The sequence below is a fragment of the Stenotrophomonas sp. ISL-67 genome (assembly GCF_018612915.1).
In the GTDB taxonomy this organism is placed as follows: Bacteria; Pseudomonadota; Gammaproteobacteria; order Xanthomonadales; family Xanthomonadaceae; genus Stenotrophomonas.
Map to the genome: position 1 here is coordinate 115,343 of NZ_JAGGRL010000002.1, position 113,583 is coordinate 228,925.

General features: G+C 66.7%; 100 protein-coding genes, 1 other RNA gene, 1 pseudogene and 1 riboswitch (2 of these 103 only partly in view). Of the genes and pseudogenes, 53 read left to right on the forward strand and 49 right to left on the reverse strand.

Annotated elements, in window-relative coordinates; translation table 11 throughout:
- From J7J08_RS04130 to pepQ, 3 genes are all read left to right on the forward strand, one after another.
- A protein-coding gene (locus J7J08_RS04130; protein ID WP_214901765.1) for a DUF1631 domain-containing protein crosses the window boundary here: on the forward strand, positions 1-2,166 show its 3' portion. It extends 252 nt beyond the left edge of the window; 2,166 of the gene's 2,418 nt are visible here — the last part of the coding sequence; its start codon lies off the left edge, out of view; it ends in the stop codon at positions 2,164-2,166.
- Positions 2,159-2,506, forward strand: a complete 348-nt coding sequence (locus tag J7J08_RS04135; protein WP_214901767.1) for a PilZ domain-containing protein — start codon at positions 2,159-2,161, stop codon at positions 2,504-2,506. Before J7J08_RS04130 ends, J7J08_RS04135 begins: the two co-directional genes overlap by 8 nt.
- A gap of 82 nt (positions 2,507-2,588) precedes the next feature.
- Positions 2,589-3,920 (forward strand): Xaa-Pro dipeptidase, encoded by a 1,332-nt coding sequence (pepQ, locus tag J7J08_RS04140; protein ID WP_214901769.1) that lies wholly within the window; start codon positions 2,589-2,591, stop codon positions 3,918-3,920.
- Between the two features lie 615 nt (positions 3,921-4,535).
- On the opposite strand, the gene J7J08_RS04145 is transcribed toward pepQ, so the two are convergent.
- Positions 4,536-5,864, reverse strand: a complete 1,329-nt coding sequence (locus tag J7J08_RS04145) for an aminopeptidase P N-terminal domain-containing protein (RefSeq protein WP_214902407.1) — start codon at positions 5,862-5,864, stop codon at positions 4,536-4,538.
- Positions 5,865-5,871: 7 nt separating this feature from the next.
- Positions 5,872-6,420, reverse strand: a complete 549-nt coding sequence (locus J7J08_RS04150; protein WP_214901771.1) for a UPF0149 family protein — start codon at positions 6,418-6,420, stop codon at positions 5,872-5,874.
- Positions 6,421-6,596: 176 nt separating this feature from the next.
- Here J7J08_RS04150 and J7J08_RS04155 point away from each other — a divergent pair, with 176 nt between their 5' ends.
- The 8 genes from J7J08_RS04155 (at position 6,597) to J7J08_RS04190 (ending at position 10,632) form a co-directional block, all read left to right on the forward strand.
- Positions 6,597-6,818, forward strand: a complete 222-nt coding sequence (locus tag J7J08_RS04155; RefSeq protein WP_214901773.1) for a TIGR02449 family protein — start codon at positions 6,597-6,599, stop codon at positions 6,816-6,818.
- Positions 6,815-7,108 (forward strand): cell division protein ZapA, encoded by a 294-nt coding sequence (locus J7J08_RS04160; RefSeq protein ID WP_214901775.1) that lies wholly within the window; start codon positions 6,815-6,817, stop codon positions 7,106-7,108. Before J7J08_RS04155 ends, J7J08_RS04160 begins: the two co-directional genes overlap by 4 nt.
- A 71-nt stretch (positions 7,109-7,179) precedes the next feature.
- A non-coding RNA gene (gene ssrS, locus J7J08_RS04165) (6S RNA) lies at positions 7,180-7,364 on the forward strand.
- Positions 7,365-7,434: 70 nt separating this feature from the next.
- Complete coding sequence (locus J7J08_RS04170; RefSeq protein WP_214901777.1) at positions 7,435-8,037, forward strand: 5-formyltetrahydrofolate cyclo-ligase; 603 nt, start codon at positions 7,435-7,437, stop codon at positions 8,035-8,037.
- Between the two features lie 8 nt (positions 8,038-8,045).
- On the forward strand, positions 8,046-8,522 hold the full coding sequence (locus J7J08_RS04175; protein WP_214901779.1) for an EVE domain-containing protein: 477 nt from the start codon (positions 8,046-8,048) through the stop codon (positions 8,520-8,522).
- 25 nt (positions 8,523-8,547) lie between these two features.
- Positions 8,548-9,195 (forward strand): ribose-5-phosphate isomerase RpiA, encoded by a 648-nt coding sequence (rpiA, locus tag J7J08_RS04180; protein WP_093533643.1) that lies wholly within the window; start codon positions 8,548-8,550, stop codon positions 9,193-9,195.
- Between the two features lie 47 nt (positions 9,196-9,242).
- Positions 9,243-9,698 (forward strand): DUF192 domain-containing protein, encoded by a 456-nt coding sequence (locus J7J08_RS04185; RefSeq protein WP_214901781.1) that lies wholly within the window; start codon positions 9,243-9,245, stop codon positions 9,696-9,698.
- Between the two features lie 88 nt (positions 9,699-9,786).
- Positions 9,787-10,632, forward strand: a complete 846-nt coding sequence (locus tag J7J08_RS04190; protein ID WP_214901783.1) for a SirB1 family protein — start codon at positions 9,787-9,789, stop codon at positions 10,630-10,632.
- A gap of 281 nt (positions 10,633-10,913) precedes the next feature.
- Here the strand turns inward: J7J08_RS04190 and J7J08_RS04195 are convergent, their stop codons facing one another.
- Positions 10,914-11,105: a rubredoxin gene (locus J7J08_RS04195; protein WP_214901785.1), complete on the reverse strand. Its 192-nt coding sequence runs from the start codon at positions 11,103-11,105 to the stop codon at positions 10,914-10,916.
- Between the two features lie 72 nt (positions 11,106-11,177).
- On the opposite strand from J7J08_RS04195, the gene thiE reads away from it, so the two are divergent.
- Together thiE and hemL are read left to right on the forward strand one after the other, a co-directional pair.
- A complete protein-coding gene (thiE, locus tag J7J08_RS04200) occupies positions 11,178-11,825 on the forward strand; it encodes a thiamine phosphate synthase (protein WP_214901787.1) in 648 nt (215 codons plus the stop codon).
- A complete protein-coding gene (gene hemL, locus J7J08_RS04205; protein WP_214901789.1) occupies positions 11,822-13,114 on the forward strand; it encodes a glutamate-1-semialdehyde 2,1-aminomutase in 1,293 nt (430 codons plus the stop codon). Before thiE ends, hemL begins: the two co-directional genes overlap by 4 nt.
- A gap of 349 nt (positions 13,115-13,463) precedes the next feature.
- Here the strand turns inward: hemL and azu are convergent, their stop codons facing one another.
- Complete coding sequence (azu, locus tag J7J08_RS04210) at positions 13,464-13,910, reverse strand: azurin (protein WP_214901791.1); 447 nt, start codon at positions 13,908-13,910, stop codon at positions 13,464-13,466.
- 126 nt (positions 13,911-14,036) lie between these two features.
- Between azu and J7J08_RS04215 the strand changes: the two genes are divergently transcribed.
- Positions 14,037-14,645, forward strand: a complete 609-nt coding sequence (locus J7J08_RS04215; protein ID WP_214901793.1) for an HAD-IA family hydrolase — start codon at positions 14,037-14,039, stop codon at positions 14,643-14,645.
- A 167-nt stretch (positions 14,646-14,812) separates the two neighbouring features.
- Here J7J08_RS04215 and J7J08_RS04220 read toward each other — a convergent pair whose 3' ends face one another.
- Positions 14,813-16,042 carry an acetylornithine transaminase gene (locus J7J08_RS04220; RefSeq protein ID WP_214901795.1) on the reverse strand — a complete coding sequence of 410 codons (1,230 nt, stop codon included), beginning with the start codon at positions 16,040-16,042 and terminating at the stop codon, positions 14,813-14,815.
- Positions 16,043-16,116: 74 nt separating this feature from the next.
- On the opposite strand from J7J08_RS04220, the gene J7J08_RS04225 reads away from it, so the two are divergent.
- On the forward strand, positions 16,117-16,989 hold the full coding sequence (locus J7J08_RS04225) for an ion transporter (RefSeq protein ID WP_214901797.1): 873 nt from the start codon (positions 16,117-16,119) through the stop codon (positions 16,987-16,989).
- A 279-nt stretch (positions 16,990-17,268) separates the two neighbouring features.
- Here the strand turns inward: J7J08_RS04225 and J7J08_RS04230 are convergent, their stop codons facing one another.
- Complete coding sequence (locus J7J08_RS04230) at positions 17,269-18,093, reverse strand: NAD(P)-dependent oxidoreductase (RefSeq protein ID WP_214901799.1); 825 nt, start codon at positions 18,091-18,093, stop codon at positions 17,269-17,271.
- A 101-nt stretch (positions 18,094-18,194) separates the two neighbouring features.
- Between J7J08_RS04230 and J7J08_RS04235 the strand changes: the two genes are divergently transcribed.
- Entirely contained in the window at positions 18,195-18,902 is a 708-nt protein-coding gene (locus tag J7J08_RS04235) for a hypothetical protein (RefSeq protein WP_214901801.1), read from the forward strand.
- Positions 18,903-18,935: 33 nt separating this feature from the next.
- Here J7J08_RS04235 and J7J08_RS04240 read toward each other — a convergent pair whose 3' ends face one another.
- Complete coding sequence (locus J7J08_RS04240) at positions 18,936-19,598, reverse strand: serine/threonine protein kinase (protein ID WP_214901803.1); 663 nt, start codon at positions 19,596-19,598, stop codon at positions 18,936-18,938.
- Between the two features lie 103 nt (positions 19,599-19,701).
- Here J7J08_RS04240 and J7J08_RS04245 point away from each other — a divergent pair, with 103 nt between their 5' ends.
- The gene (locus J7J08_RS04245; RefSeq protein ID WP_214901805.1) at positions 19,702-21,693 is read left to right on the forward strand and encodes a bifunctional DedA family/phosphatase PAP2 family protein; all 1,992 of its coding nucleotides are present in this window, start codon (positions 19,702-19,704) and stop codon (positions 21,691-21,693) included.
- Positions 21,694-21,716: 23 nt separating this feature from the next.
- Here J7J08_RS04245 and J7J08_RS04250 read toward each other — a convergent pair whose 3' ends face one another.
- From J7J08_RS04250 to J7J08_RS04285, 8 genes are all read right to left on the reverse strand, one after another.
- Entirely contained in the window at positions 21,717-22,325 is a 609-nt protein-coding gene (locus tag J7J08_RS04250) for an LON peptidase substrate-binding domain-containing protein (protein WP_214901806.1), read from the reverse strand.
- 98 nt (positions 22,326-22,423) lie between these two features.
- Positions 22,424-23,773: a DcaP family trimeric outer membrane transporter gene (locus J7J08_RS04255; RefSeq protein ID WP_214901807.1), complete on the reverse strand. Its 1,350-nt coding sequence runs from the start codon at positions 23,771-23,773 to the stop codon at positions 22,424-22,426.
- 90 nt (positions 23,774-23,863) lie between these two features.
- Positions 23,864-24,652 (reverse strand): 2-oxo-3-hexenedioate decarboxylase, encoded by a 789-nt coding sequence (gene dmpH, locus J7J08_RS04260; protein ID WP_214901808.1) that lies wholly within the window; start codon positions 24,650-24,652, stop codon positions 23,864-23,866.
- Complete coding sequence (gene dmpG, locus J7J08_RS04265) at positions 24,649-25,689, reverse strand: 4-hydroxy-2-oxovalerate aldolase (RefSeq protein ID WP_214901809.1); 1,041 nt, start codon at positions 25,687-25,689, stop codon at positions 24,649-24,651. The genes dmpH and dmpG overlap by 4 nt, the downstream gene beginning before the upstream one ends.
- A 10-nt stretch (positions 25,690-25,699) precedes the next feature.
- Positions 25,700-26,638 carry an acetaldehyde dehydrogenase (acetylating) gene (locus J7J08_RS04270; RefSeq protein WP_214901810.1) on the reverse strand — a complete coding sequence of 313 codons (939 nt, stop codon included), beginning with the start codon at positions 26,636-26,638 and terminating at the stop codon, positions 25,700-25,702.
- Between the two features lie 43 nt (positions 26,639-26,681).
- Positions 26,682-27,476, reverse strand: a complete 795-nt coding sequence (locus tag J7J08_RS04275) for a fumarylacetoacetate hydrolase family protein (RefSeq protein WP_214901812.1) — start codon at positions 27,474-27,476, stop codon at positions 26,682-26,684.
- Positions 27,473-27,676 (reverse strand): tautomerase family protein, encoded by a 204-nt coding sequence (locus J7J08_RS04280; protein WP_214901814.1) that lies wholly within the window; start codon positions 27,674-27,676, stop codon positions 27,473-27,475. Before J7J08_RS04280 ends, J7J08_RS04275 begins: the two co-directional genes overlap by 4 nt.
- A 17-nt stretch (positions 27,677-27,693) precedes the next feature.
- Complete coding sequence (locus J7J08_RS04285) at positions 27,694-28,956, reverse strand: MFS transporter (RefSeq protein ID WP_214901816.1); 1,263 nt, start codon at positions 28,954-28,956, stop codon at positions 27,694-27,696.
- Between the two features lie 150 nt (positions 28,957-29,106).
- Between J7J08_RS04285 and J7J08_RS04290 the strand changes: the two genes are divergently transcribed.
- The gene (locus J7J08_RS04290; RefSeq protein WP_214901818.1) at positions 29,107-29,778 is read left to right on the forward strand and encodes a hypothetical protein; all 672 of its coding nucleotides are present in this window, start codon (positions 29,107-29,109) and stop codon (positions 29,776-29,778) included.
- Between the two features lie 52 nt (positions 29,779-29,830).
- Entirely contained in the window at positions 29,831-30,658 is an 828-nt protein-coding gene (locus J7J08_RS04295; RefSeq protein ID WP_214901820.1) for an IclR family transcriptional regulator, read from the forward strand.
- 16 nt (positions 30,659-30,674) lie between these two features.
- On the opposite strand, the gene mpl is transcribed toward J7J08_RS04295, so the two are convergent.
- Both mpl and J7J08_RS04305 read right to left on the reverse strand, forming a co-directional pair.
- Complete coding sequence (mpl, locus tag J7J08_RS04300; RefSeq protein ID WP_214901822.1) at positions 30,675-32,039, reverse strand: UDP-N-acetylmuramate:L-alanyl-gamma-D-glutamyl-meso-diaminopimelate ligase; 1,365 nt, start codon at positions 32,037-32,039, stop codon at positions 30,675-30,677.
- 518 nt (positions 32,040-32,557) lie between these two features.
- Positions 32,558-33,121: an adenylate kinase gene (locus J7J08_RS04305; RefSeq protein ID WP_214901824.1), complete on the reverse strand. Its 564-nt coding sequence runs from the start codon at positions 33,119-33,121 to the stop codon at positions 32,558-32,560.
- Positions 33,122-33,260: 139 nt separating this feature from the next.
- Here J7J08_RS04305 and J7J08_RS04310 point away from each other — a divergent pair, with 139 nt between their 5' ends.
- Positions 33,261-34,517, forward strand: a complete 1,257-nt coding sequence (locus J7J08_RS04310; protein ID WP_214901826.1) for a 6-phosphofructokinase — start codon at positions 33,261-33,263, stop codon at positions 34,515-34,517.
- A 170-nt stretch (positions 34,518-34,687) separates the two neighbouring features.
- Here J7J08_RS04310 and J7J08_RS04315 read toward each other — a convergent pair whose 3' ends face one another.
- Positions 34,688-35,191, reverse strand: a complete 504-nt coding sequence (locus J7J08_RS04315; protein WP_214901827.1) for a hypothetical protein — start codon at positions 35,189-35,191, stop codon at positions 34,688-34,690.
- 353 nt (positions 35,192-35,544) lie between these two features.
- Here J7J08_RS04315 and J7J08_RS04320 point away from each other — a divergent pair, with 353 nt between their 5' ends.
- Positions 35,545-37,572 (forward strand): sodium-translocating pyrophosphatase, encoded by a 2,028-nt coding sequence (locus tag J7J08_RS04320; RefSeq protein ID WP_214901828.1) that lies wholly within the window; start codon positions 35,545-35,547, stop codon positions 37,570-37,572.
- Positions 37,573-37,645: 73 nt separating this feature from the next.
- Here J7J08_RS04320 and J7J08_RS04325 read toward each other — a convergent pair whose 3' ends face one another.
- Genes J7J08_RS04325 through J7J08_RS04340 form a run of 4 tightly spaced genes read right to left on the reverse strand, consistent with a single transcriptional unit; the run spans position 37,646 to position 40,655 of the window.
- Positions 37,646-38,314, reverse strand: a complete 669-nt coding sequence (locus tag J7J08_RS04325; RefSeq protein WP_214901829.1) for a glutamine cyclotransferase — start codon at positions 38,312-38,314, stop codon at positions 37,646-37,648.
- Between the two features lie 44 nt (positions 38,315-38,358).
- Positions 38,359-39,582, reverse strand: coding sequence for a helix-turn-helix domain-containing protein (locus J7J08_RS04330; RefSeq protein WP_214901830.1), 1,224 nt, complete (start codon positions 39,580-39,582; stop codon positions 38,359-38,361).
- A 9-nt stretch (positions 39,583-39,591) separates the two neighbouring features.
- The gene (locus J7J08_RS04335; protein ID WP_214901831.1) at positions 39,592-40,098 is read right to left on the reverse strand and encodes a hypothetical protein; all 507 of its coding nucleotides are present in this window, start codon (positions 40,096-40,098) and stop codon (positions 39,592-39,594) included.
- Between the two features lie 32 nt (positions 40,099-40,130).
- Positions 40,131-40,655 carry a hypothetical protein gene (locus J7J08_RS04340; protein WP_214901832.1) on the reverse strand — a complete coding sequence of 175 codons (525 nt, stop codon included), beginning with the start codon at positions 40,653-40,655 and terminating at the stop codon, positions 40,131-40,133.
- A 185-nt stretch (positions 40,656-40,840) separates the two neighbouring features.
- Between J7J08_RS04340 and ppa the strand changes: the two genes are divergently transcribed.
- Together ppa and J7J08_RS04350 are read left to right on the forward strand one after the other, a co-directional pair.
- A complete protein-coding gene (gene ppa, locus J7J08_RS04345; protein WP_068853925.1) occupies positions 40,841-41,377 on the forward strand; it encodes an inorganic diphosphatase in 537 nt (178 codons plus the stop codon).
- Between the two features lie 153 nt (positions 41,378-41,530).
- On the forward strand, positions 41,531-42,652 hold the full coding sequence (locus J7J08_RS04350) for an HDOD domain-containing protein (protein ID WP_214901834.1): 1,122 nt from the start codon (positions 41,531-41,533) through the stop codon (positions 42,650-42,652).
- A 153-nt stretch (positions 42,653-42,805) separates the two neighbouring features.
- Here the strand turns inward: J7J08_RS04350 and J7J08_RS04355 are convergent, their stop codons facing one another.
- From J7J08_RS04355 to thiC, 5 genes are all read right to left on the reverse strand, one after another.
- Positions 42,806-45,649 carry a TonB-dependent receptor gene (locus J7J08_RS04355; protein WP_214901836.1) on the reverse strand — a complete coding sequence of 948 codons (2,844 nt, stop codon included), beginning with the start codon at positions 45,647-45,649 and terminating at the stop codon, positions 42,806-42,808.
- A gap of 68 nt (positions 45,650-45,717) precedes the next feature.
- Positions 45,718-46,599, reverse strand: coding sequence for a helix-turn-helix transcriptional regulator (locus J7J08_RS04360; protein WP_214901838.1), 882 nt, complete (start codon positions 46,597-46,599; stop codon positions 45,718-45,720).
- 123 nt (positions 46,600-46,722) lie between these two features.
- Positions 46,723-49,029 carry a winged helix-turn-helix domain-containing protein gene (locus tag J7J08_RS04365; protein WP_214901840.1) on the reverse strand — a complete coding sequence of 769 codons (2,307 nt, stop codon included), beginning with the start codon at positions 49,027-49,029 and terminating at the stop codon, positions 46,723-46,725.
- 271 nt (positions 49,030-49,300) lie between these two features.
- Positions 49,301-49,978 carry an ion channel gene (locus J7J08_RS04370; RefSeq protein WP_214901842.1) on the reverse strand — a complete coding sequence of 226 codons (678 nt, stop codon included), beginning with the start codon at positions 49,976-49,978 and terminating at the stop codon, positions 49,301-49,303.
- Between the two features lie 86 nt (positions 49,979-50,064).
- Positions 50,065-51,942, reverse strand: coding sequence for a phosphomethylpyrimidine synthase ThiC (gene thiC / locus J7J08_RS04375; RefSeq protein ID WP_214901846.1), 1,878 nt, complete (start codon positions 51,940-51,942; stop codon positions 50,065-50,067).
- A gap of 115 nt (positions 51,943-52,057) precedes the next feature.
- A riboswitch (TPP riboswitch) is annotated at positions 52,058-52,159 on the reverse strand.
- Between the two features lie 122 nt (positions 52,160-52,281).
- On the opposite strand from thiC, the gene J7J08_RS04380 reads away from it, so the two are divergent.
- A complete protein-coding gene (locus J7J08_RS04380) occupies positions 52,282-53,853 on the forward strand; it encodes a BCCT family transporter (protein ID WP_214901849.1) in 1,572 nt (523 codons plus the stop codon).
- Between the two features lie 316 nt (positions 53,854-54,169).
- On the opposite strand, the gene ggt is transcribed toward J7J08_RS04380, so the two are convergent.
- On the reverse strand, positions 54,170-55,831 hold the full coding sequence (gene ggt, locus J7J08_RS04385; RefSeq protein ID WP_251006435.1) for a gamma-glutamyltransferase: 1,662 nt from the start codon (positions 55,829-55,831) through the stop codon (positions 54,170-54,172).
- 130 nt (positions 55,832-55,961) lie between these two features.
- Positions 55,962-56,306, reverse strand: coding sequence for a hypothetical protein (locus J7J08_RS04390; protein ID WP_214901853.1), 345 nt, complete (start codon positions 56,304-56,306; stop codon positions 55,962-55,964).
- Between the two features lie 74 nt (positions 56,307-56,380).
- Here J7J08_RS04390 and ilvC point away from each other — a divergent pair, with 74 nt between their 5' ends.
- The 9 genes from ilvC to leuB all read left to right on the forward strand — a co-directional run bounded on the left by ilvC (position 56,381) and on the right by leuB (position 66,133).
- Positions 56,381-57,355: a ketol-acid reductoisomerase gene (ilvC, locus tag J7J08_RS04395; protein WP_214901855.1), complete on the forward strand. Its 975-nt coding sequence runs from the start codon at positions 56,381-56,383 to the stop codon at positions 57,353-57,355.
- 38 nt (positions 57,356-57,393) lie between these two features.
- A complete protein-coding gene (ilvG, locus tag J7J08_RS04400) occupies positions 57,394-59,130 on the forward strand; it encodes an acetolactate synthase 2 catalytic subunit (protein ID WP_214901857.1) in 1,737 nt (578 codons plus the stop codon).
- Positions 59,114-59,374, forward strand: coding sequence for an ACT domain-containing protein (locus J7J08_RS04405; protein WP_214901859.1), 261 nt, complete (start codon positions 59,114-59,116; stop codon positions 59,372-59,374). Before ilvG ends, J7J08_RS04405 begins: the two co-directional genes overlap by 17 nt.
- Before the next feature lie 219 nt (positions 59,375-59,593).
- A complete protein-coding gene (locus J7J08_RS04410) occupies positions 59,594-60,691 on the forward strand; it encodes a threonine dehydratase (RefSeq protein WP_214901861.1) in 1,098 nt (365 codons plus the stop codon).
- Between the two features lie 2 nt (positions 60,692-60,693).
- A complete protein-coding gene (locus tag J7J08_RS04415) occupies positions 60,694-62,241 on the forward strand; it encodes a 2-isopropylmalate synthase (RefSeq protein ID WP_214901863.1) in 1,548 nt (515 codons plus the stop codon).
- A gap of 10 nt (positions 62,242-62,251) precedes the next feature.
- A complete protein-coding gene (locus tag J7J08_RS04420) occupies positions 62,252-63,034 on the forward strand; it encodes a class I SAM-dependent methyltransferase (protein WP_214901866.1) in 783 nt (260 codons plus the stop codon).
- A gap of 48 nt (positions 63,035-63,082) precedes the next feature.
- A complete protein-coding gene (leuC, locus tag J7J08_RS04425) occupies positions 63,083-64,504 on the forward strand; it encodes a 3-isopropylmalate dehydratase large subunit (protein WP_214901868.1) in 1,422 nt (473 codons plus the stop codon).
- Positions 64,504-65,082, forward strand: a complete 579-nt coding sequence (gene leuD, locus J7J08_RS04430) for a 3-isopropylmalate dehydratase small subunit (protein WP_214901870.1) — start codon at positions 64,504-64,506, stop codon at positions 65,080-65,082. Before leuC ends, leuD begins: the two co-directional genes overlap by 1 nt.
- Positions 65,072-66,133 (forward strand): 3-isopropylmalate dehydrogenase, encoded by a 1,062-nt coding sequence (gene leuB, locus J7J08_RS04435; RefSeq protein WP_214901873.1) that lies wholly within the window; start codon positions 65,072-65,074, stop codon positions 66,131-66,133. Before leuD ends, leuB begins: the two co-directional genes overlap by 11 nt.
- Positions 66,134-66,395: 262 nt before the next feature.
- Here leuB and J7J08_RS04440 read toward each other — a convergent pair whose 3' ends face one another.
- A complete protein-coding gene (locus tag J7J08_RS04440; protein ID WP_214901876.1) occupies positions 66,396-69,554 on the reverse strand; it encodes an efflux RND transporter permease subunit in 3,159 nt (1,052 codons plus the stop codon).
- Between the two features lie 4 nt (positions 69,555-69,558).
- Positions 69,559-70,677, reverse strand: a complete 1,119-nt coding sequence (locus J7J08_RS04445; RefSeq protein WP_214901879.1) for an efflux RND transporter periplasmic adaptor subunit — start codon at positions 70,675-70,677, stop codon at positions 69,559-69,561.
- Between the two features lie 96 nt (positions 70,678-70,773).
- Here J7J08_RS04445 and J7J08_RS04450 point away from each other — a divergent pair, with 96 nt between their 5' ends.
- The 3 genes from J7J08_RS04450 (at position 70,774) to J7J08_RS04460 (ending at position 73,612) form a co-directional block, all read left to right on the forward strand.
- Positions 70,774-71,445, forward strand: coding sequence for a TetR/AcrR family transcriptional regulator (locus J7J08_RS04450; protein WP_214901881.1), 672 nt, complete (start codon positions 70,774-70,776; stop codon positions 71,443-71,445).
- 135 nt (positions 71,446-71,580) lie between these two features.
- Positions 71,581-72,231: a protein-L-isoaspartate O-methyltransferase gene (locus tag J7J08_RS04455; protein ID WP_214901884.1), complete on the forward strand. Its 651-nt coding sequence runs from the start codon at positions 71,581-71,583 to the stop codon at positions 72,229-72,231.
- A gap of 16 nt (positions 72,232-72,247) precedes the next feature.
- Positions 72,248-73,612, forward strand: a complete 1,365-nt coding sequence (locus J7J08_RS04460) for a TolC family outer membrane protein (protein ID WP_214901887.1) — start codon at positions 72,248-72,250, stop codon at positions 73,610-73,612.
- A 156-nt stretch (positions 73,613-73,768) separates the two neighbouring features.
- Here the strand turns inward: J7J08_RS04460 and waaA are convergent, their stop codons facing one another.
- Complete coding sequence (gene waaA, locus J7J08_RS04465; RefSeq protein WP_214901891.1) at positions 73,769-75,067, reverse strand: lipid IV(A) 3-deoxy-D-manno-octulosonic acid transferase; 1,299 nt, start codon at positions 75,065-75,067, stop codon at positions 73,769-73,771.
- Positions 75,068-75,154: 87 nt separating this feature from the next.
- Between waaA and J7J08_RS04470 the strand changes: the two genes are divergently transcribed.
- Complete coding sequence (locus J7J08_RS04470; protein ID WP_214901894.1) at positions 75,155-76,075, forward strand: LpxL/LpxP family Kdo(2)-lipid IV(A) lauroyl/palmitoleoyl acyltransferase; 921 nt, start codon at positions 75,155-75,157, stop codon at positions 76,073-76,075.
- A 101-nt stretch (positions 76,076-76,176) separates the two neighbouring features.
- Here J7J08_RS04470 and J7J08_RS04475 read toward each other — a convergent pair whose 3' ends face one another.
- From J7J08_RS04475 to J7J08_RS04485, 3 genes are read right to left on the reverse strand one after another with little or no spacing between them, the layout of a single operon-like run.
- Positions 76,177-77,487 carry an O-antigen ligase family protein gene (locus J7J08_RS04475; RefSeq protein ID WP_251006437.1) on the reverse strand — a complete coding sequence of 437 codons (1,311 nt, stop codon included), beginning with the start codon at positions 77,485-77,487 and terminating at the stop codon, positions 76,177-76,179.
- Positions 77,480-78,592: a glycosyltransferase gene (locus J7J08_RS04480; protein WP_214901901.1), complete on the reverse strand. Its 1,113-nt coding sequence runs from the start codon at positions 78,590-78,592 to the stop codon at positions 77,480-77,482. Before J7J08_RS04480 ends, J7J08_RS04475 begins: the two co-directional genes overlap by 8 nt.
- Before the next feature lie 16 nt (positions 78,593-78,608).
- Complete coding sequence (locus tag J7J08_RS04485; RefSeq protein WP_214901920.1) at positions 78,609-78,806, reverse strand: zinc-finger domain-containing protein; 198 nt, start codon at positions 78,804-78,806, stop codon at positions 78,609-78,611.
- Between the two features lie 327 nt (positions 78,807-79,133).
- Between J7J08_RS04485 and J7J08_RS04490 the strand changes: the two genes are divergently transcribed.
- Positions 79,134-82,484, forward strand: a complete 3,351-nt coding sequence (locus J7J08_RS04490) for a GH92 family glycosyl hydrolase (RefSeq protein ID WP_214901923.1) — start codon at positions 79,134-79,136, stop codon at positions 82,482-82,484.
- A gap of 483 nt (positions 82,485-82,967) precedes the next feature.
- On the opposite strand, the gene J7J08_RS04495 is transcribed toward J7J08_RS04490, so the two are convergent.
- The gene (locus tag J7J08_RS04495; RefSeq protein ID WP_214901925.1) at positions 82,968-85,256 is read right to left on the reverse strand and encodes an NADP-dependent malic enzyme; all 2,289 of its coding nucleotides are present in this window, start codon (positions 85,254-85,256) and stop codon (positions 82,968-82,970) included.
- A gap of 252 nt (positions 85,257-85,508) precedes the next feature.
- Complete coding sequence (locus J7J08_RS04500; RefSeq protein WP_214901927.1) at positions 85,509-86,858, reverse strand: dicarboxylate/amino acid:cation symporter; 1,350 nt, start codon at positions 86,856-86,858, stop codon at positions 85,509-85,511.
- A gap of 261 nt (positions 86,859-87,119) precedes the next feature.
- Between J7J08_RS04500 and J7J08_RS04505 the strand changes: the two genes are divergently transcribed.
- From J7J08_RS04505 to J7J08_RS04515, 3 genes are all read left to right on the forward strand, one after another.
- A complete protein-coding gene (locus J7J08_RS04505; protein WP_214901929.1) occupies positions 87,120-88,286 on the forward strand; it encodes a porin in 1,167 nt (388 codons plus the stop codon).
- A 348-nt stretch (positions 88,287-88,634) separates the two neighbouring features.
- Entirely contained in the window at positions 88,635-89,618 is a 984-nt protein-coding gene (locus J7J08_RS04510; RefSeq protein WP_214901931.1) for a hypothetical protein, read from the forward strand.
- 85 nt (positions 89,619-89,703) lie between these two features.
- Entirely contained in the window at positions 89,704-92,352 is a 2,649-nt protein-coding gene (locus J7J08_RS04515; RefSeq protein WP_214901932.1) for a PAS-domain containing protein, read from the forward strand.
- Between the two features lie 406 nt (positions 92,353-92,758).
- Here J7J08_RS04515 and J7J08_RS04520 read toward each other — a convergent pair whose 3' ends face one another.
- The gene (locus J7J08_RS04520) at positions 92,759-93,094 is read right to left on the reverse strand and encodes a type I toxin-antitoxin system SymE family toxin (protein WP_214901934.1); all 336 of its coding nucleotides are present in this window, start codon (positions 93,092-93,094) and stop codon (positions 92,759-92,761) included.
- A gap of 652 nt (positions 93,095-93,746) precedes the next feature.
- Between J7J08_RS04520 and J7J08_RS04525 the strand changes: the two genes are divergently transcribed.
- The gene (locus J7J08_RS04525) at positions 93,747-94,007 is read left to right on the forward strand and encodes a type II toxin-antitoxin system Phd/YefM family antitoxin (RefSeq protein WP_214901935.1); all 261 of its coding nucleotides are present in this window, start codon (positions 93,747-93,749) and stop codon (positions 94,005-94,007) included.
- A gap of 2 nt (positions 94,008-94,009) precedes the next feature.
- Positions 94,010-94,336: a type II toxin-antitoxin system RelE/ParE family toxin gene (locus J7J08_RS04530; RefSeq protein ID WP_214901937.1), complete on the forward strand. Its 327-nt coding sequence runs from the start codon at positions 94,010-94,012 to the stop codon at positions 94,334-94,336.
- A 115-nt stretch (positions 94,337-94,451) separates the two neighbouring features.
- On the opposite strand, the gene J7J08_RS04535 is transcribed toward J7J08_RS04530, so the two are convergent.
- The 6 genes from J7J08_RS04535 to J7J08_RS04560 all read right to left on the reverse strand — a co-directional run bounded on the left by J7J08_RS04535 (position 94,452) and on the right by J7J08_RS04560 (position 100,651).
- Positions 94,452-95,336 carry a ribosome-inactivating family protein gene (locus J7J08_RS04535; RefSeq protein ID WP_214901939.1) on the reverse strand — a complete coding sequence of 295 codons (885 nt, stop codon included), beginning with the start codon at positions 95,334-95,336 and terminating at the stop codon, positions 94,452-94,454.
- 32 nt (positions 95,337-95,368) lie between these two features.
- A complete protein-coding gene (locus tag J7J08_RS04540; protein WP_214901942.1) occupies positions 95,369-95,719 on the reverse strand; it encodes a hypothetical protein in 351 nt (116 codons plus the stop codon).
- 944 nt (positions 95,720-96,663) lie between these two features.
- Positions 96,664-97,317: a response regulator transcription factor gene (locus J7J08_RS04545; protein ID WP_214901945.1), complete on the reverse strand. Its 654-nt coding sequence runs from the start codon at positions 97,315-97,317 to the stop codon at positions 96,664-96,666.
- A 235-nt stretch (positions 97,318-97,552) separates the two neighbouring features.
- A complete protein-coding gene (locus J7J08_RS04550) occupies positions 97,553-98,593 on the reverse strand; it encodes an ABC transporter substrate-binding protein (RefSeq protein WP_214901948.1) in 1,041 nt (346 codons plus the stop codon).
- A complete protein-coding gene (locus J7J08_RS04555; RefSeq protein WP_214901951.1) occupies positions 98,590-99,975 on the reverse strand; it encodes a sensor histidine kinase in 1,386 nt (461 codons plus the stop codon). The genes J7J08_RS04550 and J7J08_RS04555 overlap by 4 nt, the downstream gene beginning before the upstream one ends.
- Positions 99,962-100,651: a response regulator transcription factor gene (locus J7J08_RS04560; protein ID WP_214901953.1), complete on the reverse strand. Its 690-nt coding sequence runs from the start codon at positions 100,649-100,651 to the stop codon at positions 99,962-99,964. Before J7J08_RS04560 ends, J7J08_RS04555 begins: the two co-directional genes overlap by 14 nt.
- 214 nt (positions 100,652-100,865) lie before the next feature.
- Here J7J08_RS04560 and J7J08_RS04565 point away from each other — a divergent pair, with 214 nt between their 5' ends.
- From J7J08_RS04565 to phbB, 3 genes are read left to right on the forward strand one after another with little or no spacing between them, the layout of a single operon-like run.
- Positions 100,866-102,047 (forward strand): porin, encoded by a 1,182-nt coding sequence (locus tag J7J08_RS04565; RefSeq protein WP_251006416.1) that lies wholly within the window; start codon positions 100,866-100,868, stop codon positions 102,045-102,047.
- 28 nt (positions 102,048-102,075) lie between these two features.
- Complete coding sequence (locus tag J7J08_RS04570) at positions 102,076-103,401, forward strand: CitMHS family transporter (RefSeq protein WP_214902409.1); 1,326 nt, start codon at positions 102,076-102,078, stop codon at positions 103,399-103,401.
- Between the two features lie 21 nt (positions 103,402-103,422).
- Positions 103,423-104,163, forward strand: coding sequence for an acetoacetyl-CoA reductase (gene phbB, locus J7J08_RS04575; protein ID WP_214901957.1), 741 nt, complete (start codon positions 103,423-103,425; stop codon positions 104,161-104,163).
- Between the two features lie 65 nt (positions 104,164-104,228).
- Here phbB and J7J08_RS04580 read toward each other — a convergent pair whose 3' ends face one another.
- Positions 104,229-105,470, reverse strand: coding sequence for a flavohemoglobin expression-modulating QEGLA motif protein (locus J7J08_RS04580; RefSeq protein WP_214902412.1), 1,242 nt, complete (start codon positions 105,468-105,470; stop codon positions 104,229-104,231).
- Positions 105,471-105,598: 128 nt separating this feature from the next.
- Here J7J08_RS04580 and J7J08_RS04585 point away from each other — a divergent pair, with 128 nt between their 5' ends.
- Together J7J08_RS04585 and J7J08_RS04590 are read left to right on the forward strand one after the other, a co-directional pair.
- Entirely contained in the window at positions 105,599-106,171 is a 573-nt protein-coding gene (locus J7J08_RS04585) for an antitoxin Xre/MbcA/ParS toxin-binding domain-containing protein (RefSeq protein ID WP_214901960.1), read from the forward strand.
- Entirely contained in the window at positions 106,168-106,644 is a 477-nt protein-coding gene (locus tag J7J08_RS04590) for an RES family NAD+ phosphorylase (RefSeq protein WP_214901963.1), read from the forward strand. Before J7J08_RS04585 ends, J7J08_RS04590 begins: the two co-directional genes overlap by 4 nt.
- Before the next feature lie 8 nt (positions 106,645-106,652).
- Here J7J08_RS04590 and rsgA read toward each other — a convergent pair whose 3' ends face one another.
- Positions 106,653-107,741 (reverse strand): ribosome small subunit-dependent GTPase A, encoded by a 1,089-nt coding sequence (gene rsgA, locus J7J08_RS04595; RefSeq protein ID WP_214901966.1) that lies wholly within the window; start codon positions 107,739-107,741, stop codon positions 106,653-106,655.
- A gap of 148 nt (positions 107,742-107,889) precedes the next feature.
- Here rsgA and J7J08_RS04600 point away from each other — a divergent pair, with 148 nt between their 5' ends.
- From J7J08_RS04600 to J7J08_RS04615, 4 genes are read left to right on the forward strand one after another with little or no spacing between them, the layout of a single operon-like run.
- Positions 107,890-109,164 (forward strand): pyridoxal phosphate-dependent aminotransferase, encoded by a 1,275-nt coding sequence (locus J7J08_RS04600; RefSeq protein WP_214901969.1) that lies wholly within the window; start codon positions 107,890-107,892, stop codon positions 109,162-109,164.
- Between the two features lies 1 nt (position 109,165).
- Positions 109,166-109,789, forward strand: a complete 624-nt coding sequence (locus J7J08_RS04605) for an SGNH/GDSL hydrolase family protein (protein ID WP_343237701.1) — start codon at positions 109,166-109,168, stop codon at positions 109,787-109,789.
- Between the two features lie 17 nt (positions 109,790-109,806).
- Entirely contained in the window at positions 109,807-110,487 is a 681-nt protein-coding gene (locus tag J7J08_RS04610; RefSeq protein WP_214902415.1) for a class I SAM-dependent methyltransferase, read from the forward strand.
- The gene (locus tag J7J08_RS04615; RefSeq protein WP_214901975.1) at positions 110,484-110,831 is read left to right on the forward strand and encodes a hypothetical protein; all 348 of its coding nucleotides are present in this window, start codon (positions 110,484-110,486) and stop codon (positions 110,829-110,831) included. Before J7J08_RS04610 ends, J7J08_RS04615 begins: the two co-directional genes overlap by 4 nt.
- A gap of 210 nt (positions 110,832-111,041) precedes the next feature.
- Here J7J08_RS04615 and J7J08_RS04620 read toward each other — a convergent pair whose 3' ends face one another.
- Entirely contained in the window at positions 111,042-111,821 is a 780-nt protein-coding gene (locus J7J08_RS04620) for a polysaccharide deacetylase family protein (protein ID WP_214901977.1), read from the reverse strand.
- Positions 111,822-111,881: 60 nt separating this feature from the next.
- On the opposite strand from J7J08_RS04620, the gene grxD reads away from it, so the two are divergent.
- Entirely contained in the window at positions 111,882-112,808 is a 927-nt protein-coding gene (grxD, locus tag J7J08_RS04625) for a Grx4 family monothiol glutaredoxin (protein ID WP_214901979.1), read from the forward strand.
- Between the two features lie 176 nt (positions 112,809-112,984).
- Here grxD and J7J08_RS04630 read toward each other — a convergent pair whose 3' ends face one another.
- Both J7J08_RS04630 and J7J08_RS04635 read right to left on the reverse strand, forming a co-directional pair.
- On the reverse strand, positions 112,985-113,524 hold the full coding sequence (locus J7J08_RS04630; RefSeq protein ID WP_214901981.1) for a DUF924 family protein: 540 nt from the start codon (positions 113,522-113,524) through the stop codon (positions 112,985-112,987).
- A 54-nt stretch (positions 113,525-113,578) separates the two neighbouring features.
- A pseudogene (locus J7J08_RS04635) lies at positions 113,579-113,583 on the reverse strand (AMP nucleosidase) (its annotated part continues 130 nt past the right edge of the window); the annotation flags it as partial.

The window sequence follows — 113,583 nt, forward strand, 5'->3', positions numbered from 1 at the left end:
GCGCCATGCTTCCTGGATGCGCTGGCGACGGCCCTGGCCAATGTGCCCGAACCGCGGGTGCGGCACGTGCCCGCCCCGAGCACGCCGGTGTCGGCCACCACGCTGACCCTGGTCACCGACACCGATATCGACCGCGACATCGTGCTCGCCGACGTCACCCGGCGCGAGGCACAGCGCTCGGCCAGTGCGCTGCAGCTGCTCGGGCAGCGCTTCGGGGTGCTCGCCGCCGGTCCTGCGTTCGACGTGGAGGACCTGCCGTTTGGTCCCTACGTGCTGTGCCGGATCACCCGGGAGCTGGGTGAAGCATTCGCGCTGGGCCTGGAAACCCAGCTGGCGCTGTACCGCGTGTTCGACCGCCAGCTGCTTGAGCGCCTGGGCGAGCTGCTGGAACGCGCCAACATCCTGCTCACCCACGAGGGCGTGCTGCCCGGGCTGGTCTATACCCCGTACCTGGCACGCTCGGCCACCACGCGGCGGATCGTGACCGGGCCCGGGCGCGGCCCTGGCACCGCGCCCACGCCCGCGCGCGACGCCGGCGGCGCGGGCGGGCGTCCGCTCACCGGCTGGAGCGGTTCGGCCAGCAGCGGCAGCTGGGCAGCCATGACCAGCGAGGCGATCGGCCCGATGGCACCGACCGCTGCGATGGCTGGGCAACCGTCGTCCGCCGCTGCAGCGCCTGCGGACAGTGCGCCGGCCGACATGAATGCCCCGGCGCTGTCGGCCCTGCACCATCTGCTGGATGCCGCCCGCCACACCCAGGGTCCCGCGGGGCTCGGCCACGGCATCCCGGTCGCGTCGGGTCAACCCGGTACCCCGCCAGGCCCTGACGCCGGTGAACACCCGGAACCGGTGGCGATCTCCAGCGGCAACCTGCACGCCACCCTGGCCAAGCTGCAGGCGCAGTCGGCCGGCGTGCGCCGCAGCATGGCCGACCTGCACAACGCGCTGCTGGCGCAGATGCGCGCAGACCACGGGCCGCAGGCTTCGCTGACCGTCAAGGACACCGACACCTTCGACCTGCTGGACATGCTGTACGGGCAGATCCACCGCGAGGTCCGCCCCGATGCGGCCGCCGTGGACCTGCTCACCCGCCTGCAGGTGCCGGTGGCACGGGCGGCGCTGTCCGACCCGGCCTTCTTCGTGCGCGACCAGCACCCGGCCCGCGAGCTGCTCAATGCCGTCGCCGAAGCGGGTGCCAACTGGCTGGGCGAAGAGGATGTCGACCCGCAACTGGTGCAGAAGCTGGACCGTGCCGTCGACAAGGTGGTCACCGACTACGAAGGCGATGCAGCCGTCTTCGAGGTGGCCAACGACGAGATCCAGCAGCACTTCCGCGCGCTGGCGCACAAGGCCGAGCTGGCCGAGCGCCGCCATGTGGAAGCCGCACGCGGCAAGGAGCGGCTGGAGTCGGCCAAACAGCAGGCCGGCGCCAGCATCGACCACCTGTGCGCGCAGGCTGCCCCGCCGCGGTTCGTGCAGTCGCTGCTCAAGCAGGCCTGGGCGGACGTGCTGACCCTGACCCTGCTGCGCAGCGGTGAAGACTCCGACCAGTGGAAGGCGCGCGAACAGGAGACCGCGCGCATCGCCGAGGTCACCTGCAAGCCGCCCGGAAGCGCCGACAGCGATGCCCCGCTCGGCCAGCAGGTCGAAGCGGCACTGCTGCAGGTCGGCTACCACCAGGACGAAGCGGCGGCGATCGCGCGGCGCCTGTCCACCCCGGGCGGCGAAGACGACAGCAGTTCGCGCACCGAACTGACCGCACGCATCCGCGCGCGCACCCGGCTGGGCGAGCAGGCAGAAGGCGCCGAGGCACGCCGCGAGGCGCCGCTGGCGCGCAGCCCTGCCGAGGAAGACTGGTACCGGCAGCTGCGCACGCTGCCCTTCGGCACCTGGTTCGAATTCACCACCAACCAGCAGGGTGACCTGCGCCGCCAGCGGCTGTCCTGGTACAGCCTGATCACCGACAACGCGCTGTTCGTCAATCCGCGCGGACAGAAGGTGGCCGAGCATTCGCTGGACGGCCTGTCCCGGCTGATGGCGCATGGCCAGGCGCGCCTGGTCAGCGAGGGCAAGAGCCGCCTGATCGATCGCGCCTGGCAGGCCACCCTGCGCACCCTGCGCTCGCTGGCCGGCACCCCGGACACTGCGGAGACCGCGAATGAATGACGACACCCGCCGCGCGCCCCGCCGCGAAGTGGCCGACCAGGTGCCGGTCACCGACGTGATGGCCGAGGCCGTGATCGGCCGGCTGGGCAATGTGTCGGAAACCGGCATGCTGATGATCTGCTCGGTACCGATGACGCCGGAAGCGCTCTACCAGTTCCGCTTTGCCATCCAGGGCACCCACGGCCAACCGGTGCAGGTGGATGTGGGCGCGCACCTGCTGTGGAACGAACAGAGCAGCGCCCCGGGCCAGTCCTGGGCGGGTTTCCGCTTCCTTACCCTGAGCCGCGAGCACCGCGAACAGCTGCGTGCCTGGATCGCAGAGGAATCTTCGGCGGTGTGAGTGCCGGTTCCGGCACAGCGCACGCGGGCCGATTCCGGCAGAATCAGGGGCTGCATTCTGCCCTGCCCTGTGAGCCTCCGCGATGAACCAGCCTGACCTCGGCGCCCTGTATTCCCATCATGTGCGCGTGCTGTGCCAGCGCGCCGACGAGGCGCTGGCGCGCGGCGGCTTCGATCACCTGGTGATTCCCAGCGGCACGCTGCACTACCAGGCCTTCGACGACCGCGACTACCCCTATGCGGTGAACCCCAACTTCAAGGCGTGGCTGCCACTGACCAAGGTGCCCAACAGCTGGCTGGTCTACACCCCGGGCCAGCGCCCGAAGGTGATCTTCCACCAGCCGTTCGACTACTGGCACGTGGTGCCCGATGCGCCCAACGGCTGGTGGGTGGAACATTTCGACGTCGAGATCATCCGTACCCCGGACCAGGCGCTGGCGCTGCTGCCGGCCAACACCGCACGCTGCGCGATCCTGGGCGAGCCGCAGAGCGCGCTGGGCGCGTTCACCCCGAACAACCCCGAGCCGGTCATCCATTACCTGGACTGGCACCGCGCCTGCAAGACCCCGTATGAAATCGCGCTGATGCGCCAGGCCCAGCAGCTGGGCGTGCGCGGCCACCGCGCCGCCGAGGCGGCGTTCCGCGCCGGTGCCAGCGAGTTCGAGATCCACATGGCCTACTGCCGCGCGGTCGGCCAGGATGCCAACGAGCTTCCCTACGGCAACATCATTGGCCTGAACGAACACGCCGCCGTACTGCATTACACCGATCTGGGCCGCAGCGCGCCGCAGCCGCTGCGCAGCTTCCTGATCGACGCCGGCGCCAGCGCCTTCGGCTATGCCAGCGACATCACCCGCACCTACGCGGCCGCCGGCCACGACGAGTTCCAGGCGATGATCGATGCGGTCGACGCAGCCCAGCAGAAGATGGGCGCCGGGGTACGCGCGGGCGGGGACTACAAGCAGCTGCACATCGATGCGCACCTGTCGCTGATGGGCATCCTGAAGGACTTCGGCGTGCTGAAGGTTTCGCCGGAAGCCGCGCTGGCCACGGGCGTGAGCGCCGCCTTCTTCCCGCACGGCCTGGGTCACCTGATCGGCCTGCAGGTCCACGACGTGGCCGGCTTCGCCGCCAGCGATCGTGGCGGCCGGGTCGAGCGCCCGCAGGGCCACCCGTACCTGCGCCTGACCCGTGTGCTGGAGCCGGGCATGGTGGTCACCATTGAGCCCGGCGTGTACTTCATCGACATGCTGCTGGACGAAGTGAAGCAGCGCGGCCAGGGCGACAGCATCGACTGGGCTCGCGTGGATTTCTTCCGTCCTTACGGCGGTATCCGCATTGAAGACGAAGTGCTTTGCACCGAGGGCGATGCGGACAACCTGACCCGGCCGGAATTCGCCAAGGCGTTACGTTGATCGACGCCTTCCCATGCAGCCGGGCTTTGCCCGGCAGCTTCATGCATTTGGGCGAACAGCCGATGCGCATCGCATGGCCTGAGCTGGGCCGGCGGGTGCGGGTTTGCGGGACACGCCGTGAACCCATCCATGGGGGCTTGTAGAAAACATCCATGTTTTCTACAGTCCCGCAAACCCGCCCCCGCCGACCCTCGACGGTGTGCTGGTGGCCACGGAAGATCAACGGCGGTGTCGATCATTTTCATGCGTTACCGGGTGCGGTGGCGTTTCGTGCCGTCGTTAGGGAACCGACGCTACCGGCAGGACCATTCGGCGTATCCGCCGCGTAACCGGCCCCAGCCCCAAGCTGCTCTTCGTTTCCGCACGCGACCATCTGTCGGGGGAGGCCGGCGGGCAGCCCCTGTAGGGACTGTCAAAAACATGGGTCCGGCGCATGCGCCGGACGGGTTGGGCAGGACGCCCAACCCCGGCCTTGCCGTGTACGCAGGATTGCGTACACGCGCAAGTTTTTGCCAAGCCTACAGGGACGTACTTGCGGCGTGTCCCGTAAGGGGCTGCCCGTCGGCCTCCCCATCACGTCGCAACTGAAACGCAGCTCTTCGCGCAACGCTTGAATCAGCGCGCAGCGCCCATCTCCGCTTCAATCTCATCAGCACTTCGCGCCAATGCAGCCGTCAGCACGTGATGCCCGCTGTCGGTGATCACCACGTCATCCTCGGTACGAATACCGATCCCGCGCCAGCGCGCTTCCACGCTGTGATCGTCGGCACTGATGTACAGGCCCGGCTCGATGGTGAACACCATGCCCGGCTCCAGCAATCGTGAGTCACCGGCCAGGCGGTAATCGCCCACATCGTGCACGTCCAGCCCCAGCCAATGCCCGGTCTTGTGCCGGTAGAAACGCTGGTAATGGGCGTCGGCGATGTTCTCTTCCAGCGTGCCGGTGAGCAGGCCCAACCGCAGCAACCCCTCGGTGAGCGTCTGTACCGCTGCCAGGTGGCCTGCCTCGTACGGCACGCCCGGCTTCGCCTGCGCCAGCGCCGCCGCCTGCGCCGCACCGACCAGATCGTGCAGCGCGCGCTGCTCCGCAGTGAAACGACCATTCACCGGGAACGTACGCGTGATGTCACTGGCGTAACCGCGGTACTCGGCACCCGCATCGATCAGCACCAGCTCGCCGTCGCGGCTGCGCGCGTTGTTGGCGCGGTAATGCAGGATGCAACCATTGGCGCCGGTACCGACGATGCTGCCGTAGGCCGCCCACGCATCATGGGCGCGGAACTCACGTTCCAGGTCCGCCTGCAGTTCGTACTCATGGATGCCCGGCCGCGCCGCACGCATCGCCGCCCGGTGCGCCTGCACCGTGATGTCCGCCGCGCGCTGCATCAGCGCGATTTCCGCACTGGACTTGAACAACCGCTGCTCGTGCAGCAGGTGACCCAGTTCAAGGAACTCGTGCGGCGGCTGCGCACCATGCCTCACCTGCGAACGTACCCGGTTCACCCAGCCGATCAGCTTCAGGTCGAACTCGGCATCGCGGCCGAAGTGGTAGTACACCCGCGAACGCCCTTCCAGCAGCCCCGGCAGGATGTCGTCCAGATCGTCGATCGGGTACGCATCATCCATGCCGTACTGCGCCACTGCCCCCTCTTGGCCGGCGCGCGCGCCGTCCCAGGCTTCGCGGTCGGCATCGCGTTCGCGGCAGAACAGGATCACCTCGCCGTGGCGGCGGCCAGGAATCAGCACCAGCACCGCGTCCGGCTCCGGGAACCCGCTCAGGTACCAGAAGTCCGAATCCTGCCGGAACGGATAATGCGTATCCAGGCTGCGCACCCGCTCGGACGCGGCCGGCAGCACCAGGATGGCGTCGTCGCCGGCCATTTCCATCAACTGCTGCCGGCGCTCCGCATACTCGGCCGCGGAAATGCCGGTCAAGGCGCGGATATCCATCTCAGTTCAGGCGTTGCCGATGGCGCACGGCCATCACGCAGTCGCCGTGCAGGATCAGCACCGCCACGCGGATGAATTCTTCGATTTCGGCCAGCGCGTCTTCATCATCGTCGTTGCCGCTCTCGAAATCCCCGCTCGAGGCCTGGGCAAGCTTGGCCAGGTCGTTGAGGGCTTCATCGCCCTCTTCGGACAACGCCGGGCGCTGCTGGCCCGCACCTAGACCGAAACCGCCCAGGAACGCCCGCGCCCAGGTGAACAGGGCATCGGCCTGCGCAGCGGTGTCGCCGACATCGGTCAGCAGCAGTTCGAAGGCGAAATCGCGGTCTTCCAGCTGCAACACGCTGGCCCCCAGCAGCTGGTCCAGCGCATCCCCCTCCACCGGAGTGGGCAGGTTGTCGTCGGCCAGTACCCTGGCCGGCCATTCACGCACCGGCGCGCCGCCAGCCGACAGCCAGCCGCACAGGCCGCCGTGGAGCTCGGCAGCGGTGGCACCCAGGCCTGCGGCCTGGCTGGCCTGGTTTACGTCGTTGACACTCGGAAGTTCGGTCATCTTGGGGCTCGATCAGGGGTGGCACCGGAGCGACCGGCCACCACGGGTTGGCAGCGTGACAGTGTAGCAATCCAGTGGCGGCAGCCGGATGGCAGCGCCGCCGCCGCACGCCCTGCGACAGCGCCCCGTCATTATTCGCTTGACCACCTCTACTGCCCTTGCCTATGGTGCGAAACATGGAACCCGCCGACGCCATCGCCCAATTGCAGGCCTTTGCCGCCCGGGTGGAGGCGTTGCTGGAACGCAACCAGCGGCTGGCCGAGGAAAACCGCAGCCTGCGCCACCAGCAGGAACAGCTGGTCAACGAGCGCTCGCAGCTGCTGGCCAAGAACGAGCAGGCCCGCTCGCGGGTGGAAGCGATGATCACCCGGCTCAAATCGCTGGAGCAGCACACATGAGCCAGACCGAACCGGTCAGTGTCCGCATCCTGGATCGCGACTACACCGTGGGCGTGGGCGCCGAAGAGCGCGAAAGCCTCACCGCCGCCGCGCGCCTGCTGGATGCCAAGATGCGCGAAATCCGTGGCAGCAACCGCATGGCCGCCGTGGACCGGGTGGCGGTGCTGGCCGCGCTGAACCTGGCGCACGAACTGCAGCAGCTGCGCGACGACCACGCCCGCCAGGCGGTGGCCCTGCAGCAGACGCTGGCCGATCTGAACAGGCGGTTGGACAGGGCGATCGACGGCTGAGGGCTTCGGCGGCCGTAATCGGGCCGACGAACGGGGTGTCCGATCCAGTGCGGTTGGCTATAATGGCCATGCGTTCTCTGCTGTGAACGACGGCGTGTGCAAACATTCGCCTTGTCCCTTAATTACGACCACGGGTGCGCGACGTCGCCGGGAGTGCAGGTCCGCCTTGTAGCGGGAAGCCCAATGGAGGCCCAGCGTACCCACTTGAACCCCGGGTTCAAGGTCGTTTCGCACGCATCGTCACCGCGGAGAATGCAGTATTCCTGCAAGAGCGACGTTCCACTGGAACGTCGCTCTTGTTTTATCCGGCCCCAACGGACCCAGGCATGACCGACCCGCGCTCCGCACTGCGCCAGCAGCTGCGCCAACGCCGCCGAGACATTCCCGCCGCGCAGCGCCTGGCCGCCGCCGAACAACTTGCCGATGCCCTGCTTGCGCTGCCCTTCGCGCCGACGCACGGACACGTTGCCGGGTACTGGGCGCTGGACGGCGAGATCGCGCTGCACCGTTGGCAGATGCGCCTGGCCGATAGCGTCAGCTACTGCCTGCCCGTGCTGGCCGGCGACACGCTGCGCTTCGCGCCGTGGCGCCCGGGCCAGCCGTTGACCGCCAACCGCTTCGGCATTCCCGAGCCCGACATCGCCGTGGACGAGACGCTTGCCCCGGAACAGATGGCGTTGGTGGTCGCGCCGCTGGTGGGCTTCGACGCGCAATGCCGGCGGCTGGGCATGGGGGGCGGCTGGTATGATCGCAGCTTCGCATTCCGCAACCAGCGCCCGGCCCCGCCGTGGTTGGTGGGCGTCGGTTTTTCGGTGCAGCAGGTTGATGAGCTGCCCATGCAGCCGTGGGACGTCGGCGTGGACGCGATCTGCACCGACGTTGCCACGATTACCCCTGTACCGACCCACGGTCGGCACCTACCCGAATAGAACGACGCATGACCGCACGCAAGCGCTACTGGCTGATGAAGTCCGAACCGGACGCCTTTTCCATCGATGACCTCAAGCGCGTGGGCCAGGAGCCCTGGAACGGCGTGCGCAACTACCAGGCGCGCAACTTCATGCGCGATGGCATGAAGGTGGGCGACGGCATCCTGTTCTACCACTCCAACACCAAGGTGCCTGGCATCGTCGGCGTGGCCACGGTCGCTACCGAGGCGTATCCGGACGAAACCCAGTTCGATCCCAAATCCGACTACTACGATCCCAAGGCCACCCGCGAAACGCCACGCTGGCTGCTGGTGGACGTGGCCTTCGAGCGCAAGCTGCACGACACCATTTCGCTGGACGAGATCAAGCTGCACGCCGACGCACTGGGCGAGGGGTTTGCCCTGACCGCGCGTGGCAACCGGCTGTCGATCCTGCCGGTGACCGCCGCGCAGTGGAAGCTGCTGCTGTCGCTCGAAAAACACTGACCTTTTCCTTCACGAGTTTCCCGCCATGTCCGAAGCCAAACGCCTTGCCGCAGAGAAAGCCCTGGAATACGTCGAAGACGGCATGATCGTCGGGGTCGGCACCGGCTCCACCGTTGCTTACTTCATCGACGGCCTGGCCCGCATCCAGCACCGCATCAAGGGCACCGTATCCAGTTCGGAGCAGAGCACCGCACGGCTGAAACAGCACGGCATCGAGGTGCTGGAATTGAACCACACCGGCGGCCTGTCGCTGTACGTGGACGGCGCCGACGAATGCGATGGCAACAAGTGCCTGATCAAGGGCGGCGGAGCCGCGCTGACCCGCGAGAAGATCATCGCCGAGGCCAGCGAGCGCTTCGTGTGCATCATCGACCCGAGCAAGCAGGTGCCCGTGCTGGGCCGGTTCCCGTTGCCGGTGGAAGTCATTCCGATGGCACGCAGCCTGATCGCCCGCCGCATCATGGACATGACCGGCGGCCAGCCGGCCTGGCGCGAAGGCGTGGTGACCGACAACGGCAACCAGATCCTGGACATCCACCACCTGCAGATCACCGACCCGGTCGCCCTTGAGCGCGAGCTCAACCAGCTGCCCGGCGTGGTCGCGGTGGGCCTGTTCGCGCGCCGCCCGGCCGATGTGGTGATTGTTGGCGGTGAACCGCCGATGGTGTTCTGATATCCCCCGCCGGCACGCCCGTGCCGGCTCCCTTGCGAGAACCGCCCATGCCCTTCATGCGTCTGCTGCTGCCGCTGCTGTTGCTGCTCACCCTGTCCGGCTGCGCCAGCGCCGGTGCCAGCCACTGGGTGGAACTGGGTGGCGCGCGCTACCAGGTCGAACTGGCCACCAATGATGAAACCCGCGCCCGCGGCCTGATGTTCCGCGACGAGATGGCGCCCGACCACGGCATGCTGTTCCTGCACGACCGCCAGGAACTGCAGGCGTACTGGATGAAGAACACCAAGATCGCGCTGGATATCCTGTACTTCGACGAGCAGCGCCGCCTGGTCACCCAGCAACGCGACGTGCCGCCGTGCTCGGCCGGCGATCGTTGCCCGCCCTACCCCAGCAGCGGCCCGGCCCGTTACGTGCTGGAGCTCAATGCCGGCCAGGCCGAGAAGCTGGGCCTGCAGGATGGCGCGGTGCTGACCTTCGGCCCGGGTATCGCCGACGCGCCCTGAACCCCGCTGGCGGGCATGCCCCGCCAGCCCCGGATGTTTTCACGCCATCCCGCTTGAATCGGGCCGCGTTTGTCGCCAGTCTGTGTCCATGCAGGCGCGAATCACATTGCCGGCGTGGGACTCCCTGGCCGAACTGGACGACGAGGCACTGCCGCTGTTGCCCACGGCCCTGCTCATTGCCCGCGACGAGTACCCGAACCTGGACCCGCAGGTCTACGACGCGCTGGTGCAGAGCCACGCCGACCACCTGCGCACCGAAGTGGATACGATCGAGCACTGGCCGCTCAAGATGGCCGCCGTCAATCGCCACCTGTTCGATGAACTCGGCTATGGCGGCGACCACGGCGAGTATTACGACCCGCGCAACAGCTACCTCAACCAGGTATTCGAGCGCCGCCTGGGCAACCCGATCTCACTGGCCATGGTGCAGATGGAAGTGGCGCGGCGGCTGGGCATTCCGCTGGACGGCGTGTCCTTCCCCGGCCATTTCCTGGTACGGCTGCCGGTGGATGATGGAATGCTGGTGATGGACCCCTTCAACGGCGGGCGGCCGCTGGACGTGGAGGAGCTGCGTGAACGCGCGCGCTCGCACCTGGGCGGCGAAGTACCCGACGACAACGTGCTGGCGCAGATCCTGGATGCCGCACCGGCCCGCGCGATCCTGATGCGAATGCTGCGCAACCTGCATGGCGTGTACGTGGAGCGCAGCGAGTGGGACCGGGCCGCGCGCAGTGCCGACCGCCTGCTCAAGCTGGCCCCCGAACAGGACGATGCGCTGCGCGACCGCGGACTGGCCTACCTGCAGCTGGATTACCAGGCCGGCGCGCGCCAGGACCTGGCGCTGTACCTGCAGCGCAACGGCCAGGCCAACGATGCCCAGTGGGTGCGCGAGAAGCTGGTGGAAATGGGCGGCCGCGTACCGAGGTTGCATTGAAAGCAAGCCGGGCAGAGCCCGGCTCTACGAGCATGCATCACCGAACCGGACGTAGTGCCGGGCTCTGCCCGGCCGTACAACCATGCATCACCGAACCGGACGTAGCGCCGGGCTCTGCCCGGCCGTACAACCATGCATCACCGAACCGGACGTAGCGCCGGGCTCTGCCCGGCCGTACAACCATGCATCGCCGAACCGGACGTAGGCCGGGCTCTGCCCGGCCGTACAAGCATGCATCGCCGAACCGGACGTAGCGCCGGGCTCTGCCCGGCTGCCTGCAATCAATCGACCTCGACCATTTCGAAATCGTCCTTGGTCACGCCACAATCCGGGCAGGTCCAGGTATCGGGCACGTCTTCCCAGGCGGTGCCCGGGGCGATGCCCTCTTCAGGCAGGCCCTCGGCCTCCTTGTAGATGAAGCCGCAGACAACGCACATCCAGGTGCGGAAGGTGGTGGCGGTGGCGTCGGTCATCGGATAATCAGGCGTTGGGCAGTACGGTCATAGGCCATTGTCCCACTCCCGCCGCGCTACCGGTAGCCATCGATGACACCCCCCGCTTCCCCGGCCGCGCCTGTGCGCGGCGTGTACCTGATCACCCCCGACGACGCCGATACCGCCCGCCTGCTGGCCCGCGTGGCGCCGCTGCTGGCCGCCAGTCCGACCTGGCTGCAGTACCGCAACAAGACCGCCAGCGACGCGCTGCGCCGCGAACAGGCAATGGCACTGCAGGGCCTGTGCGCCGCCCATGGCGTACCCCTGATCATCAATGATGACGCTGCCCTGGCCAACGAGGTCGGCGCGGCCGGCGTGCACCTGGGCGGCACCGATGGCGATATCGGCGCCGCCCGCGCCCTGCTCGGCCCGGGCGCCATCATTGGCGCCTCCTGCTACGACCAGCTCGCCAACGCCGAACAGGCCGTTGCCACAGGGGCCAGTTACGTGGCCTTCGGCGCCTTCTTCCCGACCACCACCAAGGTCACCCGCAGCCGCGCCCAACCGGACCTGCTGCGGCAAAGCGCCGCACTCGGGGTGCCGCGGGTGGCGATCGGGGGGCTGACGCCGGACAATGTCGGCCCGATCATCGCCGCCGGCGCCGATCTGGTGGCCGTGGTCAGCAGCGTATTCGCCGCCGCCGACCCGGTGGCCACCCTGCACGCCTATCTTGCTCGTTTCCAGGACCCTTCCGCATGAACCACGACCAGTCCCACGCCCTGTTCACCCGCGCCCAGGTACTGCTGCCGGGCGGCGTCAATTCGCCGGTGCGCGCGTTTAAGTCGGTGGGCGGCGAACCGTTCTTCGTCGAGCGCGCCGACGGCCCGTACCTGTACGACGTCGACGGCAACCGCTACATCGACTACGTGGGCTCGTGGGGCCCGATGATCGTCGGCCACAACCACAGCGCCGTGCGCCAGGCGGTCAAGCACGCGATCAACAACGGCCTGTCGTTCGGCGCGCCGTGCGCGGCCGAAGTGACCATGGCCGAAACCCTGACCCGGCTGGTGCCCTCGTGCGAGATGGTGCGCATGGTCAACTCGGGCACCGAGGCCACGCTGTCGGCGATCCGGCTGGCGCGCGGCGCCACCGGGCGCAACCGCATCGTGAAGTTCGACGGCTGCTACCACGGCCACGGCGACTCGTTCCTGGTCAAGGCCGGCAGCGGCATGCTGACCCTGGGCGTGCCGACCTCGCCGGGCGTGCCGGCCGGCCTGAGCGAACTGACCCTGACCCTGCCCTACAACGATTTCGATGCCGCCACCGCGTTGTTCGCCGAACAGGGCGCGGACATCGCCGGCCTGATCATCGAACCGGTGGTGGGCAACGCCAACTGCATTCCGCCGCGCGAGGGTTACCTGCAGCACCTTCGCGACCTGTGCACGCAGCATGGCACCGTGCTGATCTTCGACGAAGTGATGACCGGCTTCCGCGTGGCCCTCGGTGGTGCGCAGGCGCACTATGGGATCACCCCGGACCTGACCACCTTTGGCAAGATCATCGGCGGCGGCATGCCGGTGGGCGCCTACGGCGGCCGCCGCGAGCTGATGTCGCAGATCGCCCCGGCCGGCCCGATCTACCAGGCCGGCACGCTGAGCGGCAATCCGGTGGCGATGGCGGCAGGCCTTGCCATGCTGGAACTGGTGCAGGAACCGGGCTTCCACGACCGGTTGTCGGCCGCCAGCGCGCGCCTGTGCGCCGGGTTGGAAGCGGCCGCGGCCGACGCCGGCGTCGCCGTCACCACCAACCAGGTCGGGGCGATGTTCGGGCTGTTCTTCACCGACCAGAAGGTGGAGACCTATGCCCAGGCAGTGGCCTGTGACACCGCCGCGTTCAACCGTTTCTTCCACGCAATGCTGGAGCGCGGCGTGTTCCTGGCGCCGTCGGCGTACGAGGCCGGGTTCCTGTCGAGTGCGCACGATGACAGCATCATCGACGCGACGATTGAAGCCGCGCGCGAAGCGTTCAAGGTGGTTGCGGCTGGGTGATGGGGCTTCGGTGGATGTAAACGCCGGTTGACGAATCGCCACCGGTGATGGATTGGCTTCGGACGTATCTGCCGCGCTGCGCGCGGTTCCGGCCAACGTTATGCCCGCCGTCCTTGGCTGGCACCCTTCGGGCCATCGCTGCGCGATGTTGAGAACGGCTCCTGCCGTTCTCTTCGGGGCTACGAATTTATACGTGGCGGTTGGGATCGGGATCAATCAACCGTGGGCCCATTGGGATCGGGATCAATCGACCGTGGGCCCGTCAGGCGCAATCGGTGACCCGCGCCTCGGTAGCGCCGGCCGTTGGCCGGCCCGCATGAACCCATCATCGCGCGGACGGACGTGGCGCTCAGCCGAATACCAGCTTGCCCCTCATCATCGCGAAATGCCCAGGGAACGAGCAGAAGAACGTGTAGTCGCCGCCCTTGCGCAGGGCGGCGGTGGAAAACGTCACGCTGGTGCTTTGTCCACCACCGATCACCACCGTATGCGCCAGCACGCGCGCATCCTTCTTCGGCAGGTAACTGTCAGCCAGCGTCATCCGCATCCCGGCCATCGCCACCGGCGGGTAATCGGCCGTCTTCGTCAGCACCCAGTTGTGCCCCATCGCCGTGGCCGCCAGCTTGCCGGTGTGGCGCAGGGTCAGCTTCACCTGGCTGCAATCGGCCGCGACGTTGATCTGCCTGGTGCTGAAGCTCATCTGGTCGGTGCTGTCCAGGCTGACCGCACACACGCGCGCCTGCGCGGCGGGCGCCAGGGCCAGGCCAGCCAGCATCACGGGGACAAACACTCTCACGGCACTCTCCATCCTTCAGTCACTGCAATTCTAGGCAGCCCGACCACGGACGAGGTGCGACGGGATGTCGCAGCGACGCTCGACAGTGCGGTAACGTCAGCTCTCGCTTCGCACACAAGGGGAACCATGCCGGTCGCTTTGGACTGCCTGCTGCTGGATTTCGATGGCGTACTGGTCAACTACGCAAGGCACCTGCGCGTACGCCATCTGGCCGACACCTGCGCGCGCACGCCCGCACAGGTGCACGCGGCATTGTTCGACAGCGGGCTGGAACGGCAGTTCGACCTGGGGCTGCACAGCGCCAGCTACCTGCAGCAGTTGGGCGATGCGCTCGGTGTGTCGATAAGCATTGCGCAGTGGCAGGACGCCCGCATTGCCGCCTCACCGCCGCAGACCGGCGTGATCGAGCGCGTGCAGCGCATCGCGCAGGTGATGCCGATCGCCATCCTCACCAACAACGGCGCGCTGATGGCGCAGACCATCCCGCGCATCCTGCCCAGCCTGGCGCCCATGCTGGAAGGGCGCATCCTGTGCAGCGGCGAACTGGGCGGCCGCAAACCCGACCCGGCCGTGTTCCTGCGGGCGGTGGAACGGCTCGACGCGCGCCCCACCCGCACCCTGTTCGTCGACGACCTGTTCGTCAACGTACGCGGCGCCCGCCAGGCGGGGCTGCTCGCCGACACCGCACGCGACAGCCGCAGTTTCGGCAAGCTCATCAAAAGGCACGGCCTGTGATGCGAACAGGGCGGACACCCTGAGCTGGCCGGAGGCAGAGCCCCCTTGAGTCAAGGGGGCGCGCCGACAGGCGCGGGGTTCTGGAGGCATGGCAAGGCGGGGGCCCACGGTTTGCGCAGCAAAGCGTGGGAGGAAACACGCGATCGCGTGTTTCCCCGCGCAGTCGTTCATCGCGACGCGATGAACGACTGGACAGCGGCCCGCAGCCGCTTCAAGCCTTCGGCAATCTCTTCATCGGTAATGTTCAACGCCGGCACGAACCGCAACACATCCGGCCCGGCCTGCAACGTCAGCAGCCCGTGCTCGGCCGCATGGTCGAGGATTCCCCCTGCCTGCCCGGCAAAATCCTTGGCCAGCACCGCGCCCAGCATCAGCCCGCGACCGCGTACCTGGCTGAACACCTTGAACTCGTCGTTGATGCTGCCCAGGCCATCGCGCAGCGCCTGCGACTGACGGCTCACATTGCGCGCGATCTCCGCCGACGACAGCTTGCGCAGCGCCACGCGCGCCACCGCCGCCGCCAGCGGGTTGCCGCCGAAGGTGGTGCCATGCGCACCGAACTGCATGGTTTCGGCCACCTTGGGTCCGGCCAGCATCGCACCGATCGGGAAACCGCCGCCCAGCGCCTTGGCCAAGGTCACGATGTCCGGCTTGATCTCATCCTGCCAGTGCGCGAACAGCGTACCGGTGCGGCCCATGCCGACCTGGATCTCATCGAGCACCATCAGCGCGTTGTGCTGGTCGCACAGCTCACGGACGCGCTTCATGAAGCCCGGCTTGGCCGGCATCACCCCGCCCTCGCCCTGGATCGGCTCGAGCATCACCGCGGCCACGTCACCGGCGGCCATCGCCGTTTCCAGCTGCACCTCGTCGTTGAAGTCGACGTAGCGGAAGCCACCGGGCAGCGGCTCGTAGCCCTCCTGGTACTTGGGCTGCGCGGTGGCGGTAACGGCCGCCAGCGTGCGGCCATGGAAGCTGCCACGGAAGGTCACGATCACCCGCTGGTGGGCGGGGCGGCCCTGCGAAGAGGCCCACTTGCGCACCAACTTGATCGCCACTTCATTGGCTTCGGCGCCGGAATTGCACAGGAACACCCGCTCGGCGAAGCGCGAGGCGGTCACCAGCTCTTCGGCCAGGCGCAGCGGCGGTTCGCTGTAGAACACGTTGCTGGTGTGCCACAGCTTGCCGGCCTGCTCGATCAGCGCCGCCTTCAGGTCCGGGTCGTTGTGGCCCAGGCCACACACGGCGATGCCGGCAGCCAGGTCGATGAACTCACGGCCCTGGGTGTCCCACACGCGGGCGCCCTGGCCACGCTCAAGCACCACCTGGCGCGGCCTGTACACCGGCAGGTAGTAATGCGACAGGGACAGAAGCGGGTCGGTGGCAGCAGCGGTCATGGCGGTCAAGGGTCCGAGGGGTCCGGGAAGGGGATTCATTCTCCCCCTCCACCGGCTGGGGCACAATGCGGCCCATGCACCCCCTGCGCGCGCCCCAGCTGAACCCCGCCACCGAGACCGGCTGGCGCCGGACCTGGTTCGACATCATTTACCGCCACGACACCCGGCGGTCGCGCAATTTCGACCTGCTGCTGGTCTACGCCATCATCGCCAGCGTGCTGGTGGTGATGTTCGACAGCGTGCAGCGCTTCCATATCGAACATGCCAGCTGGCTGTACGTGGTCGAATGGGCGTTCACGGTGCTGTTCACCGCCGAGTACCTGCTGCGCCTGGTGGTGGTGAAGCGGCCGCTGCGCTATGCCTTCAGCATCTGGGGCATCATCGACCTGGCCTCGATCCTGCCGACCTATCTGTCGCTGTTCATTCCCGGCGCGCAGAGCCTGCTGGTGGTGCGCGCGCTGCGCATCCTGCGCGTGTTCCGCATCCTCAAGCTGACCCGCTACATCGAAGAAAGCGGCGTGCTGATGGAATCGCTGTGGCGCAGCCGGCGCAAGATCCTGCTGTTCCTGTTCACGGTGATCACCATTACCATCATCGCCGGCACGATGATGTACGTGATCGAAGGGCCCAACCATGGGTTCACCAGCATCCCCAGTGCGATGTACTGGGCGGTGGTCACGATGGCCACGGTGGGCTTTGGCGACATCGTGCCGCAGACCGTGCTCGGCCGCTTCGTCACCTCGGTGCTGATCCTGATCGGCTACAGCATCATCGCCGTGCCCACCGGCATCTATACCGCCGAACTGGCCAATACCATGCGTGATGCGGAACGCGCCGCGAAACGCGACGCACGCGGCTGCCCGCAGTGCGGGCTGGAAGGACATGAGGCGGATGCGAAGCATTGCCGGGCGTGTGGGGCGGGGTTGCCGGAAGCGTTCAATCATTGAACGGCCCCGCGCGAAACGGACAAACGCGGGGTTTGGGTGCGTAGATCCACGCCCTGCGTGGATGCTCTTCGTTCCGTGGTCATGAACGCCTGACGATCTTCTTCGGATCGTCTAAACGTCGGTCGCCAATCGGGGGCCCACGTCATATGGCTTCGGAGGCTTGTGCCGCGCTGCGCGCGGTGTCCACGCAGGGCGTGGACCTACGAATTGTTACGTGCGCAGGACGACGGCGTAATCAAAAGCGTTTCCATGCATGTGTGTACGTATGCGTTTGCCGGATCAACCCAGGAACAGATCCGGCAACAACGGGCGCGTCGGATCCACCGCATACCCGGACAGATCCGTGATTCCGGCCTGTGCCAGCACCTCATCGTCCAGCAGGAACTGTCCGCTGAAACCCGCCGCCTCGCGCGTCAGTACCTCGTGCGCGGCGTCGGCCAGTATCTCCGGGGTGCGGCAGCCACTGACATCCATGCCCGGAATCATGTTGATTGCGTCAGTGGCGATCACGGTGCGCGGCCACAGTGCGTTCACCGCCACGCCCTGCGGGCCGAATTCGGCGGCCAGGCCCAGGGTGACGAAGCTCATGCCCATCTTGGCCAGCGTGTAACCGGTGTGCGGGCCCCACCACTTCGGGTCCAGGCTCGGTGGCGGCGCCAGGGTCAGGATGTGCGGATTTGGCGCCTGCAGCAGGTGCGGCAGGCAGGCCTGCGCGCACAGGAAGCTGCCGCGTGAATTGACCTGCTGCATCAGGTCGAAGCGCTTCATCGGCGTGTCCAGCGTGCCACGCAACCAGATCGCACTGGCGTTGTTGACCAGGATGTCGATGCCACCGAAGGTGTCCACGGTGGCGGCCACCGCCGCATTCACCTGGTCTTCTTCGCGGATGTCGCACTTCAGCGCCAGGCCTTGGCCACCGGCGGCGGTAACCGCCTCGGCCGCGCTGTGAATGGTGCCGGGCAGCTTCGGATTGGGCACAGCCGACTTCGCCGCGATCGCCACGTTGGCGCCGTCGCGCGCCGCACGCAGCGCGATGGCCAGGCCGATGCCGCGCGAGGCGCCGGTGATGAATAAGGTCTTCCCTTGCAGACTGGCCACGTCCATTGCTCCCGCGAATTCATGATGCGCCAGTATGCCGCGCCCACGCGCAATTAACCGCCTCTTTACGATAGTGATGTCCCGGTTACTGCTGCGAGGTATTCATCATGCGCCGTTCCCGCTGTTTACTCACCGCCATGGGTGTGCTGCTGTTCGCAACCGCCTGCCAACGCGGCGCTGACGAACCCAGCCCCGCCAATCCCGACACAGCCGCTGCGGGTGCTGCCGCTGCCAGCTCCACTGAACAGGCAACCGCAAACGTCACCCTGCGCTGGAGCAATGCGGTGGTCTGGAGCGGCGACCTCAACAGCTGCCGGCAGGGCGAGACTGCGGCTACCCGCGAGTGCCTGGTCAAGGCGATGCAGGCCGGGGGCGCGAGTGCCGATGCCGTGACCGCCGCCGAACAGCTGAGCAGCGCCGGCGAACTGGCCTATGTCACCGCGTGGCATGACCAGGATGGCGTCGGCGTGGCCACGGTGAATTACCCGTTCCGCGCCAACACCAACGAGGGCACCCGCCTGATTGATGCCAGTGGCAAGCGGATCGACGTGGACAACCTGCAGCTGGACGACACGTTGCGTGCCGATCCGGGCGTGCAGGCGCTGTTGACCACCGATCCGCAGGCGACCCCGTTCGCGCCCGCACAGGCGGCAGGCAGCGCCCCCTTGGACGGCGGCGGCGTTCGCCTGCTGTACCGCACACCGCTGCGCGAGTGCCATGCCTGTGTGGATGTGGGCACCGTGCAGATCGGGTATGACTTTGATGCCAAGCGCAATTTCATCGCGCAGCAGGCCGTTCCGTCAGCGCTCAAATGAGGAGCAGCCCCGCAGGGCGGGGATCTACGCCCCTCACGGCTTCGGCCCCTGCCCTTCGTTGTCTTCCCAATGCAGGATCTTCCGGGTAACGAACCGGTACACCGGCTTGCCGGTGCGGAACCACAGGTCGCGCACCCACGAGTGGCGCTTGAGCAATCGCTTCTCCACCGGGGTCAGCGACTCGCGGCAGTACATCCGCTTGTGCTTGAGCAGGTGGCGCAGGTCTTCGCGGGCCAGCAGGCGCATCCAGCGCGAGCGCGGGTTGCCGATCACCGCCAGCTGGAAGTCGATCAGCGCCGGGCTGCCGTCTTCGCGTACCAGCCAGTTGGCTTCCTTGGCCAGGTCGTTGTGGGCGATGCCGTGGCGGTGCACCCGCTGAAGCAGCCGGCGTGCCGCGCGGAAGTAGGCCACGTCTCCACGCGGCGGGCGCTGGTACATGGCGTCGCCGGCCATGAAGCTGCGGTCCAGCCAGCGCCCGTTCCAGGCCAGCAGCGCCGGGGTGTCGGGCATGCCATCCAGGTGCGCCAGCGCGCGCGCTTCGCGCCGGGCCAGCCACCAGGCCGGCAGCCGCAGCCACCATGGGGTGGCAAGCAGGTCACGACGGACAAAGCGCCTGCCGCCCTCTTCCATCAACAGGATGCGGCCGAAGCTGTCGGCCTTCAGGGCTTGGGAGGCGGGTGGTAGCGGACGATTCATGGCCGCCATTCTAGGCGGCAGATCGCGCGCATTGCCGACAGTTCATGCACTTTGCCTGCCGCTGGCCGGCAGCCAGTCACTTCGCCCCCTCTATAATCCCCCGATGGACTCGTCATGGATCGATGCCACGCTTGCGTGGATCTCAGCTCACCCGGTGCTTGCCGGTGCGGTCGTCTTCCTCATCGCCTTCTGCGATGCGGTGATCGTGCTTGGTGCCATCGTGCCCGCCCTGCCGTTGCTGTTCGCGGTGGGCGTGTTCATCGGCCTGGGCCAGATATCCGGGCCGTACGCGGTCGCCTGCGCAGCGCTGGGCGCATTCGCCGGTGACGGCATCAGCTACTGGATCGGCCGACGCTGGGGTGACCGCCTGCGCGGGGTATGGCCGTTCAGCCGCTACCCGCAGCTGCTCGATCGCGGCGAGACGATGTTCCGCCGCAATGCCTTCAAGAGCATCCTGGTGGCGCGCTACGTCGGCGCCATCCGTCCGTTCGTGCCGGCCATTGCCGGCATGATGAACATGCCGGCAATGCGCTACGTGCAGGCCAGCGGCATCGCCAGCCTGTCCTGGGCGGTGCTGTTCCTGGCCCCCGGCTGGGTGCTGGGCGAAGCCTACGACGCCGTGGCCGCCGTGGCCGGGCGGCTGGTGACGGTGCTGGCGCTGGTCGGCCTGGTAATGGGCGTGGTCTGGGCGATCGTGCTGTACGGCTATCGCTGGTCGGCCGCGCGCATGGACAGCTGGCTGGCCAGCCTGCTGCGCTGGTCGCAGCGCCACCCCACGCTGGGTCGCTATTCGGTCTCGGTGTTCGATCCGCAGCGCCGTGAGTCGGTGCCGCTGGCGATGCTGGCACTGATGCTGCTCCTGCTGGGCTGGGGCTGGTTCGCATTGTTGATGGCGGTGGTCGCGCACGGCGAACCGCTCAGCCTGGACCTGGCCGTACACCAGGCCATGCTCGCACTGCGCAACCCGCTGGCCGACTACCCGATGGCCGCGCTTGCCTCGCTGGGTGCCTGGCAGGTGCTGCTGCCGCCCACGCTGGTGACCATGGGCTACCTGATCTGGCGGCGGCGCTGGATGGCCGCCGCCCATTGGCTGGCGGCGCTGGCGTTCGGCCTGGCCCTGACCCGGCTGCTGGGCGCCACCGTGGACGTGGTGCGCCCGCCGGATGCGAGCAGCGGCTTCGGTTTCCCATCAGTGTCGGTGACCATGGCCACCATCACCTTCGGCTTCTTCGCGGTGCTGATCGCGCGCGAGCTGCCCGGGCGAACGCGCGTATGGCCGTACCTGCTGTCGGGCATCATCGTCAGCCTGATCGGCTTTGCGCGGCTGTACCTGGGCGCGCACTGGCTGAGCGACGTGGTGGGCGGGATGCTGTTCGGCATGTTCTGGCTGCTGGTGCTGGGCATCGCCTACCGCCGCCGCTTCAACCGCTCGTTCTGGGTCAAGCCGGTGTCGTGGTTGTTCTATGGCACCTTTGCGGTGGCCGCGCTCTGGTATGCGCCCCGCAACATCGGGGTAAAGCTGGAACGCTTCGAGCCAGCCCAGCCGGCGCCGGCCAACGTCGCCGCGCAGGACTGGTGGGGCAGCCAGTGGCGCACCCTGCCCTCGCGGCGCAATGAATTCGACGATGACCAGCGCTGGCCGCTGGACGTGCAGGTGGCCGGTCCACTGGCGCCCCTGCGCGAGCGTCTGGAGAGCCAGGGCTGGCGTGTGCAGCCGCAGGCCGGCTGGGAACAGGCGCTGCTGATGCTGGACAAATCGGCCACGCCGGACGAAGTGCCCGTGCTGCCCGCCACGCTGGACACCCAGGTGGAATCGCTGCTGCTGCTGCGCCCGGGCAACGCGCCCAACGAGATCTTCGCGCTGCGCCTGTGGCCGGCACCGGCACAGTTGCAGCCCGGCGACCAGCCGTTGTGGCTGGGCAGCGCGCAGACCCTGCACTACCAGCAGCATTTCCACCTGATCGGGATGTGGCGGCCGATGCGCGGCATCGATCCATCGTTGAAGGCGGTGCGTGAGGCGTTGGAGGGGTTGCCGCAGCACGTGGACACGCATCCGGACACCGGCATGCCGGTGTTGCGCGTCAGGACCTATTGAGGGTCACGACCAACGGTCGTGACCTACCAGTTTTCGTCGATCGGCGTGGCGTTCGCCGGTATCCAGCGCAACAGTGCATCCAGGCGCTGGTGCGGGTCGTCGTGCTGCAGCAGCTGCAATCGCTGGGCTTCTTCCAGCGGCAGCAGCTCGGCCAACCGCCAGCCGACCCACGCAGCCTGGTCCAGCAGCGCCGGATGACTGGGCGCGTACGCCGTACCCGCCTGCTCGATGATGTGCCCCAGCACGGTGGACAACAGGGCGTGTTCGGGTCGCAGTTCGTCATCGTGGTCGGGCGTGCCCCATTCCACGTCGGCCATGATCAGCCCGTTGTCGCGTACCCGCGCCTGGCGCACGTGGAAACGGCGGTGGCCACGCAGGCGCAGCACCAGCACGCCGTCTGCACCCATGTCGAAATCGTCGATGCGCGCTTCCACGCCGTGCGCGGCCGGGGTCGCCGGCGCGCCCACCTCGTTGCCGTCCAGGATCAGGCAGACCCCGAAGTGGGTGTCGTTGCGGCTGCACTCGCGCAGCATGTCCAGGTAACGGCGCTCGAACACGCGCAGGCCCAGCGTGGCACCGGGCAGCAATACCGCATGCAGCGGGAACAACGGCAGGGAAGCGGAATCGGTCATTGCAGGCGGCATGCGCCGCGATCGGGGGAGACTGCGGGCGATCTTACCGCAGCCGCCGCGAAGGGCGCAGCGCAAGGCGCTGCGCCCCGTGCAGGACGTCAGAAGTTGTACTTCACATGGGTATGCAGGCGGTTCAGGTCGCCCGCCTCGCCATTTTCCAGCCGACGCTGTGCGTGGCTGAGCTCGGCACCCAGGTCCAGCTTCGGGAATGGCGAGTAGATCAGGTTGACGCGCCACGACTGCGCACGCTCGGTGACCAACGCGCCGGTCCATTGCGCATCGTTGTCCAGCCATGCGCCGGAATAGACCAGGTTGCCACGCAACTTCGGCGAGAACGCATGCCGCCACGCGACAAAGCCGCCGTAGCCATCCTGCGCATGCAGTGCTCCTTCGGCATCGAGCACGCTGTCGGCACCCAGGGCGAAGCCCAGGTAGCGGCCGATGCCCTGGCCACCGCTGACCATGTAGCGCAGGTCGTCGTTGCTGCCCAGGTTGAAGCGGCCGGACACGCTGGCGGCCACGCCGGTGTCGGTGCGACCATCGTAACGAAGATTGCGCAGCATGCCGGCGACGGTGAAGTGGCCCCAATCGCCGCGCTGCAGCCAGCGCGCGGTGACGTCTGGCACGGTGTCGTCACCACTGTTCAGGCGCGTGCCGTTGCCCTGGTAGGTGGCCAGTGTGGTCTGGGGGTTCTCCAGCGAGAACGACCACGGGCCGCGCGTATAGCGCACCTGCGCCTGCCGCGAGAACACGGTGCCTTCGGAGGGCCCGGTGAAGTCCACCGTGTCCGGCAGCGCCGCGACATCCTGGAAGTTGGACCAGGTCTGGCCAGCCAGCCAGTGGTTCCAGCTCACGTACGCCTGGCGCAGGGTAAGCGCGTAGGTGTTGGTGATGACCTCGTTGCCGGCGAAGGCATTGCTGCCGCCGCCGTACATGTCCGCCTCGATGTAGGCCTTGAGCGTGTCGCCGTTGTCGGTGACGGTGTCCGCGCCCAGCCAGAACCGCGAGAACTGCGCATGCACATCGGTATAGCTGGCGCTGCGGCCATTGCCGTCGGCGGCCACCGGGGTGGCGCCGGGGAAGTAGAACAGGCGCCCTGCCGAGCCGTCGGCAATGGCGCCATCGCTGGTTCGCGTGGTCATCGCATCGAGCTTGATGAAGCCCCCAAAGGAGAAACGCGTGCCCGGCATCGCCCCGGGCAGGATCGGCGCGGCGGCAGCCGGCGTGCCGGCCACAACCGGTGCTGCAGCGGGTGCAGCGACCGCAGCAGCCTGCGCATCACGCTGCTGGTACTGCTGCAGCAGCGCACGCATCTGATGCATCTCGGTCTCCAGCTCGGCCATGCGCGCTTCCAGCGTGGCGGCATCCACCGCCTGCGCCAGTGCCGTGCACGGCAGTGCCGACAACACCAGCCACAGCGATGCCGTAGCCGCCACCCTCCTCTTCATTGCAACCATGTCTCCCCTCCCAGGGCATAGCGATGCCCGCGCGGCCCAACAAGGCAGGCCGCGTGGCGTTGATGAAAGCGGTTGTATTGCCTAGATGAAACGCATCGAAACAGTACCGATGCCGTCGGCGCGCACCTGTACGTTGTCACCCGCAGCGACGGCGATGGCGGCGGTGATCGCACCGGACAGCACCACCGAGCCGGCGGCCAGCGGTTGCCCGTGCCCAGCCAGCATGTTGACCAGCATCGCCACGGCTGCGGCGGGATCGCCGAGCACGGCGGCACCGGCGCCGACTTCCGCCACCTGGCCGTTCTTCTCCAGCACCACACCCAGCGTCTGCAGGTCCAGGCTGGATACCTCGGTCGGGCGCGAGCCCAGCACGTAACGCGACGCCGAGGTGTTGTCGGCGATGACACTGGGCAGGTCGAAGCGGAAGTTCTCGTAGCGCGAATCGATCAGCTCGATGGCCGGCACCACGTAATCCGTGGCGGCCAGCACGTCGGCGGCGGTACACCCGGGGCCATGCAGTGCCTCGCGCATCACGAAGGCGATTTCCGCTTCCACCTTGGGATGGATCAGCGCGCGGGTGTCCACCACCGCGCCGTCGTCGACCGCGTTGTCGCTGCCCAGGAAGCCATAGATCGGGGTATCCACTCCCATCTGCTGCATCTTGGCGTGCGAGGTCAGGCCCATCTTCATGCCGACGATGCGCACGCCTTCGGCCTGCTTGAGCGAGCAAAGGCGCTGCTGGATGCGATACGCATCGGCAACGTCCAGGCCCGGGTGATCGTCGGTCAGTTTGTGTACCTCGCGGACCTCCCGTTCGGCGTCGCGCAGCAGCACCGCGCAGTGGTCGAGGGTGGCGTTGTCCAGGCTCATGCGGTTTCCTCCGCTGCAGCCGTGTCTCGACGGCGCAGCATGTCCAGGGCGACGTCGACGATCATGTCTTCCTGGCCGCCGACCATCCGGCGCTTGCCCAGTTCGACCAGGATGTCGACCGTGTTGATGCCGAAGCGGTGCGCCGCGGCCTCGGCGTGGCGCAGGAAGCTGGAGTAGACCCCGGCATAGCCCAGCGCCAGCGTTTCTCGATCCACCCGCACCGGGCGATCCTGCAGCGGTCGTACGATGTCATCGGCCGCGTCCATCAGCGCGTACAGATCGCAGCCGTGTTCCCAGCCCAGGCGCTCAGCGGCGGCAATGAATACTTCCAGCGGTGCGTTGCCGGCACCGGCCCCCATGCCGGCCAGGCTTGCGTCGATGCGGATCGCGCCCGCCTCGGCCGCGACGATGGAGTTGGCCACGCCCAGCGACAGGTTGTGGTGGGCGTGGATGCCGATCTCGGTCCGGGGATGCAGGGTTTCGCGCAGCGCGCTTACCCGCTCGCGCACATCGTTCATGCCCAGCGCGCCGCCAGAGTCCACCACATAAACGCACGAAGCGCCGTAGCTTTCCATCAGGCGGGCCTGCTCGGCCAGGACGGCCGGCGCGATCATGTGGCTCATCATCAGGAAACCCACTGCGTCCATGCCCAGCGCAGTGGCCGCTTCCAGGTGCTGGCGCGAAATGTCGGCTTCCGTGCAGTGGGTGGCCACGCGCACGATCCGCGCGCCGGCGGCATGTGCGTTCTTCAGGTCGTGCACCGTACCGATGCCGGGCAGCAGCAGCGTGGCAATACGCGCATGGCTTACCGATTCGGCAGCGGCGGCGATCCACTCCAGGTAACTGTGCGCGCCGAAGCCGTAGTTGAACGATGCTCCCTGCAGCCCGTCGCCGTGGGCGACCTCGATCGAATCCACGCGGGCCTGGTCGAGGGCGGTGGCAATCGCGCGCACCTGGTCCAGGCTGTATTGGTGGCGCACGGCGTGCGAGCCATCGCGCAGGGTGACATCGGAGATGTAGAGCTTGGAAACGGTCATGGTGGTCTCCTCAGGCGCCAACGCGCGTTGCCAGAACGGCGGCGGCGATGCGCTCGGCAGTGGCCAGCGCCGCCGAGGTCATGATGTCCAGGTTGCCTGCGTAGGCCGGCAGGTAGTGCGCGGCACCCTCGACCTCCAGGAAGATGGAGGTCTTCAGGCCGGTGGTCGGGCCGCCGCCCGGCACGTTCACCGGTACCGTGATCGCCTCGAACTGCACGGCCTGTTTGAGCCGGTAACCTGGCACGTAGGCCGCCACGCGTTCGACCATCTCGTGCACCGCCGCTTCCACCCGCGCGGTATCGACCGCCTCGGAGAGCACGTACACGGTATCGCGCATCAGCAGCGGCGGATCGGCCGGGTTGAGCACGATGATCGCCTTGCCCACCGCTGCGCCGCCGACCGTTTCGATAGCGCGCGAAGTGGTTTCGGTGAATTCGTCGATGTTGGCGCGGGTACCAGGGCCAGCCGACCGGCTGGCGATGGACGCGACGATCTCGGCGTAGTGGACCTTCGCCACCGACGCCACCGATGCGACTATCGGGATGGTCGCCTGGCCACCACAGGTGACCATGTTGACGTTGGGGGCCGACAGGTTGGCGTCGAGGTTGACGGTCGGCACGCAGTACGGACCGATCGCCGCGGGGGTCAGGTCGACCACGCGGATGTCCGCACGCGCCTTGCGCAGCAGGGCGTCGTTGCGGACATGTGCCGACGCGGAGGTGGCATCGAACACGATGTCGATGTCCTCGAACAACGGCGAGGCGATCAGCCCTTCCACGCCGGTGGCGATGGTGGGAACGCCGAGCCGCACCGCACGCGCCAGCCCGTCGGATGCCGGGTCGATGCCGACCAGCGCGCCCATTTCCAGGTGTTGGCCGTGGCGCATTACTTTGATCATCAGGTCGGTACCGATGTTGCCGGGGCCGATGATGGCGACTTTCAGGGTCATACCGCACTCCTGGTGGAACGGTGGATTGGAGGAGGAAGCAGGCTCAGGCGAAATGCACTTCGGCACTGCCCAGTGCGCCCACGCGCACGCACATGTGGTCGCCGCGCTGCACCGGGATCAGCGGCACCAGCGCACCGGACAGAATGGTTTCGCCCGCCTTGAGCGGGGTACCGAGCCGGCCGAGCGTATTGGCCAGCCACACCACGCAGTTGATCGGCGAGCCCAGCGCAGCCGCACCGGCACCGCTGGCGACCAGCTCACCGTTCTTTTCCACCACCATGCCCAGCGTGCCCAGGTCCAGCCCCTTGGGCGGGACGCGGCGGTCGCCGAGCACGAATGCGGCCGCCGACGCGTTGTCGGCCACGGTGTCGGTAATGCCGATCTTCCAGTCGCGGATGCGCGAATCGACGATTTCGAAGCACACCGACAGCGACTCGGTCGCCGCGACCACGTCGTGGTGGGTGATGCCCGGGCCGCATAGATCGTGCTTGAGGTGGAAGGCGATCTCGCCTTCGGCGCGCGGGGCGATCATGCCGTCCAGCGACAGGGTCGCGCCGTTGCGCACCGCCATGCGGTCGGTAAGAAAGCCAAAGTCCGGCTGGTCCACCTTCAGCATGCGCTGTACCGCGGAACTGGTCGCACCGATCTTCTTGCCGACCACGCGCTCGCCCTCGTCCAGGCGCCGCTGCAGCAGATTGCGGGAGATCGCATAGGCATCTTCGAGTCGCAGCCCGGCGATGCGTTCGCTGAGCGGTTCGATGGCCTGCCCGTCACGCAGCGCGCGGTGCAGGTCGGTGGCGTGGGCGACGATCTCGGCCGCCGACAGCGACGCGGTCATGCCGCCTCCCCAGCCGGTGGATCGCTCTTGAGCACGTCGCCCACCGCAAAGCGTTGCGGCGACACTTCGTTCACCATCACCCGGATGGTGTGCATCGGCGCGTCCAGCTGCTGGTGCGCCGCGCGGGCCACCTCACGGATGAAATTCTGCACTTTCTGTTCGTCGCGGCCCTGCACCAGGGTCACTTGGATGATCGGCATGTCGGTCTCCGGTTGAATCAGGTCAGTTCCGCGCCCTTGGTTTCGGGCAGGAACAGCAGCACGATCAGGCCCGCCAACGCAAAGAAGGCGGCGGTGGCCAGCAGGCCGCTGCCGACGCCGTAGCGCGTGGCGAGGAAACCGATCAGGGCCGGTGCGATCGCAGCAATGGCGCGGCCGCCGTTGTAGACAAACCCCTGCGCGGTAGCGCGTACCGAGGTAGGGAACATTTCAGCGAAAGTCGGCGCGAAGCCACTGTAGAAGCCGGTACCGAAGTACGCCACGACGATGCCGAATGCCATCAGCAGCATCGGCGTCTGGATCATCACGAACAGCGGCACCGATACCGCCGAGCAGGCGAAGAAGATCATGAAGGCCTTCTTGCGGCCCAGGCGGTCGGCGATGTAGCCGAAGGTGATGTAGCCCAGCGCCGCGCCGACCTGCATGATCACGATCCACAGCGTGGACTTGACCAGGTCCAGGCCCGGGCCGCCCTCGGCCACCGGCGTGGCCAGGTAGGTCGGAATCCAGGTGAACAGCCCCCAGTAGCCGCACATGGCAGCCGTGGTGAACGCCAACCCGACCAGCGTGTTGCGTCGGTGCGCGTTGAACAGCGCGCCCACGGTTTCGCCGAAGCCCAGCCGCTTGGTCTGGTTGAGCCAGATCTCCGGCTCCTTGACGTGGCGGCGCACGTAGAAGGCCAATAGCGCCGGCAACAGGCCGACCGCGAACACCCAGCGCCAGCCGAACGTGGGCACCACCACAAGCGCCACCACCGCTGCAGCGGCGTAACCGGCCGCGAACGCGCTCTGGATCCACGCCATGACCTTGCCGCGGTGCTGGGCCGGCCAGGTTTCGCTGACCAGGGCGGAACCTGCCGACCATTCCCCGCCCACCCCAAGGCCGACAATGACCCGGAACAGCATCAGCTGGCCCAGCGTGTCCGACAGCCCGCACAGCGCAGTGCCGACCGAGTAGCAGATGATGCTCAGGATCATCGACTTGGCGCGGCCCATGCGGTCGGCCAGGAAGCCGAACAGCAGGCCACCGGCGGCCGTGGCCAGCAGCGTGGCCGACATCACCATGCCCGCGTCGGATTTGTCGAACCCCAGGTCGGCACTGACGTGCTTGATGACCATGGCGAACAACATCAGGTCCATGATGTCCAGCGCCCAGCCAAGGTAGGCCGAACGGAAGGTGCCCCACTGTTGCCGGCTGGCACCCTGCCACCACCGTGTGTTGCCTGCGTCGCCAAGTGGCGACGTTGACGGACTGCGTGCCATGCGTTCCCCCTCCGGAATCTGTGGCAAGTATGAGTGTGTATCGGCGAACGATACCGACGTCTCACTATAGATCATAAATTTCAAAAACAAAACATATTCAAGACGTACGTATCGATATACGATACGTCAACCATATGCCGAGGGTTGTCCATGTCTGATCTCATCCTGCGCCTCCATGAAGACCACCTGCCTGCCGGCTGTCCGCCCATTTACCTGCCGGCCCGCCCCCGGGCGCTGTACGTGCGCAGCGGCGGGGTGTCGGTGGACGGACCGGCTGACGGCCGCTGGCTGGGCGAAGCGCATGCCCATGTCACGCAGAGCGAGACAACCTTGAATAACGGCGCCGAAGCCACGGTGCTGTGGCGCTGGGAGCTTGCCCGCGCAGATGCGCCCGAGGCGCTGCAGCTGCCGTCTGCGCCAGCCTCCCGCAGCATCCTGAAGCTGGCCGCCCCCCTCCAGCTTGATCCGGACTTCAGCTGGCTGATGCGTTGCGATCGGGTTGACTTCCCCGCCGGTGGCGTTGCACTCACCCATGTGCACCAGGGTCCTGGCATACGGATCTGCCTGCATGGCGAGATCCGGATCGAGACGCTTGGCGAGGAAAATGCCTACCCCGCCGGCGACGCGTGGTTCGAGCTCGGCCACGCGCCCGTGCTGGCACCGACCACCGAGCACGAAGCTACCGCGTTCGTCCGCTGCTTCCTGCTGCCGCGCCAGTTGAAGGGGCGCAGTTCCATCCGCTACGTGCGCGCCGAGGACGCGGCAGCGACCAAGGTCCAGCAATACCGTGTTTTTGCAGAGCGATACATCGACCTGCCGTAACCCCACGGGTACTCTAGGTGACGTTCCGCCCCACCTTTGCACGAAGGCCGTCATGCCGCGCCAGAACACCCGCACCCCTGGGGACACCCCGTCCCCTGAAATCCCGGCCGACACCGGCGCCGAACCAGGCCTGCCGACCGCGATCGTCTCGCTCAAGGTAATCGAAGCCCTGGCGGCCGCACCGGCGGGCCTGGGCGTCACCCGGTTGGGCGAACTGCTGGGCATGCCCAAGGCGCGCATCCACCGCCACCTGAGCATGTTGCGCGAACACGGTTACGTGGACCAGGACCCGCGCAGCAACCACTACCGGGTGGGTTGGCAGATGTTCCTGCTTGGCCGTGCCTGCACCAGCCGCTTCGATGTGATGTCGCTGGCCAAGCCGGTGCTGGAGCGCCTGCGCGACCAGGTCGGGCAGACGGTGGTGATTGCTACCTATTCGGACAACGAAGTGGTGGTGATCGACTTCCTGCGCGGCACCGCGCCGGTGGAAATCAGCCTGCGCCCAGGCACCCGCTTCCACCACAACACCGTGGCACAGGGCAAAGTAGTGCTGGCGTTCGCCCCTGATCGGGTGCGCCAGCAGTTCCTTGCCCAAGGCACGCTGCCGTCGAGCACGCCGCGCAGCATCACCGACCCGGACCGGCTGCGCGCCGAGATCGAACTGGTACGTCGCCGTGGCTGGGCCGATGCGCCCGAAGAGCTCTACATCGGCATCAACGCGCTGGCCGCGCCGTTGTTGCAGGCCAACGGTGAACTGTTCGGCACGGTGGCCATCATCGGCTCGATCCACTACCTGCCGGGCACGCCGGATCCGGCGCACGTGCAGGCGCTGTTGGATACCTCGCAGCAGATTTCCGCGTTGATGGGCTACCACGCCTGAGTGGCGCGGCAGGCCCTCAGGCCTGCTGCAGCTGGGCCAGGAAACGGCGCGGCGCGCCGTCGAAGCCACCGTTGGACATAAACACCACGTGGTCGCCGGGCTGCACGATCGCACCAAGCTGTGCCAGCAGCGCATCAGTATCGGGCACGGCATGCGCCTGGCCACGCACCGCGGCAATGACACCGGCGGCATCCCAGGCCAGTTCCGGCCGGTGCAGGAACACCACCGCATCGGCCAGCGCCAGCGACGGCGCCAGCGCGTCGGCGTGTGCACCCAACCGCATCGAGTTGCTGCGTGGCTCCATCGCCACCACGATGCGGCGCTCGCCAACCTTGGCGCGCAGCCCTTCCAGCGTGGTATGGATGGCGGTGGGGTGGTGGGCGAAATCGTCGTAGATTGTGATGTCGCCGGCCACGCCGATCACTTCCATGCGGCGTTTGACGCTGCGGAAGTTGGCGAGCGCGGGAATCACCGTGGCCGGCGCAACGCCCACCGCGTGCGCGGCGGCAAGTGCAGCCAGCCCGTTGAGCACGTTGTGGCGGCCCAGCAGCGACCAGCGCACCTGGCCCAGCGCCACACCACGGTGGTGCACGAGGAAGGCACTGCCGTCGGCGTTGACCAGTTCGGCATGCCATTCCAGGCCCGGGTCGAAACCGAAGCGTTCCACCGGCGTCCAGCACCCCATGGCCAGCACCTCGGCCAGGTACGCATCTTCGCCGTTGACGATCAACCGCCCGCGCGCGGGTACGGTGCGCACCAGGTGGTGGAACTGGCGCTGGATCGCCGCCACGTCCGGGAAGATGTCAGCGTGGTCGTACTCGAGATTGTTGAGGATCGCCACCAGCGGGCGGTAGTGCACGAACTTGCTGCGCTTGTCGAAGAACGCGGTGTCGTACTCATCGGCCTCGACCACGAACTCACGGCCCTGGCCCACGCGCGCGGACACGCCGAAATCCTCGGCCACCCCGCCGATGAGGAAGCCCGGCTCGCGGCCGGCGGCCTGCAACAGCCAGGTCAGGATGGTGGTGGTGGTGGTTTTGCCGTGGGTACCGGCCACGGCCAGCGTGTCGCGGCCCGGCAGCACCTGTTCGGACAGCCACTGCGCGCCGGAAATATAGCGCTGGCCGGCATCCAGCACCGCTTCCACGGCCGGATTGCCGCGCGACAGCGCATTGCCGACCACCACGTCGTCGCAATCGCGGGCCACGCTGTCGGCGCGATACCCCGGGTCGAGGGTGATGCCCAGCTGCTCCAGCTGCGTGGACATCGGCGGGTAGATCGCCTGGTCGCTGCCACGGACCGTATGGCCCAGTTCCCGCGCCAGCGCGGCCACGCCGCCCATGAAGGTGCCGGCAATACCAAGAATGTGGATCGTGCTCATCCCCCGATTGTCGCCTATCGCCCACCGCGATGGGAGACGCGCCAGCGCATTACGTCTGGAGGAAAGCCCCCTGAGTCAGGGGGCGGCCGCGCAGCGGCGGGGGTGTGGGAGATGGTAAGAGGGGCCCGCGGTTTGCGCAGCAAACTGTGGGGCGACAGCGCGCATGCGGTGGCGCGTACCCCCCTGAGTCAGGGGGCGGCAGCGCAGCGGCGGGGGTCTGGAAGCATGAAAAGGGGCCCACGGTTTGCGCAGCAAACTGTGGGACGACAGCGCGCATGTAAATGCGTGCTGTCAGGAAAATCCCGATAGCAACATTCTGTGAAGACGGACACAATTCGTCGTGCCAGCCGCACTACCCCCGATGGTCCTACTCCCCAAGAGGCCGTCCCCAGGGGGGCTCATAATGTGGGGCTCTGAGCAAGCCCGATCGCTGGCGCTCTACACCGCACGCCCGGTTCCGAAAGGACCGGGCGTGCGCGTGTGGGTTGCAGGCACTGCCGCAGCAGTGCCTGGCCGGATCAGCGCTTGAGCGCCGCGTGGATACGCGCTTCCACTTCTTCCAGCCCGCCCACGCCATCAACGCGCGTCAGCGTGCCGCGACCCGCATAGAAATCCACCACCGGCGCGGTCTGGTCGGTATAGACCTGCAGGCGCTGGCGCACGGATTCGGGATTGTCATCGGCGCGGCCCTGTTCCTGCGCGCGGCCGGCGATGCGCTCGACCAGCAGTTCGCTCGGCACGTCCAGCTGCACCACCGCATCCAGCGGCTGGCCGATCTTGGCCAGCAGCGCATCCAGCGCATTGGCCTGGGCCACGTTGCGCGGGTAACCGTCCAGGATGAAGCCATTGGCCACGTCGCTCTGGCCCAGGCGCGATTCCAGCATGCCCAGCAGGATGGCGTCGGACACCAGGTTGCCAGCGTCCATCACGGCCTTGGCCTGCTTGCCCAGCTCGGTGCCGGCGGCCACTTCGGCACGCAGCAGGTCACCGGTGGAAATATGCGCAATGCTGAGGTGTTCCTTCAGGCGCGTCGCCTGTGTCCCCTTGCCCGAACCGGGCGGTCCCAACAGAACCAATCGCATCAACCTGACTCCAACTTGGTAAAAAACGGAAGGGCGCGCGCCCTGGGATTGTCCACAATCACGCTGCACCGCAATACACGCACTTTACCTCATACCGGTAATGTCCCTGCAATGTCCCTCCCCCGACAAAGGTCCCACCATGTCCAAAGGTACCCTGCTCTACGCCCAGTCAGGCGGCGTCACCGCCGTCATCAATGCCACCGCCTCGGCGGTGATCAGCACCGCCAGGGCCAAGGGAATCAAGGTCTTGGCCGCGCGCAACGGCATCCTTGGCGCGCTGCGCGAGGAGCTGATCGACACCTCGAAGGAGTCGGCGGCGGCCATCGCGGCGCTGGCCCATACCCCTGGAGGGGCGTTTGGCTCGTGCCGCTACAAGCTCAAATCGCTGGAGGCCGACCGTGCCCGCTACGAGCGCCTGCTGGCGGTGCTGCGCGCCCATGACGTGCGCTGGTTCCTCTACAACGGCGGCAATGATTCGGCCGATACCGCCTGGAAGGTCTCCCAACTGGCCAAGGCCTTCGATTACGACCTGACCTGCATCGGCGTGCCCAAGACCATCGACAATGACCTGGCGGTGACCGATACCTGCCCCGGCTTCGGTTCGGCGGCCAAGTACACCGCCGTGTCGGTGCGCGAAGCGGCGCTGGACGTGGCGGCCATGGCTGAAACCTCCACCAAGGTGTTCGTGTACGAGGCGATGGGCCGGCATGCGGGCTGGCTGGCGGCCGCCGCCGGGCTGGCCGGAAACGGGCCGGACGAGGCCCCGCACATCATCCTGCTGCCCGAGCGCGCCTATGACGAGACCGCGTTCCTGGCGAAGGTGAAACAGGTGGTCGAACGCGTGGGCCACTGCGTGGTGGTGGCCTCCGAAGGCATCCAGACCGCCGATGGCCGGTTCGTCGCCGATGCCGGCGGCGGCAAGGATTCGTTCGGGCATACCCAGCTGGGTGGGGTGGCCTCACAACTGGCTGCGCGGGTCAAGGACGCACTGGGCTACAAGGTGCACTGGACCCTGCCCGACTACCTGCAGCGCTCGGCCCGCCATATCGCCTCGAAAACCGACTGGGAACAGGCGCAGGCAGTGGGCAAGGCAGCGGTGCAGTACGCGCTCAAGGGCCAGAACGCGGTGATGCCGGTGATCGTGCGCAGCAGCGATGCCCCATACCGCTGGAAGATCGAGCCGGCGCCGCTGCACAAGGTGGCCAACCACGAGAAGAAGATGCCGGCAGGGTTCATCCGCCGCGATGGTTTCGGCATCACCGACAAGGCCCGCGCGTACCTGTCGCCGTTGATCAAGGGCGAGGCACCGCTGCCGTATGGCACCGATGGCCTGCCGAAATACGTGACCCTGAAGAACGTGGCGGTAAAAAAGAAACTGCCGGCGTTTGAGGCATAACGGAAACCCGGGCACCGCCATGCATCCGGCGCCACGGTTGTTTAATCCGGATCCCAATGGGCCCGTAACAATTCGTAGGTCCGAAGAGAACGGCAGAAGCCGTTCTCTTCGGGGCTACGAATTCCCCCGAACGTGATTAGATCCGGATACGTCGGGACCAGAAGCCGGCATTACCGACAGGCGGCGCCTTCCACCGCCAGCTGCGCGGCAAACATAGGGATCTTCGCGATCTGGCCGGCGGCGGCCTGCTTCTTCGCTTCTTCCAGGTAGATACGCGACTGCCCTTGGCCGTCAAGCTCCTGCTTCTGCTCCACCGGCAGGCGCCAGACCCGTACCACGGCCTGCTGTGCGGGACAGGCCGCGCTGGGCACGCGGATCACGTCGTTGAGTTTCCAGCCCTGGGCTTCGCTGGGTTGCGCCTTGTCGTAATCGACAAAGCGGGCGCGCGGCTGGCACTGCTCGCTGGTGCGGACCACGTTGAGGGCGTAAGGCTGGGCGGCGTCGCCGGTGAACCTGCCTTCCAGACGCGCGCAGGCTTCGGGAATCTGGCGCAGGGTGTGGGTGACGTTGAGCGCCTGCGCGGCGCCCACTGGGCGCTGGCGTTCGGGGGTTTCGGCGGCGGTGGCGGCAAGAGCGGGAAGCAGGGCCAGCAGGATGAGGTGGCGGGGGGACATGGGCGGGGCCTCCTTGGGGATGCTGGGAGGCTGGCATTGGGTGGATGAATGGTGTGGCAAGGCGCCGCACGGGTGGTCAGCAGGTTTGCGCCAAGGGCCGATCCGGCCAACGGCCGGGGCTACCGCCTCGTGCGCCTTGCCTTGTGGGCTTCGCTGCGCAATGGGGCGCAGTGGGTGGTCATGGCCGATGGTTTCACTGCATACTCGGGGGGCGCACCAGGATTGCTGAACAAAGCCACACGCTTGATGACCGGGCACGGTCTGAACGGGTTGGTCCATCGTTGCAGCCCGTTGTGCCCCGCGTGGTGAGGTTCATCCGTCGACTGGATGCCATCCATCACCCGGGAGGGGACATGCTGGAACGTTATGGGCTTTCTCTGGCGCTGTTCTGCGCCATTCTCGCGATTCTCTACGGCATCGTGTCGGCACGCTGGATCCTCCGGCAACCGGCTGGCAATGCCCGCATGCAGGAAATCGCCGCCGCCATCCAGGAAGGCGCGCGCGCCTACCTCAACCGCCAATACCTCACCATCGGCATCGCCGGAGTGGTGCTGTTCGTGCTCGTCGGCATCTTCCTCAGCTGGTATACCGCGATCGGCTTTGCGATCGGTGCGGTGCTGTCCGGTGCGGCCGGATACATCGGCATGAACGTGTCGGTACGCGCCAACGTGCGCACCGCCGAAGCGGCGCGCAAGGGGCTGAGTGCGGCCATGGACGTGGCATTCCGCGGCGGGGCGATCACCGGCATGCTGGTGGTCGGGCTGGGCCTGCTGGGCGTGGCCGGCTATTACGCGCTGCTGCTGCGGATGGGGCTGGACACTGCGGCAGCCCTGCACGCGCTGGTCGGGCTGGCGTTCGGTTCCTCGCTGATCTCGATCTTCGCGCGGCTGGGCGGCGGTATCTTCACCAAGGGCGCCGATGTGGGCGCGGACCTGGTCGGCAAGGTCGAAGCCGGCATTCCCGAAGATGACCCGCGCAACCCGGCGGTGATCGCCGACAACGTGGGCGACAACGTGGGCGATTGCGCCGGCATGGCCGCTGACCTGTTCGAAACCTACGCGGTGACGGTGATCGCCACCATGCTGCTGGGCAGCCTGATGATCGCCGAGGCCGGACGCAACGCGATCCTGTACCCGCTGGTGCTGGGTGGCGTATCGATCATCGCGTCGATCATCGGCGCGCTGTTCGTCAAGGTGAAGCCGGGCGGCTCGATCATGGGTGCGCTGTACAAGGGCGTGATCGTGTCGGGCGTGCTGGCCGCGATCGCCTTCTACCCGATCACCCTGCAGCTGATGCCGGACAACGCCCATGGCGCGTTCAACCTGTACATCTGCGCGCTGATCGGACTGGTCCTGACCGGGTTGATCGTGTGGATCACCGAGTACTACACCGGCACCCAGTACAAGCCGGTGCAGCACGTGGCACAAGCGTCCACCACCGGCCATGGCACCAACATCATCGCCGGGCTGGGCGTGTCGATGAAGTCGACCGCGTTGCCGGTCATCGCGGTGTGCCTGGCGATCTGGCTGGCGCACCTGCACGGCGGCCTGTATGGCATTGCCATCGCCGCCACCGCGATGCTGTCGATGGCCGGCATGATCGTGGCGCTGGATGCGTACGGGCCGATCACCGACAACGCCGGCGGCATCGCCGAAATGGCCGAGCTGCCACCGGAGATCCGCAGCATCACCGACCCGCTGGATGCGGTCGGCAACACCACCAAGGCGGTGACCAAGGGCTACGCGATCGGCTCGGCCGCGCTGGCCGCACTGGTGCTGTTTGCCGACTACACCCACAACCTGCAGGCCGCCCATCCCGGTGAAGTGTTCGCCTTCGACCTGTCCGACCACACCGTGATCATCGGCCTGCTGATCGGTGGGCTGATTCCCTACCTGTTCGGCGCGATGGCGATGGAAGCGGTGGGGCGTGCAGCCGGTGCGGTGGTGGAGGAAGTGCGCCGGCAGTTCCGCGAGATTCCCGGGATCATGCAGGGCACCGGCAAGCCGCAGTACGACCGTGCAGTGGACATGCTGACCCGCTCGGCGATCCGCGAAATGATCGTGCCCTCGCTGTTGCCGGTCGCGGTACCGGTGGTGGTGGGCCTGCTGCTCGGGCCACGTGCATTGGGCGGGCTGTTGATCGGCACCATCGTGACCGGCCTGTTCGTGGCGATTTCGATGACCACCGGCGGCGGCGCCTGGGACAATGCCAAGAAGTACATCGAAGATGGCCATTTCGGCGGCAAGGGCAGCGAGGCGCACAAGGCGGCGGTGACCGGCGATACGGTCGGCGATCCGTACAAGGACACCGCGGGGCCGGCGATCAACCCGCTGATCAAGATCATCAACATCGTGGCGTTGTTGCTGGTTCCGCTGCTGTAGGACGTATCAGGTGCACCCGACCAACGGTCGGGTGCACCTCGTAGCGCCGCGCCCTGCGTGGCTGCACCGCACGTCAAGCGTGCGGGCGACGCACCGCGCGGACCTTGCCGCTGCGCCCGCCACCGGCGTAGAACAACCCTGCACCGTCTGCCTCCAGCCCGCTGACATGCATGCCTGCGGGCATGCGCAACTGTTCCAGTACCTGCCCGCTGCCAGCATCCACACGGCGGATGTCGCTGCGTTCGCCATCGTCGGTGCCATGCCAGAGCTGGCCATCCACCCAGGTCACGCCGGTGACGAAGCGGTCCGATTCGATCGTGCGCAGCACCTTGCCCGTGGCTGGATCGACCTGGTGGATGCGGCGTTCGCGGTACTGCCCCACCCACAGGCTGCCCTCGGCCCAGGCCATGCCCGAATCGGTGCCGCCACCCGGCGCGGGAATCGAAGCCAGCACCTGGCCGGTGTGCGGGTCGATCTTGTCGATGCGTGCTTCGGCGATCTGGTACAGATGGGTGCCGTCGAATGCCGTGCCCGCATCGCAGGGCACGGCCAGCGTGCGAACCGGTTTGCCGCTGTCCGGTTCCAAGGCGAGCAGCGCCGTGCCGGTGGCGGCCCAGACATGCGTGCCATCGAAGCTGACGCCGTGGATGCAGTCGGCACCCTCGAACGGGCCGTATTCGCGCGCCACTTCGGCGTCGCGCACGCGCGGGGCAGTGGCAGGGCTCAGCGTTTCAATATTCATTGCAGCGTCTCCTGGCACATCGGAAGGGGTGCCTGCCAACCACCCTAGTCGCCCGGCAGCGAGGCGGGGAGTAACAAGATCGTCGTGAATCCGGACAGCGGTGCGGCCAGCCAGCGCTGCGTGCGCCCACGCCCGGTTGCACGCACCTGGCCGGTGCTTTCAAGCGACGCCAGCGCGCGCTGCACCGTGCGCTGGCTGGCGCCCAGCGCCAGGGCCAGGGCCGAGCTGGACCAGGCCGCCCCATCGCCCAACAGCGCAGCGACAGCGCCCGGCTCCCCCTCGATCGGTGGCATCAGTACCGCAACCTCGTTGCCGGGCGCTGCCACCAGCCGATAGCCGCCAGTGGTCGCTTCGACCTGAAGCAGCCCCTGCACCGCGACGCGGACACGCCCGATTTCCACGCGCAGCCGCGCGCGGTGGGTGTGGTCGCCATCACGTGTGCGGAATACATCGGCAATCAATACCTCGCGTTCGACATCCCCGGGCCACGCCTGCCCCAACGCACGCAGCAATGCGAACAGCAGCGGCCGCCGTGCCAGTGGCCGCCAGCGGCCGCCCACCCACACGCCGCGCCGGCAGCCGTCGACCACGCAGGCCGATGAGGCAAGCAGATGTTGCACTGAATGCAGATCCAGCAGGCGGTCAGCACTGTTGCGCGCGACCCGACGCGCTGCCGGCTGCGTGAGGTGGGTGCGTGCCTGCGCGACTTCCGCCTGCAATGTTGTGATGCCCGACGCCTGCGCGGCGGCGGTCGCCGCTTCCAGCGCTGCCGCTGCCTGCGGCACCTGCAGCGCACGTGCAGCCAAGGCGGCTTCGGTCAGGCCGGCCATGGCTGCCAGGGCCGGCGTCAGCACCTTCGACTGCAGCTGCGCCAAGGCCGCTTCGGCTTCCTTCCGCCGCCCAAGCAACAACCATCGGCGGGCCAGGATCAACCATGCCTGCAGCGCATTGTGGGGATCGGCACGGGCCTCGAGGGCACGGGCTGCGGCCAGCAGCGGCGCGGGGCTGCCAGCCAGATCACGCAGCGCCAGTCCTACTTCCGCCTCGGCGACGACACAGCGCGCCCGGGCCTGCACCTCGTCGGTACCGAAACCGCGCCAGGCCAGACGCAGCAGCTCCCGGCCCCGTTCCAGCTCGCCCAGCTGGGCCATGGCGACACCGCGCAGTGCCAGTGCCGGCGGATCACTGCGCAGGGCCACATGGCCCAACGCAGTCAGCACATCGCCTGCGGCGAGGGCACGAGCGGCGGCGGCAAGCAGGGAGTCCATGCGTGCAGGCTAGCGCAGGCAGTCTCCCAGCGCCTCGAACAGGGTCTCCCCCGTGCCGGGAAGACGCTGGAACAGCGGTTGCGGCCCCTCCATTGCCGCCAACAACGCCGCTACGGTGGTTCCGCCCCCGATCGGGAAATGGCACAGCCAGGTCGGTTGCTGCCGCTGCAGCGCCCCGGTCGCCGGATCGACCCGCAGCTCGCTGGCGGCAAATGCCCACCCGCAGACGTTGACCCTGCCAGTAGCCCGCTCGACCGAACAGCGCAGCTTCAACGGTTGGTAGTCGGTGTACTCACCTTCGCAGAAGGTGTCGGGACAGACGTCGTCGAACCCGGCTTCGAGGCGGTGGCGCAGGTCCCGGAACGCGGACCAGTTCGCCTGCGGCGTGGGGTAATCGACCAGGTCGACGTGCAAGGGCGGAACACCCGCTGCGGCGCGCGCCACCGAGGCAGGGAGCAGGAACAGCAGCGCGGCGGACAGCAGGGAACACCGGATCAGAAAGGGAATGACAGGCATGGTGGTTCTCCTCGGGTCAGGGCATCAGGGCATCAGGGCAGGCAGCGGCGCAGCACGTCGAACAGCGACTGCGACGAACCGGGCAGGTGGTTGAACAGGTAGCCGGAGCTGTCCGGCTGCAGCGTGGTCATGGCGGAGAGGAACGCCGCCACCGGCAATCCCGACGGCAACGGCACCGGGCAGTACCACTGGCTGAGCTCGGTGGTGATCGCTCCGTTGCCGGGGTGCACCCGACTCTGGCTGGCGACCACGGCAAACCGACAGGCCTGGATCTGGTCCTGGCGGGTATCGACCACGCAGTTCAGGCGCAGCGGGCGGTAGTTGTCGAACGCGCCGGCGCAGAAGGCATCGGGGCAGGCATCGGTGAATTCGCTGGCCAGCCACCGGTTCAGGTCCTGGTAGGCGGAGTCGTCAGCGGGCTCGCCGGGGTCGAGGCGCTCGGCCAGGTCAATGTAACGCGGCGGGCTGGCAGCGACCGGGCCGGCAACGGACAACGCCAACAGGATCAGGGTTGCCAAGGGCATCGACAGGTGGCGGGAAGGCAGGGAAAAGGTCATGGGCGGACTCCGTGAAGGGAGTTCCACCGTGCGCCTGCGCGCGCGCCGGCGGGATCAGGTGGGTGCGCAGGCGCAGGTCGGTGATCTCCACTGCGGCCGGTCGGATACCCCCCACCCTGCACGTTGGCCGGCAAAGGCATAAAATGGGAGGTCTTATCGCGCCATCCCCCCTCTCGGAGCACACCATGGGTCTGGAACTCGTCTCGCCCGGCAAGAACCCGCCGGAAGAAATCAACGTCATCATCGAGATCCCGAAGGACTCGGAGCCGGTCAAGTACGAAGTGGACAAGGAAACCGGCGCGATCTTCGTCGACCGCATCCTTTCCACCCCGATGCGCTACCCGTGCAACTACGGCTACGTGCCGAGCACCCTGTGCGGCGACGGCGATCCGGCCGACGTGCTGGTCGTGCTGCCGCTGCCGCTGGTGCCGGGCTCGGTGGTGCGCTGCCGTCCGGTGGGCGTGCTGAAGATGAGCGACGAGGCAGGCGGCGACGAGAAGATCCTGGCCGTGCCGATCTCCAAGGTGTTCAGCGGCTACGCGCACGTGGAAGACATCGAACAGGTGTCCAAGCACTGGCTGGAGCGCATCGGCCACTTCTTCGAGCACTACAAGGACCTGGAGAAGGGCAAGTGGGTCAAGCTCGACGGCTGGGGCGGCGCCGCTGAAGCCAAGCAGATCCTGGTGGAAGCGCACCAGCGCTACCTGTCCAGCAACAGCTGAGGCTGAATGACCACCGCTCCGGCGCCCAGCGGCGGAGCGATGGCCATCACGTTTTTACAATGAGGCCCATCACTGTTTGGGCCGAATTGGGTACATTGCGACTTCTACACCGTCCACGGTGCATTCCACCGTGGTCACCCAGGGGACTGTGTCGTGCGTATTCTGCTAGTTGGGGACGAAGCCAGCCTGTCGGCTGAGCTGTTGGAATTCATTGCCGATCTTGGGGAAGAGTGGCAGCCGTTGACGGCCGCCGATGGCCAGACGGCCATGAGCATCGTGGCGGCTTCGCCGGTCGATGCGGTCATTGCCTGCCCCACCCTGCCCGATCTGACCGCGACCACGCTGCTGGGCCAGATCCGGACGCTGCGCCCGGAGACGATCCGCATCGCGCTGGTCGAAGCGCCGCAGGGCAACCGGCCGCCGCCGGCCCGCCTGATCGGCGTGGCCCACCGTTTCCTGCCGTTGCCGCTGGCCCCCGAAGTGCTGCTGGAAGCGCTGACCAGCCTCGAAGAGCTGCGCGAACTGCTCGACAGCGAGCGCCTGCGCAGCGCCATTGGCCGCATCGAGAAGCTGCCCTCGCCGCCGCACCTGTACCTGAGCCTGACCCAGGCGCTGGAGCACGACGACGACACCGACACGGCCGACGTGGCCAAGCTGGTTTCGGCCGACCCGGCGATTGCAGCCAAGGTGCTGCAGTTGTCCAATTCGGCCTTCTTCAACAGCGGCCGGACCATTTCCGACCTGCGCAGCGCGGTGACGCGGCTGGGCCTGGCCACGCTGCGCGACCTGGTGCTGGCCAGCGAAGTGTTTTCGGCGTCGGCGTTGTCCGGTGCCGAGCGCAACGCGTTGCAGCAACGTGCGCTGATGGCGTCGCGGCTGGCCGCCAAGCTGCTGCCGGAATCGAGCGCCGAACTGGGCGCGACCGCCGCGCTGCTGGCCGATATCGGCCTGCTGCTGCCGGGCGTGCGCAACGAACGCAGCGAGCCGGCCAACGATGCCGACCCGCGCCCGGGCCACAGCGAAGCCGGTGCCTACCTGCTGGGCCTGTGGGGCCTGCCGATGCCGATCATCGAAGCGGTTGCGTTCCACCTGCAGCCGCAGCGTTCGAACACGCGCAGCTTCTGGGTGACGGGCGCGGTGCACGTGGCGCTGGCGCTGGTCAACGGCGACCCGGTGGACGAGGAATACCTGCAGCGTGCAGGCGTGCTGGCCAAGCTGCCGCAGTGGCGCGACCACGCCAATGGTTTGATGGGGTTGGCTGCGGCTGACGCCTGATTCCTTTTTACGGAAAGTCAAAAGCCGGCCAACGGCCGGCGCTACCGAAAAAGCCGACCTGCAAGGTCGGCTTTTTTTCTTTGCCCGAAGGGCAAAGAAGAAGGGCGGGCCTTGCGGCCCGCCCTTCTCTTATCGCACCAGCGTTCCGATGGATCAGAAGCGCTGGGTGTACTTCATGTACAGCATGCGACCGATATCGAAGCCACCGTAGTAGGCGAAGCTCGAATTCGGTGCCGAGTACATCAGCGGGCCCTTGTGGTCGAACACGTTGTTCGCGCCCAGGGCGATGGTGGCATCCCACGGTGCCTTCCAGCTGACCTGCAGGTCATGGAAGGTGTTGGAGCCGGTCTTGCGCAGCGGAGCCGCTTCGCCGTTGGCGTAACGGTCCGGATCGGTGCAGCCGATGGAGATGCAGTCTTCGTTCATGCCCGAGTAGTAACGCGCGGTGTAGTTGACACCGAAGTCACCCAGCGCCCAGTTGACGTTCAGGTTCGAACGCACGCGGAACAGGGCATCCTGCGCCACGAGGCCGATCATGATGTCGTTGCCTGCAGCGTTCTGTGCCGACTCGTCGTACTTGGCCAGGTAGCTGGTCTGCCAGTCGATGTTGAACTGACCGATGCCCAGTTCCGGCAGGCGGTACTTGATGCCCAGATCGTAACCTTCGGTTTCCATGCTGCCCAGGTTGGCAGTGCCGTAGGTCAGCGCGCTGATGTGGCCGTCGGCGGCGCGGACGATGCCGTCGCAACGCGACGAGTCACCCAGCACGTAGCAGTCACGCAGGATGCGATCAACGCTGTCAGCGATGATCATGTCCTTGATCTCGTAACGGTACCAATCCAGCGAGACGTCCAGACCCTGCACCCAGCGCGGGCTCCAGACCAGACCGACGGTCTTGCTCTTGGAGGTTTCCGGCGAGAGGTTCGGGTTGGCACCCGAGACGAACTGGTCGCCCGACTGGCACGGCAGGGTGCCGCATACTTCACCGGCCTGGCCCAGCTGTACGTAGTCAGCCGGAACACCTGCGGCCGAGCACGGGCCGTTGCCGGCGACGCTGCCCGGTGCGGTGGTGCCGCACGGATCGATGTAACGCTCGAAGCTGGAGCTCAGGCCGCCATACAGGTCGGCGATGGTCGGAGCGCGGAAGCCCTCGGCGTAGGTGCCGCGGACCAGCAGCTCGTCCATCGGACGCCAGGTGATGCCGAACTTGCTGTTGGTGGTGCCACCGAAGTTGCTGTAGTCCGAATAACGGCTGGCAACGTTCAGGGTCAGTTCCTTGGCGTAGGCCATGTCGGCCAGGATCGGCACGTTCAGTTCGAGGTAGACCTCGTTCAGATCGTACTCACCCTGGGTCGGCTTCTGGCCCAGGCCGGTGGACATGCCCGACTGCGCGAAGGCGTCCGGCACGTAGCTGCCTTCTTCCTTGCGGTGCTCCACGCCCACGGCGAAGCCGAGGTCGCCGGCCGGCAGGCTCACGATGGAACCGGACAGGTTGGCGGTGAAGCTGGTGGTCTTGGTCACACCACGGGTGGTGTAGGTCGGGAACAGGAAGTCCTGCAGCTCCGGATCCGCCAGCGAACCCTGGCCTGCCACGCCGTACGGCAGCAGCGGGTTCCACGGACGGCAGTCGCCGAGCGCGACCGGCTTGGCAGCGGTACCGCACTGTGCCACGCCCTGCGCGTTGATGAAGGACGAACCCAGGGCCTGCTCGGAACCGATCAGGCTCATGTCGCCGCGCTGGGTCTTGATCGACTCATTGCGGTTCCACAGCGCGCCGACGTCCCAATCGAAGGACTTGCCGGCCAGCTCGAAGTAGCCGCTGACGGTCGGGGCGAAGCGCAGGGTCTTCAGCTGGCTGTCGGTGGTGCGCGGCACTTCCCACAGGCGGCGACGGAAGTCGACGCTCTGGCCAACCGGGTTGAAGGCGCTGTCGGCGGCAAGCGGGGTTTCGAACGAGGTCGACTGGTACGGGTAACCGGCGATCTGCTGGAACGTGTTGCGCTCGTTGTAGAGCACATCGGTGTTCAGGCTGATGGTGTCGGTGAAGTCGTAGGTACCGTTGACGTACAGCGACTTGCGCTCAACGCCAGTCAGCACGCTCATCTGCTCGTTGGAGTTGGCGAACTCGGCACCGGTGAGCTGGTGGTAGTCGTTCGGGTCGTTCGGGTTGCCACCGGGGTTCAGCGTCTTCCACACTGCTGCGTCGGTGTCGGTGCAGTCGACCTGCAGCGGGTTGCACCAGCTGCCATTCTGGCTGACGGCGCTCCAGTCGGCGGTGGTGGAGTTCGGACCCTTGCCGCCATCGCGGCTGTACCAGCGGTCCTTGGCCCACACCGGATCCTGCTTGGCGTATTCGGCCGACAGGGTCAGGCTGCCACGCTCACCGGTAGCACCCAGGGTCATGGAGTACTGCTCGTTCTGGCCGTCGCCCTGGTCGTACTGGCCGAAGTAGACGTTGGCTTCGCCGCCGTCGAAGTTCTTGCGGGTGATCACGTTGACCACGCCGGCAATGGCGTCGGAACCGTAGATGGACGATGCGCCGTCCTTCAGGATCTCGATGCGCTCAACGGCCGACATCGGGATCTGGCTCAGGTCCTGCAGGCCCGAGGTGGTGGCGCCCAGGCGCTTGCCGTTCATCAGGACCAGGGTGCGCTGTGCGCCCAGGTTGCGGATGTCGACGTAGGAACCGCCCACGTCTTCGCCCGAGGACAGCGAATCCGAACGCGAGATGGCCGGCGAACCGGCCGAGGTCAGGTTGTTCAGCACGTCGGCGACGCTCGAGAAGCCCTGCTTTTCCAGGGATTCGCGGGTCATCGTCAGGATCGGCTGCTGGGTCTCCATGTTGGCGCCGCGAATACGCGAGCCGGTGACCGAGATGCGATCGAGGTCAGTGGTGCCGGAGGCTGCTTCCTGTGCCGAAGCGAAGCTCGGCACGAGCGCCAGCGCAATGCCGGCAGGCAGAAGACCCAGCCGCACTGCGGGAGTACGAAAATTCATCAATCTCTCCAAGGTACGTTAGTAGCGTGTTAAACCGCCTCGGAAAGTTACGATTGCGTTACCGTTAATTATTTGCGCGATGCAACCGTACTCTTTGCCGACTTTGGCGAAAGCGATCCGCCGGTCTGCCGATAGCCCGACGCCGACTGGCCATAACGGGCGCGGAACGCACGCGCGAAGCTGCAGCAGTTGTCGAAGCCGCTGGCTGCAGCCACTTCGCCGATCATCATGTCGGTGTCGCGCAACAGGTCCGCCGCGCGCTCCAGGCGCAGGCGCGCCGACAGCGACTGCGGGCTCTCTTCGTAGAGACTCTGGAAGGTCTTGGACAGGTACCAGCTGGAGAAGTTGGTCAGCTCGGCCAGTTCGCCGATGCGCACCACCCGGTGGCTGTTGCCTTCCAGGTACAGGCGCGCGCGCTGCATGCGGCCGAACACCTGGCGCTTGCGGATGCGCGAACGGCCCGGGCAACGCTGCACGCCGGTGGCCATGCCACGCTGCATCGACGCCAGGTGCAGCAACACCGGGCGCAGGGCCTGGGCGGGCGGGCCGCTGGCCAGCGCATCGCGCCACAGGCGCAGCGCCACGCGCACTTCGCCGCGCGTCATGCTGCCGCGCCCGGCGTACAGGCTGCAGTCGGCCAGCTCGCCCAGCGCGCGCAGGGCCTCGGGTGCCAGGCTCAGGCCGATGCACAGGCCATCGCGCCCCGCCTGGATCATCGGCCTGGATTCCTTCTCGAATGCGATCCACTCGCGCTGGCGCAGGCGGAAGCGGCCTTCCTTTGATTCCACCCACGCGCTGCCGCGCAATTGCATCCACACGGTGAAGGTGGTGCCCGCGGTCTGCAGGCTGCCCAGCCGGGCCACGCCCAGGCAGGTCGGCAGCAGACCGTCGTCGACGATCTTGTCCAGGGAGAGCGATTGGCCGCGATCGGCGAGGGAAAGCTGACGCATGACGTACACCGGGGTTTGCCGTTACGGGGCACCCGTTTTGCCAAATCAGGCGGTCTGCATCAGGACGATTCGACGAGATTGATCCGAATTCGTCACGACGCCATCACGAAAGAAGTACGACGACTACTTTCCTTTCCAGAACAACAGGTTGGGCACCGACGAGAACACCGCGCGCGGCGGTTCGGGCAATGTCATCACCCCGATGTCGGCGCCATCGACGACCGCCAGGGCCAGGTACAGGGCGCTACCGTCGGGTTGCGCACTGAAGCCGTTGCCGGCGCTGAGCCGGTCGGTGTCCAGGCAGTACTCCGCGCCCTGCGAGGGGCGGTTGATCCGGGCGAACACGGTGGAGCAATCGGCGCGGCTGGACAGGTAATCCAGGCTGCCATCGCGGCCCACGGCCCAGGTGCGATAGCGCCAGCGCGACGGACGGTCCTCGCTGACCTGCTGGATGCTGGCCGGGTCCAGTTGCAGATCGGCCGACCACAGCCCGCCTGCCGCCAGGCGGGTAAACAATACGCGCTGGTGGGCCGGGTCCAACCGTGCCTGGGACACCCCATCGACGTGGCCCAGCAGCTTCCAGGGCGTGCTGCGGCGGTCGAACAACGATAGACGCATGCGCTCGTCGTGATCGCGCTCCACCACCAGCACGTGGTCGCTGTCACCGGCATACAACGCCTGCAGCGGCTGCGCCACGGGAACCGGAAGCGCCACGATCTGTTCATCGCGCGGCGATACTTCGTAGATCACCGGCCGCGCCTGCGCGTCACGCCCCGACACCAGCAGGCGCGTACTGTCTGGCGACCAATCGGCGGACTGCCGGGTCTCCGGGCGCAGGCCTTCTACCGGGCGCAGCGAGTCGGGGCGCGTCAGATCGGCCCACCACAGGCCGTAGTTGCCGGAACGATCGGACGTGAACACCAGCTGCTGGCCATCCGGCGCCAGCATCGGTTGGCCATCGCGGCCGTTGGAGGGGAACAGGCGTTCGGGCGTACCGGGGCGCCCGTCCTTCACCGGAACGCGGAACAACCCGAACTGCGCTTTGCGGTGCACGAAGGCCAGCGTGTTGTTGTTGCGCGACAACGCCGGCGACTGCGCATCGTCAAGGCCCACGTCGCGCAGCGTGCGCGTTTCGGTATCCAGTTCGTACAGGCGGGCTTCGCTGTCCACGCGCCGCCCGAACACGATGTGCCGGCTGTCGCCGCGCCACGCCCAGCCACGGATCTCGGCCGAATCGTTGGTGAGCTGTTCGGGTTGGCCGCCAGCGGCGGGCAACCGCCACAGGTCACCGATCTGCGGGTTGCGCACGAACACGATCCAGCGGCCGTCCGGCGAAAAGCGCGGCGCGTAGTCGAAGCTGTCGTCTGCCATCGGGTAATCGATCGGGGTCCAGCTGCCGTTGGCGAGGTCGAGCACGCGGATGCCGCGATGGGCATGGCGGCCGGACAGCGAGCCAAACACCAGGCCACGCCCATTGGGCGTCCAGTCGAAGCTGAGCAGTTCGGTGCCGTCGCAGCGCGTGACGTGGCGGATCGCCCCGCCCGTTGCGCTGGCGATCAGCACCTCGCAGCTGCCCGCCGGGCCGAACCGTGCAAACGCGATATCGCGGCCGTTCGGCGACCAGTTCGGGAAGCGGTCTGAATGTCCCGCAGGCCTGTCGGTCAGCAGGCGCGCCGGCGCGTTGCCGGAGGTCTGCACCTTGATTGCGCTGCCGCCACCGGCGGCGTCATCGGCCTCATAGGCCACCTGCGAGCCATCCGGCGATACGGTCGGGTAGGTCTCGAAGCCGGCCGTGGCGGTGATCAGACGATAGGGACGCTGTGGGCTGCCGACCACGCGGCTGCCATCGTCCAGCACACCACTGCCTTCGGCCCCGCGCGGCGGGCGCTGCAGCAGCAGCGCGGCCATCACCATCAGGGCAATGAACATGCCCAGGCCGATGGCCAGCAACACGTAGCGCCGATTACGCCGCCAGCGGCTGCGCGGGCGCGGTACCGGCGTTGCCGCCGCGAACACGGCGGAAAGCGCATCACGTTCATCATCGTTGGGTGCTGCATCGACGTCCGCGCCGGATTCCACCAGCACCGAGACAGGCTGCAGCAGCCGGTATCCGGTCTTGGCAATGGTTTCGATATAGGCGGTGCCCGCGTCATCATCGCGCGAGAACGCCTTGCGCAGCTGGGTGATGGCCTGGGTCAGTACGTCGTTGGTGGGCAACGTGTCCGGCCAGACCTCGGCGAACAGTTCGTCACGGGTCACCACCGCACCCGGTACGCGCACGAGCACCTTGAGCACACCCAATGCCTTGGGCGTGAGCCGGCGCGGACGACGCGCGCCCTCCACCACCACCTCACGCGATGACAGCGTGATGGTGCATTCACCGATCCGGAGGCGGTCGGCAGCGGGTGTCTCACTATCCAGGCTGATCATTCCGGCGCTACGTAATACAACTGAACAACAGGAACGCAGCATTCATCGAATCAACCACAGATCGAACGAACCGCCAGATTCCGCACACGTCATCAGCGCAAAGGGCAAAAACACTGAAGCGCGCGAATATTAGCCTATGCCGGTTAACTGCGCCTGTGCGCGCAGAGGACACCAGGCCTCTCTCGCCGACGAATCCATATAAATTGCGTCAATATTCGCGCCTTCTGGCGCGAATTTTTTATGCGCGATTCAGCATTTTTTTATCGATGATTCAGTTTCGCGCGTTGCGGATCATGGTCAATCCGACCAGTCGCGACACCACCAACGCTACGTACATCACGCCTGCGAACTGTTCCAGCATCACCAGCGCCCGAGCCTGCGGGTGCACCGGCACCACGTCGCTCAAGCCGACCCCGGACAACAAACTGAAGCTCAGATAAAGCAGCTCCATCCACGTGCGCAGTTCGCTCTCGCTGGTGGCCACGAAACTGCCCGGGTACCACTGTTGGCAGACCGCGAACGCGAAAGCGAACGCCCAGGCCAGCAGGGTGAAGGTGGCGCCCGCGGCGAACAGTTCGTCGCGGGTGACCTTGTGGTCCTGCAGCATGTAGGCGATCAGGCTGCCGGCGGTGTAGAAGTACAGCAGGCACTCCAGCAACTGGGCCGTGGTGGCCAGGGCCGGCCGCCCCAGCAGCGCGCCGCTGATGGAGAACACCACTGCGGGGATGGCCAGCAGCAGCGCCACCCACGTCCCCAGCGGGCTGCGCCGCACCACCCACAGCGCGAGGCCAAGCACGGCAATGCCGAATGCCCCGAACAGGGCGCGGCTGGCGCCGGCCTCGTCCATCGCCGGGTACAGCAGCACGCCCAGCAGCTGCACGCCCAGCAGCCACGCCGAGGGATGACGGCGGGCGATGGCCAGCCATTTGGTGGTGCGTGCTATCGCCATCGTCCGAGCCCCTGCCCCTGTGTCGTTGGCGGGAGCTTACCGGCTGCGGTGCCGAGGCTGCATGATGGCCATGCTGCCCCCCCTGCTTATTCCTGCCGGTACACCTGGGCTCCCTGCGCGCGGAACGCTGTCGACTTCTCGGCCATGCCCGCCGCCAGCGCCTCCTGCTCGTCCAGGCCCTGCCCGGCCGCGTAGTCGCGCACGTCCTGGGTGATCTTCATCGAACAGAAGTGCGGCCCGCACATAGAACAGAAGTGGGCCAGCTTGTGCGCGTCCTTGGGCAGGGTCTCGTCGTGGAAGTCACGGGCCTTTTCCGGATCCAGGCCCAGGTGGAACTGGTCTTCCCAGCGGAACTCGAAGCGCGCCTTGCTCAGCGCGTTGTCGCGCACCTGCGCGCCCGGGTGGCCCTTGGCCAGGTCGGCGGCGTGGGCGGCGATGCGGTAGGCCATGATGCCGTCACGCACGTCCTGGCGGTTGGGCAGGCCCAGGTGTTCCTTGGGCGTCACGTAGCAGAGCATGGCGGCGCCGTACCAGCCGATCATGGCCGCGCCGATTGCACTGGTGATGTGGTCGTAGCCCGGCGCGATGTCGGTGGTGAGCGGCCCCAGCGTATAGAACGGCGCCTCGCCGCATTCGCGCAGCTGCTTGTCCATGTTCTCCTTGATCAGCTGCATCGGCACGTGGCCGGGGCCTTCGATCATGGTCTGCACGTCGTGCTTCCAGGCGACCTTGGTCAGTTCGCCCAACGCTTCGAGTTCGCCGAACTGCGCGGCGTCGTTGGCATCGGCGATACAGCCGGGGCGCAGGCCGTCGCCCAGCGAGAAGGTCACGTCATAGGCCTTCATGATCTCGCAGATATCCTCGAAGTGCGTGTAGAGGAAGTTCTCTCGGTGATGGGCCAGGCACCACTTGGCCATGATCGAACCGCCGCGCGAGACGATGCCGGTGACCCGGCGCGCGGTGAGCGGCACGTGGCGCAGCAGCACGCCGGCATGGATGGTGAAGTAGTCCACGCCCTGCTCGGCCTGCTCGATGAGCGTGTCGCGGAAGATTTCCCAGCTCAGGTCTTCGGCGCGGCCATCGACTTTTTCCAGTGCCTGGTAGATCGGCACCGTGCCGATCGCCACCGGCGAATTGCGCAGGATCCATTCGCGGGTTTCATGGATGTGCTTGCCGGTGGACAGGTCCATTACCGTGTCGCCGCCCCAGCGGATCGCCCACACCAGCTTCTCCACTTCCTCGGCGATGCCGGAGGACACCGCGCTGTTGCCGATGTTGGCGTTGATCTTGGTCAGGAAGTTGCGGCCGATGATCATCGGCTCGCTTTCGGGGTGATTGATGTTGTTGGGCAGCACCGCACGTCCGCGCGCGATTTCCTCGCGCACGAACTCCGGGGTGATCGCGGCCTGGATGGAGGCACCGAACGACTGGCCCGGGTGCTGCATCAGCAACGCCTTGTCGCGGATCGCCGCCAGGCGCTGGTTTTCGCGGATCGCCACGAACTCCATTTCAGGGGTGATGATGCCGCGCCGGGCATAGTGCATCTGGGTGACGTTGGCACCCGCCAGCGCGCGGCGTGGCTGCAGGCGCGAGGGGAAGCGCACCGCATCCAGCCGTGCGTCGTTCTCGCGTGACCGGCCGAACGCCGAGCTCAGGTGCGGCAGCCATTCGGTGTCGCCGCGCTCGGCCACCCAGCCGGCACGCAGCGGCGGCAGGCCGGTGGCGAGGTCGATGCGGACATCGGGATCGGTATACGGGCCGGAAGTGTCATACACCGTCACCGGTGCGTTCTCTTCGCCGCCGAACAGCGTCGGAGTGCGGGTCAGCGCGATCTCGCGCATCGGCACCTGCAGGTCGCTGCGCGAGCCGGGCACGTGGATCTTGCGCGAGCCGGGAATCGGTCGGGTGACCGAGGCGGAGAGTTCCTGGGCCTGCTGCTGCAGGGCGGAAGGGTGTGCGTTCATCGTGGCATCGTCCTGGGTTCACGCCCGCACGGGGTGTGCGGAACGGGGACGAAGCGGCGGCGCACGGCAGTTGCGCGGCGCGGCTCGGGTCTGCATGGACCGGTTGGCGCGCTGCATCTGCTGTTGCGAAGCTTCCCTACGCCGGTATCAACCGGATCAGGTTCGATGGGACTGTCTCAACCGTGGCCCCAGGGCCGCGGTACCCCCGCTTCGGGGCGGATTAGACCACACTGGCGTGGCGTTGGACATGCTGCATCGCGAACGTGAACAGGGCGGTCATGCGGGCTTGGCTAGACTCCTGCCCAGCGACACTCCTGTTGCGTACGGAGACACGCCGACATGGTGTTCCGCATATCGATCACACTGGTCCTGCTGCTGGTGCTGGTCGCCGGCATCGCGCCGGCGCCGTTCAACGCCGTGGTCCAGACCGGCCTGGCGCACATCGTCCGCAGCGCCGGCTGGCTGTACCTGCTGGTGGTGTTCATTACGCTGTCGTTCCTATTGTACCTGGCGTTCGGCAGGCTGGGGTCGCTGCGCATCGGCGGCGAGGACGCCGAGCCGGACTTCTCCAATGCCAGCTGGATGTCAATGCTGTTCGCCGCCGGCATGGGCATCGGCCTGGTGTTCTGGGGCGCGGCGGAGCCGGTCTCGCATTTCGTCAAACCGCCGGAAGGGCTCGCCCCGCAGAGCATGGAAGCGGCGCGCGCGTCGATGCGTTATGTATTCTTCCACTGGGGCCTGCATCCTTGGGCGATCTACGCGCTGATCGGGCTGGCGATGGCCTGGTTCCAGTACAACCGCAATGGGCGCGGGCAGATCAGCGACCTGCTGCAGCCGCTCATCGGGCGTCACCATCGCGGCTGGATCGGGACGTTGGTGGATGTCGCCGCCGTGGTCGCCACGGCGATCGGTGTTGCGACCACGCTGGGCTTTGGCACCATCCAGATCGCGGCCGGGCTGGAACGGGTGTTCGGCATCCGCGATTCGGCGGGGCTGCAGCTGACCGTCATCGTGGTGGCCTTCGTGCTGTACATGGCCTCCACCACCAGCGGCGTGAACCGTGGCATCAAGTGGTTGTCCAACTTCAACCTGGGCCTGGCCGCACTGCTGCTGGCGCTGGTGCTGGTGCTGGGGCCGACCGGTTTCATCTTCGACACCTTCACCACCACCGTGGGTTCCTACCTCAACCAGTTGGTGACCATGAGCCTGCGCATGTCGCCATTCTCGGGCAGCACATGGGTGGCGGACTGGACGATCTTCTACTGGGCCTGGTGGATCGCGTGGGCGCCGTTCGTGGGCTCGTTCATCGCGCGCGTGTCGCGCGGGCGCAGCATCCGCGAGTTCGTGCTGGGAGTGGTGATCGCGCCGAGCATCCTGGGCTTCCTGTGGTTCTCGGTGTTCGGCGGCACGGCACTGTGGCAGCAGATCTTCGGCCACGTGGACCTGGTGCAGGCGCTGGGCAACGGTTACGAAACCGTGTTGTTCACGCTGTTCGACAGCATGCCGATGCCGATGGTGCTGTCGGTGATCGCGCTGGTGCTGTTGATCATCTTCTTCGTGACCTCGGCCGATTCGGCGGTGCTGGTGCTGGCCACCATGTCTACCGACCAGGCCGGCGACCCGCCCCTTTCGCGCAAGATCACCTGGGGGGTTGCGATCGCGCTGATCGCGGCCGCGCTGTTGCTGGCCGGCGGACTGGATGCGCTGCAGGGCATGATCACGATCGCTGCACTGCCGTTCGCGCTGCTGATGCTGGCGGTAATTTACTCGCTGTATCGCGTGCTGGACCTGGAGTACCAGCTGCAGCACCGGCGGGCCAAGCGCGCACGGCAGATGATGGATGCGTGGATCGAACGCGAGATTGCCGCGCAGGAAGAGACGCGGGATGAGGCGTCGCGCGCGGAGTCTTGATTGTTGCCGAGCGCTTGAAAGCAGCGTTTCAATTGCTAAGTGCAAGGGCGGCCGGCGGGCAGCCCCCATACATGGTCGTGAGGCGGACAGGAAAGTTGGTAGCGTCGGTCGCAAGACGACTGCCGGTAATGGCGATCGATTCTTTGACGCATGGAACCCAGACAAAGAGGCTTTGGGTGCTGCCAACGACGATCTCGATCCGGTTCCATGCGTCAAAGCGCCGATCACCACCATTGGCAGTCGTCTTGCGACCGACCCTACCGGCACGGCCGGACGCCGGCATGACGCACGCGCCACGCCGGTCATCGCCGGTCGGTCAGTACCCCGCCGCCTGGCCGTCCTTGCGGCTTTCAGAAGCGCCGTAGTACACCCCGGTTTCCGGATCGCGCATGATCGCCTGGTATCCGCCGTACGGACCATCGGCGAAGACCACGCGGTGGCCTTTGCGCATCAGTGCGCGCACCGTTTCGTACGGGTAGCCGGTTTCCAGGTTCACTTCGCCGCCGTCGCTCATCGCGGTGGCCTGGCCGGTCGGTTCGGTCGAACCTTCATGCTGGATGCGCGGCGCATCGCCCGCCTCCTGCAGGTTCATGCCGAAGTCCACCAGGTTCATCACGATCTGCGCATGGCCCTGTGGCTGCATTGCGCCGCCCATCACCCCGAAACTCATCCACGGCTTGCCGTCCTTGGTCACGAAGCCGGGAATGATGGTCTGGAATGGGCGCTTGCCCGGCGCGTAGCCATTGGGGTGGTCCTTGCGCAGCACGAACATCTCGCCGCGATCCTGCAGGATGAAGCCCAGTCCCGGCGGCGCCATGCCACTGCCCATGCCGCGGTAGTTGGACTGGATCAGCGACACCATCATCCCGTCTGCATCGGCCACCGTCATGTAGATCGTGTCGCCCTCTTCCAGCTGCTTCGGCGTGCCCGGTTGCACCTCACGCAGCGCCTTGTCCATTGAAATCAGCTTGCGGCGCTCGGCCGCGTATTCCTTCGACACCAGTTTGGCCACCGGCGCCGGCTGGAACGCCGGGTCGGTGTAGAAACGCGCACGGTCGGCGAAGGCCAGTTTCTTGGCTTCCACGAACAGGTGCACATGTTCCGGCGAGCCGAACGGAATCTTCGAGAAATCGTAACCCTCCAGCACGTTGAGGATCTGCAGCGCCGCGATGCCCTGGCTGTTCGGCGGCAGCTCCCACACGTCGTAGCCACGGTAGTTGCTGCTGACCGGATCTACCCATTCGCCATGGTGGCTGGCCATGTCGTCGTAGCTCAGGTAACCGCCATTGGCCTTGAAGTACGTCCCGATCGTGCGCGCGATGTCGCCCTTGTAGAACGCATCGCGTCCGCCCTGCGCGATCTGCTCCAGGGTACTGGCCAGGTTCGGGTTCTTCCACAGTTCACCCTTGCGCGGCGCGTGGCCGTTGATCGTGAACTGCTCCTTGAAGCCCGGGTATTGCGACAGCTTGGGCACCGAACGGTCCCAGTAGTAGGCGATCACTTCGGCCACCGGATGGCCCTCGCGTGCGTAGCGGATCGCCGGCGCCAGGTTGTCGGCCATCGGCTTGCGCCCGAAGCGGTCGTGCAGCGCGAACCACCCATCCACCGCGCCCGGCACCGACACCGGCAACGGGCCCGTGGCCGGGATGTCCTTCAGCCCCCGGCGCTGGAACTCGGCCAGGGTCAGCGACTTCGGCGAGCGGCCCGATCCGTTGTAGCCGTACAGCTTCTGCGTCTTCGGGTCCCACACGATCGCGAACAGGTCTCCGCCCACGCCGTTGCCGGTGGGCTCCATCAAGCCCAGCGCGGCGTTGGCGGCGATGGCCGCATCCACCGCCGAGCCGCCGCCCTTCATCACATCCAGCGCGATCTGGGTGGCCAGCGGCTGCGAGGTCGCCGCCATCGCGTGCGGCGCGATCACCTCCGAGCGGGTGGCGAAGCCATGCCCGGTGACCCGGTCGGCAGCAGAAGACAGCATCGGCAGGGCGCACAGCAGCGCGGTGGCCAGTACGGCACGGACAAGGGGTCGGGACACGGAATGGATTCCTGGAAGGGTGGCAAGCGCTTGATGGTGGCGGCTGGAGCCCAGTGCGCACATCCGACAATGGTCATGCACAGGTCCATCCACGACACTCCGATCCGCGCAGAAACCCCGCTTCAAAACTTGAACTGGCGTTCACCAGAACGCTTTCACGCGCAACCATCGTTACGTGGCGGGGCTGTGCGCTGGATTCAGCCGAAACCGTTGGAAAATGTCGAAACACGGTTGACAGCGGCAAAACCGCTGTGGTTTTCTCGATCACATGTTGCAGCGCCACACGCCCATTCGCGATTCCTTCCCGCCCACCGGTTCCGGTGCGGCCGCGGTCGCCTCGCTTCTTGTCCTCGTACTTATTACCCAACCAACAGGTGCGGGACGGACCGGCGTGTAAGTAGAACTGCCAGGTATCCATCAAAACCCGCACCCACCCTGGTGCGGGTTTTTTCGTTTCAGAACCCTCCGCTTTCCCTCCAAAGGACCTCCCCCATGAGCACCAACGACCTGCCCCAGATCAAGATCGCTGTTGTCGGCTACGGCAGCCAGGGCCGCGCCCACGCCCTCAACCTGCGTGAATCCGGCTTCGACGTGGTCATCGGCCTGCGTCCGGGTGGCCCGACCGAGGTCAAGGCACAGGCCGACGGCTTCACCGTCAAGGCGCCCGCCGAGGCCGTGAAGGACGCCGACCTGGTTGCCGTGCTGACCCCGGACATGGTGCAGAAGAAGCTCTACGAAGACGTGCTGGCGCCGAACATGAAACAGGGCGCGGTGCTGCTGTTCGCCCACGGGTTGAACGTGCACTTCAACATGATCGCCCCGCGCGATGACCTGGACGTGGTGCTGGTCGCGCCGAAGGGCCCGGGCGCGCTGGTCCGCCGCGAATATGAAATCGGCCGTGGCGTGCCGTGCATCTGGGCGGTCTACCAGGACCGCAGCGGCAAGGCCGCCGAGTACGCGCTGGCCTACGCCGCCGGCCTGGGCGGGGCGCGCGCCAACCTGATCCAGACCACGTTCAAGGAAGAAACCGAGACCGACCTGTTCGGTGAGCAGGCGGTGCTGTGCGGCGGCGCCTCGGCACTGGTCCAGGCCGGTTTCGAAACGCTGGTGGAAGCCGGCTACCAGCCGGAAATCGCCTATTACGAAGTGCTGCACGAACTGAAGCTGATCGTGGACCTGTTCTACGAAGGCGGCATCACCCGCATGCTGGAGTTCATCTCCGAAACCGCGCAGTACGGCGATTACGTGAGCGGCCCGCGGGTGATCGACGCCGGCACCAAGGAGCGCATGAAGGCGGTGCTGGCCGACATCCAGGACGGCACGTTCACCAAGAACTGGGTGGCCGAATACGAAGCGGGCCTGCCGAACTACAACAGGTTCAAGCAGGCCGACCTGGAACACCCGATCGAGAAGGTAGGCAAGGAACTGCGCGCCAAGATGGTCTGGTTGCAAGGTCAAGCCGCGTAACCGCGCGGCTCCCCCACCGCTTTGTCAAAGGTCACCGCATGAACACCTCCGCACACAGCACCGCGCCCCGCAACGGCGCACGCTGGTTGACGCAGGCCCTGGAAGCCGAGGGCGTCGATACGCTGTTCGGCTATCCGGGCGGCACCATCATGCCCTTCTACGACGCCCTGGTGGATTCGGGGCTCAAGCACATCCTGGTGCGCCACGAACAGGGCGCCGCATTGGCCGCCAACGGCTATGCCCGCGCCAGCGGACGGGTGGGTGTTTGCGTAGCCACCTCCGGCCCGGGCGCCTCCAACCTGGTCACCGGCATCGCCGATGCGATGCTGGATTCGGTGCCGATGGTCTGCATCACCGGCCAGGTCGCCACGCCGCTGCTGGGCACCGACGCGTTCCAGGAACTGGACGTGTTCGGGCTGACCCTGCCGATCGTCAAGCACAGCTGGCTGGTGCGCTCGGTCGACGATCTGCCGCGCGTGGTCCGCGAAGCCTTCCGGATCGCGCGCGAAGGCCGCCCCGGCCCGGTGCTGATCGACCTGCCCAAGGATGTGCAGGTCGCCGACGCCAACCACCTGCCGGTGCATGTGCCGGAGACGGTCAACCCGCCGGTTGCCCCGGCTGACGCGGCCCTGGCCGACGCCATCGCCGCGATCCAGGCCGCTGAAAAGCCGGTGGTCTACGCCGGTGGCGGCGTGGCCCTGGGCGATGCGGTGGAAGACTTCCGCGCCTTCGTCGACGCCACCGCCATTCCCACCGTACTGACCCTGCGTGGCCTGGGTGGGTTGCCGGCACAGCACCCGCACTACCTGGGCATGCTGGGCATGCACGGCACCCGCGCGGCGAACATGGCCGTGCAGGAAAGCGACCTGCTGGTGGTGGTCGGCGCACGTTTCGACGACCGCGCCACCGGCAAGTTGAACGAATTCGCGCCGTTCGCCCGCGTCATCCACATCGACGCCGATGCCTATGAGATCTCCAAGCTGCGTACCGCCGATGTGGCGGTGCCGGGCAATGTCGGCGCCGCACTGCGTGCGCTGACCGCGGCCGTGGCCGGCGCACCCGCGTCGCAGGAAGCATGGCGCAGGCGCTGTGCCGGGCACCGCGAGCGTTTTGCCGCCCGCTACGACGCACCGGGCGCGCATATCTACGCCCCGGCGCTGTTGAAACGCCTGAGCGAAGTGGCTCCGGCCGACGCGATCATTGCCTGCGATGTCGGCCAGCACCAGATGTGGGTAGCCCAACACTGCCGCTTCAACCACCCGCGCAACCACCTGACCAGCGGTGCACTGGGCACCATGGGCTTCGGCCTGCCGGCGGCGATGGGCGCGCAGTTCGCCTGCCCCGACCGCACCGTGGTACTGGTCTCCGGCGACGGCAGCTTCATGATGAACGTGCAGGAGCTGGCCACCATCGCCCGCTGCCGCCTGCCGGTGAAGATCGTGCTGCTGGACAACAGCTCGCTGGGCATGGTCCGACAGTGGCAGGAACTGTTCTTCGCCGAGCGTTACAGCGAGATCGACCTGTCCGACAACCCGGACTTCGCTGCACTGGCCAAGGTGTTCGGCATTCCGGCTACCCGCATCGACGCCCGCGACGACGTTGAAGGCGGCCTGGCCGCGCTGCTGGCCGAACCCGGCCCGGCGCTGCTGCACGTGGCCATCGACGCGCGTGCCAACGTGTGGCCGCTGGTGCCGCCCAACAATGCCAACAGCACCATGCTGGAAAGCAACCCTGCCCATCAGCCCCAGGAGTTCCCCCATGCAATACCGGCTTGACCTGGTGCTGGTTCCGGCCGAAGGCGCGCTGCTGCGCGTGATCGGCATGGCCGAACGCCGTGGCTTTGCGCCGCGCGCGATCGTGGGTGCGCCGAATGCGGCCGACGACGGTCGCTGGCACCTGCAGCTGGTGGTGGACAGCACCCGTCCGCCGGAGACGCTGTGCCGCCAGATCGAAAAGATCTACGACTGTGTTTCGGTGCGCATCAGTGCGCTGGAACCGGGTAGTGGAGTCACTGTATGAACGCCCGCGCCGTGGTTTCGGTGCCGGTACGGAGGGGTCTTCTTCAAGGCCGGTCGCCGACATGCAGCCGCATGGGTCATTTCCGCGCAGCCACGCGTGAATCACGTTCCGTCCTTGCGGCGGGTTCCGCGCGCATGGCGATGCGTTCATCGCACAGGCGCCCGCTGGTCATGGGGCGCGGCGTGGCTCTACGGCCAACGGTCGTTCACCGGAGCGGTCATGCCGGCTAGCCGTGCCCCGCAGGAATCGGAGGTAGGCGATGTAAGTGTCGCCGACGTGCTGGCCGCGCAGGCGCGGCTGCGCCGGTTCCTGCCGCCCACGCCACTGCATTATGCGGAGCGGTTCGGCACCTGGCTGAAGCTGGAGAACCTGCAGCGCACCGGGTCGTACAAGGTGCGCGGTGCATTGAACGCGCTGCTGGCCGGTCGCGAGCGCGGCGATGACCGTCCGGTGATCTGCGCCTCGGCCGGCAACCACGCCCAGGGCGTGGCGTGGTCGGCCTACCGGCTGGATATCCCGGCCATCACCGTGATGCCGCACGGTGCCCCGGCGACCAAGATCGCCGGCGTCGCACATTGGGGCGCTACCGTGCGCCAGCATGGCACCAGTTATGACGAGGCGTACGCCTTCGCACGCGCCCTGGCTGACCAGCATGGCTACCGCTTCCTGTCGGCATTCGACGATCCGGACGTGATCGCCGGCCAGGGCACGCTGGGCATCGAGCTGGCCGCGCACGCACCAGACGTGGTGATCGTGCCGATCGGCGGCGGCGGGCTCGCCTCCGGCGTGGCGCTGGCACTCAAGTCGCAGGGCGTGCGCATCGTCGGCGCGCAGGTCGAGGGCGTGGATTCCATGGCCCGCGCGATCCGCGGCGATGTGCGCGAAATCGCGCCGGTGGCCACCCTGGCCGACGGCGTGAAAGTAAAGATTCCCGGCACGCTCACCCGCCGCCTGTGCAGCGCGCTGCTGGATGACGTGGTGATCGTGCGCGAAGCCGAGCTGCGTGAAACCCTGGTCCGGCTGGCGCTGGAGGAACACATCATCGCCGAAGGCGCCGGCGCGCTGGCGCTGGCCGCCGGCCGCCGCGTGGCCGGCAGGCGCAAGTGCGCGGTGGTATCTGGCGGCAACATCGACGCGATGGTGCTGGCGCAGCTGCTCTCCGACATCCGCCCGCGCCCGCCGCGCAAACCGCGCCGCCGCGCCAGCGAGCGAACACGGCCACCGCTACCGACCGTGCTCGCGCCACCCCCGAATTCCATCGCCCTTCCTTCCCCTGCCTTGCCATCCGACCTTGCCGTCGAGGAGACCTCCTGGTGACCATGCCCAACTCCCCCCGAATTCGAATTTTCGATACCACCCTGCGCGACGGCGAGCAATCGCCCGGCTGCAGCATGAGCCCGCAGCAGAAGCTGGTGATGGCACGCGCACTCGACGAGCTGGGCGTGGACGTCATCGAAACCGGCTTCCCGGCCAGCTCGCAGTCCGACCGCGACGCCATGGCGATGATCGGCCGGGAAGTACGCCGCCCGACCCTGGCGGTGCTGTCGCGCTGCCTGGCCGCCGACATCGAAACCTCGGCCAAGGCGCTGGACGCAGCCGCCAACGCGCGCCTGCATGTGTTCCTGTCCACCAGCCCGCTGCACCGCGAGCACAAGCTGCGCATGAGCCGCGAGCAGGTGCTGGAATCGGTACACAAGCATGTGAGCCTGGCACGCAGCTACATCGACGACGTGGAGTTCTCGGCCGAAGATGCCACCCGTACCGAGGAAGACTTCCTGATCGACGTGGCCCGCGTGGCCGTCGCCGCCGGTGCCAGCACCATCAACCTGCCCGACACGGTCGGGTTCACCACCCCGGAAGAGATCCGCGGCATGTTCCAGCGGGTCATTGCCGGTGTGCCCGACAGCGACCGCATCATCTTCAGCACGCACTGCCACAACGACCTGGGCCTGGCCGTGGCCAACTCGCTGGCGGCCATCGAGGGCGGTGCACGCCAGGTGGAATGCACCATCAACGGCATCGGCGAGCGCGCCGGCAACTGCTCGCTGGAAGAGCTGGCCATGGTGCTGAAGGTGCGCAACGCCTTCTATGAGGAAGACACCCGGATCAACACCCCGCGCATCGTCTCCACCTCGCAGCTGCTGCAGCGCCTGGTCGGCATGCCGGTCCAGCGCAACAAGGCGATCGTGGGCGCCAACGCCTTCGCGCACGAGTCGGGCATTCACCAGCACGGCATGCTGCGCCACCGCGGCACCTACGAGATCATGCGCCCGGAAGACGTGGGCTGGGAGAACTCGCAGATGGTGCTGGGCCGCCACAGCGGCCGTGCGGCGGTCGAGGCGCGCCTGCGTGCGCTGGGCTTCTGGCTGGAGGAAGAAGAGCTGAAGCTGGTGTTCGAGCAGTTCAAGACCCTGTGCGAGCAGCAGCGCGTGGTGACCGATGCCGACCTGCAGGTATTGATGCAGGGCAGCTCCACCCAGAATGGCTACCGCCTGGCGTCGATGACCATCAGCGACGTGGGCAGCCGGGCCAACGCGCTGGTCGAGCTGTCCGACCCGGACGGCAACCGCGTGGCCGAAACCGCGCAGGGCGATGGCCCGGTGGACGCGCTGTTCGGTGCCCTGGCTGCCGCCACCGGCGTGCAGCTGATGCTGGACAGCTACCACGTGCACAGCGTGGGCATCGGTGCCGACGCGCGCGGCGAAGCCAACCTGAGCGTGCGCCATGACGACGTGGAGTACGAAGGCACCGGCACCAGCCGCGACATCATCGAAGCCTCGGCGCTGGCCTGGCTGGACGTGGCCAATCGCCTGCTGCGCCAGCGCCAGGCCAGCGCCGAACACCCCGTAGCGACCGCGGCCGCCTGAGGAACACGCCATGAGCGCCTTCGACAGCTTGAATACCGCTGACCCGTCCCAGACCTGGAACGCACACGACTACGCCATCGATGCCGGCTTCGTGCCGGTGCTCGGCGGTGCGGTGGCACGCCTGCTCGACCCGCAGCGCGGCGAGCGGATCCTCGACCTGGGCTGCGGCGATGGCGTGCTCAGCTTCGACCTGGCACTCAGCGGTGCGCACGTGACCGGCGTGGACAGCTCGCCCGAGCTGATCGGCGGCGCGCGCGCACGCGGCATCGACGCTCAGCTGATGGATGCCCAGGCGATGACCTTCGAGCGCCGCTTCGATGCGGTGTTCAGCAACGCCGCGCTGCACTGGATGCGCGAACCGGACAAGGTGGTCGACGGCGTGCGCCGTGCGCTGCGCCCTGGCGGCCGTTTCGTGGCCGAGATGGGTGGCCAGGGCAACGTCGCCACGATCACCAGCGCGCTGCAGGCCGCCCTGTGCAGCAACGGCCATGCGGTGCCGGCGTTCCCGTGGTACTTCCCGAGTGAAGACGAGTACGCCGACCGCCTGCGCGCGCACGGCTTCCAGGTACGCCACATCGAATGCCTGGCGCGCCCGACCGTACTGCCCACCGGCATGCAGGGCTGGCTGCGCACCTTCGCGTCGCCGTTCCTGGCCGGGCTGGATGCCAGCCAGCGCCAGCGCGTGCTCGACGACACCGTGGCCCTGCTGTCGCCGACCCAGCGCGATGCGCACGGCCAGTGGACCGCCGATTACGTGCGCCTGCGCTTCGATGCGCGGCTGCGCACTTCCTGACAGAACCGAACCCACCTATCGTCACATGAACCACCGCAAGGCCATTCCATGAACCCAGCTCCCCGCACCCTGTACGACAAACTGTGGGACGCCCACGTGGTCGTGCCCGAATCGGACAGCGCGCCCGCCGTGCTGTACATCGACCTGCACCTGATCCACGAAGTGACCTCGCCGCAGGCCTTCACCGAACTGCGCGAGCGCGGCCTGTCGCCGCGCCGCCCGGACCGGACCAAGGCCACGATGGATCATTCCACCCCGACCCTGCCGGCCGGTGCCGACGGCAGGCTGCCGTATGCCAGCGCCGCCTCCGAGGCGCAGGTGGCGATGCTGGCGCGCAACTGCACCGGGTACGGCATCGAGCTGTTCGACCTGCAGTCGGCCAACCGCGGCATCGTGCATGTGATCGCGCCGGAACAGGGCTTCACCCAGCCCGGCATGACCATTGTGTGCGGCGACAGCCACACCTCCACCCACGGCGCTTTTGGTGCGCTGGCGTTCGGCATCGGCACCAGCGAGATCGGCCACGTGCTGGCCACCCAGTGCCTGCTGCAGCGCAAGGCGAAGACCATGGCGATCACCGTCGACGGCGCGTTGGCGCCGGGCGTGGGCGCCAAGGACGTGGTGCTGCACATCATCGGCGTGATCGGCGTGAATGGCGGTACCGGCCATGTGCTGGAGTTCCGTGGCAGCGCGATCACCGCGATGGACATGGAACAGCGCATGACCCTGTGCAACATGTCGATTGAAGCCGGCGCGCGCGCCGGCATGGTCGCGCCGGACCAGGTCACCTTCGACTGGGTGGCCAACACCCCGCGCGGCCCCAAAGGCGCGGAGTTCGACGCGGCCGTGGCGCAGTGGTCGCAGCTGCGCAGCGATGCCGGCGCCCGCTTCGACGTGGAGGTCCACATCGACGCCGCCGACATCCGCCCGACCCTGACCTGGGGTACCCACCCGGGCACGGCCATCGCCGTGGACGCGCCGATCCCGGCGGCCAACGATGCCGCCGACCAGAAGGGCCTGGACTACATGCACTTCCACGCCGGGCAGACCCTGGTCGGCACGCCGGTGGACGTGGTGTTCGTCGGCTCGTGCACCAACGGCCGCCTCAGCGACATGCGGGAAGTGGCGCACGTGCTGCAGGGCCGGCGCGTCGCCACCGGCGTGCGCATGCTGGTCGTGCCGGGGTCGGAAATCGTCAAGCGCCAGGCCGAGGCCGAAGGCATCGACGCCATCGTGCGCGCCGCCGGGGCCGAATGGCGCGAGCCGGGCTGCTCGATGTGCATCGCCATGAACGGCGACCTGGTCGCGCCCGGGCAGCTGGCGGTGAGCACCAGCAACCGCAACTTCGAAGGTCGCCAGGGCCCGGGTTCGCGCACCCTGCTCGCTTCGCCGATCACCGCGGCGTGGGCGGCAGTGAATGGCCGGGTAGCCGACCCGCGTGAACTGTATGCCAGCCAGGAGGTGGCCTGATGAGCGGCTTCCGTACCCTGGCCTCGACCAGCGTGGTGCTGCGCGAGACCAACATCGACACCGACCAGATCATTCCGGCGCGGTTCCTGTCCACCACCGAACGCGCCGGGCTGGGCAAGCACGCCTTCAACGACTGGCGCTGGCAGGCCGACGGCACCCCGAACCCGGGCTTCGCGTTCAACCAGCCACACAACGCCGGGCGCGGCATCCTGCTGGCCGGCCGCAACTTCGGCTGCGGCTCGTCACGCGAGCATGCACCGTGGGCGCTGGCCGACCTGGGCCTGCGCGCGATCGTCAGCAGTGAAATCGCCGACATCTTCCGTGGCAATTCGCTGAAGAACGGCTTGTTGCCGATCGTGCTGGACGAAGCCGACGTGCAGACCCTGATGCAGCGGCCTGACGACGAACTGACCATCGACATCGCCGCGCGCGAACTGCGCACGCCCGATGGCCGCGTTTATGCTTTCCCGCTGGACGGGTTCTCGCAGACCTGCCTGCTCGAAGGCGTGGACCAGCTGGGATACCTGTTGGGCCGCGCCCCCGATATCGAACGTTACGAGAGTGAACATGCACGCTGAGATTGTCGTATTGCCCGGTGATGGCATCGGTCCCGAAGTTGCCGCTGCCGCTGTTGCGGTGCTTGGCGCGGTTGCCGGGCGTTTTGGCCACACCTTCCGTTTCAGCGAGCACGATATCGGCGGCATCGCCATCGACCGCCACGGCGAGCCGCTGCCCGCCGCCACGCTGGATGCCTGCCGGCAGGCCAAGGCGATCCTGCTGGGCGCAGTGGGCGGGCCCAAGTGGTCCAACCCCAACGCCAAGGTGCGTCCCGAGCAGGGCCTGCTGGCGATCCGCAAGGCCTTGGGGCTGTATGCCAATCTGCGCCCGGTGCGCACCCATCCGGCCGCCCTGGGCGCCTCGCCGATCAAGGCCGAGCTGCTTGAAGGCGTGGACTTCGTCGTGGTGCGCGAGCTCACCGGCGGCATCTACTTCGGTGAGAAGACCCGCACCGCCGACGCCGCCAGCGACCTGTGCAGCTACAGCGTGGCTGAAATCGAGCGGGTGATGCGCAGCGCGTTCCGGCTGGCGCAGCAGCGCCGCGGCAAGGTCACCTCGGTGGACAAGGCCAACGTGCTGGAGACCTCGCGCCTGTGGCGCGACGTGGCCGCGCGGATCGGCCGCGAGGAATTCCCGGCGATCGCGCTGGAGCACCAGCTGGTGGATTCAATGGCCATGCACCTGCTGGCCAAGCCACGCGAGTACGACGTGATCGTGACCGAGAACATGTTCGGCGACATCCTCACCGACGAGGCGTCGATGCTGGCCGGTTCGCTGGGCCTGCTGCCGTCTGCGTCGCTGGGTGAACCGGGCGCGGTGGGCATCTACGAGCCGATCCACGGCTCGGCACCGGATATCGCCGGCAAGGGCATCGCCAACCCGTACGCCACGATCTTCAGCGCGGCGATGCTGCTGCGGCATTCGTTGGGGTTGGAAGCCGAAGCGGCAGCCGTGGAAGCCGCCGTACATGCCGCGTTGGATGATGGCGTGTTCACCGCCGATCTGGCGGCAAAGGGCCAGGCGGTCAGCACCACGCAGGCCACCGACGCGGTGCTGGCGCGGTTGGCGTAAGTCGGGCGCCGCACGCGTGTCGTGTAGCGTGTAACGGGACACCGGCCCGGTAGGGTCGGTTCCCAAACGACCGCACGTAACCGCGCAACGCCCGGTAACGCATGACCCCAAACGAAGAGCGCGTCCCCGAAAGGGTCCATGCGTCAAAGCACCGACCACCTGCGTCGGCGGTCGTTTGGGAACCGACCCTACCCCCGCGTCTGCAGCGCCGGGGATCCAGGCGATTCAACGGCGCCGCAGTTGCGGCGCCGTCGGCGTAGTTTCATTCCGCTTCGTCCGGCCTCACCCGGAACCACGCCGCATACAACGCCGGCAGGAACACCAGGGTCAGCACGGTACCGACAATCAACCCGCCCATGATCGAGATCGCCATCGAGCCGTAGAACGCGCTGCGCGACAGCGGGATCATCGCCAGCACCGCCGCCAGCGCAGTGAGCACGATCGGGCGGAAACGCCGCACGGTCGCGTCGATGATCGCGTGCCAGCGGTCATGGCCGGCATCGATGTCCTGCTGGATCTGGTCGATCAGGATCACCGAGTTGCGCATGATCATGCCTGCCAATGCGATCGTGCCCAGCAGCGCCACGAACCCGAACGGCGCGCGGAACAACAGCAGGAACAACGTGGCACCGATGATGCCCAGCGGCGCGGTCACCAGCACCATCGCCGCGCGCGAAAAGCTGCGCAGCTGCAGCATCAGCAACGTGGCCACCACGATCAGGAACAGCGGCATGCCGGCCTTGATCGAATCCTGCCCGCGCGCCGAATCTTCCACCGTGCCGCCGGTCTCCAGCAGGTAGCCCGACGGCAGCTCTGCGCGGATACCATCCAGCGTCGGCAGGATCTGCTGGATCACATCCAGTGGCTGCTTGCCGTCACCGATGTCCGCACGCACGGTCACCGTCGGCAACCGGTTGCGGTGCCAGATGATGCCGTCTTCGAACACATTCTCCAGCCGCGCAACCTGCGACAACGTCACCGACGTGCCGCTGGCGGTCGGAATGGCCAGGCTGCCCAGCATATCCAGCCGTACCCGCTCGTTCTCCGGGCCGCGCAGCAGCATTTCGATCAGGCGGTTGCCTTCGCGGTAGGTGCTCACGCTCATGCCCGACAGCGAGGTGCCCAGCAGCTGGCTCACCTGCGCACTGCTCACGCCCAGCGCACGCGCGCGGTCCTGGTCGATCACCAGCCGCACCACCTTGCTCGGCTCGCTCCAGTCCAGGTTGACGTTGATCACGTGCGGGTTCTCGCGCACCTTGGCCTGAACCTGCCGGGCGATGGCCTGCACCTGCTCGATGTGCTCGCCGGAAATGCGCATCTGCACCGGGTAGCCCACCGGCGGCCCGTTCTCCAAGCGGGTCACGCGCATCTGCACGTCGGTGAACTGCGGAATCACCTCCTTGATCAACCAGTCGCGCGTGGCCTCACGCGCTTCGGCATTCTCGGTGAGCACCACGAACTGCGAGAAGTTGGTGGCCGGCAACTGCTGGTCCAGCGGCAGGTAGAAGCGCGGCGAACCGGTGCCCACGTAGGCCACGTAATTGCTGATGCCCTCGCGGCCATGCAGCAGCTTCTCCAGCTTCGCCGCCTGCGCCTTGGTCGCCTCCAGCGATGCGCCTTCGGCCAGCTCGATGTCCACCATCAGCTCCGGCCGGGTCGAATCCGGGAAGAACTGCTGCGGCACGAAGCGGAAGATCAGCAGCGAGAACACGAACAGCGCCGCCGTGGCGCCGATCACCCACCAGCGGTGGCGCAGGCAGGTGTCCAGGAAACGGCGGAAGCGGGTGTAGAACGGGCGCTGGTACGGGTCGTGGTCGTGCGCATGCTGCTTGGGCACGATCCAGCGCGACAGCGCCGGGAAACGGTCGCCCCAGGCCAGCCGGCGCGCATGCCAGCGCGCGGCGAAGCTGCCCGGCCTGGGCCGCTGCGGATTGAACAGGTCCGGCAGCATCTTGTCGCCCAGGTACGGGATGAACAGCACCGCGGCGATCCACGACACCACCAGCGCGATGGTCACCACCTGGAACAGCGAACGGGTGTATTCACCGGTGCTCGACGCCGCCGTGGCGATCGGCAGGAAGCCGGCCGCCGTGATCAGCGTACCGGTCAGCATCGGGAACGCGGTCGATTCCCAGGCGAAGCTGGCCGCGCGCAGGCGGTCGTAGCCCTGCTCCATCTTGGTGGCCATCATCTCCACCGCGATGATCGCATCGTCCACCAGCAGGCCGAGTGCCAGCACCAGCGCACCCAGCGAAATCTTGTGCAGGCCGATGTCGAAGTAGTGCATGACGAAGAAGGTCATCGCCAGCACCAGTGGAATGGTCACGCCCACCACCAGGCCGGTGCGCAGCCCCAGCGAGAAGAAGCTGACCAGCAGCACGATCACCACCGCTTCGGTGAGCACCTGCACGAACTCGCCCACCGATTCTTCCACCGCATGCGGCTGGTCGGAGACCTTGCGCAGCTGCATCCCGGCCGGCAGCGTCTTCTGCAGGCGTTCGAACTCGGCGTCCAGGGTGGTGCCCAACTTGAGGATGTCGCCACCGTCCTTCATCGCCACCGCGATGCCGATGGCGTCTTCCCCCATGAAGCGCATCTTCGGCGACGCCGGATCGGCAAACCCACGCTTGACCTCGGCGATGTCGCCCAGGTGCACGGTGCGGTCGCCGGCCTGGATCGGGAAGCGGCGGATGTCGTCCACGCTCTGGAACTGGCCGGTCACGCGCAGCTGTACGCGGTCGGTCGGGGTTTCAAAGAAGCTGGTGGCGGCAATCGCATTCTGGTCTGCCAGCGCCTGCTGCACCTGCTGCAACGACACGCCCAGCGTGGCCAGCTTGGTGTTGGACAGCTCGATCCAGACCTTTTCGTCCTGCAGGCCTTCCAGCTCGATCTTGCCCACGTCCGGCACGCGCTGCAGTTCCAGCTGGATGCGGTCGGCGTAGTCTCGCATCACCGCGTAGTCGAAGCCCTGCCCGGTCAGCGCATAGATGTTGCCGAAGGTGTCGCCGAACTCATCATTGAAGAACGGGCCGACGATCTCGCGCGGCAGGTTCGGCTTGATGTCGCCGACGCGCTTGCGCACCTGGTACCACAGGTCCGGGATCGCCTTGGAACGCAGGCTGTCCTTGGCCGCGAAGATCACCTGCGATTCGCCGGGGCGCGAGTACGAGCGGATGAACTCGTACTGCCCGGTGTTGAGCAGCGCTTTTTCGATCGGCTCGGTGACCTGCCGCGAGACCTGCTCGGCGGTGGCGCCCGGCCACATCGTGCGTACCACCATCACCTTGAAGGTGAACGGCGGGTCCTCGGATTGGCCCAGGTGCTTGTACGACCACGCGCCGATGATCGCGAAGGCCAGCATCGCAAACAGCACCAGCGCGCGGTTGCCCAGCGCCCATTCGGAAAGATTGAAGCGGCGCACGGGGTCAGTGCCCCTTGGCCGCAGCGGCCGGCTTCAGCACCGGGCGGTTCTGGCGATCAACCGGGGTGACTGCCTGGCCTTCGCGCAGGAGGTGCCCACCCGCGGCAACGACCCAATCCTGCGCGGCAACGCCGGACAGCACCGGCACCGCGTCGGGGCCATAGGCACCCACCGTCACCGGCGTGGCCTTGATCGCGCCGTTTGCAGGATTGACCACCCACACGCTGGCCGTGCCATCGGCGCCGCGCAGCACCGCCCCCAGCGGCACCTGCAGGGTGCCGGCGCGGCCGGCGGCGGCGAACACGCGCGCGCTCTGGCCCAGTTCCACTTCGCTCGCCGCTTCCGGTGCCAGGCTCACACGGGTGGCGTAGGTACGCGCCTGCGCATCCGCAGCCGGCGCGATCTCGCGGATCGTGCCCGGCAGCATCTGGCCCGGCTTGTTCCACAGTTCCACCTGCACGTCCTGGCCGACCTGGTAATCGCGGATGTTGCTTTCCGGCAGCGCGATCAGCACCTCGCGGCCACCGTCGGCGGCCAGGGTGAACACCGTCTGCCCGGCGCCTACCACCTGCCCGGCTTCGGCCTGGCGGCTGGCGATCACGCCATCGGCCGGCGCGCGCAGCTGGGCGTAGCCGGTCTGGTTGCGGGCCACCGCCAGGTTGGCGCGGGCGGCGTTGGCCTGGCCCTGCGCGGCCTTGTAGGCGGCGGTCTGTGCATCGAGGGTGGACTGGCTGACCAGCTGCTGCTCGGCCAGCGTGGCGTAGCGCTTCTGGTCATCGCGGGCACGCACGAGGTCGGCTTCGGCCGCCGCCAGCTGCGCCTGGGAGGCGCTCGCCTGGGAGGCGAAATCGGCAGCGTCCAGTTCAGCCAACAGGTCACCCTTGCGCACGCGCTGGCCGGCATCGACGTGCCGCTTGACCAGGTTGCCACCGACGCGGAACGACAGCGGGCTTTCCTGGAGGGCATGCACCTCGCCCGGATACGCCGCCACTTCCTGGCCGCTCACCGTGCCCGGCTGCACCACCAGCACCGGAATCGGCGCGGCCGGCTCGGCATCCTGTTTGCCACACGCTGCCAGCATTAACGCCAGCAGGCCACTGCCCATCCATCGCAAGTTGTTCATGAGGTCCTGGACCTTGAAGTACCGGGGGGAACCCGGCTAATAGTGAACCAGCCGGTATAGTATAAATATCGAACCGATTGGTCTAGTATTGTTTGAATGACTGATTCGACTTCTTCCGCCGCGCCGCCCAAGCCCGCCGCCAAAGCGGCCGGACCCGGCCGCCCGAAGGATCTGGGCAAGCGTGCAGCCATCCTCGACGCGGCCAAGGCATTGTTCGTGGACCAGGGATATGGCGGCGTCAGCATGGACAGCATCGCGGCCCAGGCCGGCGTTTCCAAGCTGACCGTTTATAGCCATTTCGGCGACAAAGAGGCGCTTTTCGCCGAAGCTGTGAAGTCAACCTGCGTGGAAATGCTGCCCGATGCGCTGTTCGTCACCGACGCCGACGGCGCCCTGCGCGAGCAGCTGCTGGGCATCGGCCGGGCGTTCTTCGCCATGATCACCTCGCCGGCCGCCGTGGCCGTGCAGCGGGTGATGATGGCCCCCGATACCGACGACCGGATCCGCGAGATGTTCTGGCTGGCCGGCCCACAACGCACCAGCGATGCCCTGGCTGAGTTCCTGCGTGCCCGCACCGAACGTGGCGAACTGGAGATCACCGACTTCCAGACCGCCGCCCTGCAGTTCTTCACCCTCATCAAAGGCGAGCTGCATACGCATATGATGTGCGGGCTGCGAACGGCCCCGGCCGAGTGCGACGCCGACGCCCATGTCGAGGCCAGCGTGACCTTCTTCCTGAGGGCATACGCGACCCGCCCCGGGCAGTAACACCAAGATGAATGGCTGGAGGTCGCGGTGACTTCCGGCACTGCGACCCCGGCGCGACGGCAGCGATGCTCTCAGCGCGCCGCCGGCTCCCGGCACCGGTAAAATGGCCGGCCCACTGCGCTGGATTAGAACCTCATGACGATCGATTACGCCCACGCCCGCGAACTGATGGTTGAACAGCAGATCCGTCCCTGGGACGTGCTGGACATCCGTGTGCTCGACGTACTGGCACGTTTGCCGCGCGAGGCGTTCGTCGCCGAAGCGAACCGCGCCCTGGCCTATGCCGACATTGAACTGCCGCTGGGCAATGGCCAGAAGATGATGAAGCCGGTCATCGAAGGCCGCACCCTGCAGGCGCTGGACCTGCAGCCGGGCGACGAAGTGCTGGAAATCGGCACCGGCAGCGGCTTCCTCAGTGCCTGCATGGGCGAGCTGGCACGCGAAGTGCTCAGCCTGGAAATCGACCCGGTACTGGCCGACGGTGCGCGTGCGCGCCTGGATGCCGCCGCATTGGGCAACAATGTGCGCATTGAAGTTGCCGATGCGCTGAGTTGGGACACCGAACGCCGCTTCGACGCCATCTGCGTCACCGGCGCGGTGGACACCCTCCCGGCGCGCTTCACCCAGTGGCTGCGCCCCGGTGGCCGCCTGTTCGTGATCCGTGGCCGTTCGCCGGTGATGGAAGCGGTGCTGGTCAACGCCGATGGCAGCCTCAACGAATCGCTGTTTGAAACCGATATTGATTACCTGCGCGGTGCCGCGCCGGCACCCCAGTTCCACCTCTGAGTCCAAGGAAGCCGCAATGATCCGCCGATCCCTCGCTATTGCGCTGGCCGCCGCCCTGCTGCCGATGACCGCCTCTGCCGCCGACCTGTTGCAGGTCTACGAAATGGCGCGCAACGGCGATCCGCAGCTGTCCGCAGCAGAATCGACCCGCCTGTTCGACAAGGAAGGCGCCGTGCAGGCCCGCGCCGCGCTGCTGCCACAGATCAACGGCGAAGCCTCGTTCACGCAGAACCGCACCACGCCCAACCACGACGTCAGCTCGACCTCGTACACCACCAAGAGCCGCAACTACGGCCTGAACGCGTCGCAGACGCTGATCAACTTCACCCAGTTCGCCAACCTGCGTGCGCAGCGCGAGCTGAGCAAGGCAGCGGACTTCACCCTGGATTCGGCCAATGACGACCTGATCGTGCGCAGCTCGGCGGCGTACTTCAACGTGCTGGTGGGCATCGAATCGCTGTCGGCGGCGCAGACCAACGAAGCCGCGGCCAAGAAGCAGTTCGACTTCGCCGACAAGCGCCTGGAAGTGGGCCTGGCCCCGATCACCGACGTGCATGAAGCGCGCGCCCAGTACGACCAGGCCCGCGCCAACACCATCATCGCGCAGAACACCCTGGCCGACGCCTACCAGGCGCTGACCGAACTGACCGGCCAGCCGGTCACCGACCTGCGCGCACTGCCGGCCGACTTCCGCCCGGAACTGCCGCCCAAGTACGCCACGGTTGACCAGCTGGTCAACGAAGCGGTGGTGCAGAACCCGGCGTTGAAGGCGCAGGAACTGCAGGTCAGCGCGGCCGAAGCCAGCGTATCGGCTGCCCGTGCCGGCCACCTGCCCACCTTGTCGCTGGGCGCCACCGCAGGCCGTTCGGCCAGCTGGGGCGACGTCGTCGGCAGCGGCTCCAACTTCAGCCCGGACCAGCGCACCAACAGCATTGGCCTGACCCTGAGCGTGCCGATCTTCTCCGGCGGCGCCACCCAGTCCGGCGTGCGCCAGGCCCTGGCACAGCGCGACATCGCCCAGGACGGTTACGAACAGCAGAAGCGCGCCCTGGACCGCAACACCCGCAACGCCTACCAGACCCTGGTGGCCGGCATCAGCGAAGTCGAAGCACGCCGCCTGGCGGTGGTCTCCGCGCAGAGCGCCTATGACGCCTCGCAGGTCGGCCTGGAAGTGGGTACCCGCACCGTGCTGGACGTGATCCAGAACCAGCGCATCCTGTTCTCGGCCCAGCTTGATTACGCCAACGCCCGGTACACCTTCCTGCAGAACCGCCTGCAGTTGGGCCAGGCGATCGGCACGCTGGACATCGCCGACCTTCAGGACATCAACCGTCTGCTGACCCAGCAGGCCGCGACGCCGAGCACCACGGTCAATAATTGATTGTCGTGTAACGCGAAACCTTGAAAGCCACCGGAAACGGTGGCTTTTTCGCGACACGCCATGCGTGTCCCACGTACGGCCGGCACCGCGCAGACACGCGTGGCGTGTCCCTACAGCGATGCCTTTCGGTAACGCCGGCCGTTGTCCGGCCCACGGTCACCCCAACGGCGGCGGCAATCTCGGGGCGATCAATTCCACCGTACGCTTGAGCGCACCTCGGCCGTTGCTCACCAACGCACATCCTGCGCTTGCCATGTCTTCCCGCGCTTCCGGATCGCGCAGCAGCGTCAACAACGCATCGCCCACGCCCTGCACGTCATCGGCAATCAACACCGCACCCGCTTCGCGCATGCGCCGGGATATTTCGGAAAAATTGTGCAGGTGCGGGCCGGTGACCGTGGCGGTGCCCATTGCCGCCGGCTCAAGCAGGTTGTGGCCGCCGATCGGCTGCAGGCTGCCACCGACGAAGGCGACCTGCGCGCAGCCGTAGAACGCCATCAACTCACCCAGCGTATCGATCACGAACACGTCGCTGTCGGCCTGCGGCCACTGCTGCTGGCGGCGCGTGCTTACTTTCCAGCCCTGCTCGCGCGCCAGCGCTTCCACCCGCGGGAAGCGCTCGGGATGGCGTGGCGCCCACAGCAGCAACAGACCGGGAATCTCCTGGCGAAGGCGCCGGTGCAGTTCGATGGTGGCCTGTTCCTCGCCTTCGTGCGTGCTGGCGGCAATCCACACCGGGCGCCTGCCGGGCACGGCCGCATGGAAGTTGGCGGTGAATTCGCGCACGTTGGGGGTGGCGATGTCGAACTTCAGGTTGCCCAGCGACTGCACCTGTTCGGGCAGTGCGCCGAGCTGGATGAAGCGCTCGGCATCGTCGGCCGATTGCGCGGCCACGCAGGTGACGGTGCGCAGCGTACGCCCGATCAGCGGCCGCAGCAGGCGGTAACCGCGCAGCGAACGCGCCGACAGGCGTGCATTGAGGATGTACACCGGAATGCTGCGGTCACGGCAGCCGAACAGCAGGTTCGGCCACAGCTCGGTTTCCAGGATCAGCGCCAGGCTGGGCTTGAAATGGCCCAGGAAACGACCGACGCTGCCGGGCACGTCGTAGGGCAGGTACACGTGGTCCACCGCATCGCCCCACAGCGAACGCACCCGTTCCGAGCCGGTGGGGGTGATGGTGGTGATCACCCAGCGGATGTCCGGGCGCAGCTGGCGCAGCGCATTGACCAGCGGCGCGGCCGCGTTCACCTCGCCCACCGACACCGCGTGCAGCCAGACCCGTGGCTGCGCGGTGGAATCGGGGTAGGAGGCGTAGCGCTCGTCCCAGCGCTGGAAGTATTCGCGCACCCGGAAACCGCGCCAGACCAGGTGGTACACGGTGATCGGCAACAACAGGTACAGCACGGCCGAATACAGGCCGCGCAGGATCCATTCGACGGGACTTTTACGCATGCGCAGAGGATACGGGAGCAGCCGCGGGAAAGACATGCAGGGCCGGTGCTGACGCACCCCGACAGGCGCATGACTTAGAATCGGGGCATGTCAGACAATGCTTCCACCGCCACCCGGCCATCCCTGCGCAACCCGCGCCACTGGCCGACCTTCGCTTTCATGCTGGTCGCCTTCGCCGTGGCCCGCCTGCCCTGGGGCCTGCAGCGCGCGCTCGGCAGGGGCGTGGGCACGGTGGCCTACCACCTGGCCAGCAGCCGCCGCCGTGCGGCCGAGGTGAACCTCACGCTGTGCTTCCCCGAGAAGGACCACGCCTGGCGCCAGCGCCTGCTGCGCGACAGCTTCGACGCGTTGGGCGTGGGCATCTTCGAGTTCGCCCGTGCCTGGTGGGGCAGCATCGACAGCATCCGCCCGAAGGTAGAGGTGGAAGGTCTGGAACACCTGCACCGGATGCAGGCCGCAGGCCGGGGCGTGCTGCTGGTCTCGGGCCACTTCATGACCCTGGAGATGTGCGGCCGATTGCTGTGCGACCACGTGGACCTGTCGGGCATGTACCGCAAGCACCGCAACCCGGTCTACGAGTGGGCAGTGAAGTCTGGTCGTCTGCGTTATGCCAAGGCGATGTACGCCAACGAAGACATCCGCGCCACCGTTCGCCATCTGAAGAAGGGCGGCTTCCTGTGGTACGCGCCGGACCAGGACATGCGCGGCAAGGACACCGTGTTCGTGCCGTTCTTCGGCCACACCGCCTCCACCATCACCGCCACCCACCAGCTGGCGCGGATGACCGGCTGCGCGGTGATACCGTACTTCCATCGCCGCGAGGGCGGAAAGTATTTCCTGAAGATCGGCGCGCCGCTGGAGAACTTCCCCAGCGAGGATGTGGAAGCAGATACCGCGCGGGTGAACCAGGCCATTGAAGCGATGGTGCGCGAGGCGCCCGACCAGTACCTGTGGATCCACCGCCGCTTCAAGCGCCAACCCGGTGGCCGCAGCGACTATTACAGGTAACGCGCGATCCGCCGTAGGGACACGCCATGCGTGTCTGCGCGGGGTGGCGGGCATCGTGCTGGACACGCATGGCGTGTCTCTACGCAGGCGGGGCATTCGCGTCAGGGTTCGTCGCGGGCCAGCAGGCTGCCCGCGTACAACGCGGCGAGCAGCAGGGTCAGCCCCCCCCAGAACGTGGAATAAAACGCCAGGTGGGTGTTGAACGGGAACACGGTGACTGCCAGCGCCAGCATCGCCGGGCGGGCGCGTTCGCGGGCCGCCAGTGGCGCGAAGCGCCACGCGCGCCATGCCTGGGCGGCAGCAGCCAGCCACAGCAGCAGGCCGAGCACGCCGGTTTCTGCCAGGATTTCCAGCAGGATCTGGTGCGCGTGCAACGCTGGGCCGGCGCCCCACACCTCCTGTTCCTCGGGACGCGGATTACATTTGGGGTATGCATCGCGGAAACCCCGCGCGCCCACGCCGTTGATCGGGTGCTGCTCGATCATGCAGCCCGCGGCCGCCCAGATCTGCGCGCGTCCGGACAACGCCTGGTTCACGCCATCGCTTTCGCCTTCCCAGGCCATCGCGGTGCGCTCCAAACGCTCACGTACCTGGTGCGATCCGGCGCCCAGCGCCACCGCCGCAACAAGCCCCACCGCCACGCAGGCCAGCAGCCCGCGCGCACCCAGCAGGCGCCAGCCGGAGAACACGAGCACCAGCGCATAGGTCAGCCACGCCGCACGCGAACCGGCCAACACCAGCACCACGCCCACCGCGGCCGCCACCAGCACCCCGCCCCAACGGCCGAAACGCGCGGCGGCGGCAAACAACAGGAACGGCGACAGACTGGCCAGCACCTGGCCGAATTTCAGATTGCACGGCCCCAACACACCACTCAGGCGGTCAGCCGCGGCCATTTCCGCCGGCGCGCACAACCCATGCCCGCTGATCGCCCACTTCAACTGGTCCATCGACCAGAACAGCGGGCTGGTACCGAACGCGGCCTGCGCCAATGCGTCCAGCGTCCAGACGCCGGTGATGACCGCGATGCCCTTCAGGGTGAGCGCCCGCCGCTCCGGCGTGGCTACCGCGATCGCCACCAGCCACATGAAGGGCAGATAGCGCAGCCCGGCGGCGGCTTTGCGCCATGCGGTGCCCGGATCAATCGCATCGAACGTTGAAAACGCCTGCGGCAGCCAGTAGCCCAGGAACAGGATGCTGGTCAGCGCCCAGGCCGGGCTGCTGAGCATGCGTTGCTTGCCCTGTACACGCAGCTGCACCATGCGCGCGGCCGCGTACAGCGCGCCCAGCCCCAGCACGGTTTCGGCAATGCCCGGCAGCGGCAGCAGCGCCACGAACGCGATGACCCACCACGGCGCCCAACGGCCCGCACGGAAGCCCGGCGAACCCGGCGCCTTGAGCGGCTCAGCCAGCGAGGGAGGTATAGAGCTGGAGCGTGTCACGTTGCATTGCCTGCAGGGTGAACGGAATACGCGACGGCAGCGAAGGCGGCTGCGCCAGCAACTGCAGCGCACGCGCCTGCAATGCCCCGGCGTCGCCCAAGGGTACCGCGCCAGATGGCTGCAGTTGTTGCAGCAGCTCGCCGACACCGCCCTGGTTCCAGCCGAGTACAGGTCGGCCGACCGACAACGCTTCCACCACGGTGCGGCCAAAGGCCTCCGGCTTGTCGGACAGCTGCAGCACCAGATCGCTGGCCGCATAGGCCTCGGCGATGCGCGAGGTGGGCGCGGTCATCAATACGGCATGGGCGATACCCAGGCTGCGCGCCTGTGCCTCCAGTTCGGCCACATAGCGCTCACGCCCAGGCTCACGGGTGCCCGGCATCCACAGCAGCGCCGGCACCCCGGCCGCGTGCAGCCCGGCCAGCAGCCCAAGCGCGTGATGATGGCCCTTGAGGCGGGTGCCACGGCCCGGCAACAGCAGCAACGGTGCATCTCCGCCCAGCGTTGGATGCTGCGCAGCCACCGCCTGTCGCGTTCGCCGGTCCTGGCGGCCCACGCGCGGGAACTGCGCGGTATCCACGCCACGTGGAATGACCTGCAGGCGCTCAGGGGGCACGCTCGGGTAATGCCTGAGCACGAAGTCGCGCACGCAGTTGGACACGCAGATCACCCGTTCGCCGCTGGTCATCACCGCGCTGTAGCGGCTGGGCGAATTCAAGCCATGCACGGTGGTGACCCAATGTGGGCGGGCGGCAGCCGGCAGGTTGCGCACGGCATGAAAGCCCAGCCAGGCGGGCAGCCGCGAGCGCGCATGCACGATGTCCGCCTGCGTCTCCGCCAGCAGGTTGCGCAGCGTGCGCACGTGGCGCAGCGTCCACAGCGACTTGCGGCCGATATCCAGGGTGAGGTGTTCAGCGCCACTGGCCAGGAGCGGCTCGACCAGCCGGCCACCGGCAGAGACCACGATGGCACGGTGACCCGCCGCGACCAGCGCGGCGGCAATTTCCAGCGTAGAGCGCTCGACCCCGCCGGAGTGCAGCGCCGGCAGCAGCTGCACCACGGTCAGTCGGCGCACGTTCGGTTCCGCCTGCTCAGTCGACCAGCACGAAGACCGAACCGCAATACGGGCACGGTGCTTCACCGTTCGGCTCGTCTGCGATCGGCAGGTACACGCGCGGGTGCGAGTTCCACAGCGCCATCTCCGGCGTCGGGCAGCTCAGCGGCAGGTCGCTGCGGTGCACGGTGTAACGCTTTTCGGCATTGGCAGGCGCGGTGACGGTATGGCTCATGGCGGGGCACGGAAAGGGATTGCGAGGGGCTCGATTCTAACACCCGGGGCGCCGGGCGCGGCGTGGCCGGTTCCGTGCAGCACGTCACGGGGAAAACGCCGACATGCGATTTTTCCGGGTTTAGATCGAACTAATTTCACTTGCCAGACCCGCTCAAGGTGTTGCAGGATCGGGGGCGTTCCGATCAAACACCCGATCGCATGGCCCGCCCCCCCCGCCGGACCTGCATCGCTTCGACTGCCCCCGTGGGCGGCCGGCGTGGTGCTGTCTGCCGAGGTCGCCGATGCGGGCTTCGCCTGCCGCCTGTCCCACCCGGGAGATCCCTGCATGACCCTGCCGCACCCCCGCCCTGCCCGCCGCGCCCTGCTTCCGCTGGCGCTTGCCCTGGCCTGCTCGCCGGTTGCCCTGCCCGCCTTCGCGCAAGGCCTGCAGACCTCCTTCGAGCCGGGCGAACCGGCCCCGCAGGCCAGCAAGGGCAGCGTGCAGGTGAAGATCGGCAAGGGCCCGGAGGCGCCCTATGCAGCCAAGCCCGGGGTCGGCTACAGCGGCCTGCGCGCCCTGCACTACGCCGCTGCAGGCGGCACGGCCAACACCAGGCTGTTCACCACCGATGTGACCATCGACGCCGACACCACGCTGTCCTGGCTGGTCCTGCCGGAAATCGTGGGCGACGACACGGTGGCCTCCACCTATGTCTCGTTGGACCTGGTGCTGGACGATGGCAGCCGGGTCTCGGCCAGCGCCGCGCGCGACCTGCATGGCATCGCACTGGGCGCCACCGCACAGGGCGACTCCAAAACGCTGTATCCGCAGCAATGGGCGCACAAATCGGTGCGCCTGGGCGATGTGGACGCACTGCGCGGGCGCCGCGTGGTTGCCATCGAGCTGGATGTCGCCAGCGCCGCCAATGCGCCGGTCTCGGGCTGGATCGATGACGTGCGCCTGGACAGCCAGCCGCGCACCGCCCCTGCCCGCCCGTCCGACTGGGTGCTCACCACCCGCGGCACCCAGGCCAATGGCACCTTCTCGCGTGGCAACAACTTCCCGGCCACCGCCGTGCCGCACGGCTTCAACTTCTGGACCCCGGTGACCGACGCCGGCGCGCTGAACTGGCTGTACCGCTGGAACGAACAGAACAACGCGGCCAACCGCCCACAGTTGCAGGCGCTGGCACTAAGCCACCAGCCCAGCCCGTGGATGGGCGACCGCCAGACCTTCCAGGTGATGCCCTCTGCCAGCCGCGGCGTTCCGGAAGCGGATCGCGCCAAGCGGGCGCTGTCGTTCTCGCGCGACAACGAAAGCGCGCGTCCGTACCGCTATGCCGTGCGCTTCGACAACGGCATCGCCGCCGCCATCGCACCGACCGACCACGCCGCGTTGTTCCAGTTCGACTTCCCCAAGGACGGCGACGCCAACCTGCTGTTCGACAACGTCGACGCGCGCGGCGGGCTGACCCTGGACGCGGCCACGCAGACGCTGTCGGGCTACACCGATACGCGCAGCGGCCTGTCCAACGGCGCCACCCGCATGTACGTGGTGGCCAGCTTCGACAGGCCGTGGCGCAGCAGCGGCCGCATCGCCAGCGGCCGGCCCACCGGCTACATCAAGTTCGATCCGGGCAACGACCGCCGCGTGACCATGCGCATCGCCACCTCGCTGATCTCCGTCGAACAGGCCCGGCACAACCTGGCGCTGGAGCTGGCGACCGACGACACGCTCGCAACCGTCGCTTCGCGCGCGCAGGATGCATGGGACCAGCGCCTGGCCCGCTTCGACATCGGCCAGGCCAGCGACGACCAGAAGACCACGCTGTATTCCAGCCTGTACCGGTTGTACCTGTACCCCAATTCAGGCCACGAGAATGCCGGCACCGCTGCCGCCCCGGACTGGCGTTATGCCAGCCAGGCCAGCGCTGCCGAGGACAACACCGATGGCAGCGCAGTGCGCAGTTTCGCGCCGATCCGCGATGGCAAGGTCTACGTCAACAACGGTTTCTGGGACACCTTCCGCACCACCTGGCCGGCCTACGCGCTGTTCACCCCTGACGATGCCGGCGCGCTGGTGCAGGGCTTCCTGGAGCAGTACCGCGCCGGTGGCTGGGTGGCGCGCTGGTCCTCGCCGGGCTATGCCGACCTGATGGTGGGGACCAGTTCGGACGTGGCCTTCGCCGACGCCTACCTGAAAGGCATCAAGGGCTTCGACCCGGATGAGGCGTACCAGGCCGCACTGCGCAACGCCACCGTAGTGCCACCGGACCGCCACGTCGGCCGCAAGGGCATGGACAAGAGCACCTTCCGCGGCTACGCCAGTGCCGACGTGCATGAAGGCATGTCGTGGACGATGGAAGGCGCGCTCAACGATTTCGGCATTGCCAACATGGCCACGGCGCTGGCCAGGCGTGCAGACAGTCCGGCCGCGCGCGAGCGTTACACCACCGAAGCGGCGTATTTCCGTGCCCGCGCCGGCACCTACGCCACCGTGTTCGACCCGGCCGCCGGTTTCTTCCAGGGCCGCAATGACGATGGCAGCTGGCGGGTGGACGCGAAGGACTACGACGCACGCGTGTGGGGCCACGATTACACCGAATCCAACGGCTGGACGTTCGCCTTCACCGCCGCGCATGACGGCGAAGGCCTGGCTGGGCTGTACGGTGGCCGCGAAAAGCTGGCCGCAAAGCTGGACACGTTCTTCAGCACGCCGGAAACCGCCGACCCGAAGTTCTCCGGTTCCTACGGCGGCACCATTCATGAAATGACCGAAGCACGCGATGTGCGCATGGGCATGTACGCGCACAGCAACCAGCCCTCGCACCACATTCCGTGGATGTACCTGTACGCCGGGCAGCCGTGGAAGACCCAGCAGCATGTGCGCGAGATCCTGTCGCGGTTGTACGTGGGCAGCGAGATCGGCCAGGGCTACCCGGGCGATGAGGACAACGGCGAGACCTCGGCGTGGTACGTGCTGGCCTCGCTGGGCCTGTACCCGCTGCGGATGGGTTCGCCGGAGTACGCGATCGGGTCGCCGGCGTTCAAGCATGCCAAGGTGGAACTGCAGGGCGGCGCGGTGCTGACCGTGAACGCTCCGGAGAATTCGGATCGCAACATCTACGTGCAGTCACTGAAGATCAACGGCCAGCCGTGGACCAAGACGTGGGTGCCGCATGAGGTGATCGCCAAGGGTGCCACGCTGGACTTCGAGATGGGCCCGGCGCCGTCGACCTGGGGCACGGGCCCGGATGATGCACCGCGTTCGTTGACCGCGCGTGGTGAGCGCCCGGCGCTGTTGCACGACCTGCTGGGCAGTGGTGCGCATGCGCAGCTGGACGATGGGCGGGTGCTGGCCGCGCTGACCGATGACGATGCGGGTACCGTGGTGCCGTTCGGCGGCAAGGGCAGCATCGTGTTCACCGGCGTGGCCGATGGAACGCCGGCGATGTACACGCTGACCAGCGGCAACGCGCCGATCCGCGGCGGCAAGTGGACGCTGGAAGCGCGCAAGGCCGGCGGCAGCTGGGTGGCGCTGGACCAGCGCAGCGGCGAAACGTTCGAGTGGCAGCAGCAGACCCGACCGTTCCGGATCGCCAAGCCGGGCCGCTATGCCGAGTACCGGTTGCGGATTGAAGGGCCGGGGAGGATGCAGTTGGCCGAGGTGGAGTTGCTGGCGCCGGCGGCGCGGTAACGCACCGACCGGGCGGGCACCGCGTGGGACACGCATGGCGTGTCGCTACGCGGTATCCGGACCGTGGAGACACGCCATGCGTGTCTGCGCGGTGCCGGATCGAAGAGCAGCCACTCAGGGCGTGGCTCTACCGTGTCCTCGGCGCATGGCGCCGTTCCAGAGGAAGGAAATGGTCGGGCCCAGGGTGGCGGGGTCCAGCGGACCACCGCCACGGCCGGGCCGCGTAGGGGTATTGGGCCCGTGGGAGGTTGCAGGGCGGTGACGGTGGGGCTGCGGAGACGTTGCGGTTCCATCGCGCGGGCGACGCGCGCACGGTAGGTACCGACCGTTGGTCGGTACGGGGGAACGTCAAATGCAAAAGGGACCGGTGCGGTGCACCGGTCCCTTCTTCAAGGTCTACCGACCAACGGTCGGTAGCTACCGTTTTGCTTCGCAAAACCGGAACGCGCGGTGCGCGTTCCGCGCTGGAAGCAGCGAAGGCGTTTACGCCTTCTCTGCTTCCAGCTGCTTGCGGATTTGCGCATCCACCGCGGCAATCGCGGTCATGTTGAGCACGCGGCGCGAGGTCGCGCTGGTGGTCAAAATGTGCGCCGGCTTGGCCACGCCCATCAGGATCGGGCCGATCGCCACGCCGTCTGTGAACACGCGCACCAGGTTGTAGGCGATGTTGGCCGCTTCCAGGTTGGGCAGCACGAACAGGTTGGCGCGGCCCTTCAGCGTGCTGTCGGGCAGCAGCTTCTGGCGCAGCGCTTCATCCCACGCGGTATCACCCTGCATTTCGCCGTCCACGTTCAAGCGCGGGTTGCGCTTGAGCAGCAGCTCGCGCACGGTGCGCATCTTCAGGGCGTCCTTGGAATCGTGGCTGCCGAAGTTGGAGTGCGACAGCAACGCCACCTTCGGTTCGATCCCGAACAGCTTCATGCGGTACGCCGCCTGCAGCGTGGCTTCGCAGATCTGCTCGGCGGTGGGGTCTTCCTGCACGTGGGTGTCCACGAAGAAGAACACGCCCTGCTGGTTGATCACGCCGGTCATGGCCGAGGTCGAGGTGACCTTCGATTCCAGGGGCAGCACGCTACGCACGTAGCCCAGCTTCTTGTGGAAGCGGCCCACCACGCCGGTGAGCAGCGCATCGGCTTCACCGCGTGCCACCATCACCGCCGCGATCAGGGTCGGGCGCGAGCGCATCAGGTTCTTGGCCGCCGCCACCGTCACGCCGCGACGGCCGGTGAGGTTGTGGTAGTACTGCCAGTAGTCGTTGAAGCGCGGGTCGTCATTGATGTTGGTGACGTCGAAATCGACGCCGGCCTTCATGCGCAGGCCCATGCGCTCGATGCGCGATTCGATCACGTCCGGGCGGCCGATCAGGATCGGGAGGGCCAGGCCTTCATCGACCACGTTCTGCACCGCGCGCAGCACCACTTCTTCTTCGCCTTCGGCATACACCACGCGCTGCTTGTCGGCGCGCGCACGGTCGTACACCGGCTTCATCATCAGGCTGGTGCGGTACACGAACTGGGCCAGCTTCTCGCGGTAGGCCCCCATGTCGGCGACCGGGCGCGTGGCCACGCCCGAATCCATCGCGGCCTGGGCCACGGCGGCCGACAGCTCCACCAGCAGGCGGCGGTCGAACGGGCGCGGAATCAGGTAATCGCGGCCGAAGCTCGGGGTGTCATCGCCATAGGCCGACCCCAGGTCGCTGGCTTCGCGGCGCGCCATCGCGGCGATCGCGTGCACGCAGGCGATCTTCATTTCTTCGTTGATCGCCGTGGCGCCCACGTCCAGCGCACCGCGGAACAGGTACGGGAAGCACAGCACGTTGTTGATCTGGTTCGGGTAGTCCGAACGGCCGGTGCCGATCAGCGCATCCGGACGCACGCTGCGCGCCACTTCCGGCATGATTTCCGGGGTCGGGTTGGCCAGCGCGAAGATCACCGGGTCCTTGGCCATGGTCTTGACCATGTCCGCGGTGAGGATGCCCGGGGCCGACAGGCCCAGGAAGATGTCCGCGCCATCGACGATCTCGGCCAGCGTGCGCTTGTCGGTATCGCGGGCGTAACGCTTCTTTTCCGGATCCAGGTCGGCACGGCCGGTGTGGATCACGCCTTCGCGGTCGAAGGCCAGGATGTTTTCCGGCTTCAGGCCCAGCGAGACCAGCATGTTCACGCACGACACACCCGCAGCGCCCATGCCGGTGGTGGCCAGCTTCACTTCCTCGATCTTCTTGCCGGTGACGACCATGGCGTTGAGCACGGCGGCGCCGACGATGATCGCCGTGCCGTGCTGGTCGTCATGGAACACCGGGATGTTCATCCGCTCGCGCAGCTTGCGCTCCACGATGAAGCATTCCGGGGCCTTGATGTCTTCCAGGTTGATGCCGCCGAAGGTCGGCTCGAGCGAGGCGATGATGTCGACTAGCTTGTCCGGGTCGTTTTCATCGATTTCGATGTCGAACACATCGATACCGGCGAACTTCTGGAACAGCACGCCCTTGCCTTCCATCACCGGCTTGCCGGCCAGCGGGCCGATGTTGCCCAGGCCCAGCACGGCGGTGCCGTTGGAGATCACGGCGACCAGGTTGCCGCGGGCAGTGAGCTCGCTGGCCTGCTGCGGGTCGGCCAGGATGGCTTCGCAGGCGTGTGCCACGCCCGGCGAATAGGCCAACGACAGGTCGCGCTGGGTGAGCATCGGCTTGGTCGCCGTGACCTTGATCTTGCCCGGCGGCGACATGCGGTGATAGTCGAGGGCGGCCTGTTTGAAATCTTCGTTGGACATCGCTTTCTGCAGATGAATGGGCGTGAGGAACAGGGGATCATACCCCCGTTGGCGGTGTTGGACCTGTCGCTACGCTGTCGCGATCATGCTGCGACCGCACATCCGGCAGGCCGTGCGTCGGCGTATGCCACGCCAGCCTGGCGGACTCCGATGACAACTTACATCACCGGAAACCCCTATGAAAAAGCAGGCCGTGCCGCCCAAGGGGGGACGGCACGGGCCTGCTGCACGCACATCGGGGGAGGGGCGTGTTCAGCGCGCCGGTGCGGGCAGCACCGACGGCAGGTCGTCGGTGGCCAGCGGCGGCAGTTCGGCCTCGCGGCCATCCAGGGCCAGCGCCAGGCGTTCACGGTCCAGCGCATTTTCCCAGCGCGACACCACCACGGTGGCCACCGCATTGCCGATGAAGTTGGTCAGCGAGCGGCATTCGCTCATGAAGCGGTCCACGCCCAGGATCAGCGCCATGCCGGCCACCGGCACTTCCGGCACCACCGCCAGGGTGGCGGCCAGGGTGATGAAGCCCGCACCGGTCACGCCGGCGGCACCCTTGGAGCTCAGCATCGCCACCAGCAGCAGCGCGATCTGGTGGCCCAGGGTCAGCTCGGTGTTGGTGGCCTGGGCGATGAACAGCGCGGCCAGGGTCATGTAGATGTTGGTGCCGTCCAGGTTGAACGAGTAGCCGGTGGGAACCACCAGGCCCACCACCGACTTGCTGCAGCCGGCCTTTTCCATCTTTTCCATCAGCGAGGGCAGCGCCGATTCCGAGGACGAGGTGCCCAGCACCAGCAGTAGTTCGGCCTTCAGGTAACGGGCCAGCTTGAACACCGAGAACCCGCACAGGCGGCAGACCACGCCCAGGATGACCGCCACGAACAGGAACGCGGTGAGGTAGAACGAACCCACCAGCCAGGCCAGGTTGATCAGCGACCCCACCCCGTACTTGCCGATGGTGAAGGCGATGGCACCAAACGCACCGATCGGGGCGGCCTTCATCAGGATGTGGACCAGGCGGAACACCGGCGCGGTCAGCGCCTCCAGGAAGGTCAGCACGGGGCGGCCGCGCTCACCCACCAGGGCCAGCGACACGCCGAACAGCACCGCCACGAACAGTACCTGCAGGATGTTGCCATCCACGAAGGCGCTTACCAGCGTGGCCGGAATGATGTCCATGACGAAGCCGGTGAGGGTCAGCTCGTGGGATTTCTCCACGTAGCTGTGCACCGCGGCCTGGTCCAGGTCGGCCGGGTTGATGTTCATGCCGGCGCCGGGCTGCACCACGTGCGCCACCACCATGCCCACGATCAGGGCCAGGGTGGAGAAGAACAGGAAGTAGGCCATCGACTTGGCGAAGACCCGGCCCACGGTGCGCAGGTGGGTCATGCCGGCGATGCCGGTGACGATGGTCAGGAAGATCACCGGGGCGATGATCATCTTCACCAGCTTGATGAAGCCATCGCCCAGCGGCTTGAGCGATTCGGCGAAGGCCGGCTCGTAATGGCCGAGGATGGCGCCCAGCACGATTGCCACCACCACCTGGAAATACAGCTGGCGGTAGAACGGCAACGGCTTGGCCGCAAGCGGGGCAGCGGTGGGAACGTGCATGGGAAACTCCGGCAGTGTCACGGGGATGCCGGCCGCAGGCGGCGGCATCGGGCGTGGCCTTTTTACGCCCGCTGCACCGCTGCGCAGATAACCTATTGGTACTAGCCCCCCTGTTCAGCCAAGCGCAGTGCCTACACTGCACGGGCACCGCGCCCCCACGGCGGCGGGTGGCCGTGTCGTTCAGGGCCCTGTGGCCCAACAGTTTTCCCGCTCGCGGCCGTTGTTGTTCTGCCCCACTTTCAAGAAGCCAGACCCTATTCCATGCGCCTGACCCCCCTGTTCATCGCTCTTACCGCCCTGTCTGCTCCCCTAGCCGCTACCGCGGCAGACTGGGACAACTGGCCGACCAAGGTGTCCTTCAGCGACGGCACCGAACTGGCCGCCACCGGCAACATCGCCTACGACCTCAACGACTTCTCGGGTGCCGACGTCTTCGAAGATGACGATGCGGTGCGCCGCAAGGAGTTCGGCGCGACCCTGAAGAAGAAGGGCGTGTACGACGCGATGGTGTACTACGACTTCCAGGCCGACACCTGGCTGGACGTGTACTTCCGCTTCGAGAGCAAGGCCGTGTTCGGCAAGGACATCGGCCGCTTCCGCTTCGGCTACATGAAGACCCCGGTCGGCCTGGATTCCAACACCTCCTCCCGCGCCGGCAGCTTCATGGAAACCGCCCTGCCCGTGCAGGCCTTCTACGAAGGCCGCCGCACCGGCGCCGAGTGGGTGCTGGAACGCCCGGCCTACCTGATGCAGGTGGGCGCCTACGGCGGCAAGGACCTGGAAGGCGACAACCCGGGCACCACCCAGGCCGTGCGCGGCGTGTGGACCCCGGTGAAGGCACCGGGCGATGTCATCCACCTGGGCCTGGCCTATTCGCAGGAAAACCCGCGCGGCTACCGTGACGGCCGCGACGTGCACCAGGAAGCCAGCGCCCGCCTGCGCGCGCGCCCGGAAGCCGGCCTGACCGACATCCGCCTGGTGGATTCCGGCGCCCTGGCCACTGCGGACCAGATCCGCCGTACCGGCCTGGAAGGCATCTACATCCACGGCCCGTTCTCGGTACAGGCCGAAGCCCTGCGCACCACCGTCACCCGTGACGGCAAGCCGGATTACACCGGCGATGGCCAGTACGCGATGGCGAGCTGGATCGTCACCGGCGAATCACGCCCGTACAGCGCCGGCGCAGTGGCCAACGTCAAGCCAGCCCACGACTACGGCGCGGTGGAACTGCTGGCCCGCTACAGCCGCCTGGACCTGGACGATGCAGACGTGTTCGGCGGCCGCCAGCACGACTGGACCGTGGGTGCGAACTGGTATCTCACCAGCCACTTCAAGTTCCAGGCGAACTACGTGTGGGCCGATGCCAGCCGCCGTGGCGTGCGGACCAAGCCGGAAATCTTCGAGCTGCGCGCGCAGGTTCACTTCTGATGGCGTGAAGGCGGCAGGGTGCCTCTCGGCACCCCGCCTCCAGAGCACGCCAGATGGGGCGAATCTGACGCAGGATTGGGTGAAGTGCCTCTGTTGCGTTCGCCGGGTGCGGCGTAACATCTTCGAACACCCCCGGCGAAAGCGTCCATCGGTCATAAAACGATTTTTCCGCCAGTTCAGCATTGCCAAGCGCGGCCATAACGAGAGCTGTTACGACGTCAATCGAGATGGCTCTCTTGTGCTTAATCGGGAGGATCTCCTGAAGTCTGGTCGAATGAAGCGCCAGCTGGATGCGGCACGCGATCTCCGCGCTCTCTACCTGGCGGCAGAGAAAGACCGCTCCACGAAGTGACCAGCCTTGTCCTGCTTGCCGTGCTGTTGGCCGCAGGGTGGTATTTCTACCGGCAGTGGCGCTACACGCGCTTCGAAGCACTGCATCACCCGGGTCATCCACAGTACTTCGGCGCTGCGCTTTGCTCCGTTTATCTGTCTGGCATGAGCGTCGGCCTTCACGCGTTGGCGATGAGGTACTCAGACTACGGCCTGTATCTCGGCAAACTGCAGGCGATGCTGCCCTTGCAGGTGATTGACAAGCAGACGGCCGAAGGACTGACCCTGCACTTGGGGCTCACCCTATGGTGCCTGTCGTTAGCGACCGTGCTTCCCATCATTCTCAATGACCCGTTGGTCCGGGTCCGGTCGCTGGCGCAGCTGATCGCGTCGAGACTTGGGGGCATCGACGCGATCGAGGATCTTGCAATGCAGTGCTATGAGAATGGGTCGTTGACTGCGTTGACGTTGAAAAGCGGTAAAGTCAACGTGGGGTATCTGGATGAATTCACAGGCCCAACAGTCGGCAAGGATTGGGTTGGCATAACGCCCGTCGCGTCAGGGTTTCGGGACGATAAAGCGAAGCTCAGCCTGACCACCTTCTACGACATGAAGCTACCAGAAGAGGCATCGTTCGAAATCTTCCAGGTCATCATTTCGATGAGGCAGCTCGTCTCGGCGCAGGCATTCGACTTGGACCTTTATAAAAGGCTTCAACAACCTGATGCTACAGACCAACAAACAGCCGACGTGCAGAAATTTGTCTTCCGGCATTCGACATTGGTCGTCGACAGCACAAGGCACGGCTTCTACCTCGGCCTGCCTGTACTGCTGCTTCTGGCGCCATACGCCGGGTTGAAGTCGACCGTGGGCGGGCTCACATTAGTCCTACTGGCAGGCGTCAGCAGCTTGGTCGCAGAGAGGCTGCGAATCAGCGCGACGAAGAGCGAGATCGAAGAACACACGCCCACTCCAGAGCATCACCAGGCGCTGACCGTCTAGGTTGGTTGCTCGATTGTCTATTTTTGGATCGCCGTCAACAGGGGAAGGAGCCGGTATCCTTGCTTCACCACCCCAAGCGCCGGCCATGTACAGGACTTCCCGCTATCGCCCCCTGTTGCTGACCCTGCTGGTCATGGTCGGCGGCACGCTGCTGGCCGCACTGGTGGCCGGCCGCTACGCGCAGCAGCGCGCCCTGGCTGCGGAGAGCGCCCAGGTACGCCGCCAGCTGGACCTGTACGCGCAGACGCTGCAACAGCGCATCGACCGCTTCCGCACCCTGCCCCAGGTGCTGGCGCTGGATCCGGACTTGCTGCAGGCCGTGCAGCAACCGCTCGATAATGCCGAGCGCCACCGGCTCAACCTGAAACTGCAGGAAGCCAACAATGTCACCCGCGCGTCCACCCTGACCCTGATCGACCGCCATGGCGTTGCCGTGGCGGCCAGCAACTGGGATCAGCCCACCACCAACGTGGGAGAGGACTACAGCTACCGACCGTACGTCCAGCAGGCGATGGCCAAGGGCAGCGGGCGCTTCTACGGCATCGGGATGACCACGGCGGTGCCGGGCTACTTCCTGTCGCAGGCGATCCTCAACGGCGATGGCGATGTGCTGGGCGTGATTGCCATCAAGATCGAGCTGCGGGCGCTGGAACAGGAATGGCTGCACAGCACCGACATCGTGATGGCCAGCGATGCGCACGACGTGGTGTTCCTGGCCAACGGCGATGCATGGCGGTACCGCCTGCTACGCCCGCTGTCGCCAGCCGAGCACAGCGAGATGCTGGCCACCCGCCAGTACGCCGACCGTTCATTGCAGCCGCTGCTGGCGCGAACGCTGGATGTGCTGGCTGATGGGGGCCGCATGGTGCGGTTGGTGCAGCCCTCCCTGCCCCGCCCGATGCTGTGGCAGACCTATGTGCTGGACGATCCGCAGTGGAAGCTGCACCTGTTGCATGACGCCAGCGCCAGCGCCGCCGTGGGACGCAGTACCGCGCTGGCGGCCGGCGGCATCTGGCTGGCGCTGTGTTTCCTCACGTTGTTCATCCAGCAGCGGCGGCGCCTGGCCTCGCACCGGCAGCGCAGCCGGCTGGAACTGGAGGCGGTGCTGCAACAGCACGCGCAGGAACTGCGTACCGCACAGGACGGCGTACTGCAGGCCGCGCAGCAGGCAGACAGCGGGCTCAGCCGCAGCCTGGCGCACCTGCCGCAGGGCGTGGTGGTGATCGACAGTGAACAGCACGTGGTGGCGTGGAATGCGCGCTACCTGGAGCTGTTCCGCTTCCCACCCGACCTGATCCGGGTGGGCGTGCCCATCGCCGAGGCGTTCCGCTACAACGCCCGCCGCGGCCTGCTCGGTCCGGGGCCGATTGACGAAGCCATCGAGCGGCGCCTGAACCACCTGCGCAGCGGCCGCCCGCACATGCGCGAGAGCGAGAAGGACGACGGCACCGTGCTGGAGATTCGTGGCAATCCCCTGCCTGACGGCGGGTTTGTCACCAGCTACGCCGACATCACCGCCTACAAGAACACCGCGCGTGAACTGCGCTCGCTGGCCGACGCGCTGGAACACCGCGTGGCCGAGCGCACCCGCGATCTGGACGAGGCGCGGCGCGAAGCCGAACGGGCCAATCGCTACAAGACCCGGTTCGTGGCTTCGGCCGTGCATGACCTGCTGCAGCCGCTCAATGCCGCGCGCATGTTCGTTTCAGTGCTGCGTGGCAAGTTGAGTGGCGATGCGCGTGAACTGAGCGAGCACGTGGATGCGGCGCTGGCGGCGCAGGATTCCATCCTCAACAGCCTGCTGGATATCTCGCGGCTGGAGTCGGGCACGTTGCAGACGCACGTGCGTGCCTTTGCGCTGTCGACGCTGCTGGAAACACTGGCGCGTGAGTTCGGCATTGCCGCACAGGCGCGTGGGCTGCAGCTGGAGTGGGTGGATACACGTGCGGTGGTGGTGAGCGATGAAGCTCTGCTGCGCCGCATTCTGCAGAACTTCCTGTCCAATGCGCTGCGCTATACCCCGCGTGGGCGCGTGTTGATTGGCTGCCGCCGGGTTGGCGGCCAGCTGCGCATCGAAGTGCATGACCAGGGGCCGGGTATTCCGGAGAGCCTGCAGGGGGAGATTTTCGAAGAATTCCGCCGACTGGATGATGGCGTGGACCAGGAGCGTGGCGCCGGGCTGGGCCTGGCGATTGTCGAGCGCATCGGGCGGCTGCTTGGCCACCGGATCAGCCTGCGCTCCATGCTGGGCAGCGGCAGCGTGTTTGCCGTGACCGTGCCGCTGGGCAGCGCCGATGCGATACCCGCGCCCGCGCCTGTCCCGGCGGCATCGGCAGACCCGGGCGATGACAGTCCGTTGCGGCAGTGCCGGGTATGGAGCATTGATGATGACCCGCGTGTCTGCGCCGCCACCCGCGCCCTGCTGGAACGCTGGGGCTGCAGGGTGGAGCTGGCGGATGGCCCGCATGCCGCGCTGGAGATTGCCTCCGCGTTGAACGCACCGCAGCTGGTGCTGCTGGATGTGCGCATGGGCCAGTGGCATGGACCGGAGCTGTACGAACAGCTGTGCGAACTGTGGCAGGCGCGCCCACCGGTGATTCTGGTCACTGCCGAGCGCGATGATGCGCTCAAGGCACAGGCCGCAGAAAACGGCTGGGGCTTCCTGTCCAAGCCGGTGCGCCCACCGGCCTTGCGGGCGCTGATGACGCAGTTGCTGGTACGGCACCGGGCGTAAACCGGCGCGCAACTCACTGGCCCGGGATGCTGCTCTTCGTTGATGGTCATGCCATTACCGAACGTTCGGACGTGGTCGGCGGTGGAATGCTCTTCCGCATCCTGCGGTCGCACCACTTGTGCATCCATGCACGGCGTCGATTGGAATGCGACCCTACCGAGGCGTCGCACCGGTAGGGTCGGACCCCAGTCGACTGCACGTAACAATGCCACGCGCGGCGAACGCATGACCCCCAAACAAAATGCGCTTCTTCGTTGATGGTCATGCCACAACCGAACATTCGAACACGGTCTGCGGTGGAATATTCAACCGCATCCTGCGGCCCCACCACTTGTGCATCCATGCACGGCGTCGATCGGGATGCGACCCTACCAGGTGCATCCCGCAAGATCGGACCGATCCCCCGTTACTCCGCCGCCTCTTCGATTGACGTATCCGCCGCCCGCCGGCTGTTCCTCGGGGTGTGGTCCAGATACCGGTACGGCACCGGAATCGGCGTTTCATCCAACGTCAACGTGATCCGCTTGCTCTCTACTTCCACGATTACACGACTGCCTACTGACAGATCAAACCGGTCCATCCATATGCCGCGCAGTACCAGGCAAGGAATGCGACCACCGTCTGGCAGGGGCTGACCACCGGGATGTGAGAACGACCCGATGCGCAGACTCTCCGGCACATGCATGCCGATGCGGGTTTGGGGCTGTTCGTTGGAATGCAGATCCGAATTTGAACGACGCATTTGCCACCTCCGAGGAAGTCTCCCTCGCCGGAATGGCGAGGGAGTCGGGAGGTTGAAATCCGCTCGGATGTGCACGGCATGACGTATTCCCGCGAAGGTGTTGTATTTCGCCACCCTCCCGACATGGGACGTCCACAATTGCTACATCCGAGGAGATTTCAAGCTCCGAGGCAACACCATGCGCCATGCGGCGCGCAAAGTTAAATCGCTTGTTTTGAATGATATTCGAGCTTCGATAGACGCACACTACTGCGCGACGCATTCAACCCATATTGCCAGCACGTCGGTCGTCCGCTCCAAATCTACCTCCACAAACTTCCTGAGATTGCGTTGATCAACACACCTTCTTCGCAGCGACGCGGCTAATGCTCGCACTCTCCGAGCAGGTAGTCCCAACTGCCGCCGCGATCCAGGCAGCCGTCAACTGCCAACTGCGTCCAAAACCACACACAAGTGAAAGCAAACGCAGCAATGAAAAGCACAGCAGCAGCTATCGCAGTACGTCTCATGGTCACTGGCTCGGAGGGCAAGAGGGGGCGGGCGCTCCAATTTTATGCGTGGATGAGCGACTCAACAAAGACACAGATCGGAAGTTCATTTGACAGGACTCAATTCGGACCGTATTCTGGCCGAAAGCATGTGGAGCATTGCCATGGCGCTGGCTGAACAGATCAAACCGATTACCTACCTGAAATCCCATGCGGCCGAAATCGTGAAGGAATTCAGTGCCAATCCCGAACCCATCATCATTACCCAGAATGGTGAGGCCAAGATGGTGGTGGTCGAGATTTCCCAGTACGAACAGCAGCAGGAAACCCTTGCATTGCTCAAGCTGATCGCACTGGGCAGGAAGGAGTTCGCGGAAGGCAAGTTCAGCGATGCCCGTTCGTTCATCGAAGAGATGGACGACTGACGGTGCTTCGCAACGTTCTCCTCCTTGATAGTGCGAAATCTGAGTTCAAGGCGATAAGGCAGTACGTGCGGAAGGAATTTGGAAACGCTTCCTGGGACAAAGCAAGACGCGCCTTCCTTGATGCCATCGACCTCATCGAGCGGAGCCCGGAAATGGGCTCGGACGTCGATGAGCTTCGTGGATTGGGAATTGCCGCCTTCAGGTCCAAGCTGGTTGGACAGACCCGGATCATCTACGAGTTCGATGACGCGAACGTCATCATCCATATGTTCATTCATACCCGCAGAGACTTCCGAACCCACCTGCTCAGCCGAGTCCTCGGGTCATGATCCTGCCCTTGCGGCACAGGGCATAGAGCGGGCCTCTGGCCCGCTGCCTTTGCACATTCAGCCTGCTCGAAACACCCCCCGCTGTCGCAGGGGGCGACTACCAAGCAGATGAACCCTACAGCTCCTGCCTGTCTTTTCCGCCCGGCACAGAATGCTTTATCAGTAACAATACCAACAACAAGTCCCTGATATTGAAGAACGCTGTCCCGTCACTCGTGGTCGAGTCCGGCTTCAACTTGTACTCAATTACAGTATTTCCTACAACTTTCCACGTACCGCCACTGTCGTAGGTCCAGCGCATGGCCTCCTTCGACATTTTCTCCCAGTTGGTTATGTACATGTCCAGCCTTTCCGGCCACGGGGTTTTCATTTTCTTGGGATCAACGGCAGCTATGACACTTTCAAGAACCGGATAGAATCTCAATGCCTCCGATATGAACACTGCAAGGGTCGACATACTCTTCAGGATGCTGAATTTACCCAGGGCAGACTTCAAGTCCTTCTCATTTGCCGCCGGGCGATACTTGGCTATATTGTCGGCAGCGAGATAAAAATCGTCATAGCCGATGTAGCCCTTGTCCTTGAACGAATAGCAGTGCCGCGGACTATCCATAATGCCGAACTCACCGTCCACTCCACGAAGATTTGTAACTATATTGGAGACAGCATCGTCAGTGGATGTCCCGGCTTTAGCCGCATCGTAGCGTACATATATAAGTTTTCCATCAATTTCAACAACGAAACCACATATATAAAGATCCGTAAGTGAAATTACAAGATAAAACACCCCGCTGTCAGTTGTTATTTTTGCAGTTACATACGCCCCCCCCTCCTTTGTCGTGTATATATTCCTCCTTTCCGGCATCTTGTCGATCTCTATCCTTACCCCTCCGCCATGGATGAACTTCGCAATATCCATGAGGAATTTCTTCATTACTGCGGGAAGATCGCTATTATCCCCTGATATATCCAGGTCAACGTCATGCTTGAGATCTTTCATGGTATGCCCTTCAAGTTTTAATTGCAGGTAACTCAACCTTCAATCATCGAGACCTTGGAAATAAAACCAGATGGCGCATGAGAGTGCTCGATGAAAATCCAGTCCATGCCCTCATCAAAGAGCTTCTTGAGCGCGCTGGGGCCGGGTCCGACATCTAGATGGCCGTTATAATACGCCCCCATATTGATGTCATAATACATGCCCAGCATGGCGTTGCTTCCAGTGATGGGCCCAACACCGAGCGGGCCATTATATTTAACCCATCCAAACGGCCCTTTTATTCCAGGCTTTGCAGCATGCTCTTCAATGGCATCAACCCTGATCAGCTCAGTAATACCCCAGCCATACTTACATAGCCTGACATGACATTTTGCATATTTCATGCTTATCCCTCAGTATATTGAGTATGTATTTTCCTGCACTTCTCCGCGCCATCTTTCACGCAAAATCGTCGTAAAAATGATTCACCCGCACTCCATGGGCGACTTTCAAAGCATATCCACGCAGCTTTCGTCTCGATCAAGACAGCCGTCAACCTATCAGCCGTTGCCGGGAGACTTTAGTGCGCGCAAGCAGGCTCCCAGCGAGGATGTATTTTCCCGGTGAAGAAATGGGGAGCTATCCTTTCCCGGCTGCATTAAAATCTCACATCGTCACGCCAATATTTACCTGCAATTATCGGAAGTATTTCATTGCCGCCAACAACTTAATACTTGAGTTGCGCGCATACCCTTTGTCGCGGGCATGATGCTGATTGCGTCATGGCCATCCCGGAAGCCCGTTGGCACAAGGCTTATGCACGGAGAGCGCTTGGCGATTGGGTGGCGGGCTTGACGCTGCTGATCACTTGAAAGGAATGTTTCGCCGGGATCATTCGCAGGTCAATTTTCCCGCTTTGCCCCATGCCAGGCGCATCCGCACAAAGACAGAAGGGGAACGACCACACGGTACGGGCGCTGCCAGCCGTGTCGCCTTTGACCTACTTTTCGACGCACTGCGCGTCGCAGGGCGCGACGCCCCACCCATTGAACTGCGCTTGGCGACGACAACGCCACGGCAATACGGTGGGGGCGAGTCCATACATAGGGTCGATCCCCGGTCGACCGCACGTAACGTTGCTATGCGCGACGAACGCATGATCTCCAATCGAAACGCGCTCTTCCGCCAACGTCATGCCATAACCGAACGTTCGAACATGGTCGGCGGTCGACTGGGGTGCGACCCTACCCCGGGCCTGCGGGCCTGCGGGTCTGCGGGTCTGCGGGTCTGCGGGTCTGCGGGTCTGCAGATATCGACGTTGCGTGGAGCGGCCGGGTAGAGCCCGGCGCTACGTCAGGTCTGCGCCTGCGTCGCCCTCTGGTTCGAGGGCCTTTACCAGTACCGCTGCCTGGGTGCGGCTTACGCATTCCAGTTTCTTGAGGATGGCGGTTACGTGCACCTTTACGGTGTTTTCCGCCAGGCCCAGTTCGTAGGCGATCTGCTTGTTGAGCAGGCCGTCGGCGAGGCATAGCAGTACGCGGAATTGTTGCGGGGTGAGCTGGGCGAGGCGCGCTGCGAGCAGGGCGTCGGATTCGGAGCGTTCTGCCGCCATGGCCGGGAACCAGAGGCCGCCGTCGAGGACGGTTTCCACGGCCTTGCCGATGGCGTCTGCCGGGGCGGATTTTGGAATGAAGCCGGCCGCGCCGAACTGCTGGGCGCGGCGGATGACGCGCGGGTGGTCGTTGGAGGAGACGATGACGACCGGGATGTCGGGGTGGGAGCCGCGTACGTGGAGGAGCGAGGAAAAGCCTCGGGCGCCGGGCATGGTGAGGTCCAGGAGGACCAGTTCTATGTCCGGGTGCTGGTTGAGGGCTGCCTCGAGGGCTTGAGCGCTGGCAACTTCGATGACCTGGACCGCCGGGAGGGCCTGGCGCAGGGAGTGGACTACGGCGGCGCGGAGTAGCGGGTGGTCGTCGGCTACGAGGATGGTGATTTCGCTCATAGGGGGATTGTAGGGGGGATTTTGGGGTGCGGCTAAGAGCAGCCACGCAGGGCGTGGCTCTACGCGGGGTTTGAGATCGTGCGCCCGGCCGGGGGCGGACACGCGTGGCGTGTCCCTACGCGGTGGGATGCCGGCGGTAGTGACACGCCATGCGTGTCACGGGGTGGGTCGCCGCCCGGGGGCGTAGTGTCCCGCGCGGAAAAGAGCGCAACCCGTGCACCCCACGTCGGTCCGTTCAGCGCGGCTGGGTGCTGCCCTTCCAGGCGTCGAGGAATTGGCGGCGCTTCAGGGCGTCCAGGTAAACCAGCAGGCCTGGACCCAGCAGGATCGGGCGGTAGCTGCGGCCCGGGGCGCGGCCGCGCTGGGTCGGGAGGATCGACATCAGGCGCGCTTCACGGGAGAGCACCTGCTGGCCGCGTGGGGATAACAGGTAGTCGAGGAAGCGGCGCGCTTCTGCTGCGTTGTGAGCCGTGCGGGGGATCACGGCGGTGCGCAGGACGACGAGGGTGTAGTCCTCCGGTTCGACGATGCCCAGTGGAGCGCCCGCATCAATGCGGGCCTGGGCGTAGGAGCCCAGTACGTTGTAGGCGAGGGAGAGTTGGCCGCTGCTTACGCGGTCGAGCAGTACGCCGGTGCGTTCTTCGAGCTGTACCTGGTTGTCGCCCAGTGCGCCCAGCAGGGCGCCCGCCATGCTGCCGCGCTGGCCATCCTGGGTGGCGAGCAGGTAACCCACGCTGCTGCGCTCGACGTCATAGGTGCCTACCTTGCCCGCCAGCGGGGCGTCCGGGGCGCGCAGCAGTTCGAGCAGCTGGCGGCGGGTCCTGGGTACGCGGGCCGCTGGCAGGGTGCGGGTGTTGTAGACCATCGCCACCGGTTCGTAGCTGATGCCGAACGCTTCATGCCGCCACTGTGCCCATGCGGGCAGCGCGTCGGTCTGTGGCGAGCGGTGCGGCAGCGCATGGCCGTCGTTGACAAGCTTCGCCTGCAGGTCCATGCCGCTGCTGATCAGCATGTCCGGGCCGGTGGCAGCATGGCGCTCGCGCACGTAGCGGGCGTACATGTCCTGGGCGATCACATCCTCGTAAACGATCTCGGTACCCGGGTGCAGGCGTTGGTAATCGGCAATGACGGTGGCGAACACTTCGATGTCGGTGGAGCCGTGGATGCGCAGCTCGGCGGTAGCGGTGCCCTTGGCGGGAAAGCGCTGTACGTCGCCGGGTGCGGCGACCGCCGGGCCTGCCACCAGCAGCACCAGCAGGAACAGGGTGCGCATCATGCGTGCAGCCTCGGCAAACGAATGGTGGCCACCAGGCCGCCACTGGGCCGGTTGCTCAGGTCGATCTGGCCGCCGTGGCTGTCTACCACGCGCTTGACGATGGCCAGGCCCAGCCCTGCCCCGCCCGGCGCGGCGTCCTCGCCACGGGCGAAGCGCTCGAATACGCGTTCGGCATCGCCCGGCGCAATGCCTGGGCCATGATCGGCGATGGTCACCACGCTGTACTTGCCTTCTTCGGTGAGCGCGACCTGCAGTGGGCCGTCACCGCCGTACTTGAGTGCGTTGTCGATCAGGTTCTTGATCGCTTCGCGCAGCAGCAGTGCGTCACCCTGCACGCGCGAGGAAGACACGCCCACCGCCAGCTGCACGCGCGGTGCGGGCAGCGCCTGCGGTAGCGCCTCATGCAGGGCCTGATGCACGGTTTCCACCATGTCCACCGGCGCGAAGCGCTGCAGGTTGGAACGATGGATCACGCTGGCATCGCTGAGCAGCTGGTTGAGCAGGCGGCTCATGTGGGTGGCATTGCGGTCGATGGCAGCCAGGCTGCGGCGCATGTCTTCGGGGTCCTCGTCGTCCAGCGCCAGCTGCGCCTGCGCGCGCAGTGCGGCCAGTGGCGTGCGCATCTGGTGGGCGGCTTCGGCCATGAACGCGCGAAGGGTTTCGTTGCTGCTGGACAGGCGCGCCATGAAGCGGTTCAGCGCGGCCACCATCTGGTCCATCTCGCGTGGCACGCGCGCGTCCAGCGGGCTCAGGTCGGAAGGCTCGCGTCGCGACAGCTCGCGCTCCACCTTCACCAGCGGGCGGAACGCCCGGTGCACGCCGAAGGCCACCAGCGCCAGCGACAGCAGCGAGAGCACGCCGATGGCCAGCAATGCGCGGTTGACGATGTCCTGCGCCACCGCTTCGCGCGCGCGCCGGGTCTGGCCGACCTGCACGCGGACTTCGGCCTGCGCCGACGGCGAGGAGACACGCCGCGACACCACCACGAAGCGCACGGTTTCGCCACTGTAGGGGGTATCGAACAGCTGCGGCTCATCGGTCGGCATGCGTGGCGGTGCCGGCAGATCGGCGTATCCGGTCACGGTGCGGTTCTGGCCGTCGAACACCCTATAGAACACGCGGTCATCCGGCGCCATCGCCAACAGGTCCAGCGACGCATACGGCAGGTCCACCTGCCACTGCGCGTCCACCAGCGCCACCGAATCGATGATCGAGAGGGCTGAAGACACCAGCAGGTGGTCGTAGGAACGGTTGGCGGCGCGCTGGCCGTAGTCGCGCGCAGCGAACAGCAACGCCACGGCAAACACCGCGAGCAGCACGCCGAGATACAGGGTAAGCGTGCGCCGTAGGGAGCTGGGCGCGCGGGTTTCAGCCGTGGGCATCGGGCGCGCCGTCGATGGCTTCCAGCAGGTAGCCGCTGCCGCGCACGGTGACGATGCGCAGCGGGGCGTCGGCCAGTTTGCGGCGCAGGCGGCCGACGTAGAGTTCGATGGCATTCGGGCCGGCTTCGTCGTCGAAGCCGAACAGGCCGTTGCCGATCTCGTCCTTGCCCACTACATGCCCCAGCCTGCCCATCAGGATTTCCAGCAGGCGGTATTCACGATTCGGCAGTTCGATCGGCTGCCCATCCAAGGTGACCCGGTGCGAGGCGTTGTCGAACTGGAAGCCGCCAATCTGCACCAGTTCGCTGGCCTGGCCGCGCGTACGCCGCAGCAGCACGCGGCAGCGTGCTTCGAATTCGCGGAAGTCGAACGGCTTGCCCAGGTAATCGTCGGCCCCCACGTCCAGCGCCTGCACGCGGTCTTCGATGCCATCGCGCGCGGTCAGCATCAGCACCGGCGTGGCATCGCCGCGCTCGCGCATGCCGGCCAGCACGCGCAGACCATCGAGCTTGGGCAGGCCGATGTCCAGCACCACCAGGTCGAAGCTCTGGTAGCGCAGCACGCTGGCGGCGGCCAGGCCGTCGTTCTGCCAGTCCACGGCGTGGCCACTGCGGCGCATGCGGCGGACGATGGCGTCGGCCAGGTCCGGATTGTCTTCAACCAGCAGGATGCGCATCGGGCGGGAACAGGCGGGGGTGCGGGAATCCTAGCGCGAGCGGCGTGTTTGGTGGGTTGCGCTGCGCTGCAGCAGGCGTCGACAGGTGGATGACAGCTTCCCCGCACTAGGCTGCGCCATCGCCAGGCACCCCCGTGCGGACGCGTCCCGACAACCTGCGGGTTGGCACGGCCACAGGCCCTGCCCGCCCACCGCCATGTACCTGGGAGGGTTCATGCACTTCGATCTCCTGCGCCGCCGCGGGCTGGCCGCCTGCGCCCTGCTGTTGCCCATCGCCCCGCTCTGGGCCGCCGACGATGCCGATGCGGACCGCCCGCTCACCGCCACCTTCGGCGGGCGCCTGCATCTGGATTTCGCCGATTTCGACAACGATGCGCGCGGCACCCCGAACAAGGACGACACCGAGATCCGCCGTGCCTGGCTGGACATGTCGGGCCGGTTCTTCGTGGTGGACTACAAGCTGGAGGCCGATTTCTCCGGCGACCGGGTCGAAGCCAAGGATGTTTACATCAGCCGCGATTTCAGCGGCGGCAAGCTCAGCGTGGGCCAGTTCAAGCAGTTCTTCTCGCTGGACGACCGCACCGGTTCCAACTACGGCAGCTTCCTGGAGCGCGGCAATGCCGGCACCACGCTGGCGCCGCTGTACCGCTTGGGCGCGTCGTGGCAGGCGGCCAGGAACGACATGACCTGGGCGGCCAGCGCCTACAGCCTGGAAAGCATCGATGCGTGGCAGGTGAAGGGCCGTGCGGCCGGTGGCCGCGCCACCTGGGCGCCCGGTGCCACTGCTGGCGACGTGCTGCACCTGGGGCTGTCGCTGGCGCATGAGCGCTACGACACGCCCGGTGCCAATGGCGTACCGGGGTTGAAGATCCGACCGCGCCCGGCCGGGCACCTATCAGACAACAGCCGCCTGACCCTGGTCGATTTCTCTTCCGGCCGGGATACCGACGTCAACAAGTGGTCGCTGGAATACGCGCAGGTGCGCGGCCCGCTGTCGTGGCAGGGCGAGTTCAGCGGCGCCACCTTCGATGACGGCAGCCAGCGCGGCACGGTACTGGCCGGCTACGGGATGCTGAGCTGGTTCGTCACCGGCGAATCGCGCGGCTACGACCGCAAGACCGGGCGCTTCGCGCGCATCAAGGACATCCGCCACAAGGCCGGCGCGTTCGAGCTGGCGCTGCGTTACGACCAGATGCGCGGCGAGCAGCACCTGTTCGGCCAGCCGGACCTGATCGATGCGCGCACCGAGGCATGGACGCTCGGCGGGAACTGGTACCTGCGCCCGAACCTGCGCTTCATGTTGAACCTGATCGACAGCCGCAACCGCGATTACCTGGCGGCGGCCACCGTGGACCACACCCGTGCGGTCACCGGCCGCCTGCAGTTCGATTTCTAAACCCCCCTTGCAAGGAAACCCGCAGATGATGCTGAGCATCCTCGGCTTTGGCATGGTCATTACGTTCATGTACTTGATCATGAGCAAACGACTGTCGCCGCTGGTCGCCCTGATCACCATCCCGATCATCTTCGCCCTGCTTGGCGGGTTTGGTAACGGGCTGGACGAGATGATGCTGGACGGCATCAAGAAGATCGCGCCGACCGGCGTGATGCTGATGTTCGCCATCCTGTACTTCGGGGTGATGATCGACGCCGGCCTGTTCGACCCGCTGGTGCGGATCATCCTGCGCCTGGTCAAGGGCGACCCGATGAAGATCGTGCTGGGCACCGCCGCGCTGGCGATGCTGATCTCGCTCGATGGCGACGGCTCCACCACCTACATGATCACCGTGTCGGCGATGCTGCCGCTGTACCAGCGGCTGGGCATGAACGCGTTGAACATGACCTGCGTGACCATCCTCGCCGGTGGCGTGATGAACCTCACTCCGTGGGGCGGCCCAACCGCACGTGCGGCCACGGCACTGCACGTGGACCCGGCCGATGTGTTCGTGCCGCTGATTCCGGCGATGGTGCTGGCCTGCGCGTCGGTGCTGCTGCTGGCCTGGTACCTGGGCCTGAAGGAGCGCCGCCGGCTGGGCGTGGTGAAGCTGCCTCAAGGAGGCAGCTGGATGGATTCCAGCGTGTCCGATGACGGCACCCTGCCGACCGTGGAAGACGCCGAAGATACCAAACGGCCGAAGCTGCTGTGGGTGAACCTGGCGCTGACGCTGGCACTGATGACCGCGCTGATCCTGGGCGTGCTGCCGATGCCAGTGCTGTTCATGGTGGGCTTCGCGATCGCGCTGGTGATCAACTACCCGAACCTGGCCGAGCAGCGCCGCCGCGTGGTCAACCACGCCGGCAACGTGCTGTCGGTGGTGTCGTTGATTTTCGCGGCGGGCATCTTCACCGGCATCCTCAACAACACCGGCATGGTGGAGGCGATGTCGCACAGCTTCCTGGCGGTCATCCCCGATGCGTGGGGGCCGTACCTGGCGGTGATCACCGCGCTGGCGTCGATGCCGTTCACCTTCTTCATGTCCAACGACGCGTTCTACTTCGGCGTGCTGCCGATCCTGTCCGAGGCGGCCGGCAACTACGGCATCACCCCGGTGGAAATGGCGCGCGCCTCGCTGGCCGGCCAGCCGGTGCACCTGCTCAGCCCGCTGGTGCCTTCGACCTACCTGCTGGTGGGGTTGGCCAAGGTGGAATTCGCCGACCACCAGAAATTCACCCTGAAATGGGCGGTGATGGTGTCGCTGGTGCTGATGGCCGGCAGCCTGCTGTGCGCCCTGTATCCGTTCGCTGCCTGATCCACTTCAAGGAGTTCCGTCATGACGCTTCGCATCGCATACGTCACCAGCGGCATGGGCAGCGTGGGTACTGCCATCTGCCAGAAGCTGGCCCGCAACGGCCACACCGTGGTGGCCGGCTGCGCGCCCAATTCGCCGCGCAAGGCCGGCTGGCTGCGCGAGCAGCGTGAGCTGGGCTTTGACTTCATCGCCTCTGAAGGCAACGCCGCCGACTGGCAGTCCACCGTGGCGGCCTTCACCAAGGTCAAGGCCGAGGTCGGCGAGATCGACGTGCTGGTCAACAACGCCGGTGGCAGCCGTGACGTGCTGTTCCGGCAGATGAGCCAGGACGACTGGAACGCGGTGATGGGCTCGAACCTGCACGCGCTGTTCAACATCACCAAGCAGGTCATTGATGGGATGAGCGCGCGCAGCTGGGGCCGGATCATCAACATCGGTTCGGTTAGCGCGCACAAGGGCCAGATCGGCCAGGTCAATTTCGCCACCGCAAAGGCGGCGATGCATGGTTTCAGCCGCGCACTGGCCAATGAAGTGGCCACGCGCGGGGTGACGGTGAACACCATTTCGCCGGGCTACATCGCCAGCCAGTCGATCAGCAGCTTCCCGCCCGATGTGCTGGACCGGCTGGCCGGCTCGGTGCCGATCCGCCGCCTGGGCAAGCCGGAAGAGGTGGCCAGCCTGTGCGCGTGGCTGGCGTCGGATGATGCCGCGTATGTCACCGGCGCGGATTATGCGGTGAATGGCGGGTTGCATATGTTCTGATGCTCGGCGGCAGCACGGCCCAAGCACCCTACGCGGGATCAGCCCCAACGATGCGCGCGCCTATATCATTCGGCCGCGAGCTGGTCCATGCGGATGCGGTTGGCGAACAGCGAGAACGCCAGCATGCCGGCCAGCCCATTGGCACGACTGACCCAGTGCGGGAGCCAGCGCGGTGGGCGCAGGATGCCTTCTTCGAACAGCGGGGCGAAGTCCACCGCGTCGGTCAGCGACATCTTGCCGGCGAACAGCCAGCGGCAGTTCTGCAGGCGGTCTTCGGCCAGCATGTGGCGGAAGAAGGTGTGTACGGAGACCAGTCCGCGCAGGTACACGGTGTCCTTGGTGAAGGCCGCGCCGCCGGTGGCGGGAACGCCGCGGAACACACGCTGGGCCGAGGCGAAACTCTCTTCGTTGTTCTGCCCGGCATCGCAGAAGTAGCGGAACACCTGGATGAAGTCGGCCCCTTCGCGCGCCATCGCGATGGCCTCGGTGCGCAGGCTGATGCGCTTGAGCCGTTCGATGTCGATGCTGCCGGTGATCTGTTCGGCGAACGTGGCCAACCCTTCCTGGGTAGCGGTCACGCGCGGCGAGGACAGCGCCAGGCTGGGCAGGTGTGGCTGTTCGCGGCCGTTGAGCGCGGTGAGCGAATGCACCAGCGCTTCGTGGTGGAACAGCTGCGCGCGGTCGTAGGCGCTGAAGCGCGCACTGGTACGCAGGCGGATCCGGGTGGGACCGGCGGCGGCCTTGGAGATCAGCTCCGGATCCAGCTGCACGCTGATGATGCGCGTTTCAAAGAACGCGTCCAGGTCGCTCTGCAACTGCAGTTGCAACGCGGTGGCCGAGACCGGCACCTGCTCTTCGGGTGCCAGCAGTTCGTGGTCCAGTTCCTGTGCGATCTGGATGAAGTGACGGGCGGCTTCGCGGGTGCTGGGCCCATTGCCCGGCAGTGGTTGTTCGGGCGAGCCGAACAGTTCCACCGAGTATCGGTCCACGTCAGCGGTGCCCAGCGATTCAAGCAGGCCGGCGGCCAGGTCCCAGCTGTGCGCCGAGCGCCGGATGTACAGGCCAATGGGGTGGTCGGGGTCGCACTGGGCGCTGATCGCAGCCAGCGCGCGGCGGGTGTCGGTGAAATCCAGCCTGGGGTAGTCCAGCACCGGCAACGCCGGGTTGCCACGGGCCACGCTTGCCAGGAACGGGGCCTGCAGGGCAGCGGGCCAACTGGTCAGGCCCAGCAGCCGGATGCCTCCAACGGCCTCCACCAGCCGGGCGTCGAGCTCGGTGTGGTGGGCAACGTCACGATCCACGGTCATCGGCTGGCTGCGCGGGACGCTGTTCATGAACGGACCTTATCAGGGTCTGTGCCGGGGTGTGAGCCCGTTCCGGCACGAAGAGCACAATTGGCCTATAGTTGGTCCAGAAGTAGCCAAAGGAGGTTTCCATGTCCCCTGCTGACCGCCGCGCCAGCGCCACCCCGAAGAAGGCCACCGCCCGTGCAATCGGCGAACGCAACAGCAGGCGCAGCGCGGGCGCCGTCCGCGAGCCGCTTGCAGCGTACGAGGCTCCAGCCAGGGTAAATGCGTTCCGCACCTTGCTGCGTACTGCCCCGTTGGCCGAACGGGTGCGCATCGAACGCGAAGGCGTGCCCTACCAGGTGGTGAAGGGACTCATTGACGACATCTTCGTCAGCAGCACGGAATTCCAGACCTTCGTGCGGATTCCCAAGGCCACCTTCACCAAGAAGATGCGGGACAAATCGCTGTTTGCCGGAACCACCGGGCAGTCCGTGGTCGGGCTGATGGAGCTGATCAACAAGGTCGAAGACATGCTCGCCGCCGAGCAGGACAACCCGGCCGCGAAGGGCTTCGATGTGGAACGCTGGGTGGGCCAGTGGATCCAGCGACCGCAGCCCGCACTGGGCGGCCTGGCGCCGGCCGAGCTGATGGATACACCCAGCGGGCGCGCGTCGGTGATGCGGGTGCTGGGAGCGGTCCAGAGCGGCGCCTATCAATGAGGCTGGCCCGAATCGGGTCCACCGGGCCGACGTGGACACCGGACGACATGACCGGTGCCGGTGCCGCCGCCTCACCCGGGCGTTGGAACCGCACGGGGGAACGGGTGATCTATGCCGCGCCCAGCCTGGCCATGGCGGTGCTGGAGACCGCCGCGCATATCGATGACAGCGGCTTGCCGCTGAACAAATACGTCATCGAGATCGACGTGCCCGATGACGTATGGGCTGCGCGGTTGGTTATCCCGGCCAGCGCGCTACCGGTGGGCTGGGATGCGATTCCGCACGGGGTGGTGTCGATCGGCGTGGGGTCGAACTGGTACGCCAGTGGGGCTCAGGCGATTGTCGAGCTGCCGTCGGTGATCGCGCCGGAAGAAACCATTGTGGTGATCAATGCGCAGCATGGGGACAGCCGACGGATGCGTGCGCGGGCTACGCGTCGGTTGCAGTACAACCTGTTGTTCCGGGGGCGTTAGGGAGCGACTCAGCGTTTTTTGGTGGGGCGCCACTGCGCGCCTTTACTTACGTGGCGGCGTTCGATGGCCTGCTGGGCCTGGCGTACGGCCAGCTTGGCGGCGGCGGCGGCTACTTCTTCCTTCAGCTTGAAGTAGTTGAGCAGGCGCTCTTCGTCCAGTTCACCGGAGTCGATGGCGGCACGTACGGCGCAACCCGGTTCGCGCTGGTGGGCGCAATCGCGGAAGCGGCACTGTTCGGCCAGCGCTTCAACATCGGCGAACCCCACTTCGCCCAGCGCTTCTTCCCCGGTCGGCTTGAGTTCGCGCATGCCGGGGGTGTCGATCAGGCAGGCACCGGACGGCATCGGAATCAGCGCGCGGTGGGTGGTGGTGTGGCGCCCCTTGGAATCGTTACCGCGCACCTCGGCGGTTTTCATCAGCTCGTAGCCCAGCAGCGTATTGGTCAGGGTCGACTTGCCCGCGCCGGAGGAACCGACCAGCACCACGGTCTGCCCAGCCCCCAGCCACGGCAGCAGGGCGCTGGCGCTGGCCGGGTCGCGGCCGTTGATGGCCAGCAGCGGGATGTCCTGCGCGGCCAGCTCTTCCAGCACGGCCAGGGCGTCTTCGCTGTATTCGGTCTGGTCGGCCTTGGTCAGTACCACCACCGGGCGTGCGCCGCCGCCGCCGACCAGCATCAGGTAACGCTCGATCCGGCGCGGGTTGAAGTCCGCATCCAGGCCACAGACGATGAACACGGTATCGATGTTCGCCGCGATCACCTGCTGGTGGTAATGCTCGCCGGCCGCGCCGCGCTTGATAGCGGTGCGCCGGGGCAGCAGGGCCACGATCAGGATGCCGTCCAGCAGCACCCAATCGCCCACGGCCGCACGTTCGTGGCTGGGAAAGCGCGGGCGCTGCCATTCGGCGGGGGATTCGGTCTTGATGGCCGCGCCCGGGGCGTCGGCCACCACGTAGCCGGTGCGGTGCTGTTCGATCACCCGGCCCGGGCGGGCCTGCGGGTACTGCTCGAACAGGGCCTGCCAGGCAGGCAGCTCGGGGGCGCCTGCCCAGGGCCAGCCCATGGTCTGCAGGGCGCGGTAATCGATCGGTTCGCTCATGCGCCCATTCTAGAGGCCCACTTCCCCCGGCGTCTCAGCCATCGGCGGCAACTGCCCGCCAATACTGGGAATTTGCCCCGAAGCCCTTGCCCTGCAACGCAGCATTTCCGCTAGTATGCGATTTCCATGCCCGACCCACGGCCCCGTCATGTCCACGCCCCCGCTGAAGCCGCTTGCCACCCGCGAGCGCCTGTCCGAAGTCCGCTACGAGATCCGGGGCGAACTGGCGCGGCGAGCGCGTGAGCTGGAGGCGCAGGGGCGCAAGCTGATCAAGCTGAACATCGGCAACCCGGGCAACTTCGGGTTCCGCGCGCCGGAGCACCTGCAGCGCGCCATTGCCGACGACATGGGCCGCACCGATCCGTATACCCACCAGCAGGGCCTGCCGGAAGCACGCGAGGCGATTGCCGCGGCCTACGCCCGCCGTGGCGCGCCCGATGCGCATCCGGACCGGGTGTTCATCGGCAACGGCGTCAGCGAGCTGATCGACCTGTCGTTGCGCGCGCTGCTCAATCCCGGCGACGAGGTGCTGGTGCCCTCGCCCGACTACCCGCTGTGGTCGGCGGCGACCATCCTCAACGACGGCCGCCCGGTGTACTACCGCTGCGCACCGGAGAACGGCTTCCAGCCGGACCCGGTCGAAATCGAAACGCTGGTCTCCTCGCGCACGCGCGCCATCGTGCTGATCAATCCGAACAACCCCAGCGGCGCCAGCTATTCGCGCGAGCTGCTGGAGCGCATCGTGGCCATCGCCGCCAGGCACAACCTGCTGCTGATGGTCGATGAGATCTACGACCAGATCCTGTACGACGACGCGCGATTCCAGCCGATGGCCCCACTGGCCGGCGAGCACCCGTGCATCACCTTCAGCGGCCTGAGCAAGGTGCACCGCGCCTGCGGCTGGCGCGTGGGCTGGGCGATGCTGTCCGGCGCCGCCGAACGGCTGGGTGAATTCCGCGCCGCGATGGACCTGCTCAGCGCGCTGCGCCTGTGCGCCAACGTGCCGGGCCAGTACGCGATCGATGCGGCGGTGAACGGCCCGGACACGGTGTCGGCGCTGTGCGCCCCCGGTGGGCGCCTGTACGAAACCCGCCGTGCGGTGATCGAGGCCTGCAACGCCAGCGAGCATCTGTCGCTGGTCGCCCCGGCGGGTGCGCTGTACGCGTTCCCGGCCGTGGTGGGCGCGGCCGCGCGCAGCTTCGACGACCATGATTTCGCGCTGGAGCTGATGAACGAGGAAGGCGTGCTGGTAGTGCCCGGCTCGAGCTTCAACGTGCCCTACCGTCACCATTTCCGCGTGACCCTGCTGCCGGAGGCCGAGGTGATGCGCGATGTGTTCGCGCGCATCGACCGTGCGTTGGCCCGCCGCGCCGAAGCCAATACCAAGGTGGTACCGCTCAAGCCGCGCAGCGCGGTGGCTTGAAGTGACGCTGTCCTACCTGGCACTGGGCGATTCCTACACCATCGGTGAGGGCGTGGCTCCGGCTGACCGCTGGCCGATGCAGCTGGCCACGGCCCTTCAGGAAGCCGGCCACGTGGTGGCCGAACCGCAGATCATCGCCACCACCGGCTGGACCACCGACGAACTGGAGGCTGGCATCGATGAGGCCGCGCCGCAGGGTCCGTTCGGGCTGGTCAGCCTGCTGATCGGGGTCAATGACCAGTACCGCGGGCGCAGCGTGGACGCCTACCGCCCGGCCTTCAGCGCTCTGCTGCAGCGCGCGCTTGGCTTTGCCGGCCAACAGCGGCGGCGCGTGCTGGTGCTGTCGATTCCAGACTGGGGCGTGACCCCGTTCGCGCGCGACCACAACCGCGACCCGGCGCAGATCGCGCGCGAGCTGGACGCCTACAACGCGGCGGCGCAGGCGATCTGCGCCGAGCACCACGTGGCGTTCGTGGACATCACCGCGATCAGCCGCGAACGCGGTGCGGAACCGGCGATGCTGGTCGAAGACGGCCTGCACCCTTCCGCCGCGATGTATACCGAATGGACGCGCCGGGCCTTCCCGGTCGTCCGTACCCAACTGGATGACGAGGCAGCACGCTGAGCACGGACGCGTTACCACTGGCCAGGGAACAGGCCCGCCGCATCGCGGATGCCTTCATGCCGGCACAGCGCTTCGGCAACCGCCGCGATTATTACTACAGCCGCGGCAAGCTCGGCAGCGATCCGCTGTACCCAGGCGTGCTGCGCGCGCTGGCACCGTGTTCGCAGCCGCTGCTGGATATCGGCTGCGGGCTGGGGCTGCTGGCGCATGTATTGAGGCAGAGCCAACGCACGCAGCCCTATCTGGGCGTGGACATCGACGCGGACAAGATCGCCCGTGCAGTGCGCGCCGGTAAACGTGCGGCGCTTGTTGACGCGCGCTTTGCCTGCGTGGATGCCAGCGCTGCCCTGCCCGACCACCAGGGCAGCGTGGCGCTGCTTGACGTGTTGCAGTACCTGCCAGCCGAGGCCCAGCCGGTGTTGCTGCATGAGGCGGCCGCGCGGGTTGCGCCCCGCGGGCGGCTGGTCATCCGCACGACGCTGGCCGACAACAGCGGTCGCGACCGCACTACGCGGATTACCGACATGCTGGCGCATCTGGTGGGCTGGATGGGCACGCGCCCGCGGCACTACCCCGATGCCGCCAGTGTGCGTGCACCGTTGGAAGCGGCGGGGCTGCAGCTGGAGATGGTGCCGCTTTATGGCAATACGCCGTTCAACAACTGGCTGGTGACAGCGGTACGTGGGGACGGCACGTGAACGATCCTCGCCCGCGGCATTCCGCTTTGGGCATCGCGGCACTGGTGGTGAGCTTGGTGGCGCTGGTGCTGTTTGCCGTGACCGCGCACGTGGCCCACCTGCCCCGCCATGCAGGCATGCACGAGATGCCGGTGGCAGTGCTGGTGATGCTGTTCGTGTGCCTGGGGGTCACCGTGGTCGGCCTGCTGCTGGGCATCGGCAGCGCGTTGCAGCACCAGCGGCGGCGGGTCACCGGCGTGCTGGCACTGGGATTGTCGATCACCCTGCTGTGGGCGCAGGTGTCGCTTGGCAGCTGGGTGCACCAGCAGTGGCAGGATGCGCACCCGAGCGTGGGTGGGTCATGAATGCCTGACGGACGGCTTCGGTGGGGTTAAACGCCGGAAACGTGATCGCGGCGTGGTGTTGATCGATTTCGGATGCCTGGGCCGCGCTGTGCGCGGCGTCCGGCCAACGGCCGGGGCTACGAATTGTTACGGACCCATCAGGATCGGGATCAATCAACCAAGGGCGCCGGGAACCCTCGGTAGCGCCGGCCGTTGGCCGGCCCACGGATATCACGACGTCGGCAATACCGCGCGCAGGCCGCGCGCCTGGATCGCCTGCAACACCCCTTCGATGATGGCCAGGTTGTGGCCGTGGGCGGCGCCTTCATGCAGCAGGATGATCGCGCCGGGGCGCAGGTCTGCGACGATGCGGTTGATGACCTGCTGCGGCTGGCAATCCACGCCGTCGAAGCCGCGTGCACTCCAGCCGACCCGGGTCAGGCCCCACTGTTGCAACGCCGGCGCGACGAACGGGTTGGTCATGCCCACCACCGAGCGGTACCAGCGCGGCGGGCTCCCGGCGATGTCGGCCAAGGCCTGCTGGCACTGCGCGATCTCGTCGGCCATGGTGGCCGGGCCGAGCCGCCAGAAGCGGGTCTGCGGGTGGCTGTGGCTGTGGTTGCCCAGGTCGTGGCCACGGGCCAGCACCTGCCGGACCCGCTCCGGCCGCGCGGCAGCGCGCTCGCCGACCATGAAGAAGGTGGCCTTGGCCTGGTAGCGGTCCAGCAGGTCCAGCACCGCCGGGGTCTCGGCCGAGGGGCCGTCGTCGATGGTCAGCCAGACCTGTTCAGCCGGTTCCGGCAGCTGGCTCAGCACCGGCGCGTAGAAGCGGCTGTTGGGTAGGAATACCGGCACCATGAACAGTGCATGGGACGCCACCATCAGCGGCAGCCCGATGGCCCAGCCCAAGCCCCACCAGGCCAGTACCACGGCCAGCTGGGACAGCAGCAGCCAGGGCAGCCAGCGCCACGGGCGACGGGGAATGTGATGCAACGTTTCCGGTACGGTCATGCCCCATGATGCCATGCCGCGTAGAATGGGGAGTTCGAAGACACCCGGACCCTGACTGCCATGTCCCTTGATCCCGCCCTGCGTTCGCGCATTGAATCCATCCTTACCGCCGACCGCGTCGTGCTGTTCATGAAGGGCCAGCCGAGCATGCCGCAGTGCGGATTCTCGGCCAAGGCCGTAGGCGCCCTGCAGGACCTGGGCGTGGAGTTCGCCCATGTCAACGTGCTGGCCGACGCGGACATCCGCGAAGGCATCAAGGCCTATGGCGAATGGCCGACCATCCCGCAGCTTTACATCGAAGGCGAACTGGTGGGCGGCAGCGACATCATCCTGCAGATGGCCAGCAGCGGTGAGCTGAGTAGCGTGCTCGGCCTGGCTGCGCCCGACCGCACGCCGCCGAACATCACCGTGACCCCGGCGGCAGTGGAAATGCTGCGCGGCGCGCTGGCCGATGCACCCGGTGCCTCGCTGCAGCTGAGCATCGATGCCAGCTTCCAGCCGAACTTCCAGCTGGCCCCGCACGATGACAGCGCCATTGCCGCCGAATCCAACGGCCTGCGCGTGCAGTTCGACCTGACCAGCGCACGCCGCGCCGACGGCATCACCATCGACTGGGTGGACGACATCCGCGGCAAGGGCCTGGCCATCGACAACCCCAACGCGCCGAAGGCGGTGCAGGAACTGGCCGTTCGCGACGCCGACGACCAGCGCCGCGCCGGCACCCTGACCGTGGTGGACGTGCGCCCGGCAGACGAGCGCGCCATTGCGGCGATCGAAGGCACGTTCGACACCTTCGACGGCGACAACCGTGCCCGCCTGGAAGCCCTGCCCAAGGACACCCCGCTGGCCTTCCTGTGCCACCACGGTGGCCGCAGCGCGCAGGCCGCCGAGCAGTTCCGTGCATTGGGTTTCAGCAAGGTCTACAACATCACCGGCGGCATCGATGCCTGGTCGGATGCGGTGGACAACAGCGTGCCGAAGTATTGAAAGGCGCCGGGCACGGCCCGGCACCGACACGTAGTGACACGCCACGCGTGTCAAGCGATACGTATCACGCAACAAAAGAACGCCGGCATTGCCGGCGTTTTTTTTGATCATTCACCGTCGTTACCGGACGTTGAGATGTTCGTAGAGCGACGCCCTGCGTCGCTACACACCATCGGTCAGCCCGCAAACCCGCCCTCGGCAAGGTAATCCAGCTCCTCCGGCGTCGGCATCCGCCCCAGCACCGCATTGCGGTGCGGGAAGCGGCCGAAGCGGCGGATGATGTCACGGTGCAGTTCGGCGTATTGCAGGTATTCCTTGTCGCCCAGTACGTCGAACATCGCAACCGAGCGCTCCTGGTCCTGCGGGTCTTCGGAATGCTCGAACGGCAGGTAGATGAAAGCGCGCAGCTTGGGCACCAGCTGCAGGTCCAGGCCCTCTTCCACTGCGCGCATGGCGTAGTGGCGGGCCAGTCCGTCGGTGGCGTAGGAATGGGCGGTGGCGCGGAAGCAGTTGCGCGGGAACTGGTCGAGCAGGATCATCAACGCCAGCGCGCCATCGGCCGATTCCAGCCAATGTTCGCGCGCGCGGCGCGCGGCAGCGTAATGTTCGTCAAGAAACGCCGCGCGGAAACGCGCATCGAACGCGTCATCGCGCGCGAACCACTGCTGTGGTCCCGCATCGCGCCAGAATTCCACTACTTGTGCCGCCACGTCCATTCAGTGCCCCTGCGGGCGGTGCGCCTTCCCGGCGCCCCTCCCAAGCCATTGCCATCATT

Excerpts from the sequence above, each read along its gene's own strand:
- J7J08_RS04135 (WP_214901767.1), top strand. The coding sequence starts at position 2,159 with ATGAATGACGACACCCGCCGCGCGCCCCGCCGCGAAGTGGCCGACCAG.
- pepQ (WP_214901769.1), top strand. The coding sequence starts at position 2,589 with ATGAACCAGCCTGACCTCGGCGCCCTGTATTCCCATCATGTGCGCGTG.
- J7J08_RS04150 (WP_214901771.1), bottom strand. The coding sequence starts at position 6,420 with ATGACCGAACTTCCGAGTGTCAACGACGTAAACCAGGCCAGCCAGGCC.
- J7J08_RS04155 (WP_214901773.1), top strand. The coding sequence starts at position 6,597 with ATGGAACCCGCCGACGCCATCGCCCAATTGCAGGCCTTTGCCGCCCGG.
- J7J08_RS04160 (WP_214901775.1), top strand. The coding sequence starts at position 6,815 with ATGAGCCAGACCGAACCGGTCAGTGTCCGCATCCTGGATCGCGACTAC.
- J7J08_RS04170 (WP_214901777.1), top strand. The coding sequence starts at position 7,435 with ATGACCGACCCGCGCTCCGCACTGCGCCAGCAGCTGCGCCAACGCCGC.
- J7J08_RS04175 (WP_214901779.1), top strand. The coding sequence starts at position 8,046 with ATGACCGCACGCAAGCGCTACTGGCTGATGAAGTCCGAACCGGACGCC.
- rpiA (WP_093533643.1), top strand. The coding sequence starts at position 8,548 with ATGTCCGAAGCCAAACGCCTTGCCGCAGAGAAAGCCCTGGAATACGTC.
- J7J08_RS04185 (WP_214901781.1), top strand. The coding sequence starts at position 9,243 with ATGCCCTTCATGCGTCTGCTGCTGCCGCTGCTGTTGCTGCTCACCCTG.
- J7J08_RS04190 (WP_214901783.1), top strand. The coding sequence starts at position 9,787 with ATGCAGGCGCGAATCACATTGCCGGCGTGGGACTCCCTGGCCGAACTG.
- J7J08_RS04195 (WP_214901785.1), bottom strand. The coding sequence starts at position 11,105 with ATGACCGACGCCACCGCCACCACCTTCCGCACCTGGATGTGCGTTGTC.
- thiE (WP_214901787.1), top strand. The coding sequence starts at position 11,178 with ATGACACCCCCCGCTTCCCCGGCCGCGCCTGTGCGCGGCGTGTACCTG.
- hemL (WP_214901789.1), top strand. The coding sequence starts at position 11,822 with ATGAACCACGACCAGTCCCACGCCCTGTTCACCCGCGCCCAGGTACTG.
- J7J08_RS04215 (WP_214901793.1), top strand. The coding sequence starts at position 14,037 with ATGCCGGTCGCTTTGGACTGCCTGCTGCTGGATTTCGATGGCGTACTG.
- J7J08_RS04220 (WP_214901795.1), bottom strand. The coding sequence starts at position 16,042 with ATGACCGCTGCTGCCACCGACCCGCTTCTGTCCCTGTCGCATTACTAC.
- J7J08_RS04225 (WP_214901797.1), top strand. The coding sequence starts at position 16,117 with ATGCACCCCCTGCGCGCGCCCCAGCTGAACCCCGCCACCGAGACCGGC.
- J7J08_RS04230 (WP_214901799.1), bottom strand. The coding sequence starts at position 18,093 with ATGGACGTGGCCAGTCTGCAAGGGAAGACCTTATTCATCACCGGCGCC.
- J7J08_RS04235 (WP_214901801.1), top strand. The coding sequence starts at position 18,195 with ATGCGCCGTTCCCGCTGTTTACTCACCGCCATGGGTGTGCTGCTGTTC.
- J7J08_RS04240 (WP_214901803.1), bottom strand. The coding sequence starts at position 19,598 with ATGAATCGTCCGCTACCACCCGCCTCCCAAGCCCTGAAGGCCGACAGC.
- J7J08_RS04245 (WP_214901805.1), top strand. The coding sequence starts at position 19,702 with ATGGACTCGTCATGGATCGATGCCACGCTTGCGTGGATCTCAGCTCAC.
- J7J08_RS04250 (WP_214901806.1), bottom strand. The coding sequence starts at position 22,325 with ATGACCGATTCCGCTTCCCTGCCGTTGTTCCCGCTGCATGCGGTATTG.
- J7J08_RS04255 (WP_214901807.1), bottom strand. The coding sequence starts at position 23,773 with ATGAAGAGGAGGGTGGCGGCTACGGCATCGCTGTGGCTGGTGTTGTCG.
- dmpH (WP_214901808.1), bottom strand. The coding sequence starts at position 24,652 with ATGAGCCTGGACAACGCCACCCTCGACCACTGCGCGGTGCTGCTGCGC.
- dmpG (WP_214901809.1), bottom strand. The coding sequence starts at position 25,689 with ATGACCGTTTCCAAGCTCTACATCTCCGATGTCACCCTGCGCGATGGC.
- J7J08_RS04270 (WP_214901810.1), bottom strand. The coding sequence starts at position 26,638 with ATGACCCTGAAAGTCGCCATCATCGGCCCCGGCAACATCGGTACCGAC.
- J7J08_RS04275 (WP_214901812.1), bottom strand. The coding sequence starts at position 27,476 with ATGACCGCGTCGCTGTCGGCGGCCGAGATCGTCGCCCACGCCACCGAC.
- J7J08_RS04280 (WP_214901814.1), bottom strand. The coding sequence starts at position 27,676 with ATGCCGATCATCCAAGTGACCCTGGTGCAGGGCCGCGACGAACAGAAA.
- J7J08_RS04285 (WP_214901816.1), bottom strand. The coding sequence starts at position 28,956 with ATGGCACGCAGTCCGTCAACGTCGCCACTTGGCGACGCAGGCAACACA.
- J7J08_RS04290 (WP_214901818.1), top strand. The coding sequence starts at position 29,107 with ATGTCTGATCTCATCCTGCGCCTCCATGAAGACCACCTGCCTGCCGGC.
- J7J08_RS04295 (WP_214901820.1), top strand. The coding sequence starts at position 29,831 with ATGCCGCGCCAGAACACCCGCACCCCTGGGGACACCCCGTCCCCTGAA.
- mpl (WP_214901822.1), bottom strand. The coding sequence starts at position 32,039 with ATGAGCACGATCCACATTCTTGGTATTGCCGGCACCTTCATGGGCGGC.
- J7J08_RS04305 (WP_214901824.1), bottom strand. The coding sequence starts at position 33,121 with ATGCGATTGGTTCTGTTGGGACCGCCCGGTTCGGGCAAGGGGACACAG.
- J7J08_RS04310 (WP_214901826.1), top strand. The coding sequence starts at position 33,261 with ATGTCCAAAGGTACCCTGCTCTACGCCCAGTCAGGCGGCGTCACCGCC.
- J7J08_RS04315 (WP_214901827.1), bottom strand. The coding sequence starts at position 35,191 with ATGTCCCCCCGCCACCTCATCCTGCTGGCCCTGCTTCCCGCTCTTGCC.
- J7J08_RS04320 (WP_214901828.1), top strand. The coding sequence starts at position 35,545 with ATGCTGGAACGTTATGGGCTTTCTCTGGCGCTGTTCTGCGCCATTCTC.
- J7J08_RS04325 (WP_214901829.1), bottom strand. The coding sequence starts at position 38,314 with ATGAATATTGAAACGCTGAGCCCTGCCACTGCCCCGCGCGTGCGCGAC.
- J7J08_RS04330 (WP_214901830.1), bottom strand. The coding sequence starts at position 39,582 with ATGGACTCCCTGCTTGCCGCCGCCGCTCGTGCCCTCGCCGCAGGCGAT.
- J7J08_RS04335 (WP_214901831.1), bottom strand. The coding sequence starts at position 40,098 with ATGCCTGTCATTCCCTTTCTGATCCGGTGTTCCCTGCTGTCCGCCGCG.
- J7J08_RS04340 (WP_214901832.1), bottom strand. The coding sequence starts at position 40,655 with ATGACCTTTTCCCTGCCTTCCCGCCACCTGTCGATGCCCTTGGCAACC.
- ppa (WP_068853925.1), top strand. The coding sequence starts at position 40,841 with ATGGGTCTGGAACTCGTCTCGCCCGGCAAGAACCCGCCGGAAGAAATC.
- J7J08_RS04355 (WP_214901836.1), bottom strand. The coding sequence starts at position 45,649 with ATGAATTTTCGTACTCCCGCAGTGCGGCTGGGTCTTCTGCCTGCCGGC.
- J7J08_RS04360 (WP_214901838.1), bottom strand. The coding sequence starts at position 46,599 with ATGCGTCAGCTTTCCCTCGCCGATCGCGGCCAATCGCTCTCCCTGGAC.
- J7J08_RS04365 (WP_214901840.1), bottom strand. The coding sequence starts at position 49,029 with ATGATCAGCCTGGATAGTGAGACACCCGCTGCCGACCGCCTCCGGATC.
- J7J08_RS04370 (WP_214901842.1), bottom strand. The coding sequence starts at position 49,978 with ATGGCGATAGCACGCACCACCAAATGGCTGGCCATCGCCCGCCGTCAT.
- thiC (WP_214901846.1), bottom strand. The coding sequence starts at position 51,942 with ATGAACGCACACCCTTCCGCCCTGCAGCAGCAGGCCCAGGAACTCTCC.
- J7J08_RS04380 (WP_214901849.1), top strand. The coding sequence starts at position 52,282 with ATGGTGTTCCGCATATCGATCACACTGGTCCTGCTGCTGGTGCTGGTC.
- ggt (WP_251006435.1), bottom strand. The coding sequence starts at position 55,831 with ATGCTGTCTTCTGCTGCCGACCGGGTCACCGGGCATGGCTTCGCCACC.
- J7J08_RS04390 (WP_214901853.1), bottom strand. The coding sequence starts at position 56,306 with ATGGATACCTGGCAGTTCTACTTACACGCCGGTCCGTCCCGCACCTGT.
- ilvC (WP_214901855.1), top strand. The coding sequence starts at position 56,381 with ATGAGCACCAACGACCTGCCCCAGATCAAGATCGCTGTTGTCGGCTAC.
- ilvG (WP_214901857.1), top strand. The coding sequence starts at position 57,394 with ATGAACACCTCCGCACACAGCACCGCGCCCCGCAACGGCGCACGCTGG.
- J7J08_RS04405 (WP_214901859.1), top strand. The coding sequence starts at position 59,114 with ATGCAATACCGGCTTGACCTGGTGCTGGTTCCGGCCGAAGGCGCGCTG.
- J7J08_RS04410 (WP_214901861.1), top strand. The coding sequence starts at position 59,594 with ATGCCGGCTAGCCGTGCCCCGCAGGAATCGGAGGTAGGCGATGTAAGT.
- J7J08_RS04415 (WP_214901863.1), top strand. The coding sequence starts at position 60,694 with ATGCCCAACTCCCCCCGAATTCGAATTTTCGATACCACCCTGCGCGAC.
- J7J08_RS04420 (WP_214901866.1), top strand. The coding sequence starts at position 62,252 with ATGAGCGCCTTCGACAGCTTGAATACCGCTGACCCGTCCCAGACCTGG.
- leuC (WP_214901868.1), top strand. The coding sequence starts at position 63,083 with ATGAACCCAGCTCCCCGCACCCTGTACGACAAACTGTGGGACGCCCAC.
- leuD (WP_214901870.1), top strand. The coding sequence starts at position 64,504 with ATGAGCGGCTTCCGTACCCTGGCCTCGACCAGCGTGGTGCTGCGCGAG.
- leuB (WP_214901873.1), top strand. The coding sequence starts at position 65,072 with ATGCACGCTGAGATTGTCGTATTGCCCGGTGATGGCATCGGTCCCGAA.
- J7J08_RS04445 (WP_214901879.1), bottom strand. The coding sequence starts at position 70,677 with ATGAACAACTTGCGATGGATGGGCAGTGGCCTGCTGGCGTTAATGCTG.
- J7J08_RS04450 (WP_214901881.1), top strand. The coding sequence starts at position 70,774 with ATGACTGATTCGACTTCTTCCGCCGCGCCGCCCAAGCCCGCCGCCAAA.
- J7J08_RS04455 (WP_214901884.1), top strand. The coding sequence starts at position 71,581 with ATGACGATCGATTACGCCCACGCCCGCGAACTGATGGTTGAACAGCAG.
- J7J08_RS04460 (WP_214901887.1), top strand. The coding sequence starts at position 72,248 with ATGATCCGCCGATCCCTCGCTATTGCGCTGGCCGCCGCCCTGCTGCCG.
- waaA (WP_214901891.1), bottom strand. The coding sequence starts at position 75,067 with ATGCGTAAAAGTCCCGTCGAATGGATCCTGCGCGGCCTGTATTCGGCC.
- J7J08_RS04470 (WP_214901894.1), top strand. The coding sequence starts at position 75,155 with ATGTCAGACAATGCTTCCACCGCCACCCGGCCATCCCTGCGCAACCCG.
- J7J08_RS04485 (WP_214901920.1), bottom strand. The coding sequence starts at position 78,806 with ATGAGCCATACCGTCACCGCGCCTGCCAATGCCGAAAAGCGTTACACC.
- J7J08_RS04490 (WP_214901923.1), top strand. The coding sequence starts at position 79,134 with ATGACCCTGCCGCACCCCCGCCCTGCCCGCCGCGCCCTGCTTCCGCTG.
- J7J08_RS04495 (WP_214901925.1), bottom strand. The coding sequence starts at position 85,256 with ATGTCCAACGAAGATTTCAAACAGGCCGCCCTCGACTATCACCGCATG.
- J7J08_RS04500 (WP_214901927.1), bottom strand. The coding sequence starts at position 86,858 with ATGCACGTTCCCACCGCTGCCCCGCTTGCGGCCAAGCCGTTGCCGTTC.
- J7J08_RS04505 (WP_214901929.1), top strand. The coding sequence starts at position 87,120 with ATGCGCCTGACCCCCCTGTTCATCGCTCTTACCGCCCTGTCTGCTCCC.
- J7J08_RS04515 (WP_214901932.1), top strand. The coding sequence starts at position 89,704 with ATGTACAGGACTTCCCGCTATCGCCCCCTGTTGCTGACCCTGCTGGTC.
- J7J08_RS04520 (WP_214901934.1), bottom strand. The coding sequence starts at position 93,094 with ATGCGTCGTTCAAATTCGGATCTGCATTCCAACGAACAGCCCCAAACC.
- J7J08_RS04525 (WP_214901935.1), top strand. The coding sequence starts at position 93,747 with ATGGCGCTGGCTGAACAGATCAAACCGATTACCTACCTGAAATCCCAT.
- J7J08_RS04535 (WP_214901939.1), bottom strand. The coding sequence starts at position 95,336 with ATGAAAGATCTCAAGCATGACGTTGACCTGGATATATCAGGGGATAAT.
- J7J08_RS04540 (WP_214901942.1), bottom strand. The coding sequence starts at position 95,719 with ATGAAATATGCAAAATGTCATGTCAGGCTATGTAAGTATGGCTGGGGT.
- J7J08_RS04545 (WP_214901945.1), bottom strand. The coding sequence starts at position 97,317 with ATGAGCGAAATCACCATCCTCGTAGCCGACGACCACCCGCTACTCCGC.
- J7J08_RS04550 (WP_214901948.1), bottom strand. The coding sequence starts at position 98,593 with ATGATGCGCACCCTGTTCCTGCTGGTGCTGCTGGTGGCAGGCCCGGCG.
- J7J08_RS04555 (WP_214901951.1), bottom strand. The coding sequence starts at position 99,975 with ATGCCCACGGCTGAAACCCGCGCGCCCAGCTCCCTACGGCGCACGCTT.
- J7J08_RS04560 (WP_214901953.1), bottom strand. The coding sequence starts at position 100,651 with ATGCGCATCCTGCTGGTTGAAGACAATCCGGACCTGGCCGACGCCATC.
- J7J08_RS04565 (WP_251006416.1), top strand. The coding sequence starts at position 100,866 with ATGCACTTCGATCTCCTGCGCCGCCGCGGGCTGGCCGCCTGCGCCCTG.
- J7J08_RS04570 (WP_214902409.1), top strand. The coding sequence starts at position 102,076 with ATGCTGAGCATCCTCGGCTTTGGCATGGTCATTACGTTCATGTACTTG.
- phbB (WP_214901957.1), top strand. The coding sequence starts at position 103,423 with ATGACGCTTCGCATCGCATACGTCACCAGCGGCATGGGCAGCGTGGGT.
- J7J08_RS04580 (WP_214902412.1), bottom strand. The coding sequence starts at position 105,470 with ATGACCGTGGATCGTGACGTTGCCCACCACACCGAGCTCGACGCCCGG.
- J7J08_RS04585 (WP_214901960.1), top strand. The coding sequence starts at position 105,599 with ATGTCCCCTGCTGACCGCCGCGCCAGCGCCACCCCGAAGAAGGCCACC.
- J7J08_RS04590 (WP_214901963.1), top strand. The coding sequence starts at position 106,168 with ATGAGGCTGGCCCGAATCGGGTCCACCGGGCCGACGTGGACACCGGAC.
- rsgA (WP_214901966.1), bottom strand. The coding sequence starts at position 107,741 with ATGAGCGAACCGATCGATTACCGCGCCCTGCAGACCATGGGCTGGCCC.
- J7J08_RS04600 (WP_214901969.1), top strand. The coding sequence starts at position 107,890 with ATGTCCACGCCCCCGCTGAAGCCGCTTGCCACCCGCGAGCGCCTGTCC.
- J7J08_RS04620 (WP_214901977.1), bottom strand. The coding sequence starts at position 111,821 with ATGACCGTACCGGAAACGTTGCATCACATTCCCCGTCGCCCGTGGCGC.
- grxD (WP_214901979.1), top strand. The coding sequence starts at position 111,882 with ATGTCCCTTGATCCCGCCCTGCGTTCGCGCATTGAATCCATCCTTACC.
- J7J08_RS04630 (WP_214901981.1), bottom strand. The coding sequence starts at position 113,524 with ATGGACGTGGCGGCACAAGTAGTGGAATTCTGGCGCGATGCGGGACCA.